The sequence below is a fragment of the Nostoc sp. genome, assembly GCF_036919615.1.
Classification (GTDB): domain Bacteria; phylum Cyanobacteriota; class Cyanobacteriia; order Cyanobacteriales; family Nostocaceae; genus Nostoc.
The window spans coordinates 1-89,178 of record NZ_JBALCN010000016.1; the positions used below are offsets into that span (position 1 = coordinate 1).

Below are 89,178 nucleotides of genomic sequence, written 5' to 3' on the forward strand. Positions count from 1 at the left end.
TGCGATTTCAATCTTAAAAGGGCGGCTCATGGCTATTTTAATTTATCGAGTTTCTTTTCTCCATTATATGCAGCTTCATATAAAATTGGTATAAGCTGCGTTAACTTTACACCAGATTAATTCCTCTTTTAGTTATTTAAATGAGCGAACCTACCGACTTAACATCTGGCCATTGGTTTTGAACTACTCGTGTATCCTCTTGAGCAAATGTAAAAGCATCTCCAGGGCGAAGCAAGCAAATCGATACAGGAGAGGCGATTGCTCCATCTTTGCAGGTTCCAGAGCGCTGAGTCGCTACCTGGCAAACATGCTCTGGGGTTGGATCAACTGCCATGATGTGTGCTTGCAATCCATCAAGACAAGGGCCAAGACCGCGCTGCCAAAACCAAGGCGCACCCCCATCGGAGTACGGTACAATTCGTTTAGCATTCCAGATTTCTGCTACATCAATTAAATCATCGGCATTGCACATCATCTTTTGACGTACTTGCCATAGTTGGAGCATTACTTCCTTCTTGCCATTCCCCTAAATACAAAGCTAGATCGGATAGGAGATTAGGAGATAATTCTTGGATGATGATTGTTTTGCCAATGTTGCGTTCCAGTTCAAGTGCAATAGACTTATCCGCAAATGCGAAATGCATACTATACAATGGTTTGAGCAACTATAATTGGAGTGCGATCGTAAGCACTTAGTTCAACTGTGCTGGGATTAAAATGCGACTCTAAAAACTGCAATTAGTTAGTATACAGTTTTTTCTGTTCTAAATGCATTTTGGTTCTACCAACTGGTAGGTTGGTAATGGTAAAAAGGTTGTTAAATACAATATTAAAATGTTCTTATAAGAACATTTTGTCATCTCATTCTAGGTTAGTCTGTTCAGGAGGTAAGGAAAATTTTTCACTCGTAGGTAACTGGGGATTAAATACCAAGTCCAAAGCTAAATTTAGCTTTTTATTACCATAGCCAAGTTGGTTCAGCCACTGCAAAACTTTAACTGAACTATCAATAACACTAGCACCGCGCATTTCTATCAACATTATCTGCTAAGTAGCAAGGTAAGGAAGGCACAACTCTTATCTGGTATTTTGCAAAGTATTCTGGTAAATTAGTAAATCCATCTTCAAAATAAATGGTCAAATTAGAGCGGACAATCACCTGCTTACCAGTTGCTCTTGCTGCTTCTACCAATGGCTTAAATCCATAATTCATTTCTGGGACGCCACCAGTCAAATCCACAATTTTAATTTCAGGGAATCTGTGAATTAGCAAAATCAATTGTTCACAAATTTCAGGATAAAGTTCTTCTGTATGTTTTGACCTAGCTTCGACATGACAGTGTGTACAGGCAAGATTGCAATGCTTGCCTAAATTAATTTGTAAAACAGTAATTTCCTTTTTGATCAAAGGATAACTGAATTTTTTTAAAGGATGTAATTGCTGTATATAGTATAATTTTTGTTTGAGTTTGCATTAGTTAGTATTCTTTAAACATGGTATAAATATATTCTGTCTTCAAATTTTTTAACCTTGCAAGAATCTGTAGATTATTCCACTAATAATTGCGGCAGTTGGTAAAGTTAAAATCCATGATAGTAGTATCTGATAAAAAACACGTGTATTAGATTTTTTGCCAATCAACCCCACGCCAAAAATAGAACCAACTGAAACGTGAGTGGTGGAAACTGGAAGCCCAAACCGACTAGCTGCAATGACCAGAACTCCAGTTACTATATTTGCTGATAAGCCTTGAGTATGATTCATTGAGGTAATCTTTTCACTCATAGTTATTGCAACTTTTTGGGAGTTGAGTAAACCGCCAAGTGCCATCGCGATCGCCATCGTGATCATTCCTCCCTGAATCGAAAAATACTCAATAATTAGAATGAGTGAGAAAATCTTGGGAGTATCATTTAATCCTCTAGCAAAACTGATAACTCCAGCACTGATAAAATGGCAAGTATCAATCATTTTCTGATTGCCTGATAGATTCCATTTTGAATTGATATATTTAGATAAGGTGTAAATTCCTGCTCCCAAAGGAATAGCAATGATTGGACTGAGTAATAGAGGCAAAATAAAGGAAGTTCCCAAAGCTGCAAAATTAACTTTTAGTCCGATCGCTACTAATCCAGCACCAACAATAGCACCTGTTAAACTGTGAGTTGTAGAAATGGGAAACCCCATGAGGGTGGCTATAAGCACAGTAAAACCAGCTGCGATCGCTACTGCCATATGAAACTCTGGTGCATTAGCGATCGCATCAGGTACTAGTCCTTTCCCAGAGAAATTTTTAATTAGTGTACTTGCCAAAAAAGTTGCAGCTACTGCACCAGCAAAAGTTGTCAAAGTTCCCCACAAAATTGCTGTTTGATAGCTGCTTGTTCGACTACAAAACAACGTTGCTACCCCTTTAAAGTTGTCATTTGCGCCATTGGAATATGATAAAAAAAGCGTAGTTAAAAACAAACTAATTAACAACATTTTTGGGTTTATAAATTAACAGCAACCACCACCACTATAGTGCCAGGTTGAATTGGTCATATTTGTGCATTTTAGTATAATTAACTCTGAGTTGAATGAGTTTTTGCTGAGATTACCAAAAACCCTAAATCCTCATATACTCAGAGATTTTGGGCATCGACGTTAGTTTAAATTTAATACTGAGGAAATGCCCAATTCAATCATGCAATGTGTAACCGACACCACTCACAGTTTGAATGAGGCACTTTTCGTTATTGGCTTCAAGTTTCAGACGCAGGTAACGAATGTAAGCTTCGATGATCTTGGCATCACCCATGAAGTCGTAACCCCAGACTTCTTCTAAAATGCGATCGCATGTAATTACCTGTCGCGGATGGGCCAGTAAATATTCTAGTAAATCAAATTCCCTAACGGTTAACTCAATTAACCGCTGATCTCGGTACACTTGACGCGTGCGACGATTTAAACTCAGGTCTTCAAATTCTAAAACATCTGCTTTGTCTGCTTGCTGGCTTCTTCGCAGGTGGGTGCGGACTCTGGCTAATAATTCATCAACGCTGAAGGGTTTAACGAGGTAATCATCAGCACCAGCGTCTAAGCCTGCAATGCGATCGCTCACTTCATCTTTGACGGTTAATAAGATTATCGGCACTTTATCACCAATACTTCGCAGGCGGCGGCAAATTTCCAACCCCGAAAAACCAGGCAATATCCAGTCTAAAATTACTAAATCTAGATGTAACTCACGCGCTGCGGTGAGTGCGGTTAATCCATCGTAGGCAATACTGACTTGATAGCCTTCATAATTCAATTCCAATTCGACAAATCGTGCCAGTTTGACTTCATCTTCAACCAGTAAGATGTGCGTCATGATGATGTTAATGATTTCAGCAGGGTACAGTAAGCAACAATCCGGTCTGGAAACACTGTCTTCGAGGTGTCGGCTACTGAATAGCCAAACATCTAAATTAGGTGTACGTTAGCTTAGTATAAACCCTGAGTAAGTAACAACCGTAAGTCTGTAAATACTTATGACTGCTTGGTCAAAGAACGATTCAACTGGCTATTAGCAATAGGCTGTAACATCTTCACCGCATTCATCGGCAAGGTAACAGAGCGCTCTAAAACGTAAACCAACCACTTCCTCGTATAGGGGATTTAATTTACACATTGGAGGAATGTGAAATAGCTTCCGACCAAATAGTGTGATGTTTCGCTCAAAGGGACACTGAGCAGGAATAGCTTTGCACAGGAAATGAGCCAATTTGGAGTTATGAATTTCTATCGTTTCCAACCACTCGCGCACTGGATGCAGTAGATCATTGTGTAACCGGACTTGAATAAAGCTTGTCATAATTATTCACCTTAATAATTTTAAACTAGATTGAGTTCGTTGTATTTGAACATCTATAAATACATACGGTTAGGTTCTATAGTTTTATGCAGTGATTGCTCATTCTTTAGTTCTCTACAGAGATAGAATGAGTCTCTAGGTACACTGTTAACTACACATTTAATTGCCAAAATTCCGGATGATTTATACCATCCCCCAAATTTTTGCAACAAATGAATCGGCTGTAGGGCTTGCTATACAACCTTAGCAACGTATTTTTAACAGAATTTCGTGAAATGGTAATGTGCCAAAGGCTAGGCTAAATATTGCCAGACTGCAAAGCTATAACCAACTTTTTGGAGGCGCAGCTAAACTTACCCTAAAAAAGCATCAAGCTTCAGGGAAGCTGCGAAAACTAATGACTGATGACTTTTTCAGTAACAAAAAGCTACTTTTTGACCTATGGGCATCAAGTTACGACTGGCTCTTTCCTTCAGTGTTTTATCGAGCCGTTCACAAACGGTTGCTGGAGTACGTCGATTTATCAAAGCCAGCAAATGTAATTGATATCGGCTGTGGTACTGGACGCTTACTTGAGCGCCTTGCTACTCAGTTTCCCGATCTGCAAGGCATCGGATTGGATTTATCTGCTAATATGTTGCGGGTAGCAAGACAGAGCAACCACCACCGTCCACGTTTAATTTATATCGAGAGCAAAGCTGAGTCTCTTCCCGTTGCTGATGGTCAATTTGATGCTGTTTTCAGCACTATCAGCTTCTTGCACTATTTGGAACCAAAACAAGTGATTAGTGAGATAGCACGGGTACTTTCTCCCGGTGGACGTTTCTATTTGGTTGACATTACTTCTAAAAAAGAGACAGAACCTCAACTATTGCCAGTCTCTCCCCGTGGAATTAGACTCTACAGCCCTAATCAACGTCAGCTTCTTGGCTCCTCTGCTGGATTATTATGTTTGAATCACCACTATTTACTAAGGCCTGTCTTACTAACGATTTTTGCTAAACCTCCGTTGGATTAATGGATAACAGCAATTTGAACTATGATTGCGACAAATGGAGCGCTCAAAGCGATTACCAGCAACTCTTTCACAATCCAAAATCCAAAATCGTTCGATTGAGCGTCCCTTGCGCGTCTCTAAGAGTTGCCATTCGCGTAGCGTTCCGCAGGAAAGTCCAAAATCCAAAATCGGATAACTTTCTCCCCTTAAAAAAGCTTGCTCTAATTCCATTTTTTTTTAGGAGGGTTAGGGAATATCAAGCCTTAACTGGCCTTGATATTCCATGAACACCACAGGAACTCTAAGTAGCTTTTTAGCTAATTGCGAGAATCTAAATTTGTCCTTAAGCGTAGACAAGCCTCTTGTCCTGGTAAATGGTGGCAAGTCTTCAAAAGATATTGGTACAAAGTTAAAGCGACTGTAAAACTGTGCCAGTCGCTGACCTAAACATTCAAGATAAAGTGGTTGTGTTGCTGTATTAATCAAATACTGCGTTAGCAAAGTACCCAAACCGCGACTTCTCCAAGCTGATGCAACGACCAAACTACCAAGTTCTTGTGCCCCTGAAAAATTACGTAACTGTCCACAAGCTACCAAATTGCGTAAGCTTTGCCCGCCGTAGGCATCGCATTCAATTACCCAAAATTGCTGCCAATTTAATTGCGTTGGGTCGAGTTTCGCTGAGAATACCAGCAATCGAATCGACCACTGATCCCCAGAGGTTGCCTTGCGAAGGACACATCCAGATGGTAACGATATATTGCTCTGATTCATTGATTACATTTTGATAGTCGTAGACATCACTTTTACGGTTTTTTACACGCAGGCTTTCTTACTTTGTTACTCAATTGAGGAATAAAATATTTTTTCTTGCTTTGCGCCTTGGCGCGAAACTTTCATACCATTAATCAGCAACGCTGGATTTTTACTATTCTTGTAAAATTGTCTTTGATGCAATCCTAGTTTTCTTGAAGTCAGCTTCGGAAAGTTCTTCTCCAGCTTGCAGGCGAGTGGCTGAGGTTTGCAACACTGTCGCTGCACCTTTATCTCCGATTTGTAAAGCGGTTTTGGCTGCTGTTTGTAGCATCGTTGCTGCACCAGTGCGATCGCCTTGCTGCAATTTCGCCTCGGCTAACTGGGTTTGGCGATACTTCGCTAATGCTAAAATAGACTGTTGTACCTGGGGATTAGACGCTGGTTGATACGCCCGCACCACATCTGCATACACTGGGACAAGGGGCGAAAGTAAGCCTTGTTCATTAACCAACGGGTCATCGTAACGAATTTGCAAATGCCCGATCGCTTGTTTACCTTCTGGCAACTGTCCCAAATAAATGTTAGCCAAAACTACCCGTTCTACATCCTGCATCAAATCTCCCAAACGCACAGCAAAGCTACCATCAGCTTCTGGTTCCACTGGTAACTCAATTGTGTCTGGGGCAACTTGGGCAATGGGTTTCAATTCTGCTAGTCGGACATTGGGCACTAGAGATAATAGCAAGTAGGCATTTGTTAGCCTAATCGACTGAATCCGCCCAAACAGTCGGCTAAACTGATCCACAGCTTGTTCAGGACGTTCAATATGGGCTAGAGTCCCACCACCGACATCAGCAATTTTTTCCAGCAAATCCTGATTCCAGCTATTGCCAAATCCGAAAGTGTTGATAGTTAGGTTCAGCTTGGCAGCCTTTTGCGCGAGTTGAAGACAGCGTTTGTTGTCATCTCGCCCAATATCCCACTTCCAAATCCGCAAACCGCTTTCACCATGCCCATCCGTCAAGAGAAACGCCTGGGAAACAGCGCCTCTTGTGCCTTTCATCAGTTCTGTAATTCCTAATTCCAAACCGTCAGCGATGACTGTCCCGCCGCTAGCACTGAGTTTGCTTCTAATTTGAGATTTGATGCTTTCGGGGTCTTGGATCTCTTGGTTGGGGATAATGACTTCCGCAGAACCGGAAAAAGCCACAACTGAGATGCGATCGCCTACTTTCAACCGATCTATTAATCTTTCCACCGCCTGGATCACCGTTTTAATTGGTTGTCCATGCATGGAACCACTTCTATCTAAAATCAAGCAGAGATTGAGTGGCAGATTTTGGTCAAACTCACCAGCAATCGCAAAAATCGTCATTCCTAGTTGACGTTGGCTACTTGTTTGAGCCACATCAACATTATTGTCATTTAACGCCGATAGCAATTTAACTTTCATTGCGGAGGGGTATCTTGCAAAACTGTTTTGGAAACCATCCTGGTTTTCTTGCGATCGCTTTCGGATAAATCTTGTCCAGATTGTAGCTGGGTGGCAGAAGTTTGCAACACCGTCGCTGCACCAGTATCTCCCATTTGCAGCGCGGTTTTAGCAGCCGTTTGTAGCATCGTCGCTGCACCAGTGCGATCGCCCTGTTGCAATTTCGTTTCGGCTAGCTGGGTTTGGCGATACTTAGCTAATGCTAAAATAGACTGTTGCACCTGGGGATTCAGGTCTGCTTGGTAATTTTTGACTACATGGGCATAAACTGGGATATTTGGTGTAAATAAACCTATCTGGTTGGCGGCTGGGTCATCGTAGCGGACTTGCACATTAGCGATCGCTTGTTCACCTGTTGGCAATTGTCCCAAATAAATATTAGCTAAAATCACCCGTTCCGCATCTTTCATTAAATCTCCCAACCGCACAGCGAAACGTCCATCAGCTTCTTGTTGCAGTGGTAACTCAATTGTGTCTGGGGAAACTTGGGCAATGGGTTTGAGTTCTGCTAGCCGGACATTGGGCATCAGGGAGAATAGCAGATAAGCATTAGTCAATCCCACTGTTTGAAGGCGGCTGAACAGGCGATTAAATTCATCTACTGCCTGTTCGGGTTTTTGAATATAAGATAAAGTACCTAAGCCAGCATCGGCAATTTTTTCTAAAACATCTTGGTTCCAATTGTCACCAAATCCCAGAGTGTTCAAAGTCAAATTATAGCTAGCCGCCAATTGGGCAAATTTCAAACAGCGATTGTTATCACCATGTTCATTTTCCCCATCGGTTAATAGGAAGGCTTGGGAAACAGTATCTTTTTTTCCCTTTGCTAACTCCTCAATCCCCAAGCGCAGTCCTTCATCAATCGCAGTCCCACCATCGGCAGATAAGCGATTAATTTGCTGTTTGATTTTCTCTGGATTTTCGACACTTTGACTAGGTACTAAGACTTTGGCACGGTGATCGAAAACTACAACACTGAGCCGATCGCCAGGATTGAGTCTATCTACCAAACGAATCGCCGCTTTTTTGACCGTTTCTAGCGATCGCCCGTTCATAGAACCACTATGATCGAGAATTAAGCATAAATTCAGGGGCACATTCCGGTCTTGATTTTCTGCGATCGCCGAAATCGAAATTCCCAACTGACGTTGACTGTTCAGTTGATTTGCGTCCAAATTACCATCATTCAAGGCAGGCTGCAAGCTAACCTTCATAACTCAAAGTCCCTATTCAGGATATACATATTAATGAATAACTTCAAAGCACTACTTTAACTCTACGGAAAACCTATCCAACACAAATGCATTAATATAATCAGAATATCTTAGAAGCCAAGCATTGGCAGATGCGAAGCCGCCTGAAGCATTAGGGAGAAATCCGCACCTTGAGGAAAGCTAGCATCACGCTAGGATGTATTACAGTTAACGGCATAGTTTCAGGCGATCTAGTTGCTATGGACATTTCCCCAATCAAGGCTGTTCAAGCCCCTTATTACGGCGATAACTTTTACCGGACACCGCCGCCAGATTTACCTTCCCTGTTGTTGAAGGAGAGAATTGTCTATATTGGGATGCCACTGGTGCCTGCTGTCACCGAATTAATTGTGGCCGAGTTGTTGTTTTTGCAGTCCGACGACCCCGAAAAGCCGATTAAAATCTATATCAACTCCACCGGCACTTCCGGTTACAGTGGCGAACCCATTGGCTTTGAAACCGAAGCCTTCGCCATCTTTGACACCATGAAATATATAAAGCCTCCTATCCACACCATCTGCGTCGGTTCCGCGATGGGTATGTCAGCCATGCTTCTCAGTGCTGGTACAAAAGGTTGCCGCGCTAGTTTGCCTCACTCTTCGATTATTCTGCATCAGCCCAAGAGCTACGCCCAAGGTCAAGCAACGGATATTCAAATTCGTGCCAGGGAAGTTTTGGTAAATAAAGGGGCGTTAGTTGATATCTTACATCGCACCACCGGACAGCCTCCAGAAAAAATTATTAAAGATATGGATAGGCTGTTATATCTTACACCCTACGAAGCGAAGGAATACGGCCTAATTGACAGAGTTTTTGAGAAAGAAGAACTCGCAAATCCCCCTCTACCTGCTAGTGTCCTTTAATTTAGTTATGAGTTATGAGTTATGAGTTATGAGTTATGAGTTATTGAAAACTCCTCACTCCTGTACAGACGAGATTAATCGCGTCTTTACTTTTAACTCCTAACTCTCCTACCGCCCCCAAATTATTAAAAAACGGAGTAAGTTATGCCTATAGGCGTTCCGAAAGTTCCTTACCGGATGCCCGGAGGACAATATACAGATTGGATTAGCATCTATGATCGCCTTTACCGGGAACGGATTATATTCTTGGGGCGAGATATTGATGATGAAATTGCCAATCAAATAATTGCTGTAATGCTGTATCTGGACTCAGATGATCCAGGTAAAGATATTTATTTATACATCAATTCCCCCGGTGGGATGGTTACATCTGGCATGGCTATTTTTGACACCATGCAACATATCAAATCAGATGTGGTGACTATTTGCGTAGGTTTAGCTGCTTCAATGGGGTCTTTCCTGCTGACAGCTGGTACTAAAGGCAAACGGTTAGCATTGCCTCACTCACGAATTATGATTCACCAGCCATCTGGTGGCACCCGTGGACAAGCAACTGATATCGAAATTGAAGCTAGAGAGATTCTACGGATTCGTCACCAGCTCAATGGGATTTATGCTGATAAAACTGGTCAGACCATAGCAAAAATTGAAAAAGATATGGATCGTGACTTTTTCATGTCTGCCGAAGAGGCTAAAGAATACGGTTTGATTGACCGTGTGATTGAAGACCGAACCTCTATAGTAGTAGGCGAGTAGGGAGTAGGGGAAGCTGGCGTTGCAGGGGGAGAAATAATTCCTAACTTTTAACTCCTAATTCCCCACTCTCCACTCGCTTTCCTAAACAAACTGTCAACATTGAACTTTAAAATAGAAAATTAGCCTTTATCATTAATAGTTCAGGCTTAAAGCAGATAGCTGATAGCCTCTAGCTGGATATTCGATAGCTCATAGCTCAAGATGGATCTTGGAGATTGCTACCGTTTATTGGGTTTAAGGTCGGGAGCTTCTTTTGCTGAGATCAAAGCGTCTTACCGACGACTGGCGCAGCAATATCATCCCGATATGAACCCAGATGACAACAAAGCCAAAGATAAGTTTATTGCCTTGACAGAGGCTTATAAACTCTTGCTGACGGTAGTATTGCCAGAGGAAACTGCCGCACATTCAAGTCAGGTGTCAACTGTGTATGATGACACCAAGGTAATGCATTGGCAGAAAACGCCAGTCACAACGGTGACAACTCAACAACCACCAAAATCAAAGCCGCCTAATCTGTTGGAAATAGAAGAACGGCTGAAGTGGAAGACTTATGAGCAATTGCAGCGATTTTTGCAAGAAAGACGATTTCCGCAAGCGATCGCTCTGGCGGAAGCTTTAGCAGTTCGTTTGTCAACAGATGTAGAAGTTCGTCAATGGCTAGCGATCGTCTATCAAATTTGGGGACGGGCGCTAATTTCCGAAAACCAGCTGCTCAAAGCCAGAATTTATCTTAAAAAAGCTCTGAAGACAGATCCTCATAATAAAAGTCTCTGTTATGAAGTGCAGCGCGATTTCCAACGTTTGGAACAAATTTTTTAAAGATTTATAAAATTTATTGAGAATCAAAATCCCCTTTCCAGGTTCTAATAAGGAAATAATCTTTATTGGGCTGCTGTTTCTGAGACAGGAGGCGGGAGCCTCCCAAAGAGCATTCCCAGTCTGAGACTGGGAACAAGGTAAATTATCTTCAATTCAAAATCCAAGTTGTGCTGGAAGCGTACCAAAGGTGCGACCAAAATCTAAAATTGGCACGGTCATTGCCGCCATCCGCGCAACACTGCTCCCAAAGTAGCAATTCCTTCGACAATTTTCTGTGTTGGCTGAAAGCTAAAAGCTAACCTGATAGCATCATTTCCCTGTCCATTGGCGTAGCAGCGTGTCCCTGGCAGAAAACTGACGCCGTGTTCACTGGCAGCGATTAGGAGTGCTTTGGCGCTGATGTCTGGCGGCAATTTACACCAAACGAAAAAGCCGCCATCTGGTCGTAAGGTAACTATATCACTGGGAAACTCGTGAGCGATCGCTTCTAACAACAAATTACACTTATGCTTGTAGCAGGCGATTAGCTGCTGAATGTGATTATCTAGTTTGCCTGTAGCACAGTAGCCAGCGACCACATGGCTGACAAATGGCCCCACAGGCCCCTCACTTTTGAACATTGCCAGCCGCTCAATAATCGCTGGATCGCCACAAGCCCAGCCCAGGCGGATACCAGGCGCAATAATTTTCGAGAAGGTACTCACATATAACACCCACCCATCTTGGTCGAGGGTTGCCAGGGAGGGCACAGTTTCTCCTTGGAAGCGCAAATCGCTATAAGCATCGTCCTCCACCACTAGGACGCCATACTCAGCCGCTAACGCTACCAGTTTTTGGCGGCGAAATAACGGCATAGTTGTGCCTGTGGGATTGTGAAAGGTCGGGATGGTGTAAATAAACCGGGGTCGGATGCCCTGTTTTTTCAAGTCGCTCAATGTTACTTCTAACGCATCTACATCCATCCCCAACTCATCCACAGGAATGGTAATTATGCGTGCGCCAGCGTGGACAAATCTACTAACCACTCCCAGGAAGGTTGGCCCTTCGACAATTACCACATCACCAGGTTCGACAAACACATCTGGTAGCAAGCCCAGAATCTGACCAGAACCGTAGCCAATGATCAGGCGATCACGATCGGCAAGGATTCCTTTAGCCTGCAAGCGGAGGAGAATTTGCTCATAAAGTTGAGCTGAAGGTGGGCCGTAATTGAGGGCGATCGGAGCCTCTTCTGCTAGCACAGCTGCACTTGCAGCAGCCAAGTCAGCGTGAGGAAAGAGAATTGGGTCAGCTAGACCGTAAACAAAGCTAACAGTGGCGATTTTGGTTAACTCTGTGCCGTAGGTTGGTGGTGCGAGGTTTCTAGCTCTTTCGGCGAACAAATCAGCAATTTGGTAAGCAGAAGTGGTAGGAGCCATAAAGGGCAAGTTGTCTTCTAAGTTTATGAGTATATCAGCATTGCCCGGAAGGAATACTGATAGTCAGCTTTATTCTAAATCTGAACAATGCTACTGTGTTTTCTAAGTATAGTTTGGCTAATGTCTCATCAATATCTCAACAAGCAAAAATTTCAGACCATTTTTGAATTGAGCGTTTGTAACCTTCTGGCATTTTCAATAGTTTGACTTCTTCAAAAGTAAAAACATCTACATTTCTGTGTTCCGAACTATGAGTAATCTTTAAAAAAGCTTTAGGATAACAACCATATGTAATTATGATAAACCCAACTATCTAAAATAAGTCCTGCCTTGACATTTAACACCAATTCCTCTTTAATCTCTCTGACACAGCAAATTTCTGGATCTTCGCCCAGTTCCAACTTACCTCCTGGTAACTCCCACTCATCGCGCTCATTTTTCAATAAAACAACTTTTGATTCCTGACAAACTACACCTTAAACTTGATACAAGTGGCATTAATTAACCCCTCCGAAAATTAAAATACAAAATTTATACAGAGTAATCTGGCAGCTAAAAAAATGCCTATTTAACTAGTGTGGACAAAAGCATAATTTCAAAACTATTGTTTTTTAGTATTTTGATATTTTTTTAATGGTTTGTTGATTTCCACCCTAATGTACTAGCTTTATCCTGGGATTTAGAAGCTGCAAATCTCCTAAAATCATTTTAAAAACAGTAAATTTCTTGAGTTGCCCTAGTATTTACTGAGTAAGAACATCTCACACCTAGCTAGAAAAATCAAGAGACCCACTTGGATAACCGTGAATCCTACGAGTTAAAATAATGCGAATTCGACCCAACACCTTGAGCTTCACGCTTCTTTTGGGGGCACTTTCTGCACTACCGCCCCTATCAATTGACATGGGGCTACCAGCTTTTCCTACAATCAGCGCAGCATTGAGGGCATCTTCTGGATCTGTTGGACTAATCCTAAGCTTGTTTATGCTTGGGTTTGCTGTTGCCCAGCTGATTTTTGGTCCGCTTTCAGATCGCTATGGACGCAGACCAATCTTGCTTATCGGCTGCGGACTTTTTACCCTAGCAGGTGCAAGCTGTGCTGCTGCGCCATCCATCAATACTCTGATTGCTTGGCGTTTAGTTCAAGGTGCCGGCGCTGGTGCAGGTATGGTGATGACACTAGCGATTGTCCGCGATCTATTTGATGGTTCGGCAGCACGCGCCCAACTTTCCTATGTCAATCTCGTGATGGGCGTAGCACCGATGATTGCACCCACAATCGGTAGTTGGGTGCTGGCAATCGCTGGTTGGCGGACTATCTATGGGACACTGGCTGTAGGAGGGTTCTTACTCTTGCTGTTTGTTGCCCTTGGAGTAAGTGAGTCGCTAGCTAGCCGTGATCTAGATGCGATCAAACCACGTCGGCTGATAAAAAATTATGGGCGCATTCTCAGCAATCGGATTTGTCTCGGCTACGCCCTCATCAACGCACTAAGCTTTGGGTGCATGTTTACCTATGTCGCGGGATCGCCACTCGTGCTGCTTAATGTATTTAAAGTCCCGACTACAACCTACGGCTGGCTTTTTGCATCGACCGCTTTTGGCATCATGGTAGGCTCATTTCTGAATGGGCATCTGAGTATGCGTGGCGTATCTCCCTCAAGGTTGCTCACCTTTGGGCTGGTAAGTGCCGTTGCCTCATCTGTTGCCCTTGCGATCCTGTCAGTGAGTGGTGCTGCACAAGTTACTACGCTAATGCCTCTTCTAGTACTTAACACCTTCTGCCTGGGGATAATCTCCCCCAATGCAATACAGGGTGCCATTCAGCCTTTGCCAGAGATAGCTGGAGTTGCAGCCGCCACGGTGGGATTTCTGCAAATGTTATGTGGGGCGTTGGCAAGTGGGTTAGTTGCTTTCTTTTATGATGGGCGCACAGCGATCGCCATGTCTAGTTTAATGGCAGTGTTTGCGATCGCCTCCTTCACCGCTTATCTTGGACTCGCACGCCCTGCTGAGCGTCGCTTTGCTCGGACTCAAGCACTACACGAAACGAGAAATTAGGTATTTGGCTAATGACTAATGACTAGAGGGAATTTGATTAACTTTAAGTGGCGGCAACTAATTCTGAGCTTAGGCTGTTTGCTACTGCTCATTGCCTGTAACAATTTTTATCCGACTACAAATCCAGGTGCTAAACCTCTCAAAGTGGCGACAGATCCCACCTTTATCCCCTTTGAAATCCAAACGGCTAGCAGTCACTTGGAAGGTTTTGATATTGATTTGATGAATGCGTTGGCTAAAGTAGCAGGTTTTGCAGTTCAGTTTGAAAGTCTGCCCTTTGATGGCATGATCTCAACTTTACAAGCCAAAAGAGTCGATGCAGCAATTAGCGGAATCACGATTACCGCCGAACGCCTGAAAACCATTGCTTTTTCCAGACCTTATTTTAAAGCCGGACTAGCGATCGCTGTGCGTGAAGACAACCAAAATATTAAAGACTTCAATAGTCTTAAAGGTAAAAAAATCGCTGTACAAATTGGTTCCACTGGGGCAGATTTTGCCAAAACCATCCCCAACGCCAAAATTAGTACTTTTAATTCTGGGCCAGAATTTTTTCAAGATTTGCTCAATGGCAATGTTGATGCTGTGGTTAGCGATGCTTTTGCTACTTTGTATGCAATTAAAAATGGCAAACTCAAAGGCATCAGAGTTGTTGCCGACCTACTCACCCAAGAATACTACGGGATTGCTACACCTAAAGACTCCCCCCATCTAGATGCAATTAACAAAGGTATAGGGACTTTGTTATCCAATGGCACTTACAAGCAAATTTATCAAAAATGGTTTAACGCTGAACCTCGGCAATTGCCAGACTTTTGGGCATTGGGCACTTGTACTGAGCGCCTTGTACCGAGCGTACCCCTCCAGGGAAGCAAGCTAGCAAGAGCGTCTGGTAGAGAAGTCGAAGTAAGCCGTAAAGCCTGCGGCATAGCTTCGCTTAAGGCGCAGCCCAAGGTAGAGAAGTAGAAGTATTGGGCATTAGTTATTTCTCCCCTGCTCCCCCTGCTCCCCCCGCTCCCCCTGCTCCCCTGCTTACCCATTTATAAGGAATTGGCTGCCAATATATTAAATATTTATCTAATATGCGTCACAATTAATACTGCCACCAAAATTCATTGATGAACTACAATCTTTTCTAGGTCTACTGTAGTCAGGGACAGCCAATTGTGGCACCTTGGATCTTAGTGGCTAGAAGCACCTTGGAACGGGAATAAAGGAACTTCCACTATGCTGATTTGCCCTCAGTGTAAATTTGAAAACCCCAATAGCAACAAATTCTGTCAAAACTGTGGCATGTCCCTGACCCACAAGGTCTGTCCTGAATGCAGTACCGATGATGTACCTGTGAATGCACTACGTTGTCATAACTGTGGCACAGAATGTGGAACAGTATTTTGGGCAATTATTGCTAAGGAAACGACTGGGGAAACTTTGGGAGTAGAGAAAGATGAGGTAGATAAGGAAGATGTGGGAATAAAGGTAGATGAGGGAACAATATCTTCCTCATCTCCTCTATTCTCTAGTTCTCAGATTGCATTAGGCTCTTATTTAGACTCCCAAGAGCGCTATCAATTGTTAGATCCGCTACCTGCCCAAACGGAAACTGCCACTATTACGGATGTAGGTGTGAGAGTTCTAGACTGTCAGCCGTATCAAATATCACCCATTGAGGCAATACTAGCAAGCCAGCAATCAGATTTGCTAACGCCATCAGTGGAAACAAGTGGAATTCCTCGCCTTGCTAAACTTTATATTGCCTTACAATCCCAAGGTGAGCGAGGGATACCGCCGATTCACGATGCATGGCAGCAGGGAGATATGGAGGTAGTAATAATTGAAGACCGCTCGGATTGGCAGCATTTACTCGACCTGTGGCAAGAAGAAACAACGAGTTCGTTAAAAATTTTACACTGGTGTTATCAAATGACCCAACTTTGGGCATTATTAGAACCAGTAAATTGTCGTCAAAGCCTTTTAGATTTGTCGAATTTGCGATTAGATGAAGACCAAACGCTGGCGCTACAAAGGTTGGATGTGGAATTATCGAATTCTCAGCCTGCCACCGAGTCGCCAGAAGATGCCCAAGCCCAAACATCGGCTATTCCAGAGCAACCGTTAACTATCCAAGCTTTGGGGCGAGTTTGGCAAGCGCTATTTAGGCAGTCTCAACGCACTCAATTTGGTTCTGTAGTCCAGATGTTGGGGGATTTAGATATAGGTAAAATTCACACGATCGCACAGTTGCGATCGCGTTTGGAGGAAATCTCTGTTGAACTGGAAGCATTAGGAACTGCAACTTTGCCCCCAATAAAGGAGAAAAATACTGCTGTGCCCATTATCCCGCAATCAGATGAGTCAGAAAATATCATTAGTAAAACTGATGATATGCCAACTGTTGTCTTGGCGATGCAGTTAAGTAGCTTGGAAGATGCAGGATGCACAGATGTGGGGCATCAACGTCATCATAACGAAGACTACTTTGGCATTGAAACCAAAATTTACAAGCTGGAGTTGCCCAAAAGTCGAGTCCTGCAAGGGCATGGTTTGTATATTCTCTGTGATGGTATGGGTGGACACGCTGGCGGCGAGATAGCCAGTGAGTTAGCAGTCAACACCCTACGGCAATACTTTCAAGAACACTGGATTACCAACCAACTGCCAACAGAAGATAGCATTCGTGAGGCAGTGTATTTAGCTAATGAGGCGATTTACAAGCTCAATCAACAAGATGCCCGTTCTGGAGTGGGGCGCATGGGTACAACTTTAGTAATGCTGTTAATTCAAGATACTCAAGCAGCAGTTGCTCATGTGGGAGATAGCCGTCTTTATCGCCTGACGCGCAAGCGGGGACTAGAACAAGTCACAGTAGATCATGAGGTTGGGCAACGGGAAATTAGCCGAGGAGTGGAAGCAAGCATAGCTTACGCCCGTCCCGATGCCTACCAACTCACCCAAGCCTTGGGGCCCCGTGACGAGAACTCGATTAATCCCGATGTCGGCTTTTTCGAGATCAATGAAGATACCCTTCTGCTGTTGGCATCGGACGGTCTATCAGATAATGATTTACTAGAAACCCATTGGCAAACTCACTTAGAACCCTTACTTAGTTCTGGCGTTAACTTAGAACGGGGCGTTACAGACTTAATTGATTTCGCGAACCAACACAATGGTCATGACAACATTACTGGTATACTTATTCGGGCAAAAGTACGCCCAAATCTGGAAAGTTAATCATAAATGGGGAGTGGAAACTGGGTACTAGTGACTGGGTACGGGGTACTGTAGAATACTTGTGATTCCCAATCTCCATTGCCCCTTATCCCCAGAGAGCGCCACGTGTTCTCCAATCCCTAATTCCCAACCCCCTGATCCTCTTACCTTATAGGTTGTATTGTGGTTAGTCTGACCCTGTTAGAACCGCAACAGAAAACGCCCCTCCAGCAGTGGTGCTTTGAGAACTCCTCCATAATTCGGATTGGTCGAGCGGCAGATAATCACGTTGTTTTAACTGATAGCTTGGTTTCCCGACATCATCTAGAACTGAGACAAGTGGGTTCCGCTAGCAATGGCGATGCTTGGCAGCTGATTAGTCAGGGTACAAATGGGACTTTCCTCAACGGTGTCCTTGTGATTCAGGGTTCGTTACCAGATAATTCTCTTTTGCAACTGGCACAGGGAGGCCCAATACTGCAATTCCAAATTCAGGAGGTAACAGTACTAGAAACTGGTTTGCTCCCGCCAGATATCCAAGGAACAGAAGAAAATGCCGCTGCAACAATCTACTCAGCCCAAGGTGGAGCAAATTCATCTTCCACTTGCACACACGAAGGCAACTCCCCGAATAATCTGTTTTGCATCCACTGTGGTCAACCTCTCTCAGTACAACAGAAGATTCGCCATTATCAGGTGTTGCGAACTCTCGGACAAGGAGGTATGGGTACTACTTATCTCGCTAGGGATGTGACTGGTCAGATTGCGGGTATCCCACAACTGCTGGTGTTGAAGCAAATGAATGCTGATATGGCGAAAATTGCCAAAGCTCAAGAATTATTTGAGAGGGAGGCGTACACTCTCAAATCCCTTAACCATCCTGGAATTCCGAAGTATTACGATTTCTTTGTAGAAGACGGAAAAAAATACTTAGCAATGGAACTAATCCACGGACAAGATTTAGAGAAACGTGTCTATACCACTGGGCCAGTGACACCAAACCAAGCGATCGCTTGGATGATCCAAACCTGCGATATCTTAGACTATCTTCATAGCCAAGAGCCTCCACTGATTCACCGCGACATTAAACCCGCCAACTTAATGGTGCGAAGTTCAGTAAATCGCATAGTGGTGCTGGATTTTGGCGCAGTTAAAGAAATTGGTACAGCACCCGGTACTCGTATTGGTGCAGAAGGTTACTGCGCTCCTGAACAAGAACGAGGACAACCTTTGACTCAATCTGATTTGTATGCAATTGGACCAACGCTGATTTTTCTGCTCACAGGTGAAAACCCGTTCAAGTATTACCACCAAAGGGGGCGAAACTTTAGGTTTGATGTGGCAAAAGTTCCCACCATTAGTTCCCAATTAAGAGATGTGATTGATCGCGTTACAGAACCATTGCCACGCGATCGCTTTCGAACTGCAAAGGAGTTAGCTGCGGCTTTAGCTGCTTGCAAAGTTTAGGGAGTAGTGAGTAGTGATTGGGGGAGTAGTGAATTTTAAAAAACCCTATTCCCTATGCCCTATTCCCTACTCCTCATCCCAAGTTTCTACAGCTAGCAATTCACTAACAGGATCTTGCATACTAAAGCCAAAGTCAAGCAGTTCCTGTTTCCAGTGCTGCCATTCATTACCGTAGAGCAAAGCGATTTTCCAGATGCTATCGCTTGGCTTGATAATATTCGATTCTATGAGTGATTGCACGTTGCGCTGCAATTTCACCATTGGGTGAATCACTTGCTGAGTCATAACCTCGATTGAATTCAGATTTTGTTGGTAAATGCTTAATTAAAACTGCTTCCCATTCTGCAATTGTTGCCGGGTCGTAGAGTGGTGTAATTTTGGTAAAGCTAGTCTTAACTTTTTAACTATACCATAACAAACTCTACTAAGTTACTGGTAAATTCGGTTTTGTACGGTAATTACCACCACAAAACTCTAATTCCACCAAGTAGTCCTTAAACTTTTTGCAGAAGCCAGGCAAAGGTTCAGGGAGAAGAGTTAAGGGATAAGGGATGCTTATGTTTCCCCTTTTCCCTTTAACCTTTCCCCGTCTTCTTTTTCCTCTTAACCTTTACCCTCTCTACACAAGAGTACAACAGTACCTTTTGAAAGATATCTATTGTGAACGCCGAGCAGAATAATTAGTCCTTTGGAAAGTTGCACTAAGTAGTGTGACTAAGGACAACTGGGAAAATTCTGTTTATTTGAATCACGAAAAATATATGTGATTGTTGAAGAACCCAGAGGACACGGGCTAGTTTGAAAGTTTTTGACTAACAGGGAAATTTGCAATTGAGTAGAAATATCTACTGTTTCTGTTTATTTAAACGTTATTTAGAATATCGCAAACATCTGGCATTAGGCAAATTAATTGCAAATCTTTATATAACTTTAATGTTTTGCCTAGAAAATAAAACCTGGAGGGTTGGCCCTGTTTAGGCACAGGAGAGGGTTTTACTTTGAAGCATAGGGGCGATCGCATGGCAAAATTGTCGGTACGACATAGCATAAAGTTCCTTCGTCTTCAGAGTCAGCATTTGAATTTTGTGTAAAAAATTTCCAGTGAAGATGTTAGTTTCTGTTGGGCAGATGGGTAACCTGATAACGGGAGGGTTGCTGACACCTAACTATTTACCACAGCAATAATTGATACATGCCTGGGTCATCGGAAGAATACCTAATCACCCGCAAAAAGCAGATTGAGCGGCGACAAAAGATTGTAACGATAGTGTCGATGTTCTCGTTTTTTGGATCTACGGTATTTGCAGTCATTCCGGCAATCCAACAGGCTAGTCAACCTAAGCCAGCAATTGCGTCTCCTTCTGCTGAGTCAGTATTACAGCAACAGGCACGGGGCTACGAGCTGGTTTTACAACGGGAACCAGAAAACCAAGTTGCTTTAGAGAAGCTGTCTGTGCTGCGGTTGCAATTGAAGGATGCGAAAGGTGCAATAGAACCTTTAGAGAAGCTGGTGAAGTTGCGCCCTGATCGGCAAGATTACAAAGTTGTATTAGAGCAGATTAAGAAACAACAGGGGAATGGCGAACAATAGAGTAAACAATCAAAGATAAGAATACGAATATGAATAACAAAATTTACGATTCTGAACTTCATCATTTGATTCCACCAGAAATTAAAAACGATGAATTTTATGCAGCTATTCAAAGGATTGCTAAAGAAGAAGATATTAAAACAGTTCTAGAAATTGGTTCATCTTCAGGAGAAGGAAGTACCGAAGCCTTTGTAACAGGGCTTCGTGAAAACCCTAACAAGCCTACATTGTTTTGCATGGAAATTTCCAAAAAAAGATTTACGAAATTAAAAGACAATTATAAAAGTGAAAAATTTGTGAAATGCTATAATACTTCTTCTGTTTCTGTAAAAAACTTTGCTGATGAAAAGGAAATTATTGATTTTTATCATAGCCATCATACTAATCTAAATCTTTATCCTCTTGAGCGTGTGCTTGGTTGGCTACAACAAGATATTGAGTATGTAAATAATTCTGGAGTATCTGATAACGGAATTCAAAAAATTAAACATGAAAATAACATTGATTGTTTTGATTTAGTTTTAATTGACGGTTCAGAATTTACTGGTCAAGCTGAATTATATGAAGTGTATGGAGCAAAATTTATTTGTCTAGATGATATCACGACATTTAAAAATTATATAAATCATCAAAAATTACTTGGAGATCAGAACTATATACTAGTTGCTCAAAGTACTTCTGTTCGGAACGGTTATTCTATTTTTAGGAAAGTTGATAAAATCGAAAACTATTTTTCTCCACATGAAAGTTCTGAGCAACTATTGGTTAGCAAACTAGTTCAATATGGAATGTTAGTTTTTGATATCGGAGCAAATGTAGGTGACTATTCAATCCTGTTTAGCAAATTAGTAGGTCATTCCGGCAAAGTTTATTCATTTGAGCCAACATTAAGTACTTTTAATAAATTAAAAGAACGATTTTTTAAATTAAAGTGTAATAATGTTTATTCATTTAAAAACGCAGTTTATTCTGATAATAAACAAATTGAATTTAATGAATTTCCTGAAAGCTTTTCAGCGTGGAATAGTATTGGTAAACCACAGATGCTGGACCCGGAAGGCTCTGGACAATATGTACCTATTATCAGTACTGAAATTGTCGAGGCAATTACACTAGATTATTTCTGTAAAAAAAACAATATTCTCAAAATTAATTATTTAAAAATTGATGTTGAAGGAGCTGAAAGTGATGTTCTACTAGGAGCAATAGACCTATTAAAAAATAAAGCCATTTCTTTTATCCAGTTTGAAATATCACAAAAAATGCTGGAGGGTTTAAACCGTAGTGCTAAATCCACCTTTGATATTTTGATTGAGCATGGTTATGAATGTCATCGGATAAATAAAAATGGAGATATTGGAGAAGGAGTAACAAATTCAAATTCTTTTTATGAAAATTATATTGCTTTTCCTGTACTGCCAATTCACTTTTTTACTATTGTTCTCAATGGACAACCATTTATCCGTTACCACATTGAAGTTTTTAAACAACTTCTTTTTAAATGGCATTGGCACATTATTGAAGGTGTAGCAGACTTAAAGCACGACAGTGCATGGAGTGTTCCTCTAGGTGGACGTATCAGTGATAAAATTCATTACAATGGACATAGCCATGATGGTACTACAGAGTATTTAAACGAATTAGCAGAACTTTATCCTGATAAAGTCACCATTTATCGGAAGCCAGAGGGTATTTTCTGGGACGGAAAACGTGAAATGGTGAACGCACCACTTGCCAATATTCAAGAAGAATGTTTGCTCTGGCAAGTAGATGTAGATGAATTATGGACATTAGAGCAAGTATGTACTGGTAGACAAATATTCATCAATAATCCTGATAAAACGGCTGCTTTTTATTGGTGCTGGTATTTTGTTGGTGAAAAATTAATTATTACTACCCGTAATTGTTACGCGCAGAATCCTCAACAAGAGTGGCTACGAACTTGGAGATTTAAACCAGGAGCATTCTGGGCAGCACATGAGCCTCCTATATTAGTAGAACCTTTAGTGGATGGACAATACAAAAATATAGCATCTGTAAATCCTTTTGTGCATCAAGAGACTGAAAACTTTGGTTTAGTTTTCCAACATTTTGCCTATGTAACAGCAGAACAATTAAGATTTAAAGAACAATACTATGGTTATAACGATGCCGTTTCCCAATGGAAAGCTTTGCAGGAGACAAATAAATTTCCTGTACTGTTACGAGAATATTTACCTTGGGTTAAAGATGAAAGCCAGGTAGATATTGCACATGACTGTGGAATTATACCGATAGCACAAAAAGAATTTGACAGTAATAGTTGGCAGTTTTTACAACCAAATGAAGTTCAGCAACAAGTTGCACAGATTAAAAAAACAGCACCAATAATTCTGGTTGACGCTGTATTCTTCCAACTCTACCAAACTGGTATAGCTCGTGTCTGGAAATCTTTACTAGAAGAATGGGCAAGTAACGGGTTTTCTAAACATATTAGTGTGCTTGACCGTGCTGGAACTGCTCCCCAAATTCCTGGTATTAGATATCGCAGCGTTCCACGTTATGACTACAACAATACTGATGCTGACCGAGAAATGCTACAGCAAGTTTGCGATGAAGAAGGTGCAGATTTATTTATCTCTTCTTACTATACAACGCCGACTACAACGCCTTCTGTGTTTATGGCATATGACATGATTCCAGAAGTCATGGGATGGGATATCAATAATCCTATGTGGAAAGAAAAGCATCAGGGTATTCAACATGCATCAGCCTACATAGCTATTTCAGAATATACAGCACATGACCTGGTAAGCTGTTTTACTGATATACCTGTAAATTCTGTGACCGTAGCTCATTGTGGAATTAAAAGCACTTTTTCGCTAGCTAAACCTGAAGAGGTTAATGCTTTTAAATCTAAATACGGGATTACAAAACCATACTTTATTTTAGTTGGTGGTGGAAGTGGTTATAAGAATAGTATTTTATTCTTTCAAGCTTTTTCACAGCTTGCCAGTAGCTACGGATTTGATATTGTCTGTACAGGAAGCGGTGGTGTATTAGTACCTGAGTTTAGAACTTATACATCAGGTAGTATTGTTCATATGCTGCAACTCAGTGATCAAGAGTTGGCAACAGCTTACTCTGGTGCTGTGGCACTAGTTTATCCTTCTAAGTATGAAGGTTTTGGAATGCCTATTATTGAAGCAATGGCTTGTGGTTGTCCTGTAATTACTTGTCCTAATGCCTCAATTCCAGAAGTTGCAGGGGAAGCAGTAATATACGTGAGTGATGATGATGCTGATGAACTAGCAAATGCGCTTTGTGAGATGCAAAAGCCCGGTATTCGCAACTCATTAATAACTGCGGGTTTAGCACAAGCGAAAAAGTTCTCCTGGGCAAAAATGGCGCAGACTGTAAGTGCTGCCTTGATTGATGCTACCCTTGCGTCTTTAAAACTTAAAGAGATTAATTTAATTATTTTCCCAGATTGGTCACAACCAGAAGAATTAATTGGTTTAGAATTGGAACGAGTGATGAGGACGGCAGCAACTCATCCTAATAGTCAAAAAACTACCCTACTTATCGATACTGGTAACAGTACTGCCGAAGATGCAGAACTGTTTTTATCTAGTGTGGTTATGAATCTTTTAGTACAAGAAGATTTAGATGTTACTGAAGAGTTAGAAATTTCTTTAGTTGGAAATTTGGCTGATATTCAATGGAAAGCTTTGTTACCTCGCATCTATGCGAGAATTGTTTTGGTATACGAAGATCCAAACGCACTGAACCAAGCAAAAGCAGAAAGTCTGACATCCTACAAAATAGAAGACTTTAGCCAAGTACAAGCTAAACAGTTTTTTTTTGCTTGAGCAATAAATTTTTCAGTGAGGGAAGATGGCAAGAAGCGATCGCGCAATATCAAAAACTCCTAGAATACCAATCAGGTGATGCAGAAATTTATTGGAATTTAAGTTATTGCTATAGACAGTTAAATCAGCTAGAGGAATATTTTAATACTCTCCAGCAAGGAATTAAACTTTACCCTACAGATGGAAGACTACATTTTTCATTAATCATCGATTTGCGCCAGAATGGGCGTATTCAAGAAGCAATTTTAAGTTCAGATAATGCTGCTAAATCCTTACCTGATGATTACACTTTTAAAATTATAAAATATTTAACTGTTCCATCAATATATGAAAATCATGGGGAAATTAACTTTTATCGCCAACGCTACACTCAAGGATTGCGAGATTTAATTGAGCAAACATCTCTTCAAACTACAGAAGATCAACATAGTGCTTTAGCAGGTATAGGTCGCCTCACAAATTTTTACCTATCATATCAGGCACAAAATGATATAGATTTGCAACGCCAGTATGGAAAGCTAGTACATGGAATTATGGCAGCTAACTATCCACAATGGGTCGTTCCTTTATCTATGCCTAAGCTTCAGCCTAATAATAAAGTTCGGATTGGTTACGTTTCCCATTACCTGCATTCTTATAGTGGAACACTTTGGTTAACAGGGTGGTTACGTTACTGCGATCGCTCAAGCTTTGAAATCTATTGTTACTACATAGGAAATGAGCCAGATCCAATTACCCAACAGTTTCAACAGTACAGTGATGTTTTCTACCATATTCCTGATAATTTCTCAGCAGCCTGTGAACAGATAATTGCTGATAAACTGCACATTTTAGTTTTTCCTGAAATTGGTATGAATCCCCAAACTATGCAAATGGCAGGTCTGCGGCTTGCACCTGTGCAATGTGTCGCTTGGGGACATCCGGTAACAACTGGCTTACCCACAATTGATTACTTTTTATCTAGCGAGTTAATGGAACTAGAAAATGCCCAAGACCATTATTCAGAAAAATTAATTCGCTTACCCAACATTGGCGTTTCTTACCCTAAACCATATATTCCGCCAGTCATCAAAAGCCGCTCAGATTTTCAGCTACCAGATGATGCAGTCATCTATTTATGCTGTCAAGCTCCTTTCAAGTATCTACCGCAATATGATTTTATTTTTGCAGAAATTGCTGGCCACCTTCCGCAAGCTAAATTTGTGTTTCTGCGTGGTGGTTTACTTCAGCCGCGTCTCAAACGTGCTTTTGCTGCTATCGGTTTGAATAGCGAGGATTACTGTGTATTTATTAGTATTCCAGAGCGACTAGACTATCTAATGATTAACTTACTTTCAGATGTTTATTTAGATACATTCACCTGGTCTGGTGGTAATACTACCTTAGAAGCGATCGCTTGTAATCTCCCCATTGTTACCTGTCCTGGAGAATTTATGCGGGGTCGTCATTCTGACAGCTTCCTGAAAATGCTAGGAGTGACAGATACTATAGCTGAAAATGAAACTGAATATATCGAAATTGCTGTCAAATTAGGACTAGACCAGGCTTGGCGAGGCACTATTGCAGAAAGAATGAGCCAAAATCATGATCGTCTCTTTGATGATAAAGCCTGTGTACTAGGTTTAGAAGCCTTCTATAAGCAAGTTTGTAGTAAGCACTTCAGTGCTTAAATTTGTAATTACAAAAGAAGAGGGCTAAAGTCCTCACTACGAGCTTATTTTTTTTCAATATAGTTCTGCCACATCTGTTGATAAGCCTTCTCCATTTCACGGGTAAACTGCTTACCATTCCACAAAGGTGCTGTTTGTCGAGATGCTTTCAATTTCAAAGCCACCTGCTGGCGTAAAGCCTCATCCTTTCCCAAACGCACACCCCACTCTACATACTCTTCATCAGTCCAGGCGATGCCTTCTGTAATTCCTGCATTCATCATCATCGTGTAGCTGTTACGCGCTGCAAACTGTTCGCCGACTCGTGTAACTAAAGGGATACCCATCCACAATGTTTCTAGGGTTGTTGTCGCTCCGTTGTAGGGAAATGTATCTAATACAATATCAGCAATGCCTAAATTAGCACGATGAACTGACTCGGAATGAACTATTGGTAAAAATTGTAACCGAGAACAATCTACACCTTCTTCTTCGGCAATTTGGTAAAAGAAGTGTTTAATTGTTTCCTCCTCAGCAAGTCCTTTAATCAAAAAGTAGCTGTTAGGTACTTGTTTGATAATTTGCATTTGCCACTTTGTGGTTTCTGGATGGCGTTTATATCCTCTTTGGGCGCTAAGATATACAACGGCATCTATAGGAATATCCAAGTCATCACGGCGGAGAGTTGGTACACCAACTTCAAAACCATCTACTGCTATGTAAGTTTGAGGTAATCGCCAGATTTTCTCTGTATAGTAATTTTGTGCATCATCTGGCAGTACATAAGGATCTGCGATAAAGTAATCAATTGCAGGTATGCCTGATGCATCCCACCCCAACCAAGTAACTTGAATTGGGGCTGGCTTGAGTGCCATCACTTCACAAGTAATATCTAGAGTGACGCTATCAAGGTCAACTAAAATATCAATTTCATCTTGATATATCTGGTCAGCAATTTCTAGACCGTTCATACCTAATTGACGAGCTTTCCCTGCCTGACTTAGATACCATTCTTGGAGATAGTCATTTCCTAATGTGTAGTTAACAAAATAAGTATATATATCAAATTTATCTCGCTCATGATGTTGAAATAACCAGCGAGCCAGCCAACCAACAGAATGATTCCTTAAAGCGTAAGATACATAACCAATTTTTAATTTCTTTAGATGGTGTGTTAAAGATTGATTATTAATAATTTGATGAGTATAGTTTTTTCCTTCTGATTGAGCAAGATTTTTAATATAATTATTAAAAATCTCAGCTACCTTATTATGAATAGCTCGAAATTCAGCAGGAGTATCTTTAATGTGAGGTATCGCAAAAGATGGTGCAAGTAACCGTAATATTCTTGCTTCTTCTAAAGGGATTTGTTGAGATCTAATAAACTGTTGAAATACAGTTTCTAACTCTTGAAAAGTTGTACATATTTCTTGCCAATATCCCCCTGCTGACATTAGACCCCTTAACAGCAAATGGAGGGCAAAAATTTTATCAGCCAAGCCTTCTGATAAGGAATAACACAACTTAGCTGTCTCTATGCCTTGAGAATAATTACGAGCATCTTGATAAAAAGTCGCTAAGTGCCGCAAAATTTCTACATTATCTGGTTCCAATCGTAAATGCAATTTTAGTAAAGATACTGCTAGTAAAGGTCGTCGTAAAGTATGGCCAATTTTCAGAGCAGCAGGAAGCAGTATAGAGAAGCATTGATGAGGATCAGAGAAATAAGGCAGACTAGCTTCTATTAAATTCAGATTGGCTGGATGTAAGGGGATAGTATTTAAAAATTCTTTTAAAACTTGGATTAATAATTCGAGATCGATTTCTAGATTTTCTTTTATTCTTAAGGCTTCAATTAATTCCCACTCATTCAAATCATCAATTTCTTCAAATTTTTGCAATTTTATAGAAAGTATAAGAATTTGAAGCAAATTATTTAAATAACTAGGATTAATTTCCCGCATATGCTGACGAATTAACCAAGCTAGAGAATATTCTGCTAGTGTTTCACGCCTTCGTGCTTCTATTTGTAAAACTTGAAATAGTTCATTCGTCCAAATTTGTAACTGTTCTTCATCTGCCTCTGTCATTGGCAGCATCCAAGTCATTTGAGCTTCTGCTTCTTGCCCTTGCAATAGCAACAGTAGTCCTAAATGCCAATAATAGGGGATAGTATTTGGTTCTATCACTATTGCTTGCTCGTATAACTTTGCTGCTTGCAAATAGTTCTCTTGAATGAGGTATTTTTCAGCCTGATTTTGCCAATTATATATATTAGTAATCATTGTGATTTTCATTGAGAGAGATATGGGCAATTTAATTGTGAATAAATCACAAAATTGAAATAAAGTGGATAGAAGAATCTACCCACTTGAGAAAACATGTAATTTAGCTGAATAAAAGTCGTGATAACAACTTAAGTTCTATATCAAGTGTTATCCGTGAGTAATTTTCATCTACTAACTCACATGTCTACTTAGATAAGCTACTGAAGCTGGTGGGGCAACTAGTCACATCAGTTACAGGAGTTACATCTGCACCACTGTTAACTCTTGCGGCGTTGGCTTCACACAAAATAGCTATAGTAGTAGCTTCACTAGTACCAGATTGAACTACCACACCCACACCGCCGACATAACTTTTGAGAGGTGCAGTAGCAAGTACTGTTGCTGCTTGGTTGGTTACTACGGTATTAGTACCACCACCACCTGCAATTTTGTATACGTAATTTGTGGTTTGTGTTGCAATACCAAGACCTAAAGTACCAAAATCAGCTTGAGACGCAAATGAGTTTTTTTCTAAGTAAAATGCTTGTTGGGCGCGGTTCATCGAACCTATATAAGTTTTAGCTTCTGACTGCTTGGCTTTGTTAGCTTGGTTCAAGAAAGAAGGTAGTGCGATCGCAGACAAAATACCGATGATAATAATTACTACTAGTAATTCAATGAGTGTAAAACCCTCATTTTCGTTCTTCTTGGCGAGGATGTGTTGGAGAAATTTGGCTTTTAATTCGGTTTTCATAAGTGTTTTCCGGGGGGTAGGAAGTAATTGGGTGTTCTAGATGTAACTTACCCACCTGCGATCGCTTTCCTATCACCTTGAGAAAAAAAGTTTGGCGAGATGCGGTTACACAATCCTTGCATCCCAAATGGCACAAACATTAATAAGCCCCTGGTGTAGACCCAAAGGCTAGATTATCGATTTCATTTGTAAGGTATGAGCATTCAAGAAATAGCAGAATTTTTAGAACTAGATATTGAAATTATCAGAAAACATCTGCAAGAACAGTCTTAGCGGTTAAGAGGATGTTTGGCAAGTGTTGAGCGCATAGTACTGTAGGGATTTTCCAATCGCTTACCATCTGGCGTAGCCAATCACAGTTTATTATGCTATATTAAACGTAGTCGTTATGAGTTCGTATAAATATCATGACTAACCCCACAGTAGAAAACTTAGTAATTATCGGTTCTGGCCCAGCAGGCTACACAGCCGCCATCTATGCTGGACGCGCCAACCTGAAACCCGTTGTATTTGAAGGTTTCCAAGCCGGGGGGTTACCTGGTGGGCAACTAATGACAACGACGGAAGTCGAGAACTTTCCTGGGTTTCCCCAAGGGATTACCGGGCCGGAACTGATGGATCAGATGAAGGCTCAGGCGGAGCGCTGGGGAGCTGAACTATATACTGAAGATGTTATATCAGTTGACTTGAGTCAGCGTCCCTTTACAGTGCGATCGCAAGAAAGGGAAATAAAAACTAATAGCATCGTCATTGCTACTGGTGCAACTGCAAAGCGTTTGGGTTTACCCAACGAACATGAATTTTGGAGCCGGGGTATCTCCGCTTGTGCAATTTGCGATGGTGCAACACCAATTTTTCACGGTGCAGAACTGGCTGTGATTGGTGCTGGCGACTCGGCGGCGGAAGAGTCTATTTACCTCACCAAATACGGATCTAAGGTGAATATGTTGGTACGCACCGATAAAATGCGGGCTTCTAAAGCCATGCAAGACCGCGTTTTGAGCAACCCAAAAATCCAGGTGCATTGGAACACAGAAGCCGTGGATATCTTCGGTAACGGTCATATGGATGGGGTGAAAGTCCGCAATACCAAAACTGGTGAAGAGAGCAAACTGCACGCTAAGGGTTTATTCTACGCTGTTGGTCACAGTCCTAATACCTCTCTATTTAAAGGTCAATTAGAACTGGATGAAATCGGTTACGTTGTCACTAAGCACGGTACTGTGGAAACCAGTGTAGAGGGCGTTTTTGCCGCTGGTGACGTCCAAGATCATGAGTTTCGGCAAGCAATTACGGCTGCGGGTACTGGCTGTATGGCGGCGATGTTAGCAGAACGTTGGTTGTCGTCCAGTGGCTTGATTCAAGAATTTCATCAACAGGCAGAAACAGCAGACAATGAATTAGAACATCAGCCAGCCAAAAAGACTGAAGCCGAGGAAGAAGCTGGATTTAATTTGAATGCGACGCGCCATGAGGGAGGTTATGCTTTACGGAAATTGTTCCATGAAAGCGATCGCTTACTTCTTGTTAAATATGTCTCTCCTGGTTGTGGCCCTTGCCATACTCTGAAGCCGATTTTAAATAAAGTGGTGGATGAATTTGACAGCAAAATTCACTTTGTAGAAATTGACATCGACAAAGACCGAGATATTGCTGAAAATGCTAGTGTGACAGGAACGCCAACGGTTCAATTGTTCAAAAATAAGGAACTAGTAAAGGAAGTCAAAGGTGTGAAGCAAAAGAGCGAATATCGTCAGTTAATTGAAAGCAATCTGTAATTAGAGTTAGGAGAGACGCGATTAATCGCGTCTGTACAGGAGTTAGGAGTAGAGACGCGAGATTAATCGCGTCTGTACAGGAGATTAGGAGTAGAGACGCGATTAATCGCGTCTGTACAGGAGTTATTGTTCTCCCTATCTCCTCCACCTAGCAATATTGCCCACCCTAATTTCTCTTGTCGGATCTTAGCTGGAAATAATCTCATCTGTAAGGTAGGGTTGAGGGTTGAGTTTGGAGTTGACAAAATTACTCTTATAACTCATAACTTATAACTCATAACTCTTAACTTGCTTTATGGCCATTACAAAACGGCGCCTACCGACATTTTTACAGTTTGCCAAAAGTCCCAATCTTTCGCAAAAACTCATGCTCATCGGGTTAGCCATTACCCTATTTTTCATCTTCCTGGCATTCTTCGCTCCCGTATTCCAGGCTTGGGGATGGCTGCAAAACCCCAAAGATTTTCTCTCTAATCCAATTCACGAGCCACCCTCAGCTAAATATTGGTTTGGTACTAGTCGCCTGGGCTATGATGTGTTCTCCCGGACATTGTTCGGTGCTCAGGCTGCTTTGCAGGTGGTGATCTTGGCAACAGCGCTGAGTATGATTATCGGTGTGCCTTTGGGGATGCTGAGTGGTTATCTCGGCGGTAAATTGGATAAAGTGTTGCTGTTTATTATGGATAGCATTTACACTCTACCGGGGCTACTGCTGTCTGTGACGCTGGCATTTGTGGTGGGGCGGGGGATATTAAATGCAGCGATCGCTATTAGCATTGCTTACATCCCCCAATATTACCGCGTTGTTCGCAACCACACCGTTAGTGTGAAAACTGAAGTGTTCATCGAAGCTGCTCAAGCAATGGGCGCTTCTACTTGGGTTGTGCTTTCTCGTTATCTGTTTTTCAACGTCATTCAAAGCGTACCCGTCCTATTCACACTCAACGCCGCTGATGCGATTTTGGTGTTGGGCGGTTTGGGCTTTTTGGGGCTAGGACTTCCTGAAGAAGTGCCAGAATGGGGACATGATTTAAAACAAGCCCTAGAAGCTCTACCTACTGGCATTTGGTGGACTACGCTTTTCCCTGGTCTAACAATGACATTTATGGTGGTAGGGTTATCACTACTTGGTGAGGGGTTAAATGAATTTGTCAATCCCCGATTACGGAGAGAAAATAGAATCCGGAAATAGTCAGTCAACAGTGGACAGTTATCAGTCAACAGGCTGATCATTGATAATTAGTAACTGATAACTGATAATTGATAACTGGAGAGATTTGTGTGAAAGATAACCTGACGTTAATTGCCGCCGCTACTGGCGGGTTTATCCTTTCCGTTGCCCTTGCTGGCATCTTAAGAGGTGCTCCAGTTACAGCTTGGCAGGAGCAATCGAGTTTCCGCACCACGACTTTTGCTAATTTACAGAAATCGGAGTTGAAAGCTTCGCGTCTTCTTCCAAGCAAAGACGCTGCGCGAACAGATCGGGGATGAAAACGACTTGCACCCAATAAAACAGAAAATTTAGCATTTTTTCGGACCAAAATGCTAAAACTCTGACGAATTGAGCTTTAAAATTGCAACGCTCCAGGACACAGAAGTTTAGTCCGTGGCCATTTTATTGGCTACAAACTTGTGCAAAGCTGTACTACGATGCTTTTGAAGCCGAAAATTTGCTGCTTGGTGTGAGGATTTTAAAGTGGTGAGTTCTCAAGTAATTGGCATTGATGTGGGGGGAACAGCAATTAAGCTGGGGCGTTTTGCAGCTGATGGTACTTGTCTGCAATCCTTGACTATGGCGGCTCCCCAACCGACAACACCAGAGGCTGTGCTGGCAATGATCGTAGATGCGATCGCCCAAATTGATCCAGATAATCAAACTGTTGCTATTGGTGTTGGGACTCCTGGCCCATCCGATGCAGCAGGACGCATTGCCAAAATCGCGATTAACTTACCTGGATGGCGCGATGTGCCTTTAGCTGACTGGCTAGAAACCAAAACTGGCAAACCTACTGCGATCGCTAACGACGCTAATTGCGCTCTTTTGGGAGAAGCTTGGCTGGGAGCCGGTCGCCACTTTCAAAATCTGATTCTGCTAACTTTAGGAACTGGAGTTGGTGGCGCAATTATCCTAGATGGCAAACTGTTTGTTGGGCATCAAGGAGCCGCTGGGGAATTGGGTTTAATTTCATTCAATCCTGATGGGCCAATTTGTAATAGCGGCAATCAAGGCTCTTTGGAACAATATGCCTGTGTGACTGCGATTCGCCGTCGCACTCTCAAGGAACCCATCGAATTGGGTTTACTTGCCCAACAAGGAGATGCCGCAGCATTGACTTTTTGGCAAGAGTATGGTATAAATTTGGGAATTGGTTTGACGAGTTTGATTTATGTCCTCACACCGCAAGCGATCGTCATTGGTGGCGGTATAAGTGGCAGCTTTGAATTTTTCTTACCAGCAGTGAAGGCAGAAATTGAGAAGCGAGTGCAGCCTTTATCAAGAGCGGGTTTACAAATATTGCCAGCGGAGTTAGGCCATTTTGCTGGGATAGTCGGTGCAGCAAAGTTAGCATGGCAACTCTATTCCTAATTTTAGATTATGGTTCAAAACAATCCCAGCTAGAGACATCAGTCTTTACGAATTAGAAGAAAAATTTGGTTTGCAACTTGCCACAGACACCAACTTCTTTACAGAGTGGACAGAAAATTTACCAACTCTGACTGATGCTGAAAAGCAAGCGATGTCTGACGACAAGCCGTTACACGTCTACGCGCGAGTGAAAAGCAACTATTTAAACTTGAATAAGCACCGTCTGATGTCAGAAGAGGCGGTAAAGATGGTAGTGCTGTCTCCTTTACTTGATATTAGCTGGATTTTATCAACTTCCTTTTGAGATTGAAACCGAGACTTCTGTTGAGATTTCTGCTGAAGACGAGAGCTTTATCCTTAAAGGAAACATTGATGTTCTTGTCATCCAAAAACGTTTTTGGGTACTTGTGATCGAATCTAAAAGCAGTAAATTTGATGTGATGACAGCTCTCCCTCAAGCACTCACTTATATGCTTGATCATCCAAATCGTGTACAACCAACTTTTGGTTTACTAATCAACGGTAGGGAATTTGTTTTTGTCAAATTGATTCAACAAGAACATCCTTGGTGTGCACGATCTTATGCGCTCTTGATTGAACATGATTCAGAACTAAACCAAGTACTCAGTATATTGAAGTGTCTTGGAGAATTAATCGTGTTTTTACTCCCTGAATGACCAAATTGTGAACCATAACCTGACCAAAAGTTTAGGCCATCTCAAGGGTTATAGCTAAAACAGAAGATCAAATTTTGTATCAAATTATGTTACTTCACTTGAAATGCTGAATCTATGTGCAGTACACAATCGATTTACAGTTAGTAACTTTATGGTCAAATATCCTCAAGCCACAATTCCTAAGTGTTACACGGAAAGGGTAAACTGCAATACCCTCTATCCGGAAACTAAAAGTCGCAGGGATTACCTTTTTTATGATATTCAAACTAGCAATTCGATAACCCCTGACAATTGCATACTCCGTTAATCTAGTCGCTTGACGCTCTAAATTCGGCTTTGTCTCTGCTGACGATACCCTGGCGTAAATTAAAGCAATTGCCTCAATCTCTACTGGTGAATTAGACTCAATAATAATGTGCTACCTGCCCCTCAGCTAGATCGCGCTGCTCCAGTCCAACGCCCTGCTCACCAGAAAACAGACTGGTTAGGTTTTTAAAGCAACCCAACCGATTCAACCAATACTTAATGTAACCGTCCCCCTCCATCTACATCTAATATCGCTCCTGTCGTAAATCCATTCTTGATAAAATAGGAAACTGCTTGACCAATTTCTTCAGGTTTTCCAACCCGTCCAAGAGGTAACTCTCCACCCATTTGCTTAAAGAAATCTGCTTTCTGCTCAGGAGTCATCCAATCATAAACCGGAGTGTCAAACAGACCAGGAGAGAGTATATTCACACGTAGAGGAGCAAGCTCTTTTGCCATCGTGAATGCCATTGCTTGAATTGCACCATTCACCGCAGCCACCCCAGTTGTACCGGGGATTGCTGAACGGCTTGCACCACCGATGACAAACGTAATCGAACCATCAGCACGAAGTTTGCTTAAAGCCGCTTGAGTACACAGGAAAAAACCGTAAAACTTTTGGTCGAATGCAACTTTTAGCTCCTCTAGTTTCAGATCGCGAAAATTGCCCCACGCTGCTTTCCCGCTACCAATTAATGCTAAATGGTCGAGAGAACCCACTTGCTCAAAGAAGGATGCAACCGAGGCAGCATCTGTGAAATCAAGTGGAAATCCTGTACAGTCCCCCGCAACTTGAGAGAGTGCCTTGTTGATCGTGTCTTGAGAACGACCAGAAATGATGACACGATACCCTTCACTGCTGAGTACCTGTGCAGTTGCCAGCCCCATACCTGATGTCCCACCAATTACAACAACGGTTTCGCTCACAATCAAATCTCCTCTTTTTCAAGAAAAACTCTGTCATTCAGCTTGATCTCAAACACCAGCAGATAGCCTTCAAACTACCGTCTCAACCAATCTCCAAAACTGTCGGCATTTTATCAAAAATCACAGGAGTTTCGATATTGTTCTCTACGTTGTGTTCTCCTTGAAGTAACTCAAATCTCTTGTCTATACTTGAGATCAAACCCTTGCGTATTCAGACGAAATCAAAATCAACTGTAAAATCTACATTTCACGCTTCAAAATGTAATATTTGAATACTTCAATAACTCTCACGTAAAATCATTTATATTATTAAGTATTAACATTGATCTTTATAAGCTTTTAACGTAGGCGTTGCCCTGAAACCCTATTCTCTAAGTGTGCCTTTATCTCATAAATGACTAAATTGTGAACCATAGCCTGACCAAAAGTTAACCCAATCTCAAGGTTATAGCCAAACGCCACTTAGTAATTCCAGTACTGATAAAAATACGATAACCCACGATACATAAGAGCAAACAGATCCCAGCATTAACAAAAAGTTGGGCAGACCTTAGAGGATGTTTGAAAAGTTTTTAGAGTTCAGAAATTATGCCAAACGCCTCACCATGATACGGATCATGGCAACATAAATAAAGGTCTCCGATGTTTCAGGTAGTAATTCATAATCTCGAACCAATCGGCGACATCCCATCAACCAACCAAAAGTACGTTCGACAACCCAACGTTTTTTGAGCAAAACAAATCCCTTGGTTTGTTCTGGGCGCAAAACTACCTGCACAATCCAACGACAAAAATTCATGACCCATTGCATAAATGGTTCGCCATCAAAGCCACCATCAACCCAGATAGTCGTCAAGCGAGATATCTTTTGATGGGACTGTTTAACCCGCTTGAGAACTTGTTTTCCTCCTTCTCTTTCACCGACATTAGCTGCTGTCACTAAAACCCTCAAAACTAATCCCAAGGTATCGACGGTCATAAATCGCTTACGTCCTTTCAGCTTTTTACCTGCATCAAAACCAACTGACTTACTCACCATTGCTGCGCTTTTAACGCTTTGACTGTCAATGATTGTCTCGGATGGACTTGGGTGACGTTCTATCTCAATTCGAGTCCAATCTCTGAGTTGATCGTGAATCATGAGCCAAGTCCCATCAATGCGCCAATTGCGAAAATATGTGTAGACTGTCTGCCAGGGAGGAAAATCTCCGGGTAGCGATCGCCATCTCACTCCTTCTATCAAAATGTAGAAAATTGCGTTTAGGACTGACCACATATCAACTTCACGCTTTCGACCACCCGGTTTCGCTTCCGGGATTAAGTCACTAATCAACTGATATTGTTCCCAGATCAGGTTGCTAGGGTAAGCTTTACTCATACCACTCTCTCGGTGCTGTTTATTATCTATTCACAGCGTATACTGAGAGAGCTTTTTTACAACATCCCCGACTTTTCAAACAACCTCTTACTAATTAATACTAAGACAAAGAATATCCTGTTGCTTTCTTAATGTATTGCACAACTTTTTCATAAGATTCAGGATTACTCACAGGGTTAATAATGATGGGGATAGTGCCATCTGGCAACCAAAAAGTTATCCTGCCGTTCGGTTCATGACAAAAAAAACTGATGCAGTTGAGATTAATTACATATTCGTTTTTTTCGTAAATAATTTTCACCCAGTGGGCATGATCTAATTTCAATCCCGTCACACATTCTAAATAATCAAGAATCTTTTGATAATCTTCCAAGTTACTTTGTGGATTAATCACTATCGGAATGGCACTATCAGGTAACCAAAAAGTAACTCTGCCATTCAGCTCATAACAAAAAGCATGGACACGTTCAAAATTCAATACATATTCTCTCCTCTCGTAAAGGATTTTCACCCAGTACGCCACAACATCTCCTCAAGTCCGAAATTTACGAATGATGCACCTTGTATGTCCAAATCTGCTGAAGCCTTAAGTTAATGTTGCAATTAATTAGGAATTAGGAATTAGGAATTGTTATGACACCTCCAATGGCGTTGGTGTACCAGATGTCGAAAGAGAAAGAGCGATCGCTGCTTGAATAAACCCTTTAAATAAGGGATGAGGAGTACTGGGGCGCGATTGAAATTCTGGATGAAATTGGCAAGCAAGAAAGAATGGGTGCTTGGGTAATTCCACAATTTCAACTAAGTGTCCATCAGGAGAAGTACCACTGATCACATACCCAGACTTTAATAACAGATCGCGGTAAGCATTGTTGAACTCATATCGATGTCGATGTCGTTCATAAATTACATCTTCTCGATAAAGCTTGAAAGCCAGAGTATCAGGAAGAACACGACAAGGATATAGTCCCAAGCGCATTGTACCCCCTAAATCGACTACTTCCTGCTGTCCTGGCAATAAATTAATTACTGGATCAGTTGTATAGGCGTCAAATTCAGCACTATTAGCATCTGTTAATCCCCCTACGTGCCGCGCCCATTCAATCACAGAACATTGCATTCCCAGGCATAAACCCAAAAAGGGAATTTGGCGATCGCGCGCGTATTTAATGGCAGCAATTTTGCCATCCACCCCCCGAACACCGAAACCTCCTGGCACAACTACGCCATCGACACCCTCAAGATAATTTTCGGCTGGTTCAGTTTCCAAATCTTCTGAGTTCACCCAACGCAGGCGCAGTTTGCCATAAGTGGAGATTGCAGCATGGTTTAGTGCTTCCACTACAGATAGGTAGGCATCACTTAACTGCACATATTTACCGACAATGGCAATTTCTAGCTCGTGCTTGGGACTATGTAACCGTTTTACCAAGGTTTGCCACTGCGTCAAATCTGGTTTACGTTGCTCCATTTGCAGCAAGTTCAGCACTTGTTCTGCCATTCCTTCCCATTCCAGGTTTAGCGGAACTTCATAGATACTTTTGGCATCTTGGGAAGTGATGACGCATTCTTCGGGCACATCGCAAGATCCAGACAATTTCTGCTTTAATCCCTTGGGTAAGGGGCGATCACTCCGACAAACTAAAATATCTGGTTGAATGCCAATGGATCTCAGTTCCTTAACTGAATGCTGTGTTGGCTTAGTTTTCATCTCACCCGCAGAGGCAATCCACGGCACCAGCGTTACGTGCATGTACAGCACATTCTGCCGTCCCACCTCTTTGCGGAACTGGCGAATTGCTTCCAAAAACGGCAGTGATTCAATATCTCCCACTGTACCGCCGATTTCTGTAATCACAACAGATGGGTTTGTACTTTTAGCAACTCGTAGAATCCGATCTTTTATTTCATTGGTGATATGAGGAATTACCTGTACTGTGCCGCCATTGTAGTCTCCACGCCGCTCTTTATTGATGACTGCCTGGTAAATCGAGCCAGTAGTAACACAGTTCAATCGCGACATTGAGGTATCGGTAAAACGTTCGTAATGCCCCAAGTCCAAATCTGTCTCCGCACCATCCTGGGTAACGAATACTTCCCCATGCTGAAAGGGACTCATCGTGCCAGGATCGATATTGATATAAGGGTCGAGTTTGAGAATCGACACGGAATATTCGCGCGACTTGAGCAAACGCCCTAGACTTGCTGCTACAATGCCTTTACCAATACTGGAGACTACGCCTCCAGTTACAAAGATAAACTTAGTCATAGTAGTTTGAATTTCTAACAACTTCTAAAAATACATCCCGTCATTGTGCCACAGTTGTTGTGGTATAGTTTTCTGTGATTTTGTCGTGAAAAACCTCTTAGGATTAGTAATATTAGGCTGTATTCTCACATCCTCCGTAGCATTGGCAGAGCCATCTCTTATAGTCATTTTTCCCCAGACAAACTACCAGACAAGTGCCCAAAAAATCTTCTTTCTGGGCACTGCACCACCAGATGGTCAGGTTTTGATCAATAGTAAGCCAATTACCCGCAGCAAAGCGGGTCATTTTTCCCCTAGTTTCCCCTTGCAGTTGGGGGAGAATCTTTTTACTGTGCGTCACGACAATCAAGAACTCCAGATTAAAGTGACAAGGCTTACCACTGGCCCTGAACTACCACAAGGTTTAGGCTTTGCTAAAGATTCCCTGACTCCTGCAGCTGACATTGCCAGATTACCAGAAGAATTAATTTGTTTTAGCGCGTTAGCGAAACTTCCTCAAAGGGTTGCACCCCCTAACGCCAATGTCTCTGTCAAGTTAGCTAATCAAATTATTGCCCTTTCACCCCAACCTCAACAGGCACAACTACCAAGTAATTTGGCAATTCTGACAGGGCAAAATCAGCCTTATGCCCAGTCTAGCGTAGGCAATTATAAAGGTTGCACCACAGTGGCGACAGCCGCCGATCTGGGACAACCTCAGTTTCAACTAACGCTCAATGGCAAAACGATAACTCAACCAGGATCTGGTAAGATTCAAATCCTCTCAAGAGCAGAGTTGCCAGTTGCTGAGGTAACGGCAGACGCAGGCGTTGCTCGCACTGGCCCGAACACCGATTATTCTCGACTCACACCACTGCCCAAAGGCACACACGCAACAGTTACAGGTAGGGAAGGTGAATGGTTGCGCCTAGACTATGGCGCTTGGATTAATAGTCAGGAAACCCGCATTTTAGCTGGTGCAATTGAGCCACAGACAATAATTCGCAGTGTCGGATACCGTCAACTCCCTGATGCGACAGAGATAGTTTTCCCCTTACAAGTTCCCGTACCTGTGAGCGTGCAACAAACTGAGCAAGCTCTCACTCTCACTCTCTACAATACCACTGCCCAAACGGACATTATTCGCCTGGATGATGACCCCCTAATTTCTCGCCTAGATTGGCAACAGAAGGCTCCAGAACAAGTAGAATACACCTTTAACCTCAAAAAAGCTCAACAGTGGGGATATAAGCTGAGATACGACGGTACAACCCTGGTTTTGACTTTGCGTCATCCGCCTAAAATCGGGAACATAAGACGAAAGCCTTTAGCTAATTTCAAGATTGTACTCGATCCAGGGCATGGCGGTAAAGAATCGGGTGCCAGTGGCCCAACTGGATATTTAGAAAAAGATGTGAATTTGGTGGTATCTAAGTTGCTGCGCGACGATTTGGTGAAGGAAGGAGCAACAGTAGTAATGACGCGGGAGGACGATCGCGAACTTTCCTTAGCAGAACGTCAGGCAATTATCAGTCGAGAAGAACCTGCGATCGCTATTTCCATACACCACAATTCCCTACCCGATGATGGTGATGCCGAAAAAATCAAGGGATTCGCCGCCTTTTGGTATCAACCCCAAGCCCACAACCTGGCAATGTTTTTACAGAACTATGTAGTCAAAAAACTCGGCAGACCTGCCTATGGTGTGTTTTGGGATAACCTAGCGCTGACACGTCCAACGGCTGCGCCATCAGTGTTGTTGGAATTGGGTTTTATGAGCAATCCTGATGAATTTGAGCAGGTGGTGAACCCAGAGGAACAGAAAAAGATAGCAAATGCGATCGCTCAAGGGATTACTGAGTGGTTTATGAGAGTCAAATGAAAACAAATACTTGAAATCTAGATAAAATATGAGTTATTCAAGTAATGAAACTCTTAGTACTAAACAGTTACCAACTCAGCGAATCATCTCAATAGATATGTTGCGTGGATTGGTGATGGTGTTAATGGCGCTAGATCATCTGCGAGATTTTTTAACTAATGTTCGCTTCTGCCCTACAGACTTGACTCAGACAAACGTACCTCTGTTTCTCACTCGTTGGGTAACTCATTTGTGCGCCCCCACATTTATATTTCTGGCTGGGGTTGCAGTCTATCTTTACTTTAGGAGACGACCACAAAGTAAGCAAGAACTCTCGCGCTATTTGATAATTCGTGGGTTGTGGTTGGTATTTCTAGAGTTAACAGTGGTACATTTTGGCTGGCTATTTGACCCAACCTACTCTTTTTTAGCAGCGGGGGTATTATGGGCACTTAGTTGGTCAATGGTCGTTTTAGCAGCATTAATTAGAATGCCAATTCCTCTAATAGCTGCACTAGGAATTTTGCTCATAGGTGGACACAATCTATTTGATAATATCCATGTTGAACAATTAGGAAGATGGGGTTGGTTGTGGGCAGTACTTCATGAGCCAAAAATGTTCACACCTTTTCCTCATAAAAATTTTTTCATTAGTTATCCCCTCATTCCTTGGATTGGGGTGATGGCAACAGGTTATACGTTTGGAACTGTATTTAAGCTGGAAAAAGCTTCTCGGCAGCAATTGTTACGACGGTTGGGGCTAGGTTTAATTGCTGGCTTCGTAGTTCTCCGCACTTTGAACATATATGGCGACCCGTATCCTTGGGCAGTGCAAACCAATTTTACCCGTACTATACTATCGTTTATTAACTGTAATAAATATCCACCTTCATTACTTTATTTGTTAATTACACTAGGTCTGGCAATGCTCTTGCTTTACTTGTTTGAAAAGCAGAAATGGAGGATTTTTAAACCTCTAGTGGTATTCGGTCAGGTTCCTTTATTTTTTTATATAATTCACCTTTGGCTCATCCATTTAACTGCTATCTTGCTGGCTTTACCTAAATATGGGTTAAAAGCAATTATTATGCCTTTTATAGTCTCCAGCCTAATGCCAGCCGATTATGGATATGATTTACCAATGATTTACAATATTTGGATAATCATGATAATTCTGCTTTATCCCCTCTGTAGTTGGTTTAGGAATTATAAGACAAAGTATCCTAACAAGTGGTTAAAATACTTGTAAGTATTCGTCACATCTCACAATTGGGGGACTAAGGCTTCTAAACATGAATGCGTTTTTCTAGGCAGTCTAGCTATGTGCCAAAATTTTATATTATCATTCTCATTTGGACTTACCAAAAGCAATTTTTTATAGTTGATAAGGGTTTGAGAGGCTATATACTTAGCCTCTTGTTCTGCTTTACACCCAATTACAAAGCACCTTTTTCACTGCGTAGCTTGCCGCCGTAGGCATCGCCAATATAAGCTCCAACTATTTCTTTAGTTTTTTATCTAAAGCTAACCAAATCCACTGCTTATTACTTTTACTACCGACAAATGACCAGGCTTCATCGTGATTTGGGTTACTTTATTGACTGAAGATATTGATAATTATCTCAAGTCAAAAAAGTATTAATAATAGTCCGGATTTCTCAATTGTGAGAAATCCGGACTTCATTACTGTTCAAGTTTGGGTTTTTAATTTTTTTTGAGTAATTTATTCTTTGGAAGTCCCTTACAGCAAATTTTCATCAGGGAAGGTTGAAACCCCGCTCCTCGTGGACGACTTCCTTGCCTCCTGCCTTCTACTTACTAAGGACAAAACAACGTGTCACGCGTATCTCGTCCTGTAATGGGATTAGTTCCTTTGGCAAGTTTGCACAATTTTTTTTGCTCATCGGAACGCAGCAGTGCATCAGTAAAATCTGCCCCGTCAATGATTGCACCATCAAATCTGGCGTTAGCAGCAAACGCACCCTGCAACAGTGCATTTGTCAAATTTGCTCTGACTAAACGAGCTGAGTCTAAAGTGGCATTTGTCAAGTCAGAACCCTCCAAGTTCGCAGACTCCAAATTTGCTGCAAAGAAACTGACACCGTGCAAATTAGCGTGGCTGAAGTTACTCTGGCGAAGATTAGCTTTGGTAAAGCTGGAGTCTGTTAAATCACGTCCTGAGAAATCAGCCTCGACCAAAATTTCTTTATTATATTCCAGCGCCAAAGCTGTTGGAGCAAAACCGACCGTTGCGCTGATGCCAACTATTCCCCATAGAAATAAGCTGAGTATGATTGCCCAAATCCGGGCGCTTAACTTAGAATTCATGCTATTTTTAGCCAATGGCGAACCCTCCTCTATCTCATTATCCCGATAGTTGTCTAACGAGGCGTTGACTTGTTAGCTTGCCGTTTGCGTGTAGATTATCACAAATAGTGTAAAGCTCCCCCCTAAGCCTTTTTTTTAAGGGGGAAAATAAATCAAAGTCCCCCTTTCTAAGGGGGATTTAGGAGGATCTACAAATCTGTGATACATCACAAACAACTTTTCAAACATCCTTTAACCAGTTAAACAGAATCATTGAGCTTGAGTCAGAGATGTTAGCACAAAAATCTTTTAAAAATATTTTTATGAATACTAATTCAAGCTCATACGACGATTTGAACATTGCCTTCGGACGACTTCAGGCTATTCAGTGGGATACGCTGGGAATCGGGGAGAAAGACGAAACACTTACAGAACTGATGTTAGAATTTCTGTCGCGGGTCAGACAATGGGCAAAGTTTTTGCAGAGCGAACAGAAGCATGTTTTTCAAAATCTTGCTCTTCAGATTCGCCCTGACATGGAACTCCCATCTTCCCTAATGCAATGGCTGGAGGAGTTATACAACAGCGACCGGATACTAATTAGGCGTGGTAGTGTCTATGTTCTGCTAGGGGTACGTAATTACTTATTTTGGTGTCGTCTACGGGAATTTGATACAGTCCCCGCGAATGGTCTTCCTGACCCTTATGAGCCGTTCATCACCTTTTTGGAATGTGGTGGTGGCATATATGTCGAACATCACTCTTTTATGGATATTTACCCTAATTATGTTTACTTCAATTTGACTGTTGGGAATGCCACGCCAGCAAGTGAAGAATAAGCACATCATGAGAGTATGATTTCGGATAACTACTAGAAACTCTTATTTTCCTGTTGAATTAAATAACCGAGAATACTAAAGTTTATATGCATTGTCCAAATAGTGGTCAATTAGGAGAAGACCTAGTAGCCCAATGGTTGCAATCTACAGGTTGGATAATTCTCCATCGTCGCTTTTCTAGCCGCTGGGGAGAAATTGATATTATTGCTCAATATGATGGACGAACTAGGGAAACAGGGGAAAAGGGGGAAAACTTCTCATTTAGTACTCAGCACTCATTATTAGCATTTGTTGAAGTCAAAACTCGCAGTTCAGGTAGTTGGGATGCAGGGGGAAGAAGTGCAATCACCCCCCAAAAGCAAGCAAAAATCTGGCGGACAGCTGGAATATTCTTAGCCCAGTATCCGGAAAAGGCAGATTATTCTTGCCGATTCGATGTTGCTATTGTCTACTGTCAAAGGATATCAAAAAATCTGACTGCGGTTACAGTAACCCAGTCAGCTCTAGCTACTTCATCAGCAGCCGGATACAAGTTTAAGCTGCAAGAATATATTCTGGCAGCTTTCGACTCTTCAATTGATAATGGTTAATCGGTAATAGATAAAATATCTTGATTACCAATGACCAATAATTTTGTAGTGGCGTTATAACCAAATAGTATCACGCCAAAGTTTCTGGACAATAGCCTAAGCCCCGGACAAACTGTTGCCGGAACGCCTCGATTTCGTCTCTCTCTGGGCTACCATGAGAGACGATCGCTACCTGATAGCGACGCATCACGTCCACAGGACACTGTCCCGCTTCCAAACTCCAAAGTGCCATTTGCACCCTCATTGGCGGTTCGTAGCTAATTCCTAATTCATTTAGAAAAGCCCGAAAGTCGCCATCTTCTTGAGGCGAGACTTGACCTGTGAGTTTGATCCTAACCACCCAGCCATCAATTTGATGAATTACGGTGACGAAAGAAACTGGTGTCTGGGGTCTAGCGTGGAGGTGTTGAACGACCCTCAGGGTTAGACTGGCATTTGCCAGATAGTACAAGTATTCCATGTTTGTTGGTGCTTGGGATCAAAGCCAATCCTACATATCTATCTTCGTCAATCAGTGCCTCTTCCCGGTAGGGTAAAAGCCCCCGTTTTTAGATGGGGAGGTTTACCCAATTTTTATGTTAATCTTTCCGTGTTACTTAATAGTATCAATGTTATAGCCTAGCGAAGAAATTGAGCAAAGATGCCTTAAAGTTCCTTTATAAGGGAAAGCTGAAATCAGCTTTTTTAAGTGAGTATAAATACTAAATAAACCAAAAACTAGTACAAGTAAATTTGAAAGATACCTCTCGCCCACAAGCAAAAGATTTGGAATTAGATTGCTCAGTAGCTGGCTATGACTACAAACTACCTCCAGAACTCATTGCCCAAAACCCAGCAGTTCCTAGAGATAGTTCGCGGTTACTGGTAGTTAATTCCCCCACTACAGGCATCGATACAGCACCTCTGCACCACATTTTCCATGATTTACCTGCACTGCTTGGCTCTGGTGATTTGTTGGTTATGAACAATACAAGAGTCATTCCAGCGCGGCTTTATGGTCATAAATCCACAGGTGCTAAAATCCAAGTGTTGCTGTTGGAAGAACGGCAGCATAACTGTTGGTTAGCTTTAGTTAAGCCAGGAAAAAGCTTCAAACAGGGAGCGAAGATTATTTTTGAAGCAAGGCAATTGGGGATTAGAAATCAAGGATTAGGGATTGGGGATTGTGAAGATTCTTCACCACTCCCTAGTCCCCAGTACGTAGTACCTAGTCCCCAACTCACGGCTACGGTTTTAGAAGCAGACGCAGCAACCGGGGGGCGTTTGTTGCAATTTGATGTGCCAGAGGGAAAATCTTTGGTGCAACTGTTAGAGGTATTTGGTGAAGTACCGCTACCACCGTACATCACTACCTCAGAAGCTGCTGATGATCAGTATCAGACAGTTTATGCCAAACAGCCAGGAGCAATCGCAGCTCCGACAGCAGGACTACATTTTACCCCAGAATTATTACAAAAGTTGCGCGATCGCAAAATCAATCAAGCTTTTGTAACGCTGCACGTTGGTGTAGGCACATTCCGCCCTGTGGAAGTAGAGGACGTAACTACCCATCACATGCATGAAGAATGGATTGAAGTTCCCACGACCACAGTAGAGCAAATCCGCGCCACTAAAGCAGCTGGCGGTCGGATTATTGCTGTGGGAACAACAGCAATACGGGCTTTAGAAGCGGCGGCTAAATCTGGGAATTTACAACCATTTTGTGGCAAAACAGACTTGTTTATTTATCCCGGCTACGAATGGCGGGTGGTTGATGGTTTAATTACCAATTTTCACCTACCACGTTCTAGTTTACTGATGTTGGTAAGTGCGCTAATTGGCAGACAACGGTTATTGAATATATACAACGAAGCGATCGCTTTTGGATATCGTTTTTATTCATTCGGCGATGCCATGCTAATTTTGCCGTCAGCCATAACAGTCCTGAATCAGGCGTGAGGACAATATGGTTCACTAAAGTTTTAATCCGTCCACTGCCATTATTCGTGGGTTTTCTAGAAATACTTTTGGGATTTAAACTGTGATGAAAAGCTATAAAGTTTGCTAAACAAGGAAAATGAGGAAATTACCGATTTCGGGATATTTTGCTTGAGTTAGTTTAGAGTTGCTGCTGTTCAGCAACTTTTACTTTTTGCCGAGAATTGCAATATCCCAAAAGAGTAATTATATGCATGATTTTACAATTAAATTTGTCAAAAATATTAGACAGATAATGACTGCTCCAATGCTCATCTTGTTTTTCGTAAGTACAAGTAAAGAAGTGATTATCCTAGATGTAAGACGATGGATAAAGATAGTTGAGATGATTGATAATTCCGACTTGGTTAACTTGCTACATTTGCTTGATGAATATCCAGAATTTAGAAATATTTACTATTACAGAATTAAAAAAGGTAATTTTATTGGTTTTTTGCTCATGCAGATTATAAAGTTATTTTATAAAGAATGTCCCAGCCTTTTTTTAAATTCTAATCATATTGGTTCTGGGCTATTTATTCAACATGGATTTAGTACTATGGTTTCAGCAGAAAGTATTGGTGATAATTGCTGGATTAATCAACAAGTTACAATAGGATATAACAGTCAAAAGGAACGTCCGACAATTGGCAACAATGTAACGATAAATGCAGGATCAAAAGTGATTGGTAAGGTAACTCTCAATGATAATGTCACAGTAGGAGCGAATGCAGTCGTAGTCAAAAATGTTCCCAATAATTGTGTTGTTGTCGGTGTTCCAGCTTATATAGTCAAGAGAGATGGCGTGAAAGTAAAAGAGCAGTTGATTTGAATTTGTTTATTAGCTGTATGAACAAAAACAGCTTGAGAATGCGATCGCAGCATACCAAAGAGTAATTAGTCTAGATAGCAGCAATAGCCAATGCTTATTTTAACTTAGCGCTCGCCTTGCAACTACAAGGTCAAATAGAGCCTGTGATCGCCAAGCCAGATATTTAATTAAAAACACACATGGTAGCCTATATCTATATGTTTTTTTATTTAGCTTTGTCTTAACACTGCTTTTTTCATGAGTGCAACACTTTACGAGCAAATTCAGCAATTTTACGATGCTTCCTCTGGTCTGTGGGAACAGATTTGGGGCGAACACATGCACCACGGCTACTATGGTGCGGACGGTATCCAGAAAAAAGACCGCCGTCAGGCTCAAATTGATTTAATTGAAGAACTGCTAAAGTGGGCAGAGGTACAAGCAGCAGAAAATATCCTAGATGTGGGTTGTGGCATTGGCGGCAGTTCTTTATACCTTGCACAAAAGTTTAATGCTAAGGCTACAGGGATTACACTGAGTCCTGTGCAAGCCGCGAGAGCAACGGAACGCGCCTTAGAGGCTAATTTGAGTCTGAGAACACAGTTCCAAGTTGCAAATGCTCAAGCAATGCCTTTTGCTGACGATTCTTTTGACTTGGTTTGGTCGCTAGAAAGCGGTGAACATATGCCAGATAAGAAGAAGTTTCTCCAGGAGTGCTACCGAGTATTAAAACCTGGTGGCAAGTTAATTATGGTGACTTGGTGTCATCGACCAACTGATGAGTCGCCACTAACAACGGATGAACAAAAGCACTTGCAGGATATTTATCGGGTGTATTGTTTGCCTTATGTGATTTCTTTACCAGAGTATGAAGCGATCGCATATCAACTACCATTACATAATATCCGCACCGCCGATTGGTCAACCTCCGTCGCCCCCTTTTGGAATGTGGTGATTGATTCCGCATTCACTCCCCAAGCACTTTGGGGCTTACTAAATGCTGGTTGGACTACCATTCAAGGAGCATTATCACTAGGATTAATGCGTCGCGGTTATCAGCGTGAGTTAATTCGATTTGGTTTATTGTGCGGCAATAAGTAGGGTAGCAAAGCCTTAATGGTGTAATTTTAACAGGTGACGGAAGTCCCTATCTTCAAGATACTCCTAAGATGGGGATTGTGAGCGGGTGACGAGTCACCAATTATTTTCTTTTACTATTAGGACTTACGCAAAAAACCTCTCAAACTCTTATTTGTCCGTGTCGCGCCAGTTGCTTTAAGTCTCTTAACTGCAAGGGCGCACTGGCTTCTTTGCGGACTCTGTGGTAGCCTGCGGCAAGCCGCTTCTCTACGTTCGTGCAGCGTGTCACAGACAGACGCTCCGCGAATGCGTCTACGATTTTCCGTTACCTGTGCGTAAGTCCTGACTATGATATTTTCAATAAGGAAAAAGGCATATTGCTTTCTCATTTCGGTAGATCACGCACTCATTTTGGTGTTTTGGGCAGTAAAGGGCACTTTGCTTTTTCATTTGAGTAATTTAGGCAGTAGCGATCGCAATTCGGGTAAATAGATAAGGCTGCTAAATAATCCCCTCAAATCCTGTAAAATTAAGTTTCTCCTTTTTGATTTTTGAATTTCAGCAAATGCCACTCGAACTGCAAAACCTTACAGGCGGTTACACCTTAGTACCAATTGTTCAAAATATTAATCTCACTCTGCAAACAGGAGAATGGTTAAGTTTAGTTGGTGCTAATGGCTCAGGTAAATCTACTTTACTCAAATTGCTGAGTCGTATTCTCTCCCCACAGCAGGGAACAGTGCTACTTGATGGCAAAGCAATTCACTCTCAACACCCAAATCTAGTTGCACAGAAACTGGCATTATTACCGCAACAACAAACGGTTCCCGTTGGCTTAACAGTGCGACAATTAGTAAGTTTAGGACGCACACCACATCAACCTTGGTGGCAATGGGAATTAAACGCCCAAGATTGGGTAAAAGTGGAAGCTGCAATTAAAAAGACGCAACTAGAAAAATTGAGCGATCGCTTAGTCGAACAACTCTCAGGCGGTGAAAGACAACGGGCTTTTTTAGCTCTAGCACTGGCGCAAGAACCCAAAGTTTTACTATTAGATGAACCAACAACTTTTTTAGATATCAATTATCAATTGCAACTATTGGAACTGCTTAAACAACTGAATCAGCAGCAGGAATTAACTATTGTTACAGTTTTACACGAACTGAATTTAGCAGCGCGGTATAGTTCCCGCATTGCATTATTAAAACAGGGTCATATTTGGGAAGTTGGTACACCTGAACAAGTTCTGACACCAAATGCGATCGCCCAAGTTTTCGGCGTAGAATCAGTGATTATTCAAACGCCCGTCGGATTACAAGTTTGTGCTATTTCTGCTGTTTAAAATGTTTCGTATTCTCTAGGAATCCTAAATCATTCGGGAATCTGAATCTTTCGAGTCGTTAAAATACAGCGGATTTCAAGTTGGTGAAGTACACAACCTAAGTCTCAAAAGCTGGCGTAAAGCCTGTTTTACTTCTGAATTCTGACTCCTGAATTCTGAATTCTGCTGTAGGATAATTTATTGTGATTACGCTACTGTAAATACATCTTTTCCGCTTTCAAAACGCATTAACTCTAGCAAAGTTTCTTTATACTCTTTAAAATTAGAATTTCTTTTAATATGGTAGGTTCGCTCAATGGGTAAATCTATAGTTAGTTCAGTTTTAATGCTTCCAGGATGTGAGGTAAGGACATAAATTCGCTGTGATACAAAAACTGCTTCTTCAACATCATGAGTAATCATAAAAATAGTTGTACCTGTATTTCTCCACAACTCCAGAAGAAATTGTTGCATCATCTCTTTTGTTTGGGCATCCAAAGCACCAAATGGTTCATCCATCAGGAGAATTTTAGGCTGAGATACTAAAACACGAGCGATCGCTACTCGCTGCTGCATACCTCCTGATAGTTCTTTAGGTAGTGCTTTAGCAAATTGAGTTAAGCCTAACACATCTAGGTAATAAGAAACCTGCTGTTGCCTTTTGAGCTTGGGTACGCCCCTCAGCTTTAATCCAAAGCCAATGTTATCTGCTACAGTCATCCAGGGGTAGAGGGAATAGTTTTGAAACACCATACCCCGGTCTGCTCCTGGGCCTGTGACTTTCACTCCATCAACCCGTATTTCCCCAGCTGTAAGAGTATCAAGTCCCGCAATCAGGCGTAATAAAGTCGTTTTTCCTGAGCCAGATGCCCCTACAGCACAGACAAATTCACCTTCTTTGATATGGATATTGATGTCTTTGAGGGCAATAATTGTACCATTGTGGGTTTGAAATTGTTTATGAAGATTAGCAACTTCTAGATGCATAAACCTATAGTTATAAAAGACAAATTATTTTGTTGCCCACCGACAAGAAACTCTCAGTAATAATCGGAATAACAAGTCAATTCCCAAACCAATTAAACCGATTACAATTAGTCCAGCAAAGATTTCATCAGTTCTGAGAAAACGTTGAGCAACACTAATTCTTTTTCCCAATCCTTCGGTTGCTGCTACTAGTTCTGCTACGATAACTAAGTTCCATGCTGCTGCCATATTCACTCGACAGGCATCAATGATGGCAGGCAGGAGGTAGGGAAAAATTACCTGTAACAAAACTTGACTGCGCTTTCCTCCCAAGGTGTATGTAGTTTCAATCAATTCTTTGGGAATAAACTTCACCCCATCCATAATCATCAATGTATTAAAGAAAAGGGTGCCGATAAAAATCAGCAGAATCTTTGGCAGTTCATCTAAGCCAAAATATAAAATTAACAGTGGAATGAAGGCAGGCGCAGGCATATAGCGAATGATGCCAATGATCGGTTCTAAGAGCGATCGCACACTAGCAAATGTTCCCATGAGTGTCCCCACAGGAATTGAAATGACTGCTGCTAGGAAAAAACCAGTTAGCACCCGAAACATACTGAACTGGATGTCTTTGAGCAATGTTCCATCTGACCAGAGTTTCTGAATTGCGGCTAAAACTTGGACAGGAGTCGGTAGGAACATAGAGTTGGTTCCAGCAGTGGTAGCAACCCAGTTAGAGACAATCCACCACAAGCAGATCGGCATCACAAGGGACAGGATGACCAAAATCCCAGTCAATCTTTTTGGAATTTCTTCTGCAATCCGCCAAAATACTGTTGATGGTAACATTTGTGGCTGAACATCAGTAGATTGACTCATGCGATCGCTTCTCCATACGCTTTACCCATAACATCCTCAAACCTTTGCAGCTTTATCAGCGTAGGCTTTGACAAAGCGGTCATCAAACAGTTTGCTTAAGTCTGGTTCCTGCTTAATCAGACCACTTTTCAATAAAGACTTACTAATTTCCTTAGCTGTGAAGGATAAAGAAGCCCTGTCATTACCAGGAACAAAGGCTTTAAGATTTTGTTCTAAGGTGAAAATAGCAGTACCTGCTTCGTATTGTTGGTATTCCTTTAGATTAGTGCCCGCTCGTTTAGCAATGATTTCTGTTGCCTTCTGTTTATTAGCTGCGATAAATTTGAGGGTTTCAAACCATGTATTCACTAAAGCTTGTACATCCTGGGGTCGTTCTTGAATCATCTTGCGTGTAACTACCAAGTGATCGGAAATCGCACCGGGAAAGTCAGTAGAAGAGAATAAAGTCTTACTTCCAGGAAGTAATAATGCTTTGCTAGTGAAGGGAGCAAACACACCAACTGCATCCAATTTACCAGCCGCAAAAGCCGCTGCCGCTGTACCCGTCTCCAAAGGTTGAAACTGAATATCTGCTTGGGTCAAACCTGCTTTTTCTAATCCTAATAGTAATAAAAAGTGGTCTACTGTTCCCTCTTCTGCTGCCACCTTTTTACCCTTCAAGTCTTTGATAGAATTAATTCCTTGGCGCACAATAATTTGGTCATTGCCTTGAGAATTATCATTCGTCAGCACAATTACCAAATCTGCTCCAGCCGCAACTGAACTGATGGTGTCATTGAGAGTTTGGCTATTACCATCAAGTTGAGTTGTCGCTAAGGCATTGATGGAATCGAGATAGCCATCAAACCATTTCAAATTTGCTTTGACTTTATTAGCTGTAAATAAATCTTGTTCTTGAGCCACCTGCCAGGGAAACCAACCAGGCCAAGCACTAAACCCTATTTGAATTGACTTAGTTGCTGACGGAGTAGAAGTAGTGTTTGAAGTAGGTGTTTGGGAAGGAGTACAACTGACTGTAACTATTAAACTGACTAAAAAAATACAAAACCAAGACAGTATATTGCGAACTTTCATTAAATCTCCTTTTTATAATTTGCAAGCTAAACTCAACAACTCAATTAGGATTATTGACTTCAGCTAATTGATCCGAACTAAGCGAATTTCCGTGCGTTGGTTGCGGGGGTCATTTGGAGATATGCCGGGTAGCAGTTGGCTAAAACCTTGACCCTCAACCACAATATTGTGCTTGATATTTTGCAAACGTAGATAATTACCTACTACCTGTGCTCGTTGTTGGCTAAGTTTTTGGTTAAAGTCAGCAGAGCCAATCTGAGACGTATGCCCAATTACTCTTACAGCTACAGTTTGCCGATTGAATTCCAAAATTTCCTGAGCCAACTGATTAAGTGTTTGCTTACCCTCGTCCTCAAGTTGAGCAGAGCTAATACCAAATTTCACATCTCCTCGGACTTGCAAATTGCCTATATTAGGAGCAGCTTTAATTTGGTTAGTATTGAGTTTGTTATTGGAGGCAAGCACTTTTCCTTTTCCTGTTAGTCTGTCTGCTAGTTCTGGGTTATCGGCACGCACCAAGTCAATCAGATTTTGGCTGTTGCTCGCAGCCTTAGTGATAAACTGAGAGGTAAACAAATCTTTGGGATTCTCAGGAACCTGATTCAATTTACCTGCTAGTGTCAAAACCGCAGCTGTAGAGCCAATTCGTTTCTCTAACGTGCCATTTGTTAACCAGTCTTTAGCTTCAAGAGCAGGAAAAAAGTCAATCCCTTGTAAAACAAAATTGGCATCGCTGGGTGATAGTTTGCCATCCTCAGCAATCTGATTTTGGAAATGCGAAGTATCACGAAGATTGCTATCAATGCTACGATAGTAAGCTGCCAGAAATTCGGAAATTTTCTCAGGTTGAGATTGAATCAGCTGGTTGGAGGCAACAATCACATCTACAATTGCCCCAGGCACATCTTTACTAGATAAGACAACTGTATACCCCTGCTGTCGAGCTTTGGTGATATAAGGCTCCCAGAGAACAGCAACTGCTACATTTTGATTGGGGTCTTGTAAAAGTTTCCAAGCAACAGAAGCATCTGCTACCTTATTCACTTGAAAATCTGACAACTTAAACTGATCAAATTTAGTACTTAGCATCAGAGCTAGATATTCACTGGGGGTATCACCAGCGAAAGTAATGCTCAACTGCTTTCCCTGCGATCGCACCTGCTGTATTAATACATTAAGATCCAGAAGTGATTTTAGGTTAGAATACTTCTTTGTATTCAAAACAACAGCATCTGCGCCCACTGTGCGGTCAATCAGCCCAACAATTTTCCCCTGAGGTTTTTGTTTGAGAAATTGATCCAATGTCGTTACTAATAAGTTAGCTTTCCCCTGGTTCAAAAGGTCAGATCGTTTAGCCTGATCGAATTCATCTTCATAATGCAGGTTAACTTCCGATTCTTTGCTAGATTGAAACTCTTTACTCCGAAAAGTACTGTAGCCACTAAAGGTGTCACCGAGAAGAGTTAATTGATCGGTTTTATTAATGTTATTTTGTACATTCGGAATGAAGTTGAATGATTTTTTACTTAGTAACCAAAAACCACCTATGCCTAAACCAGCAGTAATAGCAAGAGCTAAAGGCAATATTACTCGATTCTTAGACTTACTTCCTGGAGATGGATTCTTCTGAACTAGCTTATGTCCGCAAATTTCGCACTTTTTGAGAGTTGCCGGGTTCCGGTCATGACCACATTTAGAACAAGTAATATAGTTGTGTTCGTTTAGGTGTTCGTTTAGCATCTTTTTATCTCACTTCTGTTAATCCCAGTTCTTCCTGTATATTGGCTTCAATAGTGGCAACTTGTTTGTTAGTCAACCCTAATTCTTCTTGAAGTTCAAGCAACTGTGTCTGTTGCTCAAAATCAATTTCAGTATTGCTTTCTAGAAAAGCGCGATACATCAAACCATATTCATAGAGAGCTTGTTGCTGAGAATGACCACAGGAAAACTTAGCAATTATTTGGTCAGCGTTTACTTGAGAAATGCCATACTTTTGGCGAAAATGCTCTAGCATTTGTACTTGAGTTTCAGAAGGGTTGCCGCGACGGTAACAGGTTTCTGCTAACTTGGTGAACTTTTCCAAATTACTATCCAGTTGTTCAGATGTTATAGAGTTTGCTGGTGAAGTTTTCGGAAGTTCAGCAGATTTTTGCACAGATGCAGATATAGTCTCAGCAGGGATAAACAAGCTGTAAGTCTTTACGTAATCCTCGATCGCTATTTCCTGCTTGCGGTAGTTAGGATTGTCCTTACCACCCGAAAGAGTCTTTTCTAGTTCTCTCAGATGTGCCATAAGTTTTTGGTACATCCCCTGTTTTTCGGCTTTTGTAACCGCTTTATGTCCGACACTTTGCAGTGCATCTTCCAAAATCTCCCGGACTCTGCGATTATGATCACTAACGAGGTATTCTTCGGCTTCTTGCCAGTCATTTCCCAGAACTTGAGTCTTTTTTAACCCTGTAATTTTGTCTTGATAGTGAAAACGTACTTCCGAGTATTTAGTAATTGAATTTTCTTCTTCAACCACTAATTCAAAAACTTTAGCCAAAATCAGGTTTTGTTTGGCCTGGATTTCAGCTTGAGTTGCCGGCATATGGTCTTGAAACTGGCGATAATCCTGATGGGTATGCAAAGGATTCTTATCTGACTGAGACACAGACCGATAAACTGTCCGCATCCTATCCATCCCTTCGATTAGCCTAAGAGGAAAGGCTCCTATTTCTTGAACAAAGTAAATGTGGTGAGAGTCACCTAGAGGACGAATATCTTTATCAGTGAGTGTGCTGGTCTTGCGAATCATCGGGAGTATTACACTTACAGCCGGGTCTGTAGGTTTATTACCACCTTGAATACCAACTATGGTTTGCCGCTTTTCTGCTCTATCTTCCCAACCTAATCGAGCCTGCTCTTGGCTGAAGCGCAAGAAAGGCTCACTTTTCTCAAAGATTGTCTTAATCTGAGCTTCCTGCTGTTCTACAGTTGGGTACTCTTCCAGAAACTTACGAGCCGTGGAAATTTGCATTTGACCACTACCGACAAATTCATCTAAAGAGCGATTCAAAATCCGCCCAAACAAATCCTTGAGCCTCAAGCTGTCGAAGGTGTATAAATCAAATAGTTTTGTCCCTAGCTCTCCTAATATCTGTTGCGAAATTGTCTGGTAGATGCTCTCCTGCTTTTCTGCAATGGTCTTGTTATAAATTTGGTCTACATCTTTGCTGTCATAAAGTAGAATTCCGTTGACTGTTAGCACTCCAGTTTCACGAACATAAGCTTGTTCTTGGTCGAGAAATCGAGCTTGCAATATCTCACAGTTGCGTTCTAGAGCAGTCAAATCTACTAGTAAACGCTCAATTTCTTCCTTCAAACTATCCAACAGAGATACCGCTAAGGTACGGGCTTTTACTTCTACTTTTGATATATACAGCGACTCCAAAGCCTGTGTAATTCCTTTGAAGTCTTCATCAATCAGACTTTTACGATTCAGTGCATAAATGAGTTGTTTAGCATGGTCATCTATCTGCTTGAGTAGAACTTGTAAAGTATTAGTTGCAGAACGCTCTTTGGGTAACCAGTTTTTTTGTCGGTCTTGATCAAACTGGTTACGATATTCCGTAAAGATGTCTAGAAGTACTTCTAGGAAATGGCGAGCAAACTTTGGGCCGCGAAAACGATCTTCAATGATTTTGTAGACAACCTGACGGAGTTCTTGGCGTTTTTAAGGAATCAGTTGGTTCAGGTTATCCCACATTTTCTGAAAGTAATCACTCCAGCGCCTTGGGTCTGTATCACTGTCGTAAAAGTGAGACTTGTATTTATCTTGTTCTACTGATATGAAGCGCTGTAGGTTCTCAAGGGGAATATTTAGGTCGCTGCGACGTTTGCGTAAACCTGCTACCCAATCAGCCACTTCCTTGCTGTAGGGCTTCATATTATCGCCAAGGCTAATGCTATTGAGTAACTGATGCTCATTTTCAGATTCCGCCAATCGTAGATTAGGTAGGATTTCTGTTTTAATCACATCACGCATCGCCGCAGGGGCGGGAGTAGGGTTAGACCACCAGGTAATTAACTGACGCCCTAATCGTAAGGCGCAAGCATTCAGAACCCGTTCTACAGGAAATTGAATGCTCGAAAGCCCGAAACTAATAAAATTCTGGGGATAACCTTTTGAATCAGGACTAGCCCAATGTTTGCGAATATTGTCACGGACAAGTTTTTTGTATTGACTGAACCCAGAACTGAAGTCCAAAAAAATGTTTTGGGAAACCATTTCTAAAACAGAGTTGAGGCTAGGAAAGGTTACTTTATCGTTGCTGTTACCAACCAGGTAACAGAAGTTAAAAGGTACATCTTGACTACTTTGTGGACTAATGCGATCGCTCGGATTCGGGCTATATTGAGTTTCAAAACGAGTATCATTGCGTGAATAGTGGTTTAGCTCCATTAAGGCAGTATAGGCATTAGCTACTACCCGGTCACCAAGACCTGCAAAGGCTCCTGGAAGAACTAAATAAGCTGAGGATTGGGGCAAATCAGAAGGAGGAACCCAGTCTCGCAAGTTATAGGCAATGTCAAGTACCATACCAGAGCCAGTCCCCCCTGAAAGAGAACAGACTATGAAAATATTGACACCTTTATCTAGCTGGACTCCCCAGCGATCCAGCATAAACTTTTCATGACCAACAATCCTGGATCTAACGTTGTTGAAGCTAGTTTTAATATTTTGGTAGTTCAAAGTGAAGGCAAACTTTCCCAGCGATCGGATTTGTCCGGCTCCAGCTAGGATTGAATCAGTGCCCTTAAGTTGACTGGGAAACCATTCAGCTAAATGTTCGTATGCAGAAAGCTTATTTAGAATAGCTTTAGCGTCTTCTACCTTAGCCCACACCTGCTCTGCTGGGCGAAGTGAAATGTCTTGCTTTAACACAACCTGTGGTTCAGAAACCTTTGCATTCTGTTCGGTGTCAATGTGTAAAAATGACAAAATAGGTAAAGCATCTAGGGAGCCGTAAGTCTCTACAATCATTCGGCGGACTTTGATCAGAACTTCCTTCCCTGTTCCTCCTAGTCCAATTACTACAGTGGGAGTCATTCCAATGTAATCGGCCATTTATAACACTCACTTTACTGAAATTTACTGTATATAGTTTTAGTAACATTTGCTCACTTTAGCCATTTCACCCAACAGTAATGCCTGTAAAAAAGCGCAAAAAATTGTGCTTATTAATACCTATTGATTTCGACATATCACCTGAAGCAAGTAGAGAATTGAATTTTGACCAATAATCTGGTTTATACTGCTTGATTGGATAAAGTCGAGCTTATTCCTTCCAAATTGGTGAATGCAGCTATGTCACTGTCATAGTTGATACTTTAAAAATTAATCTAATTAAGCTTAGAACAAGCTAACCTATCAACCCATTGGTACATTTACGGTTCTTTTGAATAGTTGCAATAAATGACTCTAATAACATTGAAGATATGATGGAATACGCAGTGGGGGCGCACAGATGTGCATTGGTGTCACCCTAAGCCCCAGCGAATGGAATGAGACTGTTGGCGAATTAATAGGGGGTCTAACCCATCAGCCCCAATCCATTTTAATTTCTTTAATTTCAGTACGTTTCAACGCACTTTAGCTATTAGCCTGTAATTTATTACAGGGCGGGAAAGCAACGCAAAACCGAGGTTTTAGGGGTGGGGGGTTTAACCCTTCGTGAATTCGCCAACAGTCTCATGGAATTCGCGGCTACACAAACAAAGCCCACCTCCGTGGGCTAAGAGAAAATTAAGGTTTTTTAACCCACGGAGGTTGGTTTTGCCTGTGTAGACGCGGTTTCTAACCGCCCTTTTACCGTTAAGTTGACACCAATGACAGATGTGCGCTCCCACCGCATGGGCATTACTTTGTCAATACAGATAACTAATTTAATTGACACCTATGACTTAGTTTCCTGTGTCTGTGCGTCGATAATTACACTCCAGTCATCATTTTTCACAGCCGCTTCAAGTTGACGCTGACGTTCGGCTTCAGTTACATCTATTGTTTCTGATTCTTTAGAAAGGGTTGTGTCAGCCATTGCTTTCCGCAGTTTTAGCTTTTTCTCCTCGTAGGCTTGACGTTCCGCCTCTGACATTACCGCTTTCGCAGCTTCGCCTATAGTGCTAGCCCACATTTCGCGATCGGTTGCATTACCAGGTGGTGTGCTTTCGAGTTCCGCTATCCACGCATCTCGCAAATCTTCCATTTCTTGACGCTTGGGGAACTTGAATGCTTGCACGCGCACAAAAGCACACTTTTGCTGACCATTTTGCGTGACATGACCGTTTAAGGAAAGTAACACATTCCGAGAATAGCCAATGTATTGCATGCAGCGTTCTGCGTCCAATACTGCATAAACACCTGCAATTTTAGCGTTCTGAGCAGCCGCACTCCAAGCCTCAAGGTCAATGATTTCAGTACCATTGTTTGCCAGTTCAGGGGTTATACTCACCTCAATGGCGGCGTGTTCGTCGTCAGAACTATACAAAAATTCATGTAGTCCACGGTGGTTTATGGGGACATTTTGATGTTCGATTAGCGGGTTGTGCTGAGTTTCCATCGTAGTTGATCTCTGAGTTATTAATTAGCGATGCCAACGGCAAGCGCGAAGCGCTACGCAAATATATGCCTTTAGAATATTGAAGCTTAAATCTACTCACATCCCCAAATTCTTGCTGACAAAGCGAAAACAACTATTAGACTTTATATGAATCAATTAACACCATATGAATCAATTAACACCATATGAATCAATTAACACCTAAAAATTGGATGTTCATTAAACAGCGACTGACTCCTTATTTATTTTTACTACCCGCCTTGGTTCTTTTGGGGTTAACAGTTTTTTTACCTGCACTGCAAGCGTTTTATCTCAGCTTTACTAGCTATGAAGATATAGCCCAGCCGCCACAATGGATAGGTTTTGCTAACTTCTTCAAGCTTTGGAAGGATGCAGTTTTTTGGAAAACCTTGGAAAACACTTTTCTATATCTTGTGGGTGTAGTACCAATTTTAGTAATTGCTCCCCTAGTGCTGGCAATTTTGGTAAATCAGAAACTAAGGGGGATGAATTGGTTTAGATCTGCATATTACACCCCAGTGGTAATTTCAATGGTAGTTGCGGGAATAGCTTGGAAATGGCTGTATGCAGAAAACGGATTACTAAATCAGTTCCTGAAAGCTTTGGGCCTTTTTCCAGAAGGTATTCCTTGGCTAACTAGCCCAGCGAAAATTTTTGGCATTGTACCAATTTCTCTTGCGAGCGTCATGGCTGTCACCGTGTGGAAGGGGCTAGGCTACTACATGGTGATTTATTTAGCAGGGTTGCAATCGATTCCTGCTGATGTGTACGAAGCTGCTGCGATCGATGGCTCTGATGGTATCAGCAAACATTGGGACATTACCATACCTTTGATGAAGCCATATCTAGCACTAGTGGCGGTGATTTCGGCTATATCTGCTACCAAAGTGTTTGAAGAAGTATACATTATGACCCAAGGTGGGCCACTCAGTAGCTCGAAAACGATTGTTTATTATCTATATGAACAAGCTTTCAACAATTTGGAAACTAGCTACGCTTGCACAATTGGGCTAGTGCTATTTTTGATAATTTTGGGGTTATCAATTTTGCGATTATTTATTAGTCAGCAGAGGGATGATAATATCACAATTTGAGAACCATTTATAAAGTAAATCAAAGCTAGGTTAATTGGTACGTTGAGACTTGCCAAAATATTCATTGAGAAAATGCTTACCTAGTCAGGTTTTCAGCCAAGTGTGTCACTCTTTTGTGTGACTTCGGGTCGCGCGTTCGATTGCTCATTTACCCCGTGTATGGAACGGAAAACTACCTTTAAACCATCACGAGTCGGGGTGTGGGTATCATTATTAAATCCAAATTTTGCCCTGGTAAAAGTTCCCATTCATAACCACGCAAGAGCAAAGCAGCAAATATTTTCATCTCTAATTTAGCAAATTCCTTACCTAAACATTCTCTTATTCCACCCCCAAAAGGAACATAACTAAAAGGTTTAGATTTATCCTCAGCCCTATCTATATCAAACCTTTGTGGCTCAAAATTCTCAGGATTTTTATATATACTTTGATCTTGATGGGTTTTACCTATCTGATATAATACAGACTAACCTTGGGGAATACAATGCCCATTAAACTCACAAGTTTGGATAATCGAGCGAAAACCGCCACCAACTGGAGGAATAATTCGCAAAACTTCCTTGAGTATTTGGTCTAAGTAAGTCATTTGTTTAAGATGTTCAAATGTTAGCGCACCTGCACAACTTATTTGTTGTTGTTTTCTCCCCCATCTGCTTGAGTTGGGTTGAAGTATAGAGCAAATCGCCCAAGCATTAAAATTGGATGTTGAACAGGTACGACAAGCTATTAAGAAGCAAAAAGAAAAGGAAACAGGAAGTAATTAAAAATTTAAAATTTAAAATTTAAAATTTAAAATAGTTTTAGACGGGGATTTAAAACCGCGTTTGATACTCCACTACTGCACGACTATCATCAGTTAAATTAGTCGAAGCACGCACACGAAATTCATTGTTTATCCGGTAATTAATACCCCATTGGAAGGGGTCACTTGTTGTTAAAATTTTGATACTGGAAACGGATATTTTGGAAGAAATATCAACCCCAGCTTCTGCTGCTAATTCTAACGTTGAACTGCTCCTTCCCGCTTCCGGATTATCAGAAATAATCGTAGGAAATATCCGCAGTTCACTTAAGCCAAAGGTACTCCCAATCTGGTTAAAAGCTGACTGAAAATTGTTGAACACAGCTGAACCTGCGATGTTAATCAGACCCAAAGTACTGTCAGCACGTCCTTGGGTATCTACAAACCCACCTCCTAAAAGAGCAACAATTTCGGTTTGACTACGTGACGGACTGCTTGTTAGTTCTAGATTTTCATTTAGTTTGCTGGCGAGACCGTTGATAGTGGCTTCGACTCGAACACTCTCTAAGGCTGATAAACCTGTGGTATTTACCCGACTGAAGTCATCACTTTGAACTACATCTAGTACCTTAGCAAATAGTCGAATATCTAAGTTGGGGTCGCGGGGTTGAGAGGGACTAAAAGTTGCGGTGTGTGTATAGCCACGAGCAAGGTTAAATTGGGTAGTAAATAAATTCACCCCTCCTTGTTCTAACCGGATAGTACCATCGGGTATAGGCTGATTGATTGAGCCGTTAACCATGAGATTACCAGTTGCGCGGAAGCTGAGAATAGGGGGACGGGTAATTTGGACGTTTTTGCCTAGTTCCAAATCTAGATTATTAAATCTGCCAATGCCTAATGGCAAGGCTGCCACCAACGCATTTCCCATTTTATTCCCAATTTCAGGTTTGCTCTGCTTATTAGCTTTTGTGGGTGATACACTAAAGCCACTATTTGCAGATGAAGTCGCGTCGGTAGATTCTGCCAGCAATACCTGACCATCAAATAAATTTACTTTACCGCCAATTATGGGGTTGAGGGCAGAACCAGTAATCTGCAAATTGCCGCTAGCGCCTCCCAGGTAAAGCCCCTTGAGATTCAAGGTTAACTGTTCAAGATTAACAGTTAGGGGATTATTGGTAGTCGCGTTCTCATTGTTGAAAATGGGAATTTCTCCAGCAGCTTCTACCTTCCCATGACTAAATTTACCCTGAAGATTTTCTACTAAGATACTGTCAAAATTAAACAGTACTCTACCTGTTACACGTCTGAGCTTACCTGGCAAAGCCTGTGCTGAAAAAGTAGCATTATTGATAGTGGCAATTCCATTTACTTCAGGTTTTTGCAACGTTCCGCGTACTTTGAGGTCTACTTCTCCTTCACCTTTCTCAAATACCACTTGATTAGTCAATGCGTTTAACAGTGCCAATCCCTCATTTTCCAACTTCATATCCAGATTGATTTGCTCACTGTCTGGTGCCACGGAAGCAAAAGGTAATTTATAAGGTATGCTGCCAGTAATATCAACAGGTTTTGGCCCAGCAACTGCTACAGTACTATTAAAGTTCAAGCGTCCGTTGGCATAGCTGAAACTTGCCGTCGCTGACTCTATTGCCTTCTGATTCAATGATCCTTCTCTGATTTGCAATTCCCCTCTAGCTTGAGGATTAGCAATGCTGCCTGCTAAGGCTGCTGTAGCGTTAAGATTACCTGTGACTCCAACTGGCAGTTTGACAAAATTATTCAGTACTTGTACTGGAAAATTATTCACCCGAAGCTGGCCAGATTGCTCATCACCGCCAACGTTACCCGTGAAGGCAATCAGCCTGTTCTGAGATTCAAGCCGTAAAGGTCGCAAACTCAAAACACCGTTCTCAAAGTTGCCTTCGGCAATCACTTTATCGGCAGTATAAAAACGCCTCAGTTCTTCCTTTTTACCCCAGGCAAAGTTTTGTCCATTCAAATTAAAATCCACTGATAATCCATTGGTTGTTGCTGTATTTACAGCTACTTCCCCATTGAAAGTCCCCTTTAAATCTGCCAAATCAGGTATTGGAGTAGAATCAAGTCGTTGCTGTTCCTGTTCTGCTACCAAAGCTTCAATTTCAGAAAACCGTTGAATTTGGGTTAATAAGGGTTGATTTTGTGCTCCTTGGGGGTTGGTGGTCAGATCCGCTGCTGTGCCGTAGATTGGTGCTGAACCACCTTGCAAATTTTGTAAATCATATACCTGTGCTATGGCTAGAACATCTTGGATCTCTCCCTGGTTGACGTTCAGTTTACCTTGTAATTGAGGGCCTTTAGGGGTTTGAGCAAAAGTACCGACAAGGGCATAGCTACTTTTGCCTTTGACAAATTCACTACTGGCGAGTGTGGCTTTACCGTTAGCGTAGCGGAATTGAGCCGCTAACCGATCGCCTTTAACTCGGCCAATTTGCGGATTGGCGATCGCTAAATTCCCCGTTGCTGCCAATGTCTGCTGATTAAACAGCAAATCCCCAGTTAACAACCCAGCTATCTTACCAGCACCCAGTCGAGTAATTGGTGGCGGAGTCAAATTCAATATTTGTAAGGGGAAACTTGCGACTTTAAGCGCCCAATCATTCCCTTGAACATTACCTGTTGCTGATGCTTGTTGCCATTTTACTAAGAAGGATTTAGGGCGATTATTAGCATCTAAATTGAAGGCCAGGTGATCGCTATTTCCTGCTAAGTTTAAATTTAAACCGCGTCCCTGTGCTGAATCGATGTTTCCAGTTAACAACGGCTCAAAAGCAATATCTTGAACAACCAAGTCTCGTAAATTAATTTGCCCTACCACATTTGGCAAGGGCAGCTTACCAGTTATTTGACCATTAAAATCTACTCTTCCCGCCACAGCAACCTGATTAGGAAGATTGATGGGTAACTGTTTTAAGTTGTAATTCTGAGCTTGAACGTTGAGATTTAGGGCAGTAATTTCCGGTATACCTGCTCCCTGAGCATTGGCTAATATGTTACCAGTAACATTTAAACCGGGAGCAGTTGCTCGCTCAATGGTAAGCCTTTCACCACTCCAAGCGATCGCAGCCGTCAGGGGTCGCTCAAGACCAGGGATACCTTGGGATAATTGCACCTGTCCAGCAGCACGCACATCAGCTAATTTGGATGATCCTAGCGTGCCAGCTAATTGCAATTGACCGCCAAACTGACCTCGCAATTGCTGATTTAACCGATTTAATTCTACACCTGAAGCATTAACTACAGCTTGATAGCGACCATTAGCCACTTGGATATTTGAAGCTGCGATCGTCCCACCTGCAACATCCACCTGTCCCTGACCGCTGGCTTGGATAGTTTGTGGTTGGAAGGACTCAACAGAACCCGCCACGTTTGCTTGACCAGTTAACGTCCCTCGTAACTGCGGTGGTACTGCTACCAACTGTTGCAGCGGTACATTATTTGCCTGAACTTGCGCCCGATATATACCATTAGCTACTTGGATATTAGAGGCTGTAATAGTCCCACCCGCAACATTTACCCGCGCCTGACCGCTAGCTTGAATAGTTTGCAGTTTAAAATAATCAACAGAACCCGCGACGTTGAATTGACCATTTAAGGCTCCTTGAAACTGCTTTGGAACTGTTGCCAACTGCTGCACAGGCACATTCTTAGCCTGAACTTGCGCCTGATATACACCATTAGCCACTTGGATATTAGAGGCTGTAATAGTCCCACCCGCAACATTTACCCGCGCCTGACCGCTGGCTTGAATAGTTTGCAGTTTAAAAGGATCAACAGAACCCGCGACGTTGAACTGACCATTTAACGCTCCTTGGAACTGCTTTGGAACTGTTGCCAACTGCTGCACAGGTACATTTGTAGCTTGAACTTGCGCCTGATATACACCATTAGCCACTTGAATATTTTTAGCTGTAACCGTTCCACCGCCAATAGCAAGGCGACCCTCACCACTGCCACGGAGAGTTTTGAGACTGAAATTATCTCTGTTGCCTGCTATTTGGAACGTACCGGCCAATGGATTATTTAAAGCTGGGGGAGACTGTTTCAATATTTGTCCCAACCGCACACCATTAGCTACAAGTTGAGCAGAAAAGCTTTGGTCTTGCAGCTGGACATTAGAAACTGCAACTGTGCCGCCACCAATTTGAACTCCTGCACCATCAGTGCGAATCGTGGCAATTTTAAATGGTGCTGTGCTTCCTGAGAGAATGAGACGACCATTAAACTGTACCCCCGCCAAAGAGACATTTTGCAGTTTACTTTTGTCTACAAAGGGTTCCAATTTCACCCCAGAGGCAACAGCCACAGCTTGCCAACGCTGATTAACATAACTACCAGTTGCCCGGACTGTACCACCACTCACGTTAAGAGCTACATTACGGAAGGAGACGGTGCGATTTGGAGCGATTGCAACTTCGCCAGTTCCGGGGTAAGTTCCGTTAGGAGCTTGGTATTGTACCACAGTTTGGACATTGGTAGAAGGGCCTATTAGTTGGGCTGTAGCTGAGACATTGCCGATTTGGAAAGTGGGTGTGGTTTCATAAACTTTTGCGATCGCATCCCCTGGAACATTCTTGGCGGCGAAATTTAAATCCAGTTGGGGTGTTTTACCGAGTTGAATTGTGCCAGCACCCGTGATTTCACCACCGACTTTGGTGAACCCTTGAATATCTTTTAGGGTAATTAAAGAGGAACTAGTAACAAGCTCAAACTTACTACTAATGCTATTAAAATCAACTTTATCAATCCGGGCAGTTTGGATTGTGGCAACTGAACCTGAGAGAATTGGCTCTTTTGTTGATCCGGTAATCTGCAAAGAAGCTTGTACTTGTCCAGCGATCGGCACAGGTAGTTTTACCTTCAGAGTCTCCTGGGCATTAGCCAAACTCACTGCATTTACACGCCCCACCAACTTAAAGCCTGCTTTAGTGTCGATGATTCCCGTAGCCACTAAGGGAATTTTGCCGTAGTTGGTAGTAACATTATTTAACTGCAACTCCGTTCCCTGGAAGCGAAGGTTTCCTTGGCTATTGCTCAACAGTTGCGGAACTTTGGGTATTTGAAGTGTTACTCCTTGCACAGCAGCGCTACCAAACAATAAAGTCCGCTGTCCTGGTGTCAACCGAACTAACAAATTGCCATTGGCTCGACCCGCCTGTAAGTTCACTGGTAACTTGATCAACCGCGTAATATCCGCAGCCAGGAAGTCTTGTCCTCGCAACTGGAAGTTGCCTGCTAGCATCTTGGAACGTGTCTCTCCCTGAATGGAAATACTGCCACCACTGTCTGCTTGACCCCCAACGTCAAACCTGATCAACTGGTTGTTTGCTAAAAGTTGGGCAGAACCGTTGAGTTGAGAAAATGTTACTGGGGATAAGGGGGATGTTGCTCCCTTATCTCCTCCTGCTCCTTCTGCTCTCTTCTGCGGCATCAATGCCAACTTGGCATTGCGAAACCGCAGGTTGTCCAAATCGGTTTTAATTGCGCCGCCTTCACCTGGCGACACTATATTAGTGGAAACCCAGCGTCCTTGGTCATCCTGTTCAATGTAAATATCCGGGTTGACTAAGGTGACATCTAGCTTTAGGTGGCGGTTAAAGATTAGTTGTAACAGGTCAAAACCCACCTCTACAGCTTCGACTGCGGCCCGATCTGGATCTGTGGATGTGGCTGGGATAGCTGAAGCCCCAAACTGCACTCCCGTCAACGAAAATTGTGTGACTCTTCCCAGTTTTACTGGACGGTTGAGTGTAGTTGTGAGACTTTGTTGTGCCAAGGGTGTTAACTCTGTTTGAACAAAAGTCCACAACCGCCAAATACCGACGACAACTCCTAACAGTAAAAGTCCGCCCAAGGCAATGCTACCCCGACTCAACACTAGCAACCACAGATGCTTGCGGATAGGGTAAGGGGAGTGAATATCTTGATTGGGAGATTTAGTCATTTTTTCACTGTATTAATTGCCGGATGTTGCTGGCACACACAAGCATTAACTGGCACATTGATTCAGTATGCCATTTCCAGGATACGCCAACTAAATCCAAGACCTCATTGGTTGAGTTACGGTATTTGCTTGATCCAATACTTATGCTTAAGAATATTGGCGTTTTCAGGAAAATTTGAGATCAATAGAGTGAAAATTGTTCCTGTGACTTTCCGTGAGGCACAACCTAGAACTTTAATTATGAATAAACCTTGAAAAAGACAGATGATTACATCAAGGGGTCATTTGCGTCGTGTTTTCTTCCTATGCCCTAAAGACCGTTATTTTGACCCTAAAGGCACTTACTAAACACGGTATACCTGCAAAAGCTATCGACCCGCTAACTAATTCACCTGGTGTTTTAGGAATCGTAACGGATAAAGCGCTAGGTTAGCGGTGAATTGTGATCGCTGATTGCAGTCACTGCACAATCACCCCATATTTGATTATGCACATAATTAGATGTTAGTAACTCTATCATTAAGGAATTGGTGTAAGTGTCTTACTCAAAGTTCTTAGAGTAATGGTCTAAGAACTATAGACATATAAGATAGAGGTAGATTTCTGTTACCAGTTTTCTGGTAATGGGGTTAACTATGAGATTATAAAATTACTAGGCAGAAAAAGATGGAAAATATAGTTCAAATGTACTAAGGATGGTCAAATACTAGAAAGTTAGTAGATAGTGAGCTGAAAGTATTGATTTAATGTAGTTATTACATTTAGTTATGCGTCTTTTTGTGTTAATTTTTAATGCCCGAACGGAAAATGAGGGGATTCACACGATTCGGGAGGGCGATCGCAATAAAATTCTGATGTTCGAGTCAGAAGACGACGCCACGCGCTTTGCCTTGATGTTAGAAGCTCAGGATTTCCCCTCACCTACACCAGAGCCGATCGATGCTGAGGAAATCAAGGAATTTTGCGAAAGTGCTGGATATGAATGGGAAATCATCGCAGAAAACAGCAATTTAGTTGTAACTCCCCCAGAACTGAACGTTGAAGAAACTGACTGGCAAGCGGACGCCCAGAAGGAGGATACTGTTGAAGACACCTTCCCTCTCAATCAACAGCCACTAGAAGAACCAGAATTGTCTGATTCTGAACTAGAGAAGATGCGTCGCAAATTGGAAGGATTATTGTAATTAATTATTAGTCATTAGCAACTGACTAATGACTAATACATAGACGCCCAAAAGGCGCTCAGACCAGTGCTGTAAGCGGATTACCCCCGTAGGCGACTGGCTGTCTTCTCAACTCTTGGAGAGGCTGCGCCAAGGAGACGCCCAAGGGACACAGCGATAGGCGAGGCAGGAGCGTCAGCCATACCCCTCCCCTATGGAGAAGCAAGCTAGCAAGAGCGTCTTTGCAGGAGAAGGGCTTCTTGTAGGGTAGGACTAAGGACAAATGACAGAGGACAAATGACAAATTTGCAGGAACGTGGGCATCTTTTAACCGAGTTGGTAAATCCTAACAGTCTTAACTTAGACCAGCTCAGTTCTCTGGAATTGGTGGAGCTGTTTAATAGCGAAGACCAAAAGGCAGTTGCGGCGGTTGCGGCGGCGAAAATTCAGTTGGCAGAGGCAATTGATAGCACCGCAGAGCGTTTGCGTCACGGAGGACGCCTATTTTATATCGGTGCGGGCACAAGTGGGCGGTTAGGGGTGTTAGATGCTGCTGAGTGTCCACCTACTTTTTGTACGCCCCCAGAGTTGGTACAGGGGATTATTGCTGGTGGAGCGGGTGCGCTGGTACGTAGTTCGGAGGATTTAGAAGACAGTATCGAAGATGGTGAGGCGGCGATCGCTGGGCGACACATTACCCAACTAGATGTAGTAGTTGGTATTACCGCTGGTGGGACAACGCCATTTGTCCACGGTGCGCTTCATGCTGCTCGTCAGCGGGGAGCCACTACTATTTTTATCGCTTGTGTTCCCTCTGAACAAGTTAGCTTTGATGCCGATATTAACATTCGCCTATTGACAGGGCCAGAGATAATAGCTGGCTCAACTCGCCTGAAAGCTGGTACAGTCACGAAGTTAGCTTTAAATATCCTTTCCACTGGGGTAATGGTGAAGCTAGGCAAAGTGTATGGCAATCGGATGGTGGATGTGGCGGTAACAAATCAAAAGTTACGCGATCGCGCTCTGCGAATTTTGCAAGACCTCACAGGTTTAAGTCGGGAAACTGCTGGTTTTTTACTAGAACGCAGTGGTAAATGGGTTAAGCTAGCGCTATTGATGCACTGGACTGGTTTGGAAAAAGACGAGGGCGATCGGCTTCTTTCAGAACACCAAAGTAATCTCAGGGCAGCCGTTGTGAGCTATCAAAACCACAAGCAACCTTGAAAAAATTTTCCTAAATAAATAGTCTATATATGGCTGCTACTTGTCTTAGTAGCACGCCTTTTTTAAGAATAATATTCCCTAGAAAAGCTGATCTTAGCTGGAATAATTAAGAATAGTAAACTTAAATAAATATTTTTAACATTTACTGTCAATCTCAATAACTAAAGCAAAAATCTCTAGAGATTGCTAATCTTTTTTAAACAAAAATTCAGAACTTATACGGATATAATTCCCTATAAAAATTATTAAAATAATATATTAATACTAAATTCCATATTTTTGGGATTATAGTAACTTACTAGAGTAATGAAATATTAGCACAAAAGTGAAGTTTGTCAATAATAAACTATGTGGTAGATGACTTATTTACTAGCAAGAATTTTGCTATACTCCCATCTTCCTTGCTTTTAATAATATTGATTTAGACTGCTATATACCAAATGTATTTGTCCTTATTGAAATATCTGCTAACCACTATATAGCTAGTGTGGGTTTTTCAAGGGTTGGCTTTTTAATAAAAGGAACAAACTATGTCCCACCAGGAAGTTATTTCAAATAATCTAGTAAATGAATTTAAAACTTGTACTCAGCTGCAATATAATGGCAAATTAAATATTAAGAGTTCAAAGGGCAGCCAATGGACTTTTTACTATCGGCTGGGACGGATAGTTTGGGCAACAGGCGGAACTCATCCCTTCCGACGCTGGCGTAGACATATGGCTCAAAATTGTCCCCAGATTGATGTTGATAAGTTGCAGTTGCGTTTGCAACACCTATCAATCGATTACTGGGATTATCGCCTTCTAGAAATATTTTATAAAAAACAGAAAATCCAGCGGGAACAGATTAACTCTATTGTCGATAACACGATAGCAGAACTATTATTTGACCTAGCTATGCAAGGAAATTTTGCTTCTATAAGTTGCAATCGCACCCAAGAAGTTATCTTAGAAACCCCAATGAGCTTCACGAGTACAGAAATGTCTGTAAAGCATATGCAAGACTCGTGGAAAATTTGGTCAGAAGCTGGTTTAGCAAATTTTTCTCCTGACTTGGCACCAGTTCTGCGGCGACCAGAACAACTCCAGCAGATGGTAAGTCCATCTGTCTACAAAAACTTTGTCAATTTAATCAACGGCAAATTTACTCTGCGAGATTTAGCCGTGAAAATGAAGCAGAGTGTACTGCCGCTCACCCGTTCGTTGCTTCCCTATATCCTTAAAGGAATCATTGAATTGGTGGAAGTACCTGACTTGCCCTTAGGAGTTACTGAAGTCAACAATAACTCTACTACTACACAATCAAAGAAGCGGCTTGCTCCACTAGTGGCTTGCGTCGATGATAGCCCTCAGGTATGTAAAATGCTAGAGGATATTATCACTTCCAATGGATTGAGGTTTGTCAAGATTCAAGATGCTGTACAAGCTCTACCAATCCTCATTCAGGATAAACCAGACCTGATTTTCTTGGATTTGATTATGCCAGTTGCCAGTGGTTACGAAATTTGCACTCAGTTACGACGAATATCTACCTTTGCCAACACACCAATAATTATATTAACAGGCAGTGATGGTTTTTTAGATAGAGTTCGGGCCAAAGTGGTTGGTTCTACAGATTTTCTCACTAAACCTGTAGTAGCTGATAAGGTAATGGGTATAGTACGTAAATATTTACCTATACCGAGTGTATCCATCGACAAAAAGAAATCTAATTTAGAGGTTTGTAATTAAGAAAAATTTAGAGGCTATTTATAAACAAAAATTAGGTGTAGGTGTGTGGCAACCCACTGGCTTTCCTACAAGTTTAATACAGCAGATTGTAACTTCTTTATGAGAGGCTACGCCAAGGTGAGGTACAGATCATCGTAGGAGCACAACATGTTGTGCCCCTACTCGTGTACTTCATTTACCTGCAATACGCTGTAATTACTTTATAAATGGTCTGTTAGTAATTTTTCTTGATGATTAATTATCAGATAATTAGATTAACTTGAAAACTTTATTCCTGAATATTAGGCTATTGCTCAAGAATAGCTATAACATAAATCTCACAATATTTAGACTTTTCCACCTCAGTAAAAATTAAATTTTTGAGATTATAAAACTATTTTATTTTCATCTATCTATATTAAATTAGGTTTATTACGTACTTTTTCTGAGGTTAATATATAAAGATTGAATCAAAATTAGACAAATACAAATATTTGTATTTATAGCAGTCCTATTTGAGTTGTGAAATAGTAGTTAGGGCAAAAGGGTTAGGGGCTAGTACCGCAAGGCAGAATTCAAAATTAAAAAGTATTATGGAATGGGCTTTTTAAGGATTTTAAATGGTTGCTCTATTTACGCCGTGGCGTACTAAGGACTGTTTTCAAACCCCAAATTAGACTTAAATGTAGGTTGGGGAGCCACTGCGCCCTTGCAGTTTCCCGACTTGTGCGCGCAGAGTCTCCCTTAGGAAAAGTAAGTGGCGTTTGAGGAACAAAACCCAACATTTGTATTGCTTTGTTGGGTTGCGCTACGCTTAACCCAACCTACTTTTTGAGTTTGAAAACACGCCCTAGTCTCTAGTTCCTTCTATGTCTTTGTTGAGGAATCATTTAGGATTTGTATGTCTAATTTGTTTACATTTTGAGAGAAGGTTAACGAGTAATTGCCATGAATACTGTTTTAGTTGTTGAAGATGGCTTAACCGATATGGAAATAATCAGCCGTTACTTGCAACAGGCAGGTTATTCTGTGATTAGTGCCACAAGCAGTGAAGAGGCTCAAGACAAAATAGATAAAAATAAGCCAGACCTAATATTTCTCGACGTAATTTTACCGGGTAAAAGTGGCTTTGAAATTTGCCGAGAACTGAAAACCAATCCCAACACTAGCGAAATACCTGTGGTTTTTTGCTCTACCAAAAATAGTAATGTAGATAAAATTTGGGGTAATATGTTGGGTGCTGATGGTTATTTATCAAAACCGATTGATCGAGAGGAATTAGTGGGAATGTTGAAGCGGTTGATTAATAACTAATAATGTAATAAATAAATATTCAAGAAAAGTCACTAATTCAAAATTAAATAATAACTGCAAATATTGGCTAAAGATAAATCATCAAGGACAAAGGATCAATAACTTTGGAAACTCAGGAAAAGTTTTTAAGTTTTAATTTAGGAGTAAGTGATACAGCCGTAATTTCGTTACAACACATTACAGAAGTTTTGCAAGTATCATTACCAGAAATATGTGGTGTTCCTCAGATGCCTAGTAGCGTCTTGGGTATTTATAACTGGCGTGGTGAGATGCTTTGGTTAGTGGATTTAGAGGCAATGTTAGGTTATCCTTTAATGTTGCAAGAATCAAATTTACTTTCTAAAATGATGGCGATTGTTCTGGAAAACGAGGGTAAGTATTTGGGACTATTGGTGCGACAGCTTTTAGATATTGAGTGGTTAGATATTAAGCAAATGAAAGTCCCAACTGCCGAATTATTTTATCCGAAAATTTCACCTTTCTTGCAGGGATATTTTCTTAATGATTCTGAGGAGATGATTTTCAATTTAGATGCAATATCGATTATTCAAGCTCCCATGTGGAAAATTCATAATTGACAATTAACTAATTACTAATTTTTGAGGTACAGAGCCAATAAATTTATCTGTAGAGAATTGAAATTAGCAAAGCCTTGCTTTAGAATTTATCAATATTCAGTTATTCATAATTAACAATTAATGAGGTCAAATCATGAAATTTTTGTATCAAAATAATCGTAAAAATGAACGACCATTTAGTGAATTAGAAAATCAGAATGGGAGTTCAAGTGTAGTAAATATTGCTGGCAATGAAATATCATTATTAAGTGCGATCGCTCAAGAATTTAAAAGTTGGCGGCAACAGTTACAAGAGATTGCAACTCAAATGCGCCAAGCACCTGATATCGATACTCTAGTTAAAGTTACTGTAGAGCAAATTAGGGAGAAGATTGGTTGCGATCGCGCCTTGATTTATCAATTTATTTCCTTTGACTCTGGTACTGTTTTAGCAGAATCCAGAACACAAGATTGGACACCAGCTTTAGGCGAAAATATTCCGATAATTCTTTTTGGCTGCTACACAAATCAAGACTATTTAGAACCTGTAGCTATTGATAATATCAATCATCTACAACTTACACCTTATCAAAAGCAGCTGCTAGAGAAATTTCAAATCAAAGCTAGTTTGAGTTTACCAATTACAGTAGAAGGTAAAATATGGGGCTTACTGGCAGTAAACAATTGCTCCTCAATACGGCAATGGCAGGAGGTAGAAATTAGCCTATTATCTCAAATTACAACAGAATTGACCTATAAGTTGCAGAGCTTTGAATTCCAAAAAGAATTACAAAAGCGAACACAGGCGAGGAAATCAGTAGCTCAAGTCATCGATAAAATTCTCCACGTATCAAGTCTCGATAAAATTTTCCAAACAACCACTCAAGAAATCCGGAATTTACTGCGATGCGATCGCGTAGGTGTTTATCGCTTCAAACCTGACTGGAGTGGCGAGTTTGTAGCTGAGTCGGTAGGTAATGGTTGGGTAAAATTGGTTACGAATGATTTTTATATGGTCTGGGAAGATTGCCACTTGCAAGAAACCCAAGGAGGACGTTATGCCAAGGGCGAAACTTTTGCAGTCAAAGACATTTTTCAAGCAGGTTATGCTGAATGCCACGTTGATATTTTAGAGCAATATGAAATGAAAGCTTATATCATTTCCCCAATTTTTACTGGAGAGAAATTATGGGGTTTGCTAGGAGCTTATCAAAATTCCGGGCCTCGTGATTGGCATCCTTGGGAAGAAAGTTTTCTGGCTCAGATTGGCTTGCAATTTGGTGTAGCTGTCTCACAAAGAGAATATGTGGAACAAGTGCAGACGAAATCTGACCAATTAACTCAGATAGTTGCACAAGAAAAAGCTTTAACTAAAATAGTTAATCGGATTCGACAATCCTTAGATGTAGAAAGCGTCTTCAGAACAACCACTCACGAAGTACGACAATTACTAAAATGCGATCGCGTCACTGTCTATCGTTTTAACCCCAACTGGAGTGGTGAATTTGTCGCTGAGTCAGTAGGTGAGAGTTGGATAAAATTGGTAGGCCCTGATATTAAAACTGTTTGGGCAGATACCTACATGCAAGAAAATCAGGGAAGTCGATACATTAAAAGTGAAAGCTTTGTTTCTAATGACATTTCTCAGATCAGTCGCTTTCCCTGCTACGTAGAAATGTTAGAGCAGTTTGAAGTCAAAGCTTATGTAACTGTACCTGTATTTTCTGGGGAAAAATTGTGGGGCTTGCTGGCAGCTTATCAAAACTCAGGTTCTCGTGATTGGCAACCTTGGGAAATTAACTTTTTAATTCAAATTGGTTTGCAATTTGGTGTAGCTATATCGCAAGCAGAATATCTTGAACAAGTACGGGTGAAATCCAAACAACTAGGTCAATTAGCGGAACAAGAAAAAGGGATCACCAAGATCACCAACCGCATTCGACAATCATTAGATGTAGAAGAAATCTTCAAAACAACCACTCAAGAAGTACGGCAATTCTTAAAATGCGATCGCGTCAGTATCTTTCGCTTCCAACCTGACTGGAGTGGCGAATTTGTCGCTGAGTCAGTGGGTCATAATTGGGTAAAACTAGTAGGTAGTGATATCAAAACTAGCTACGAAGATACCTACTTACAAGAAACTCAAGGAGGTCGATATGCTAAAGGTGAAAGCTTTGTTGCTAATGACATCTATCAGCTTGGTTATTCCCCCTGCTACATTGAGTTGTTAGAGCAGTTTGAAGTCAAAGCTTATGTAATGGTTCCTGTATTTTCCGGGGAAAAATTGTGGGGCATACTGGCAGCTTATCAAAATTCCGGCTCTCGTGAATGGGAAGAATCACAAGTCACCTTGTTAGCACGGATTGGCGACCAGTTAGGACAGGCATTACAACAAACTGAATATTTGCAACAGCTACAAGCGCAGTCAGCAAAACTAGCAGAAGCTGCAACACGGGAAAAGGCAGCCAAAGAATTACTACAACAACGATCTATTCAACTCCTAACAGCCCTTAGACCCGCTCTCAACGGCGATTTAACGGTACGCGCACCGATTACAGAAGATGAGCTAGGCACGATCGCCGACGCTTATAATAATACCCTGCAAGCACTGCGGCAAATAGTTATTCAGGTACAGGGGGCTGCTCAACAAGTTGCCCAAACTTCTAGCAATAGCGACGCTTCATTGGCGGGACTGACCAATCTTGCACAACAGCAATCTGAGGAAATTACCGTAGCCTTAGGCGAAATTAAACACATGGTGGATTCTACTCAAGCTGTGGTAGCAAATGCTGAATTAGTCCAACTAGCAGTCCAACAAGCCAATCAAACTGTAGAGTCTGGCGATACCGCCATGAACCTGACTGTAAAAGCAATCCAAGGAATTCGTGACACCGTTGCTCAAACCAGCAAAAAAATTAAACGCCTCAGCGAATCCTCGCAAAAAATCTCCAAAGTGGTGAATTTGATTGGTAATTTTGCCACACAGACAAACGTACTGGCTTTGAATGCAGCCATTGAAGCTACCCGTGCAGGTGAATATGGCAAAGGCTTTGCAGTTGTAGCTGATGAAGTCCGTTCTTTATCTCGCCAGTCAGCAGCAGCAAGCATTGAAATTGAAAAATTAGTCCAGGAGATTCAAGCAGAAACCGGAGAAGTTGCAGTAGCGATGGAAACTGGCATTCAGCAGGTGATAGAAGGTACAAATCTTGTTAGTGACACTCGCCAAAACTTAAATGCGATCGTTTCTGCAACTGCCGAAATTAGTCAGCTAATCGAGCGAATTACCGCAGCAACTCAAAAACAAATGGTGCAATCTGTAACAGTAACTAAATCAATGCAAGATGTAGCAGAAATTGCCAATAAAACTTTTGCTGAATCTCAAGAAATTGCTACTGTGTTCCAAGATTTATCAGGGATGGCGCAAGAGCTATTGACAACTGCTAGTAAGTTTAAAGTGAATTAATTAGGGAATTTCGCTCTTTAGAGAATAAGGGGAGTAGGGAGTAGGAAGTAAGGAATTAAAAAATTTCATTTTTCCATAAGGGTTTCCTGGCTTGGACAAAACCGTGTTTTTGGAATCATCAACCAAATTGAAAGGTTTTCAACTCTCAATTCACATTAGACGTGAATTTCAATCTTCCTCACTCCCAACTCTCCATCCCCACTCTCCACTCCCCACTCCCCACTTATGATCACAGATAACGAAATTCGCGAGCAAGGATACATCTACTTTCTGGCTGAAGCCCCAGAATTAGTCCAGATTATTGAACAAGAACTATTTAGCTTGACGGAAGATTATAGCATCGCTAAAGTTCACAACTTAATGCGGGCTACTCATACACTTAAAGGTGGTGCTGCTAATGTTGGGTTAGAAGTAATTAAGATGATAGCCCATTTTTTAGAAGATGTATTTAAGGCTCTATATAACCCAAAAGTGGTAGTTGATGGCGAGTTACAAACACTTTTACTACAAGCTTATGAGTGTCTGAGCATAGCATTAAATACTGAGCTAATAGGCAGTACTGTTAATGATGAAGAACTACTCCATCGAGCAACTTCAGTCTTTGCACAGTTGCAAGAAAAGCTGGGTGATGCCTTTGGTGCTAAATCTTATATTCCCACTTCTGAAGAGTTAGGATTTGATATTGTACAGTCCGTTTTTGAAGTTGGAGTAGAGCAACGTCTAAACAGTATTGCTGACGCTGTTAATAATCCACCAAATAGTGAAGAATTTATCGAGTTTTTACACTCTCAAGCTGAGGTGTTTTTTGGCTTGGCAGAATCTTTAAATTTACCTGGATTAGGAGAAATTGCCCAAACAATTCTATTAGCGCTACAAGCAAATCCTACCCAGGTGCAGCAAATTGCAGAAATTGCCCTTGCAGATTTACAACAAGCACAACAATTAGTATTAGAAGGCGATCGCACATCTGGTGGAGAAACTTCTCCAGGTTTGCAAAAACTCACGATAGTGGCAAATAAAGAGTTATCTGAAGAATTGCAAAATAATTCATCTGCTGACCCATTTATCATCAATAAAAAACAATTTTACCAGTTTCTTATTACATCTGACAACAATAAAAACGAATCGGTCAAGTCAACAACTGCCAAGTTTTATTTAAAAGTAATTCGCTACATTTTTGGCTGGTTTAATCACCAGATGGATATACCAGAGCCAGAACTAAGTTTGACTTTACTAGTTCCTAAATTAAAAGAAATAAATCTATTTAATTATATCAAAAACTGGCTGAAAAAGTTTATTGATTTTGTTCAAGATGAAGACGATAGTCAAAGTCTTTGTATTTATCGACGTGGGATCATCTTAATTATCCTATTTGCAGTTGCAAAATTTCAATATTCTATTAATCAATCTGAGAGCTACGTCTTAGTAATTAAAATTTTAAAAAAGCAAATTCATAAATTAGCACAAGAATATAAAAATTATCCTCCTGTTACTGGCAAAGAAAAAAATTGGCTTGATAGTCCCAAATTACAAACACTACTTGTTATTAAAGAAATATCTAAATCCGTATCTCCTCAAGCAACTGATAACTTACTAGAATCAATATGGGGAGAAGAAGCTAGCCAAAATCTTGCTGCTGAAGTCGTGACGCTCCAGATTGATGATTATTCAGAAAAGCTTGATTCATTAACTATCAATGAGCAGGTAGTTATAGATGTTTCTGAAACATCTATTGAAGTCATGCCTGATTTAGCTACACAAATCGACAAAGAAGTAGAAGAGAAATCACAGTATGTTCAAACTAAAAATTTTCGCCAACCTTCATTTATTCGAGTAGATACAGAGAGACTGCAACACCTCAATTATCTAGCAGGAGAATTGCTGATTTCCCAAAAACGGTGTAGTTTGCAAGATGAACAAGTCAAAGAAATAATTGAGCAATTAATACAGCAACTAACTAGACACCAAATAACTTTAAATGAATTACGTGATTTACCATTACAAATACAAAATATTACCTCACAACAAACGCAGAATTTTGCAGTGAAGTTTGACTCTTTAGAAATGGATGTATATACAGAATTTCATATGACATTGCATGAAGCAATAGAAGAGACACTGCAACTACAAGAAACCACAGAGTCTCTTGACTTGCTTGTGACACAAGCAGCTCAAATTAGTGACAAACAAGAGAATTTAACTCTTAATATTATAGATAGTTTAGTAGAAGCACGAATGTTGCCTTTGGGCAATATCCTGAATCGCTTTCCCCACATGGTAAATAAGTTGGGGAATGTTTATGACAAACTTATAGAATTGAAACTTACTGGTACAGAAGTACTAGTAGATAAGGCGATCGCAGAAAAGCTCTACGATCCGTTATTACACCTAGTGCGTAATGCTTTTGACCACGGTATTGAAGCATCGCAAGTTCGCCGAGAGTTTGGTAAACCAGAACAAGGTTTAATCGAAATCTGTGCCTATCATCAGGGTAGCCAAACTGTTATCGAAGTTCGAGATGATGGTCAGGGATTGAATTTAGATAGAATTCGCAGAAAAGCGGCTGAATTTTATCCCATACAAACTGAAGAAAAAACTAGAAGCTCTGCTTCTAATCTGGCTGAATCTGAACTTTTAGATTTGATATTTTCACCTGGATTTTCTACTGCTAATAAAGTTAGCGAAATCTCTGGACGCGGTATGGGTTTAGATATTGTGCGGACTCAGATGCACGCACTCAATGGCTCAATTTCAGTTCAATCCTTACCCAACCAAGGAACAATATTCATCCTCAAAATTCCTTTTTCTATGACTACAGAAAAATTAATGCTAGTTCAAGCCAAAGGTGTTGTTTATGCCCTTCTTTTGGACAGTATCGAAAAAATATTGATTCCTTCTGAACAACAGATTAAAGAAATTGAAGGAAAAAAAGCCTTGTATTGGAACACAGACAATGATGAGACTATGGTCAGCCTCCGTCAACTTTCAAAGTTGATTGATTATAATGGTTCATTCTTTAATAGTGGTACTCCATACAACACATTAAATACTCACGATCCAAGCATAGCAAAAAATCCAGTGCTTTTGCTACGACAAAATCAGGGAAAGGTTGCTTTAGAAGTTGACCAAATTATTGGTGAACAAGAACTAGTAATTAGACCTTTAGGAAATGCGATCGCACCACCAAAATACATTTATGGTTGTAGTAGTTTAGCCAATGGTAATCTCATTTTAGTGATTGATGCTTCCTTGCTGGTAAAGTGTAGTGAGATCCAACAAACAACACTTGATATCAGGGCGTTACCAATAGCTTCTTCCTCAAATAAAAAAGCCTTATCGATATCAGGACATACTTTTTCGTCTACACCATTACTTGCTGCATCTACTTCCACAACAACTATAGAAACACAACCCAGTTATTCTCAAGAGCAAGATCATAAATCACCAAAAGTTGTTTTAGTAGTAGATGACGCAATTAGTCTCAGGCAAACTCTCTCTCTGACTCTGCAAAAATCTGGCTATCAAGTAATACAAGCCCAAAATGGTGTAGAAGCTCTAGAAAAGTTACAATTACATCCAGAAATACAAGTTGTCGTCTCTGATTTAGAGATGCCACGAATGAATGGTTTTGAGTTGTTGAGCAATTTCCGTCAATCCCCTAATTTAGCAAAAATGCCTGTAGTGATTCTTACTTCTCGTAGCGCTGAAAAACATCGTCAGCTTGCCCAAGAATTGGGTGCAAAGGCTTACTTAACTAAGCCTTATTTAGAACATGAGTTTCTTTCTACAATTAAGACTTTAATTAACAGTAATACAGATAATTTAAATCATTTACTTATGGCGACAAATCATTAAAATTCATCTTAATTTTAGTTTAGTGCCATCGGGAAGTTATCTGTGAAAGTTTAAGTTAAGCGATACCACAGTTGTGAAATAAACATGATGTACCTATAAATTGCATCAATCCTTGAGACGCGATCGCCTTAATTACCAGGTAGATTATTCAGACGGGTTTAAACTTTTGATTTTGAATCTTAAATCCAAAATCAAAAATTTAAAATCTAAAATTCGGTGATAGAAAGTTTAGCGTTTAGGTGCAGCTTCACCAAACTTAATCAAAAGCGCGATCGCAATACTAACAAGCAAAATTAACGTCATACTCAAGGCTGAACCAAATCCCCAATTTTGCGTTGCTCCAAGAAACTGGTTATAAACTAACCGCGCCGCCGTCATACTAGAAGCACCACCAAGTAATTCTGGATCGACAAAATCCCCCAAACCTGTGATGAATACAAGCATAGAAGCAGCCGCAATTCCAGGAAAAATTTGCGGTACGGTTACTTGCCAAAAAGTTTCCATCGGATTTGCACCTAAATCAGCCGCTGCTTCTAATAACCGCTTGTCTAGCTTTTCGAGAGAAGCATATAAAATCAAAACCATATAGGGTAACAAGCTGTAACTCATGCCAATAAATACAGCTTGACTCTGGTTAAGTAATTCCAAAGTAGGCAAGCCTAAATTGCTGAATAAACTGTTCAATAAACCAGTAGGACGAAGAATTGTAATCCAAGCATAGGAGCGAAGTAACGAGGAAGTCCACAAAGGCAATATAAAGCCTAATAGCAGCAAATTTCGCCAACGCTGTGGCGCTATTTGAGCAATCCAATAGGCGACGGGGAAGCCCAAAATTAAACAAATTATTGTGGTGCCAAACGCAAAAAATAGCGATCGCCCAATTACTTGCAAGTAAAGGGGGTCAAATATTCGGATGTAGTTTTTGAATCCGTTGGGATTGACCAGATCTCCTGGTCGGATGTCTGCAACTAAACTTAACTCAAAAATTATCAAAGTTGGCAGTACCAACAAAAGTAACAACCAAATCCCAGAAGGTGCAAGTAATACCAAGGGTTGGAGCCAATTTCCTCGCAGGCGATGCAATTCTTCTATTTTGGAAATCTCATTTTTTTCAAAATTCATCATTTATAACTCTTAACTATGTCAATTTTAGATTTTCAATTTTTGATTTTAGATTGAATTAAAAATCTAAAATATCAAATCAAAAAACAAAAATTGAATGAATACTAACTATTTTAACTGCTAGTTAATTGAGTCCAATAGCGATCGTAAACCTCTTCAAATTGTCCTACAGGGGTAACACGTTCACAATTTGCTAAAAGCGACTCTGAGGGAAATAAATTAGCATTGTTTTGGATTTTTTTTGGTAATTGCTCAAATCCAGCACTATTAGGTGTAGAAATACTCAGGCGTTGACTGATTTTGGCTGCTAATTCTGGTTGCAGAATCATATTAATCCAAGCATAGGCTCCAGCTAAATTGGGGGCTGTTTTGGGAATAACAATAGTGTCTGTCCATAATGAAGAACCGCTGCGAGGAATCACATATTTTAGTTTAGGGTTTTCTTGAGAGATTTTCACCGCATCTGCTGAATAGCACATTGCCAATAGTAAATCTCCTGCCAGAATTTGATTTTGCCAAGCGTCAGTGTCAAAACGTGCGATCGCAGGTTTTAGCACCTTCAACTTTTCATAAGCTTGTTTGATTTCTTGTTCATTTTTTGAGTTGTAAGAATAACCTAGCATTCGTAACGTCGCACCCATCACTTCTCGAACATCATTGAGCAAGGTCATCTGCTGATTAAGTTGCTTTTGGTTTTGCCAAAGATAATCCCAGTCTTGTGGTGCATCTTTGATTTTTTCAGAATTGTAAAGTAAACCTGTTGTCCCCCAGTTAAAAGGGATACTATATCGGTTATTGAGGTCATAACTAGGATTCTGAAACCGGGGGAATAAATTCTCTAAACCGATTAAGCGATCGTGATTTATTTCTGTTAACAAACCTTTGTTTACCATCTTCTGCACCATGTAATCGGATGGATAGATGATGCTGTAAGTGCCACCGCCTCCAGCTTGCAACTTAGCCAGCATGACATCATTGGAATCATACACATCCGCTAGCACTTTCATGCCAGTTTGGGTGCTAAAAGTTTTCAGTAATTCGTTGTCAGTATATTGCGTCCAGGTAAAGATATAAAGTTGGTCACGTTGACCATTCGTATTAGAATTAGCACGTACTTCAGCCAGCCTCCAGCCACAACCAGCTAAAGATAAGCTAGAAAGCGCTGCCACTCCTTTTAAAAATTGGCGTCTGTTAGTCATTAAGTTAGAAGTTGTTCATCGACAACTTCTAGATTACGGTATGAGTCTTCGAGCGTCACCCGTAAGGATGAAAAACCATTGTTTAGCCAAGTCTATTAATGATGCATCTTGGTATCAGTTTCGTATCTGGATTGAGTACTTTGGGAAAGTATTTAAAAAAGTTATGGTTGCAGTTAACCCGCAATATACAAGCCTTTAACTGAGGAGCCATCTCCTCCGAGGGATTCCTTCCCCTGGTTCCTAAGTAAAGAGGTTAATCACCTCGGCTACAAAGGTAAAACCTAATAAGCCTGCACAATAAAAAGGTGACGCAATGAAAAGCTTGTGGCTTGAGCCGGATGCACTCAAAGGCGCAAGTCCGGTTCTTAAGGGAGGAGAACTTGGCAACAAGTTCCTCCTTACCCGACCGGTTCAAGCAATCTTTAACTCAACTCGGAAAAAGCCAAAATATATGCTTGATGCCGACATTTCTAAATGCTTTGACTGCATCGACCAAGAAGCACTGCTAAGAAAACTAAATACATTCTCCACCATCTGCCGACAAGTCTGCGCCTGGTTAAAAGCGGGAGTGATGGATGGTAAGCAGTTGTTTCCGACATCTGTTAGCGAAGCGGGCGCGCGGACTCGCGCGACGTACGCCACAAGGCGGAGTCATTTCTCCGTTATTGGCAAACATTGCCCTCCACGGGATGGAAGAACGAATCAAGAAGTCAAAAGTACTCATTAGAACCCCATAAATAAATTTAGTTGCTCTGAGTCAACTGACGTAGTATTTCTTGTACTACGTGTCTCGAAATACATTTTTTTATTTTCCATAAATAAATTTAGGTGATGCACGCTCGCTAGCTAAGTGGGCTTATACCTTTTTGTTTCTGGTCAATTTAGGGCTTGCTGAATCTATGATGGTTGTCCTACCTCAACGAGATCCCTGTATGGAAGGAGTTTTTCATCATATGGGTATCAGTGGGACAATAAACCAGAATTTTTGGCAGATGAAATTAGATAGATTTTGACTATATGGCTTAGACTAGTAAGTTTATCATCATATTTCTTATAGCTTCAATCAATAGGCTGTTATGCTCTTCGCAAGAAAGCCAAACAAGTTTGTAGAGAATTGCGGCACAAAGTAGTTAAATATGTTGTTAAACATTTGTAAACTGTTAGCAGCCGAGTAGCCGCGTGTCACATCTTGTTAAGGAATTATCATGAGACAACTTGTTATCGCTGAGCGCGTATGCCTCATTGGTCATATCGTGTCAAAAGCCTTTGGACTGGTAGGGATGCTACTGGTCGTACCTAATGCCGAAATAATTTTCAACTTATCGCAGGTTGGAGAAACTGCCATACAGTTAAGTATGGCAGGTGGCGGTGTAGTTGATATCATCTTGGGGACAATAGCTGTCTCTATTTATGCCTACCGGACGTTGGGATTGGGAACTTGGATAGCATTTATGCTGCCGGCTGTGTTTATTTCTTTAGGAAGTGAACTACTGGGAACCAGCACAGGTTTTCCGTTTGGTGATTATAGCTACTTGAGTGGCTTGGGTTATAAGATTGGGGGGCTAGTTCCTTTCACAATTCCTTTATCTTGGTTCTATGTTGGGCTGTCGTCTTACTTAATTGCTATATCTGGTTTGAAAGTGGCTCAAAAACCCAGTTGGGGACGCCATATTGCTGCTATAGCCGTTGGTGCTTTGCTCTTCACTTGCTGGGATTTTGCCCTTGAGCCAGCTATGAGTCAATCTTCTCTGCCCTTCTGGTATTGGGAACAACCAGGAGCTTTCTTTGGGACACCTTACCAGAACTATGCAGGTTGGTTTGGTACTAGCGCCCTGTTTATGAGTGTGGCAGGATTATTGTGGAGAAACGCTTCGATTAAATTAGAGCGATCGCAGCTCAATCTACCCTTAGTCGTTTATTTAACTAACTTTGCCTTCGCCGCCGGACTAAGCTTGGCCGCTGGGTTCTCCATCCCTGTGTTGCTCGGCTTATTGCTTGGTGTGACTCCCGCTGTGGCGCTGTGGTTAAGCAGTTCAACCACACCCACTCAAGTTGCTGTTGAACCAGCAAGCAAGGAAGTCTCGGTGGCAAGAAGCGTTAAAGTTGCCTTGAAATAAGCCTATAGATTGGGGAGTGGAAAGTTAGGAGTTAGGAGTTAGGAGTTAAAAGTTAGCAGTGGAAGGGAATAACTAATCCCCCATGCCCAATGCCCAATACAACTCTAAGAGAGGCTGCGCCTTAAGCGAAGCTATGCCGCAGGCTTTACGGCTTCTCGTAGAGACGCTCTTGCGTTCGCTCAGTACAAGTTCCCCGTGCCTCAAATGCCCAATGACTAATGACTAATGACAACGCTTTGATAGTAGAAAGCGCTATCTCCCTTTTATTGCTACTTATCCAAGTACCAGCAACGGCGATTCTGTTTTCACGCCTGCTAAAGGGACCAAGACGCCATCCTCCAATAGAACCGCAACAGCCGACACTGGAGCTTTTGGGTAGAGTTAGTGTCGTCGTTCCTACATTGAACGAGGCGCTTCGCATTAGCCCTCTGTTAGCTGGTTTAAGTCAGCAAAGCTACGAAGTTCGGGAAATAATTGTTGTAGACAGCAAGTCTGATGATGGCACCCCCGACTTGGTAAAAGCGACACAGCAGAAAGATCCGCGCTTTCGCTTGATCACAGATGATCCCTTACCCTCTGGTTGGGTGGGGCGTCCTTGGGCGTTGCATAACGGTTTTCTATATAGCTCAGAGGCTAGTCAGTGGTTTCTTGGGCTGGATGCTGATATCCAACCGCATCCTGGTTTGGTTGCTGGTTTGGTGAAGACGGCCGAAACACAAGACTATGATCTGGTTTCGCTTTCACCCCAGTTCATCCTCAAATATCCAGGAGAGTGTTGGCTACAACCGGCTTTGTTGATGACTCTGCTTTACCGATTTGACCCCACTGGGATCAATACAGAGCAGCCAGAACGGGTGATGGCAAATGGGCAGTGTTTTTTGTGTCGTCGCTCCGTTTTAGCTGCTGTGGGTGGTTACAGCAGTGCAAGTGGTTCTTTTTGTGATGATGTCACTCTGGCACGGAATATTGCTATCCAAGGATATAAGGTGGGCTTTTTAGATGGCGCAAAGGTGCTGAAGGTACGGATGTATGAAGGGGCGATGGAGACGTGGAAGGAATGGGGACGGAGTCTTGACCTCAAAGATGCGACTTCTCGTTCTCAGTTGTGGGGAGATTTATGGCTACTCACATCTGTTCAGGGTCTGCCCCTTTTTATTGTCCTGACTTTTTTGTTGATTTTTCCCCCACTCCCCCATTCCCCGACTCCCCAACTTCTTCTGCTCGGACTGAATTTATTTCTCCTGGTGATTCGTTTTGCTATGCTCATAGCGATCGCACCTTCCTACGATCGCAAAAGTGCAAAAGGCGGCTGGTTGTTTTGGCTTTCGCCTTTGGCTGATCCCTTAGCTGTGCTACGAATCTTCTTATCTGCGTTCCGTACCCCGCGCGAGTGGCGGGGACGCAAGTATAGTGCTGAGTAGTGAGTGCTGAGTTATGAGTTAAAAATTCATAACTCATAACTCATAACTCCTCTTCACCTCCTATTTGATCCCCGCGTTCCAGTTCCCAAAGAATTTGATTTCCTTCACGGCGTACCCGTGACACTATCCAGTTTCGCCAGCGCCATTGATCTCCCCGACTGGTAACAGCACTGGCATGGACATCCATCAAGTCTGCTAACTCAGAACTGGTGATTAAGTAGCCTTTTTCAGAAATTTCGTCAGCGATACGCAGAGTTTCGACCAAGCTGCGGAGTTGCGAAACCCTCATTTCTGAGGGTTTTTCATCGGTTGCGGCCACAGTTGGCCCAGTTGATGGTTCCATAACAGTTATTTCTAGTGCAGAAGTACTGACTTCTTGTGTATTTTGGTTAATTATTCTAGAGTTTTTTTCAGAATCAGCTACTTTTGCTACATTTAGGTCATTTGGGGAAGGTAAAGATTGATAAAAGTTTTTAGGAGTTAATTGTTGCAGAGAAGGGGTTTTGCCACTGGCATATGTACGAGCGATCGCATCACAACGTTCGTTACCTATGTTACCAGAATGTCCTCTGACGTGTTGCCATTTTACTTGTTGGGTATTGAGTTCATCAAGAGTTTCCAAAAGGTCTTGATTTTGGACGGGTTTACCATCTGACTTTTTCCAGCCTTTCTTTTTCCAGCCTTTCACCCACTTGGTAACGCAGTTAATTAGGTATTCACTATCGGTATGAAGGGTGATGGGTTGGGCTTGTTGAGATGTTTGCAGGAATTGTAAGGCAGCGATCGCAGCTTGCATCTCCATTTTATTATTAGTGGTATGAGGGGATGTATCTCCCATTTCGTGGATTGAGCCATCGCTGAAGTAGACGACAACACCCCAACCACCAGGGCCAGGGTTACCGGTGCAAGCACCATCGGTGTATATGCTTTCAATTGTGGGTTGGGTAGACATGGTTAGGATATCGAACCGCAAAGGACGCTAAGGACGCTAAGGGAGGAGTTATTAGCGGCGAAAGCGCAGGCTAATAAAGATTAGCACAGCAAAGAAGACACCTATGCCTACACTCCACCCAAAAACTTCAGCCCGAAAACGGAAATGTTGTTGATAATCATTGGGCTGGGCGAGAATGACAGCAGAGGCTATTTGGCTAGTTGCCAGTCCAACACCTGCGATCGCTATAGTGGTATTGAGGGTGCGTAGGCGTAGCCAGCCGTAGGCATCGCTTTTTGCTTGGTAGATGTCAATAGTACCTTGAATTGTACTAATTAAATTTTGTAGCAGAGTCAAGCCTGGGCTGAGGTTGATGTAATCTGTTTCTATTTGCAGCAGATAGCCCAAAAGATTTTATGGCGATAGCAAAACAGACGGATTAAATCAAAATATATATTAGCGATACTTTCTGTAATATTTTTGAGATATTGCTGGGGCGGAAACAAACATATTAATATATGCAAGCTATCTTTAAAGTTCTATTCATTTGCCCAATCACTGGGCTGTTCCCAGACTTCAAATGCAGATACTGCTCTGGCTTTGCAAAGCTATTTTACCCTGAAAGCTGGGATTTATTTGTTTATAGCATTGTTCAGCGATCGCTCTAATTTCTTCCGGGTTATAAATTTTTTCCAACTATCCCTAAACAAACCAAGTTTGACCAATTTCCCCTTGTTGGTGATGGGTACGAGATTCTATATTTTGTTTAATATCTTGAAATTTACTCATAGATTTGCCCAGATAATCAGTAACACCGCTATCTACTTGCAGGGCATAGGTATCACCTACTTACAATGCGTAATAATAACCTGCTATATCTGGCTGAAAATTTTCTTGTTTTTCGGGTACGAGCAACTCAACGTAATCTGCTTCAGTTTTTTTAATGTATCGAGTTGTTTCAGCAAAACATCATCTTTAACTTTCTTGTAATCTTTATTTAAATCTGATCTATTTGTCCTAAACCTTGTTGCAGGTCATAGACAAATAAATCAATAGTTGGATAGATGAGATTATACTGTTGATTCATAGCATAGGCTTTTGTAGAGAGAGAATAATTCTTGCCCACGTGTCTTTAGCGACAGTTACAGAATCAGAATCATTGAGAATGGGTTGAGCAATTTCAGTTAAATTTTGATCATCTAGTTCATCAATGGCAACAAGAATATTATTGATTTCTGTGTTTTGCTGTTCAGCAGCCTGATTAATTTTAGCGGGTAAAGGCCCTTTACTGCGGATTTCAGCTTCCTGTTTTAAATTTTGGCGAGCAATTTGATAATGTTCAGCTAACGGCGGATAATTGCGTGCGATCGCATCCAGTTTACCAATGTCATCCGGAATATTTACTTGATTAACCTCTGTCTGCACATCCTCTGGTAATGGTGCATCAAGGTAAGACAATGCAAAGACAAAAGCTTTGAGATTATAGGCTTCTAAAGGTTGCATGATCAAAAAACTCCAATAATTGTAAAAGCTGCCCAGTGGTAATGATGACTATAGGGTTGATCAGTTGTTGGTCTGATCTTAATATCATCTAACTGATCTTGTAAAAAAGGACGAATGATCTCTTCATCTTGGGGTAATGTAGCTATTTTCGCTGCATACCATTCTGAAAGTTGTGCATTTGTGACATTTTGCAGCCATTGGGTAGCTTCAGCCAAAGCCACTGCTTCTGATTTACCTTGTTGCAGCAATCGGTAAAACTGAATCATCATCAAAGCGCTAGCGGCTGATTTTACAGTCCAATTACGTTCCACGCTACAATTCCCCGGTTAATCCAAGCATAGTGGAAGTCGGGTTTTATTTTCAGGGCTTTGTCAAAAGATGCGATCGCGCAGTTCAAATCTCCTTAAATCACTCAGCGCCATTCCCCGGTTAATCCAAGCATAGTGGAAGTCGGGTTTTATTTTCAGGGCTTTGTCAAAAGATGCGATCGCGCAGTTCAAATCTCCTTAAATCAC

General features: G+C 41.5%; 72 protein-coding genes and 4 pseudogenes. 38 read left to right on the forward strand and 38 right to left on the reverse strand.

Going from position 1 to position 89,178, the window contains the following annotated elements:
* Window positions 1–136: 136 nt before the first annotated feature.
* The 6 genes and pseudogenes from V7K48_RS06435 to V7K48_RS06460 form a co-directional block, all read right to left on the reverse strand.
* On the reverse strand, window positions 137–505 hold the full coding sequence (locus V7K48_RS06435) for a hypothetical protein (protein WP_335070687.1): 369 nt from the start codon (window positions 503–505) through the stop codon (window positions 137–139).
* Window positions 456–644 carry a hypothetical protein gene (locus tag V7K48_RS06440; RefSeq protein ID WP_335070689.1) on the reverse strand — a complete coding sequence of 63 codons (189 nt, stop codon included), beginning with the start codon at window positions 642–644 and terminating at the stop codon, window positions 456–458. The genes V7K48_RS06435 and V7K48_RS06440 overlap by 50 nt, the downstream gene beginning before the upstream one ends.
* 97 nt (window positions 645–741) lie before the next feature.
* Window positions 742–1,475: pseudogene (locus V7K48_RS06445) on the reverse strand (DUF3641 domain-containing protein); the annotation flags it as partial.
* Between the two features lie 50 nt (window positions 1,476–1,525).
* Entirely contained in the window at window positions 1,526–2,485 is a 960-nt protein-coding gene (locus V7K48_RS06450) for an inorganic phosphate transporter (protein WP_335070691.1), read from the reverse strand.
* 196 nt (window positions 2,486–2,681) lie between these two features.
* Window positions 2,682–3,356: a response regulator transcription factor gene (locus tag V7K48_RS06455; RefSeq protein ID WP_335070693.1), complete on the reverse strand. Its 675-nt coding sequence runs from the start codon at window positions 3,354–3,356 to the stop codon at window positions 2,682–2,684.
* 195 nt (window positions 3,357–3,551) lie between these two features.
* Window positions 3,552–3,839 carry a Mo-dependent nitrogenase C-terminal domain-containing protein gene (locus V7K48_RS06460; protein WP_335070695.1) on the reverse strand — a complete coding sequence of 96 codons (288 nt, stop codon included), beginning with the start codon at window positions 3,837–3,839 and terminating at the stop codon, window positions 3,552–3,554.
* Window positions 3,840–4,236: 397 nt separating this feature from the next.
* Between V7K48_RS06460 and V7K48_RS06465 the strand changes: the two genes are divergently transcribed.
* Complete coding sequence (locus tag V7K48_RS06465; RefSeq protein WP_335070822.1) at window positions 4,237–4,857, forward strand: class I SAM-dependent methyltransferase; 621 nt, start codon at window positions 4,237–4,239, stop codon at window positions 4,855–4,857.
* Window positions 4,858–5,082: 225 nt separating this feature from the next.
* On the opposite strand, the gene V7K48_RS06470 is transcribed toward V7K48_RS06465, so the two are convergent.
* The 3 genes from V7K48_RS06470 to V7K48_RS06480 all read right to left on the reverse strand — a co-directional run bounded on the left by V7K48_RS06470 (window position 5,083) and on the right by V7K48_RS06480 (window position 8,298).
* A complete protein-coding gene (locus V7K48_RS06470; protein ID WP_335070697.1) occupies window positions 5,083–5,610 on the reverse strand; it encodes a GNAT family N-acetyltransferase in 528 nt (175 codons plus the stop codon).
* A gap of 154 nt (window positions 5,611–5,764) precedes the next feature.
* Window positions 5,765–7,045, reverse strand: coding sequence for a vWA domain-containing protein (locus tag V7K48_RS06475; RefSeq protein ID WP_335070699.1), 1,281 nt, complete (start codon window positions 7,043–7,045; stop codon window positions 5,765–5,767).
* Window positions 7,042–8,298 (reverse strand): vWA domain-containing protein, encoded by a 1,257-nt coding sequence (locus tag V7K48_RS06480; RefSeq protein WP_334978216.1) that lies wholly within the window; start codon window positions 8,296–8,298, stop codon window positions 7,042–7,044. The genes V7K48_RS06475 and V7K48_RS06480 overlap by 4 nt, the downstream gene beginning before the upstream one ends.
* A 239-nt stretch (window positions 8,299–8,537) precedes the next feature.
* Between V7K48_RS06480 and V7K48_RS06485 the strand changes: the two genes are divergently transcribed.
* From V7K48_RS06485 to V7K48_RS06495, 3 genes are all read left to right on the forward strand, one after another.
* A complete protein-coding gene (locus tag V7K48_RS06485; protein WP_334978214.1) occupies window positions 8,538–9,200 on the forward strand; it encodes an ATP-dependent Clp protease proteolytic subunit in 663 nt (220 codons plus the stop codon).
* Between the two features lie 144 nt (window positions 9,201–9,344).
* Window positions 9,345–9,956 carry an ATP-dependent Clp protease proteolytic subunit gene (locus V7K48_RS06490; protein WP_335070701.1) on the forward strand — a complete coding sequence of 204 codons (612 nt, stop codon included), beginning with the start codon at window positions 9,345–9,347 and terminating at the stop codon, window positions 9,954–9,956.
* Window positions 9,957–10,157: 201 nt separating this feature from the next.
* On the forward strand, window positions 10,158–10,778 hold the full coding sequence (locus tag V7K48_RS06495) for a J domain-containing protein (protein WP_335070703.1): 621 nt from the start codon (window positions 10,158–10,160) through the stop codon (window positions 10,776–10,778).
* A 215-nt stretch (window positions 10,779–10,993) separates the two neighbouring features.
* Here V7K48_RS06495 and V7K48_RS06500 read toward each other — a convergent pair whose 3' ends face one another.
* Together V7K48_RS06500 and V7K48_RS06505 are read right to left on the reverse strand one after the other, a co-directional pair.
* Window positions 10,994–12,196 carry an aminotransferase-like domain-containing protein gene (locus tag V7K48_RS06500; protein ID WP_335070705.1) on the reverse strand — a complete coding sequence of 401 codons (1,203 nt, stop codon included), beginning with the start codon at window positions 12,194–12,196 and terminating at the stop codon, window positions 10,994–10,996.
* A 272-nt stretch (window positions 12,197–12,468) separates the two neighbouring features.
* Window positions 12,469–12,639: an NUDIX domain-containing protein gene (locus V7K48_RS06505; RefSeq protein ID WP_335070707.1), complete on the reverse strand. Its 171-nt coding sequence runs from the start codon at window positions 12,637–12,639 to the stop codon at window positions 12,469–12,471.
* A gap of 382 nt (window positions 12,640–13,021) precedes the next feature.
* Between V7K48_RS06505 and V7K48_RS06510 the strand changes: the two genes are divergently transcribed.
* The 4 genes from V7K48_RS06510 (at window position 13,022) to V7K48_RS06525 (ending at window position 18,934) form a co-directional block, all read left to right on the forward strand.
* Complete coding sequence (locus tag V7K48_RS06510; RefSeq protein WP_335070709.1) at window positions 13,022–14,257, forward strand: multidrug effflux MFS transporter; 1,236 nt, start codon at window positions 13,022–13,024, stop codon at window positions 14,255–14,257.
* 18 nt (window positions 14,258–14,275) lie between these two features.
* The gene (locus V7K48_RS06515) at window positions 14,276–15,223 is read left to right on the forward strand and encodes a basic amino acid ABC transporter substrate-binding protein (protein WP_335070711.1); all 948 of its coding nucleotides are present in this window, start codon (window positions 14,276–14,278) and stop codon (window positions 15,221–15,223) included.
* A gap of 261 nt (window positions 15,224–15,484) precedes the next feature.
* Window positions 15,485–17,488, forward strand: coding sequence for a serine/threonine phosphatase (locus V7K48_RS06520; protein WP_335070714.1), 2,004 nt, complete (start codon window positions 15,485–15,487; stop codon window positions 17,486–17,488).
* A 162-nt stretch (window positions 17,489–17,650) separates the two neighbouring features.
* On the forward strand, window positions 17,651–18,934 hold the full coding sequence (locus V7K48_RS06525; RefSeq protein WP_335070716.1) for a protein kinase domain-containing protein: 1,284 nt from the start codon (window positions 17,651–17,653) through the stop codon (window positions 18,932–18,934).
* Between the two features lie 66 nt (window positions 18,935–19,000).
* Here the strand turns inward: V7K48_RS06525 and V7K48_RS06530 are convergent, their stop codons facing one another.
* The gene (locus V7K48_RS06530; RefSeq protein ID WP_012407469.1) at window positions 19,001–19,219 is read right to left on the reverse strand and encodes a DUF4327 family protein; all 219 of its coding nucleotides are present in this window, start codon (window positions 19,217–19,219) and stop codon (window positions 19,001–19,003) included.
* A 907-nt stretch (window positions 19,220–20,126) separates the two neighbouring features.
* Here V7K48_RS06530 and V7K48_RS06535 point away from each other — a divergent pair.
* From V7K48_RS06535 to V7K48_RS06545, 3 genes are read left to right on the forward strand one after another with little or no spacing between them, the layout of a single operon-like run.
* Window positions 20,127–20,525 carry a tetratricopeptide repeat protein gene (locus V7K48_RS06535; protein WP_335070718.1) on the forward strand — a complete coding sequence of 133 codons (399 nt, stop codon included), beginning with the start codon at window positions 20,127–20,129 and terminating at the stop codon, window positions 20,523–20,525.
* Window positions 20,526–20,554: 29 nt separating this feature from the next.
* The gene (locus tag V7K48_RS06540) at window positions 20,555–24,376 is read left to right on the forward strand and encodes an FkbM family methyltransferase (protein ID WP_335070720.1); all 3,822 of its coding nucleotides are present in this window, start codon (window positions 20,555–20,557) and stop codon (window positions 24,374–24,376) included.
* The gene (locus V7K48_RS06545) at window positions 24,373–26,046 is read left to right on the forward strand and encodes an O-linked N-acetylglucosamine transferase, SPINDLY family protein (RefSeq protein ID WP_335070722.1); all 1,674 of its coding nucleotides are present in this window, start codon (window positions 24,373–24,375) and stop codon (window positions 26,044–26,046) included. The genes V7K48_RS06540 and V7K48_RS06545 overlap by 4 nt, the downstream gene beginning before the upstream one ends.
* A gap of 44 nt (window positions 26,047–26,090) precedes the next feature.
* Here the strand turns inward: V7K48_RS06545 and V7K48_RS06550 are convergent, their stop codons facing one another.
* Together V7K48_RS06550 and V7K48_RS06555 are read right to left on the reverse strand one after the other, a co-directional pair.
* On the reverse strand, window positions 26,091–28,310 hold the full coding sequence (locus V7K48_RS06550; protein ID WP_335070724.1) for an O-linked N-acetylglucosamine transferase, SPINDLY family protein: 2,220 nt from the start codon (window positions 28,308–28,310) through the stop codon (window positions 26,091–26,093).
* Between the two features lie 187 nt (window positions 28,311–28,497).
* Window positions 28,498–29,046 carry a type IV pilin-like G/H family protein gene (locus V7K48_RS06555; RefSeq protein WP_335070726.1) on the reverse strand — a complete coding sequence of 183 codons (549 nt, stop codon included), beginning with the start codon at window positions 29,044–29,046 and terminating at the stop codon, window positions 28,498–28,500.
* Between the two features lie 407 nt (window positions 29,047–29,453).
* On the opposite strand from V7K48_RS06555, the gene trxB reads away from it, so the two are divergent.
* From trxB to V7K48_RS06585, 6 genes are all read left to right on the forward strand, one after another.
* Entirely contained in the window at window positions 29,454–30,824 is a 1,371-nt protein-coding gene (trxB, locus tag V7K48_RS06560) for a thioredoxin-disulfide reductase (RefSeq protein WP_335070728.1), read from the forward strand.
* A gap of 295 nt (window positions 30,825–31,119) precedes the next feature.
* On the forward strand, window positions 31,120–32,016 hold the full coding sequence (locus V7K48_RS06565; protein WP_335070730.1) for an ABC transporter permease: 897 nt from the start codon (window positions 31,120–31,122) through the stop codon (window positions 32,014–32,016).
* Window positions 32,017–32,105: 89 nt separating this feature from the next.
* Complete coding sequence (locus tag V7K48_RS06570) at window positions 32,106–32,315, forward strand: hypothetical protein (protein ID WP_335070732.1); 210 nt, start codon at window positions 32,106–32,108, stop codon at window positions 32,313–32,315.
* A 205-nt stretch (window positions 32,316–32,520) separates the two neighbouring features.
* The gene (locus V7K48_RS06575) at window positions 32,521–33,411 is read left to right on the forward strand and encodes an ROK family protein (RefSeq protein ID WP_335070734.1); all 891 of its coding nucleotides are present in this window, start codon (window positions 32,521–32,523) and stop codon (window positions 33,409–33,411) included.
* A gap of 70 nt (window positions 33,412–33,481) precedes the next feature.
* Entirely contained in the window at window positions 33,482–33,715 is a 234-nt protein-coding gene (locus tag V7K48_RS06580) for a hypothetical protein (RefSeq protein WP_335070736.1), read from the forward strand.
* Window positions 33,681–34,088, forward strand: coding sequence for a hypothetical protein (locus V7K48_RS06585; RefSeq protein WP_335070738.1), 408 nt, complete (start codon window positions 33,681–33,683; stop codon window positions 34,086–34,088). Before V7K48_RS06580 ends, V7K48_RS06585 begins: the two co-directional genes overlap by 35 nt.
* 522 nt (window positions 34,089–34,610) lie before the next feature.
* Here the strand turns inward: V7K48_RS06585 and V7K48_RS06590 are convergent.
* The 4 genes from V7K48_RS06590 to V7K48_RS06605 form a co-directional block, all read right to left on the reverse strand.
* Window positions 34,611–35,321: an SDR family oxidoreductase gene (locus tag V7K48_RS06590; protein ID WP_335070740.1), complete on the reverse strand. Its 711-nt coding sequence runs from the start codon at window positions 35,319–35,321 to the stop codon at window positions 34,611–34,613.
* Window positions 35,322–35,907: 586 nt separating this feature from the next.
* A complete protein-coding gene (locus tag V7K48_RS06595) occupies window positions 35,908–36,699 on the reverse strand; it encodes an IS5 family transposase (RefSeq protein ID WP_335070742.1) in 792 nt (263 codons plus the stop codon).
* Between the two features lie 100 nt (window positions 36,700–36,799).
* Entirely contained in the window at window positions 36,800–37,222 is a 423-nt protein-coding gene (locus V7K48_RS06600; protein ID WP_335070745.1) for a hypothetical protein, read from the reverse strand.
* 108 nt (window positions 37,223–37,330) lie between these two features.
* A complete protein-coding gene (locus V7K48_RS06605) occupies window positions 37,331–38,968 on the reverse strand; it encodes a CTP synthase (protein WP_335070747.1) in 1,638 nt (545 codons plus the stop codon).
* Window positions 38,969–39,053: 85 nt separating this feature from the next.
* Between V7K48_RS06605 and V7K48_RS06610 the strand changes: the two genes are divergently transcribed.
* Entirely contained in the window at window positions 39,054–40,829 is a 1,776-nt protein-coding gene (locus V7K48_RS06610; protein ID WP_335070749.1) for an N-acetylmuramoyl-L-alanine amidase, read from the forward strand.
* Window positions 40,830–40,857: 28 nt separating this feature from the next.
* The gene (locus tag V7K48_RS06615; RefSeq protein WP_335070751.1) at window positions 40,858–42,057 is read left to right on the forward strand and encodes a DUF1624 domain-containing protein; all 1,200 of its coding nucleotides are present in this window, start codon (window positions 40,858–40,860) and stop codon (window positions 42,055–42,057) included.
* A gap of 249 nt (window positions 42,058–42,306) precedes the next feature.
* On the opposite strand, the pseudogene V7K48_RS34895 reads toward V7K48_RS06615, so the two are convergent.
* Together V7K48_RS34895 and V7K48_RS06625 are read right to left on the reverse strand one after the other, a co-directional pair.
* A pseudogene (locus tag V7K48_RS34895) lies at window positions 42,307–42,354 on the reverse strand (hypothetical protein); the annotation flags it as partial.
* Window positions 42,355–42,626: 272 nt separating this feature from the next.
* A complete protein-coding gene (locus V7K48_RS06625; protein ID WP_335070753.1) occupies window positions 42,627–43,136 on the reverse strand; it encodes a pentapeptide repeat-containing protein in 510 nt (169 codons plus the stop codon).
* A 302-nt stretch (window positions 43,137–43,438) separates the two neighbouring features.
* Between V7K48_RS06625 and V7K48_RS06630 the strand changes: the two genes are divergently transcribed.
* Both V7K48_RS06630 and V7K48_RS06635 read left to right on the forward strand, forming a co-directional pair.
* Window positions 43,439–43,954, forward strand: a complete 516-nt coding sequence (locus tag V7K48_RS06630) for a hypothetical protein (RefSeq protein WP_335070756.1) — start codon at window positions 43,439–43,441, stop codon at window positions 43,952–43,954.
* Window positions 43,955–44,040: 86 nt separating this feature from the next.
* The gene (locus V7K48_RS06635; protein ID WP_335070759.1) at window positions 44,041–44,544 is read left to right on the forward strand and encodes a YraN family protein; all 504 of its coding nucleotides are present in this window, start codon (window positions 44,041–44,043) and stop codon (window positions 44,542–44,544) included.
* A 70-nt stretch (window positions 44,545–44,614) separates the two neighbouring features.
* On the opposite strand, the gene V7K48_RS06640 is transcribed toward V7K48_RS06635, so the two are convergent.
* Window positions 44,615–45,004 (reverse strand): hypothetical protein, encoded by a 390-nt coding sequence (locus V7K48_RS06640; RefSeq protein WP_335070761.1) that lies wholly within the window; start codon window positions 45,002–45,004, stop codon window positions 44,615–44,617.
* A gap of 245 nt (window positions 45,005–45,249) precedes the next feature.
* On the opposite strand from V7K48_RS06640, the gene queA reads away from it, so the two are divergent.
* The 5 genes from queA (at window position 45,250) to V7K48_RS06665 (ending at window position 49,733) form a co-directional block, all read left to right on the forward strand.
* Window positions 45,250–46,482: a tRNA preQ1(34) S-adenosylmethionine ribosyltransferase-isomerase QueA gene (gene queA / locus V7K48_RS06645; RefSeq protein ID WP_335070824.1), complete on the forward strand. Its 1,233-nt coding sequence runs from the start codon at window positions 45,250–45,252 to the stop codon at window positions 46,480–46,482.
* 229 nt (window positions 46,483–46,711) lie between these two features.
* Window positions 46,712–47,332, forward strand: a complete 621-nt coding sequence (locus V7K48_RS06650; RefSeq protein ID WP_335070763.1) for a serine O-acetyltransferase — start codon at window positions 46,712–46,714, stop codon at window positions 47,330–47,332.
* Between the two features lie 43 nt (window positions 47,333–47,375).
* Window positions 47,376–47,435 carry a hypothetical protein gene (locus V7K48_RS06655; RefSeq protein WP_335070826.1) on the forward strand — a complete coding sequence of 20 codons (60 nt, stop codon included), beginning with the start codon at window positions 47,376–47,378 and terminating at the stop codon, window positions 47,433–47,435.
* Window positions 47,436–47,569: 134 nt separating this feature from the next.
* Complete coding sequence (locus tag V7K48_RS06660; protein ID WP_335070765.1) at window positions 47,570–48,412, forward strand: methyltransferase domain-containing protein; 843 nt, start codon at window positions 47,570–47,572, stop codon at window positions 48,410–48,412.
* Between the two features lie 544 nt (window positions 48,413–48,956).
* Entirely contained in the window at window positions 48,957–49,733 is a 777-nt protein-coding gene (locus V7K48_RS06665; protein ID WP_335070767.1) for an ABC transporter ATP-binding protein, read from the forward strand.
* A gap of 186 nt (window positions 49,734–49,919) precedes the next feature.
* Here the strand turns inward: V7K48_RS06665 and V7K48_RS06670 are convergent, their stop codons facing one another.
* The 8 genes from V7K48_RS06670 to V7K48_RS06705 form a co-directional block, all read right to left on the reverse strand.
* The gene (locus V7K48_RS06670) at window positions 49,920–50,699 is read right to left on the reverse strand and encodes an ABC transporter ATP-binding protein (protein ID WP_335070769.1); all 780 of its coding nucleotides are present in this window, start codon (window positions 50,697–50,699) and stop codon (window positions 49,920–49,922) included.
* Window positions 50,700–50,723: 24 nt separating this feature from the next.
* Window positions 50,724–51,560: an ABC transporter permease gene (locus V7K48_RS06675; RefSeq protein ID WP_335070771.1), complete on the reverse strand. Its 837-nt coding sequence runs from the start codon at window positions 51,558–51,560 to the stop codon at window positions 50,724–50,726.
* Between the two features lie 36 nt (window positions 51,561–51,596).
* Window positions 51,597–52,634 carry an ABC transporter substrate-binding protein gene (locus V7K48_RS06680; RefSeq protein ID WP_335070773.1) on the reverse strand — a complete coding sequence of 346 codons (1,038 nt, stop codon included), beginning with the start codon at window positions 52,632–52,634 and terminating at the stop codon, window positions 51,597–51,599.
* Between the two features lie 63 nt (window positions 52,635–52,697).
* Window positions 52,698–54,374, reverse strand: a complete 1,677-nt coding sequence (locus V7K48_RS06685; protein WP_335070776.1) for an OmpA family protein — start codon at window positions 54,372–54,374, stop codon at window positions 52,698–52,700.
* Window positions 54,375–54,378: 4 nt separating this feature from the next.
* The gene (locus V7K48_RS06690) at window positions 54,379–56,070 is read right to left on the reverse strand and encodes a hypothetical protein (protein WP_335070778.1); all 1,692 of its coding nucleotides are present in this window, start codon (window positions 56,068–56,070) and stop codon (window positions 54,379–54,381) included.
* A 282-nt stretch (window positions 56,071–56,352) separates the two neighbouring features.
* A complete protein-coding gene (locus V7K48_RS06695) occupies window positions 56,353–57,747 on the reverse strand; it encodes a tubulin-like doman-containing protein (RefSeq protein WP_335070780.1) in 1,395 nt (464 codons plus the stop codon).
* A gap of 688 nt (window positions 57,748–58,435) precedes the next feature.
* Window positions 58,436–58,576 (reverse strand): hypothetical protein, encoded by a 141-nt coding sequence (locus V7K48_RS06700; RefSeq protein WP_335070782.1) that lies wholly within the window; start codon window positions 58,574–58,576, stop codon window positions 58,436–58,438.
* A complete protein-coding gene (locus V7K48_RS06705) occupies window positions 58,577–59,239 on the reverse strand; it encodes a GIY-YIG nuclease family protein (RefSeq protein ID WP_335070784.1) in 663 nt (220 codons plus the stop codon).
* A 185-nt stretch (window positions 59,240–59,424) separates the two neighbouring features.
* Here V7K48_RS06705 and V7K48_RS06710 point away from each other — a divergent pair, with 185 nt between their 5' ends.
* The gene (locus V7K48_RS06710) at window positions 59,425–60,354 is read left to right on the forward strand and encodes a carbohydrate ABC transporter permease (RefSeq protein WP_335070786.1); all 930 of its coding nucleotides are present in this window, start codon (window positions 59,425–59,427) and stop codon (window positions 60,352–60,354) included.
* 178 nt (window positions 60,355–60,532) lie between these two features.
* On the opposite strand, the pseudogene V7K48_RS06715 reads toward V7K48_RS06710, so the two are convergent.
* A pseudogene (locus V7K48_RS06715) lies at window positions 60,533–60,940 on the reverse strand (cytochrome P450).
* Between the two features lie 226 nt (window positions 60,941–61,166).
* Window positions 61,167–67,085: a translocation/assembly module TamB domain-containing protein gene (locus V7K48_RS06720; RefSeq protein WP_335070788.1), complete on the reverse strand. Its 5,919-nt coding sequence runs from the start codon at window positions 67,083–67,085 to the stop codon at window positions 61,167–61,169.
* Between the two features lie 767 nt (window positions 67,086–67,852).
* Here V7K48_RS06720 and V7K48_RS06725 point away from each other — a divergent pair.
* The 7 genes from V7K48_RS06725 (at window position 67,853) to V7K48_RS06755 (ending at window position 80,370) form a co-directional block, all read left to right on the forward strand.
* Window positions 67,853–68,269, forward strand: a complete 417-nt coding sequence (locus V7K48_RS06725) for a DUF3110 domain-containing protein (RefSeq protein WP_335070791.1) — start codon at window positions 67,853–67,855, stop codon at window positions 68,267–68,269.
* A 276-nt stretch (window positions 68,270–68,545) separates the two neighbouring features.
* Window positions 68,546–69,472, forward strand: coding sequence for an N-acetylmuramic acid 6-phosphate etherase (gene murQ / locus V7K48_RS06730; protein WP_335070793.1), 927 nt, complete (start codon window positions 68,546–68,548; stop codon window positions 69,470–69,472).
* Between the two features lie 530 nt (window positions 69,473–70,002).
* Window positions 70,003–71,202: a response regulator gene (locus V7K48_RS06735; protein ID WP_335070795.1), complete on the forward strand. Its 1,200-nt coding sequence runs from the start codon at window positions 70,003–70,005 to the stop codon at window positions 71,200–71,202.
* Window positions 71,203–72,129: 927 nt separating this feature from the next.
* Window positions 72,130–72,495, forward strand: a complete 366-nt coding sequence (locus V7K48_RS06740; protein ID WP_335070797.1) for a response regulator transcription factor — start codon at window positions 72,130–72,132, stop codon at window positions 72,493–72,495.
* A 104-nt stretch (window positions 72,496–72,599) separates the two neighbouring features.
* Window positions 72,600–73,073, forward strand: coding sequence for a chemotaxis protein CheW (locus tag V7K48_RS06745; RefSeq protein WP_335070798.1), 474 nt, complete (start codon window positions 72,600–72,602; stop codon window positions 73,071–73,073).
* Window positions 73,074–73,206: 133 nt separating this feature from the next.
* Window positions 73,207–76,515, forward strand: coding sequence for a GAF domain-containing protein (locus V7K48_RS06750; RefSeq protein WP_335070800.1), 3,309 nt, complete (start codon window positions 73,207–73,209; stop codon window positions 76,513–76,515).
* A gap of 225 nt (window positions 76,516–76,740) precedes the next feature.
* Entirely contained in the window at window positions 76,741–80,370 is a 3,630-nt protein-coding gene (locus V7K48_RS06755) for a hybrid sensor histidine kinase/response regulator (RefSeq protein WP_335070802.1), read from the forward strand.
* Window positions 80,371–80,598: 228 nt separating this feature from the next.
* Here the strand turns inward: V7K48_RS06755 and V7K48_RS06760 are convergent, their stop codons facing one another.
* Window positions 80,599–81,492 carry an ABC transporter permease gene (locus tag V7K48_RS06760; RefSeq protein WP_335070828.1) on the reverse strand — a complete coding sequence of 298 codons (894 nt, stop codon included), beginning with the start codon at window positions 81,490–81,492 and terminating at the stop codon, window positions 80,599–80,601.
* A 113-nt stretch (window positions 81,493–81,605) separates the two neighbouring features.
* Window positions 81,606–82,691: an ABC transporter substrate-binding protein gene (locus V7K48_RS06765; RefSeq protein WP_335070804.1), complete on the reverse strand. Its 1,086-nt coding sequence runs from the start codon at window positions 82,689–82,691 to the stop codon at window positions 81,606–81,608.
* Between the two features lie 67 nt (window positions 82,692–82,758).
* On the opposite strand from V7K48_RS06765, the pseudogene V7K48_RS06770 reads away from it, so the two are divergent.
* The 4 genes and pseudogenes from V7K48_RS06770 to cruG all read left to right on the forward strand — a co-directional run.
* Window positions 82,759–82,884: pseudogene (locus tag V7K48_RS06770) on the forward strand (RNA-guided endonuclease TnpB family protein); the annotation flags it as partial.
* A 120-nt stretch (window positions 82,885–83,004) separates the two neighbouring features.
* On the forward strand, window positions 83,005–83,418 hold the full coding sequence (locus V7K48_RS06775) for a hypothetical protein (RefSeq protein ID WP_335070806.1): 414 nt from the start codon (window positions 83,005–83,007) through the stop codon (window positions 83,416–83,418).
* Between the two features lie 478 nt (window positions 83,419–83,896).
* Complete coding sequence (cruF, locus tag V7K48_RS06780) at window positions 83,897–84,808, forward strand: gamma-carotene 1'-hydroxylase CruF (protein ID WP_335070808.1); 912 nt, start codon at window positions 83,897–83,899, stop codon at window positions 84,806–84,808.
* A 218-nt stretch (window positions 84,809–85,026) separates the two neighbouring features.
* Window positions 85,027–86,229, forward strand: a complete 1,203-nt coding sequence (cruG, locus tag V7K48_RS06785) for a 2'-O-glycosyltransferase CruG (RefSeq protein ID WP_335070810.1) — start codon at window positions 85,027–85,029, stop codon at window positions 86,227–86,229.
* Window positions 86,230–86,269: 40 nt separating this feature from the next.
* On the opposite strand, the gene rnhA is transcribed toward cruG, so the two are convergent.
* The 5 genes from rnhA to V7K48_RS06810 all read right to left on the reverse strand — a co-directional run bounded on the left by rnhA (window position 86,270) and on the right by V7K48_RS06810 (window position 89,163).
* A complete protein-coding gene (gene rnhA, locus V7K48_RS06790) occupies window positions 86,270–87,181 on the reverse strand; it encodes a ribonuclease HI (protein WP_335070812.1) in 912 nt (303 codons plus the stop codon).
* A gap of 51 nt (window positions 87,182–87,232) precedes the next feature.
* Complete coding sequence (locus tag V7K48_RS06795; protein ID WP_335070814.1) at window positions 87,233–87,568, reverse strand: hypothetical protein; 336 nt, start codon at window positions 87,566–87,568, stop codon at window positions 87,233–87,235.
* A 675-nt stretch (window positions 87,569–88,243) separates the two neighbouring features.
* On the reverse strand, window positions 88,244–88,663 hold the full coding sequence (locus tag V7K48_RS06800) for a hypothetical protein (RefSeq protein ID WP_335070816.1): 420 nt from the start codon (window positions 88,661–88,663) through the stop codon (window positions 88,244–88,246).
* A 2-nt stretch (window positions 88,664–88,665) separates the two neighbouring features.
* Window positions 88,666–88,974, reverse strand: a complete 309-nt coding sequence (locus V7K48_RS06805) for a CHAT domain-containing protein (RefSeq protein WP_335070818.1) — start codon at window positions 88,972–88,974, stop codon at window positions 88,666–88,668.
* A gap of 60 nt (window positions 88,975–89,034) precedes the next feature.
* A complete protein-coding gene (locus V7K48_RS06810; RefSeq protein WP_335070820.1) occupies window positions 89,035–89,163 on the reverse strand; it encodes a hypothetical protein in 129 nt (42 codons plus the stop codon).
* Window positions 89,164–89,178 lie beyond the last annotated feature (15 nt).

Coding starts and splice junctions, on each gene's coding strand:
- V7K48_RS06485 (WP_334978214.1), top strand. CDS start 8,538: ATGGACATTTCCCCAATCAAGGCTGTTCAAGCCCCTTATTACGGCGAT.
- V7K48_RS06500 (WP_335070705.1), bottom strand. CDS start 12,196: ATGGCTCCTACCACTTCTGCTTACCAAATTGCTGATTTGTTCGCCGAA.
- V7K48_RS06550 (WP_335070724.1), bottom strand. CDS start 28,310: ATGATTACTAATATATATAATTGGCAAAATCAGGCTGAAAAATACCTC.
- V7K48_RS06470 (WP_335070697.1), bottom strand. CDS start 5,610: ATGAATCAGAGCAATATATCGTTACCATCTGGATGTGTCCTTCGCAAG.
- V7K48_RS06565 (WP_335070730.1), top strand. CDS start 31,120: ATGGCCATTACAAAACGGCGCCTACCGACATTTTTACAGTTTGCCAAA.
- V7K48_RS06680 (WP_335070773.1), bottom strand. CDS start 52,634: ATGAAAGTTCGCAATATACTGTCTTGGTTTTGTATTTTTTTAGTCAGT.
- V7K48_RS06530 (WP_012407469.1), bottom strand. CDS start 19,219: ATGACTCAGCAAGTGATTCACCCAATGGTGAAATTGCAGCGCAACGTG.
- V7K48_RS06595 (WP_335070742.1), bottom strand. CDS start 36,699: ATGAGTAAAGCTTACCCTAGCAACCTGATCTGGGAACAATATCAGTTG.
- V7K48_RS06510 (WP_335070709.1), top strand. CDS start 13,022: ATGCGAATTCGACCCAACACCTTGAGCTTCACGCTTCTTTTGGGGGCA.
- V7K48_RS06710 (WP_335070786.1), top strand. CDS start 59,425: ATGAATCAATTAACACCTAAAAATTGGATGTTCATTAAACAGCGACTG.
- V7K48_RS06450 (WP_335070691.1), bottom strand. CDS start 2,485: ATGTTGTTAATTAGTTTGTTTTTAACTACGCTTTTTTTATCATATTCC.
- V7K48_RS06435 (WP_335070687.1), bottom strand. CDS start 505: ATGCTCCAACTATGGCAAGTACGTCAAAAGATGATGTGCAATGCCGAT.
- V7K48_RS06735 (WP_335070795.1), top strand. CDS start 70,003: ATGTCCCACCAGGAAGTTATTTCAAATAATCTAGTAAATGAATTTAAA.
- V7K48_RS06650 (WP_335070763.1), top strand. CDS start 46,712: ATGCATGATTTTACAATTAAATTTGTCAAAAATATTAGACAGATAATG.
- V7K48_RS06480 (WP_334978216.1), bottom strand. CDS start 8,298: ATGAAGGTTAGCTTGCAGCCTGCCTTGAATGATGGTAATTTGGACGCA.
- V7K48_RS06555 (WP_335070726.1), bottom strand. CDS start 29,046: ATGAAAACCGAATTAAAAGCCAAATTTCTCCAACACATCCTCGCCAAG.
- V7K48_RS06725 (WP_335070791.1), top strand. CDS start 67,853: ATGCGTCTTTTTGTGTTAATTTTTAATGCCCGAACGGAAAATGAGGGG.
- V7K48_RS06520 (WP_335070714.1), top strand. CDS start 15,485: ATGCTGATTTGCCCTCAGTGTAAATTTGAAAACCCCAATAGCAACAAA.
- cruG (WP_335070810.1), top strand. CDS start 85,027: ATGACTAATGACAACGCTTTGATAGTAGAAAGCGCTATCTCCCTTTTA.
- V7K48_RS06760 (WP_335070828.1), bottom strand. CDS start 81,492: ATGAATTTTGAAAAAAATGAGATTTCCAAAATAGAAGAATTGCATCGC.
- V7K48_RS06755 (WP_335070802.1), top strand. CDS start 76,741: ATGATCACAGATAACGAAATTCGCGAGCAAGGATACATCTACTTTCTG.
- V7K48_RS06625 (WP_335070753.1), bottom strand. CDS start 43,136: ATGAATTCTAAGTTAAGCGCCCGGATTTGGGCAATCATACTCAGCTTA.
- V7K48_RS06490 (WP_335070701.1), top strand. CDS start 9,345: ATGCCTATAGGCGTTCCGAAAGTTCCTTACCGGATGCCCGGAGGACAA.
- V7K48_RS06695 (WP_335070780.1), bottom strand. CDS start 57,747: ATGGCCGATTACATTGGAATGACTCCCACTGTAGTAATTGGACTAGGA.
- trxB (WP_335070728.1), top strand. CDS start 29,454: ATGACTAACCCCACAGTAGAAAACTTAGTAATTATCGGTTCTGGCCCA.
- V7K48_RS06605 (WP_335070747.1), bottom strand. CDS start 38,968: ATGACTAAGTTTATCTTTGTAACTGGAGGCGTAGTCTCCAGTATTGGT.
- V7K48_RS06765 (WP_335070804.1), bottom strand. CDS start 82,691: ATGACTAACAGACGCCAATTTTTAAAAGGAGTGGCAGCGCTTTCTAGC.
- V7K48_RS06495 (WP_335070703.1), top strand. CDS start 10,158: ATGGATCTTGGAGATTGCTACCGTTTATTGGGTTTAAGGTCGGGAGCT.
- V7K48_RS06720 (WP_335070788.1), bottom strand. CDS start 67,085: ATGACTAAATCTCCCAATCAAGATATTCACTCCCCTTACCCTATCCGC.
- V7K48_RS06635 (WP_335070759.1), top strand. CDS start 44,041: ATGCATTGTCCAAATAGTGGTCAATTAGGAGAAGACCTAGTAGCCCAA.
- V7K48_RS06705 (WP_335070784.1), bottom strand. CDS start 59,239: ATGGAAACTCAGCACAACCCGCTAATCGAACATCAAAATGTCCCCATA.
- V7K48_RS06670 (WP_335070769.1), bottom strand. CDS start 50,699: ATGCATCTAGAAGTTGCTAATCTTCATAAACAATTTCAAACCCACAAT.
- V7K48_RS06665 (WP_335070767.1), top strand. CDS start 48,957: ATGCCACTCGAACTGCAAAACCTTACAGGCGGTTACACCTTAGTACCA.
- V7K48_RS06630 (WP_335070756.1), top strand. CDS start 43,439: ATGAATACTAATTCAAGCTCATACGACGATTTGAACATTGCCTTCGGA.
- V7K48_RS06515 (WP_335070711.1), top strand. CDS start 14,276: ATGACTAGAGGGAATTTGATTAACTTTAAGTGGCGGCAACTAATTCTG.
- V7K48_RS06685 (WP_335070776.1), bottom strand. CDS start 54,374: ATGCTAAACGAACACCTAAACGAACACAACTATATTACTTGTTCTAAA.
- V7K48_RS06535 (WP_335070718.1), top strand. CDS start 20,127: ATGCCTGGGTCATCGGAAGAATACCTAATCACCCGCAAAAAGCAGATT.
- V7K48_RS06440 (WP_335070689.1), bottom strand. CDS start 644: ATGCATTTCGCATTTGCGGATAAGTCTATTGCACTTGAACTGGAACGC.
- V7K48_RS06800 (WP_335070816.1), bottom strand. CDS start 88,663: ATGCAACCTTTAGAAGCCTATAATCTCAAAGCTTTTGTCTTTGCATTG.
- V7K48_RS06460 (WP_335070695.1), bottom strand. CDS start 3,839: ATGACAAGCTTTATTCAAGTCCGGTTACACAATGATCTACTGCATCCA.
- V7K48_RS06740 (WP_335070797.1), top strand. CDS start 72,130: ATGAATACTGTTTTAGTTGTTGAAGATGGCTTAACCGATATGGAAATA.
- cruF (WP_335070808.1), top strand. CDS start 83,897: ATGAGACAACTTGTTATCGCTGAGCGCGTATGCCTCATTGGTCATATC.
- V7K48_RS06640 (WP_335070761.1), bottom strand. CDS start 45,004: ATGGAATACTTGTACTATCTGGCAAATGCCAGTCTAACCCTGAGGGTC.
- V7K48_RS06475 (WP_335070699.1), bottom strand. CDS start 7,045: ATGAAAGTTAAATTGCTATCGGCGTTAAATGACAATAATGTTGATGTG.
- V7K48_RS06660 (WP_335070765.1), top strand. CDS start 47,570: ATGAGTGCAACACTTTACGAGCAAATTCAGCAATTTTACGATGCTTCC.
- rnhA (WP_335070812.1), bottom strand. CDS start 87,181: ATGTCTACCCAACCCACAATTGAAAGCATATACACCGATGGTGCTTGC.
- V7K48_RS06540 (WP_335070720.1), top strand. CDS start 20,555: ATGAATAACAAAATTTACGATTCTGAACTTCATCATTTGATTCCACCA.
- V7K48_RS06465 (WP_335070822.1), top strand. CDS start 4,237: ATGACTGATGACTTTTTCAGTAACAAAAAGCTACTTTTTGACCTATGG.
- V7K48_RS06750 (WP_335070800.1), top strand. CDS start 73,207: ATGAAATTTTTGTATCAAAATAATCGTAAAAATGAACGACCATTTAGT.
- V7K48_RS06455 (WP_335070693.1), bottom strand. CDS start 3,356: ATGACGCACATCTTACTGGTTGAAGATGAAGTCAAACTGGCACGATTT.
- murQ (WP_335070793.1), top strand. CDS start 68,546: ATGACAAATTTGCAGGAACGTGGGCATCTTTTAACCGAGTTGGTAAAT.
- V7K48_RS06615 (WP_335070751.1), top strand. CDS start 40,858: ATGAGTTATTCAAGTAATGAAACTCTTAGTACTAAACAGTTACCAACT.
- V7K48_RS06775 (WP_335070806.1), top strand. CDS start 83,005: ATGAAAAGCTTGTGGCTTGAGCCGGATGCACTCAAAGGCGCAAGTCCG.
- V7K48_RS06675 (WP_335070771.1), bottom strand. CDS start 51,560: ATGAGTCAATCTACTGATGTTCAGCCACAAATGTTACCATCAACAGTA.